The following is an 88136-nucleotide window of genomic DNA, read 5'->3' on the forward strand; positions in this document are numbered from 1 at the left end:
GGGAGTCGGTCTCGACGGATGCCGCGACCATGGACGCCGCTCGGGCCGACCGCTCGGGCTTCGTCGGCGAGGATGCTCCGCTCGCCGTCGTGTTCGCCCGCTCGGTCGATGAGGTGCAGGCGCTCCTGCGCTTTGCGAGCCAGTACGGCGTCGCCGTTGTTCCCCGGGGAACCGGAACGGGCCTTGCCGGCGGCGCGATCGCAAGCGACGGGGCGATCGTGCTCGATCTCTCCCGCATGAACCGCATCCTGTCGATCGAGCCCGACGACCAGTTGGCCGTCGTCGAACCGGGGGCCATCAACGCCGACCTCAGCCGGGCGGCACAGCCCTACGGTCTCTGGTTCGCTCCCGACCCCGCCTCCAAGGAAATCTCGACCATCGGCGGCAACATCGCCACCGGAGCCGGCGGGCTGCTCTGCGCCAAGTACGGCGTGACCCGGGAGGCGGTGCTCGGTCTCGCCGTCGTACTGGCCGATGGCCGTCTGCTCCGCACCGGCCACCGCACCGTCAAGGGCGTGACCGGCTACGACCTCACCGCCTTGCTCACGGGATCGGGAAGGCACTCTGGGGGTCATCGTCGAGGCGACGGTGCGCCTGGTCCCGCTTCCGCTGGGGGAGCCCGCGACGATCGGCGCGTTCTTCCCCGACGTCACCGCGGCGGCGCACGCCAGCGCGGCCATCACCGCGGCACGACTGCGGCCTGCCGTCATGGAACTGTGCGACACCGGCGCTCTCGCCGCGGTGATCGCGTACCTCGGACCCCAGGTGTTGGCCGGCACGCCCCTCGAGGCGATTCCGGATGCCGGCGCCGCGGCCTTCCTGCTCGTGCAGTTCGACGGTGCCACCGCCGCAGCCGACGCAGCCGTCGCCGTCGAGATCATCTCGGCCCAAGGCGGCTCCGCGCGGCTCGCGCCCAACGAGGCGGCGGGCGAGGCGCTGCTCGCCATACGGCGGGCCTTCCATCCCGCTCTTGCGGCACAGGGCGAGGTGCTCATCGAGGACGTCTCCGTTCCGCGCTCGCAGATGGCTGCGATGTTCGCCACCATCGACGAGATCTCGCGGCGCTCCGGCATCGCGATTCCGACCGTGGCGCACGCCGGAGACGGCAACCTGCATCCGAACTTCGTCTACACCGGCCGCGAGGTTCCGCAGGAGGTCTGGGCGGCTGCCGACGAACTGTTCCGGGCCGCCCTGTCCCTGGGCGGAACCCTCACGGGGGAGCACGGCGTCGGAGTTCTCAAGCGGCGGTGGCTGGCGGACGAGCTCGGCGACGACGGTTACGCGCTGCAACGGGAGATCAAGCGGGTCTTCGACCCCCAGGGCATCCTGAATCCGGGCAAGGTGTTCACCGAGTGAGCACCGGCAGCGCCCGCCCGGCTCCACCAGAAGGCCTCCGTCAGGAAGGATGAGCGCATGAGTTCCGTCACCTCGTCTCCGCAGCCGCCGCGCGCACCTGCGTGGAGTGCTCCCGCCCGCGCGCGCAGCAGCGTCGGTGTCGTACTCGCCGTCATCGGCATCCTCATCGGCGGGGTGGCATTCCTGCTCGTGCTGGCCTACCTCGCCCTCTCCCTCGGCGTCGCCTCCGTCGCCGTCGCCCTGGTACTCGCCCTGATCCCGCTCGCAGTGCTGCTGCTGGCCGTGCGCTGGATCGATCGGTGGGAACCCGAGCCCCGCGGAGCGCTGTGGTTCGCCCTGCTGTGGGGCGGCGGCGTCTCCGTCGTGCTCGCCCTCGTGGTCGACCTCGGCATCAGCGTCGCGGGCGCGGGGGAGGCGACGACCAATGCAGAGGTGCTCTCCACCACCGTGCAGGCGCCCATCGTCGAGGAGATAGCGAAGGGCCTGGGCGTGCTCATCCTCGCGTTCGCCGGCCGCCGCTATCTCGACGGCCCCGTGGACGGCATCGTCTACGCGGCAGTGATCGCCGCGGGCTTCACCTTCACCGAAGACATCCTGTACTTCGGCACCACCTACGTGGAGCAGGGTGCGGGCGGGCTCGCCGGCATCTTCGTGGTGCGCGAGATCTTCTCGCCGTTCGCGCACATGATGTTCACGGCCTGCACGGGAGCGGCCGTCGGATTCGCCGTCCAGCGCACCCGCGGCGCCGGCATCCTTGGCTATTGGGCACTCGGACTGGTTCCCGCGATGCTGCTGCACGCACTCTGGAACAGCGCCGGCTTCTTCGTCTCGGACTTCTTCGCCTACTACCTGCTCGTACAGGTGCCGTTCTTCCTCATCGCCGTCGTTCTCGTGATCCTCCTGCGTCGACGTGAGGCGCACGTGACCCGCGTGCGGTTGGAGGAGTACGCGGCGGCCGGTTGGTTCCTGCCGGGCGAGATCGACTGGCTGGCGACGCCATCGGGCAGGCGGCGGGCACGGGCGTGGGCGCGTGCCCAGCCCGGCGGAAAGTCGGCCGCCATGCAGCGCTTCACGCGGGATGCGACGAAACTCGCGTTCGCACGGCAGCGCGTGGTGCTCGGTCGTGCCGACATCGGCCAGCAGGACGACGAGCGCGAACTGCTCAACGCGATCGTGGCCGACCGGCATGCGCTGCTGGCCTGAGAGCCCAAAAACGGATTAAAAACTCGACGCCCGGTGGTGTGGCACTGCCGACGACTCGACCGGGCGAAGAGTTTTCTCCCTCTCAGGATGCGCCTTTTCCGCTGCGCTGGCAAGGGTGAGCATCCATCGAAGAGGGCGACCACGCGTTGGGATGAGCTGGGGGTTGCGTACGCGCGGTGATTGCCCTGCCCATGCCTTCAGGCTAAAATGTAGCCACATACCTACATTCGCAGGAGGCGACGATGGCTACGGTCACAGCGCGCGAGTTCAATCATGATGTCAGCGGAGCGAAAAGGCTCGCCGATCGCGAACCTGTGATCATCACCGATCGCGGAGCCCCGGCCTACGCGCTTATCACCATCGCCACGTACCGACAGTTGACCGGGCAGAAGCGCAACATCCTCAACGCGCTCCGTATCGAAGGCAGCGACGACATCGACTTCGACACCGAGCCGGTGCAGATCGAACTTCAAGCAGCTGACCTGTGAGCTGGCTCCTCGACACCAACATCGTCAGCGAACTGCGGAAGACCAACCCGAACCCAGGTGTCGCGTCATGGGCTGAGTCTGAAGATCCGCTCACCATGTACCTCAGCGCCGTCGTCGTATTCGAACTCGAGCTGGGTGTCCTACGTCAGGAACAGAAGGATTCCAGGCAAGGTGCAATCCTTCGCAGTTGGCTGGACGACCACGTACTCGCGGAGTTCAAGGACAGGATTCTGCCGGTGGACCTAGCTGTCGCTGTGGCAACCTCGCGTCTCCATGTCCCTGACCCGAAGCCGGTGAACGACACGTTCATCGCCGTCACCGCAAGAATCCACGGTCTCACTGTGGTCACCCACAACGCGAAGGATTTCGAGGGCACCGGAGTCCGCACCCTCGACCCCTGGTCGTAACCGAACGAACGGGAGGCCACGCGCCTGCGTTGCCGCCACGCCACCCCAGCCAAGGTCCCAGCCGTGTCACCAAGCCGGAAGGCCATCCTTCCACGGTGCTCTGGCGGCAACCCCACACGTGGTTCCACCGCAAGCTCGTACAGACGGTGCGGCAGGAGGATCGGCGCGTTGTACACGGAGTCGTCCAGCGGCCACAGCGGTTCTCATACCCGCCCACACGGTCGCTTTCACTCGTGACTGGTCCGGGTCGGCGTCCTCATCCCTCGGCTGAATGTCCTGGCCGGTGAGCCACGCCATGTACTGTCCAGTTAGTGGCCGCCCTTGTCAGGGTTCCGGACCAGGAATCGCAACGCCAACGCGCCAGCCAGCCCAGCGAAGGCACCAACCATCGACACGACATTCCACTCTGACGTGACCAACCCCATGACGAGAGCAGCGATCAGGAGGAGTATCGCGACGACCAGGAGCAGCGAAGCGAAGGCTTTCATCTATTGCAAATCCATCGCCGGTCCTGCCGTGTTCAACACGGTGGGGGAGCTTCATCCGCCGGGTAGGCGGCCCCAAACCAGTGATCCATGCTGGACGCTTAGAACAGATCCGGCGCCGCATCGGTGCAAGCCATCACTCCCCGCTTCGTCGCAGTCGTTGAGATACCCGGATGCTGAAGAAGAGAAGTATCCCTGTCGCCGCCGCTCCGAGCACGAAAATCCCCCACAAGCTGCCCCCATCGATTACGGAGATCACACCGAGGAACACGGTGGCCGCGCCAGCAACAGCCACCGCAATCCACATAACAGCCGCCGCAACCCAAGCACCGCGCGAAAAAACCACCGTCTGCGTCCCCTTCGCTTTTAGCACTGGAGTCCATCAACGAACAAGTAACCCCAAACGCATCGCTGCCGCGCCGACCTCCGCTTCTCCTGCGCCCGCGAAGGTAATGGCTGCGACTCCGAGCTCTGCTTCTCCCGACGTCATCGCCACCAATCCAGCGACGATACCAACAACGATTGCGGCGCCCAGCACGGCCTCGCCAGCGCACGCTAAAACGATAGCGTCGGTGCCCGTCGTGTCCGTGGCGTTCACCGGGTTACAGCTCGTGTACGCGTAGGGCATACCTTCTTGCCCGGACGGGTCATTCAACCATCAGCGCCTGCATTTGGAATCGGCTATCGAACCCCGGAATACCATCAGAACCACGCCTAGGAACCCCTGTCCGCGTGAACACGAAGCCTCTACCAAACCCCGTACGGTTCATCGACGGCGTCATCAAGAGGCACGGGTCTGGGGCTATCCGCCTCGGGCTCGGAGGAATCAAGACCGGCGCCGTCTGGCAGATGCGACGGGAGAAGCTGTCCAAGAGGGCAACCACACACTGGGATGAGCTGGCGGTGGCGTACGCCAGATGAGAGCGTCGAGGATGCCGCTGGCCGCGAATCCGGCGGCCACGAAACGGAACCACGTGCTCTCGCGGGCTTCACGCGCGAGCAGGGGTGCACGTCGCGGAGCTCAGCACTTGCCCGAGCGAGATGGACAGCGAGAGACCGGCGCGATCACCGTCAATTCCCGGACGGCTTGCGATCGTTCACCGCCAGCAGCCAGAAGGTGGCTGCGAGGAGAGCGAGAAGGAACCCGATCACCCATCCGGAGATTGGTGTCGATGGCTGCATAAAACTGAATGTCAGTGTGCATAGCAGCGAGAACCACAGGATTAGGCCGACTATCAGCAAAACCTTCTGCGGCCGGCGAAACGTCCGAAACCGGCCAACCGCGAGCGTGACGGATATCCCGAACATCAGCCCCGCGATAACGAAGATGAGCCCGAACACAAGTTCCCGTGTCGTTGCCAAGAGGGAGAGGGTGAAAAGGCCTACCAGAAAAGCTATTGCACCTCCGGCGCTCCACAGTCGGCGGCCGCCCGACGGATCCGAGCCGCGACGCTCATCCGTCATTCCCAACCTGCGCCTTCAGAAACGAGAGTACCGAACACCGAGCCAGCAACGGCCCCAAGGGCCGGGCATCCCAGTGAGGCGGCGAGGCTGATTCCGGCGGTCGGGATTGCAGAGCCGGTTGCGAGGCCAAAGCACGTTCCGGTCACCACGAATCCGACGACCGCGCCAAAGTAGCTCGAAACCAAGCCGATACCAATGTCTTCACCTGTAACAGTTCCGGTCGGGTCGGTTCCGTTGACTGGGTTGCATTGAGTGTAGGCGTACGGCATCCTCTCCTGTCCGGACGGGTCCATCTGCGTGAATCGTCCGAGGGTGGGGTCGTAGTAGCGGGCGCCCAACTTGTAATACCCGGAGTTGGTGTCGAGGTAACCACCGGTGTATCGGATCTTGTTGACGACCGCGGTGGCGGTGGTGGCTGCTGCTCGGATTTCCCCGTAGGGGCTGTAGGAGTAGCCGCCTTCCCAGGCGCCAGTGCTGGACAGAAGTCCGACAACACTGCCGAGCATGTCGGTGATGTAGTAGTGGCTGCTGCCGCCGCTGCGCAGACTGACGGGAGTGCCGTGGCTGTCGCGGGTGATGTACCCGGTGACCCCGGCATCGGTTCCGGAGGCGAGGCCGAGAGCGGAGGTGGTGAAGGTGCCGGTGCCTGAGCTGAGGCGTTCGGTGTTGCCGTCGCCGAAGTAGGCTTGCGCGGTTCCGCCGATGCTACGGGCGGCGCCGCGGTCATCGACGGTTTGGGTGGTGCCGGCGCGGCCGTTGTTTGTTTGGTTGCCGGCGGCGTCGTAGGTCCAGCTGCTGGTGGAGCCGGTTGCGGTGGCGATCTCGTTGGCGTTGTTGTACGTGTAGCTGATCGTGCCGGCGGTGGCGCCGGTGGATCCGGATCGGGTGTTGCTGAGCCGGTTGCCTGCTGCGTCGTACGTGTAGGTCCATGCTGCGGTCTGGGTGGACCCGGATGTCTCGACAGCGCTGAGCAGGTGCCGTTGACTGTCGTAACCGTACGTGGTCACCGCCCCGGCGGTCACGCCCTGCTCCTTGAAAGCGGTGCGGGTCTGCAGGGTGAACTGGTCGGCGCTGCCGTTGGTGTAGCTGTACCCGATGCTGACCTGGGTGGTGCCGGCGGCGTCCTTCCCGGTGATCTTGGTCGGCCGACCCGACGCGTCGTACTCATGGGTGACGATGGCACCGCCCGGGAACACTCTGCTCTTCTCGATGTTGTTGGCGTAGTAATCCAACTGGGTGCAGCCTGAGTTTGTGGCGGGCGTTCCCGAGGAGGGGCAGGCGCCGCCGGGCTCTTGGATGGTCTTGAGCAGGTTGTTGTTGAAGTAACGGTAGGCGGTCTTCCCGCCGCCGTCTTGGAAGGAGGCCAAGTTCCCGACCGGGTCATAGGAGAACTTCTGCACCACACTGTTCGGTCCGCCCTGCCGGGTCAGGTGACCCTGAGCGTCATACTCGTACGTCTCAGAGTCGGCCGCGTACGAGTCGGTCACGGACTTGCGGAGCCCGTTCGGGTTGTAGCTGGTGGTGAGGGTGTCATTGTCGTCGAAGGTGATCAGCGTCTGCCGGTCCGCCAAGCTGTACCCGTAGTCGGTGTCCAACCCGCGCCCATCGATGACCGTGGTGAGCCGGCCGAGGGTGTCATAGAAGTTCTGGGTGGAACCCAGCGGGGCTGGCGGGATCACCTTCGTCAAATCCCCAGCCGCGTTGTACTGATAGGTGGTGACTTTCCCGCGCGCGTCGGTCGCGGTGCAGATCTGCCCGGCATAGTTGCTGCAGGAACCGTGTCCGTCGGAGTACGTGTAGGTGCTCAGGGTGACCGGAGTCGCCGCGGTTGCGTCCAGCTTGGTCAACACGTTACCGGCGGCGTCGTAACTGTAGGCGTCCTTATGCCCAGCCGGGTCGGTGGTGCAGGTGGGTTGGTAACCGGTGCCGCTGGTCGCGGGGGTACTCGCCGGCGCGGACCCGCAGGTGGTGCCCTGCCCGTACAGTGCGGTCGCCGCCGCTCCGGTGGGGATCTCGGCTCTGGTGGTGTTGAACAGGGCGTCGTAGCTGTAGGTGGTCTTCTTGCCCTGAGTCTGTCCCGACTGCAACGCGTCCGTGGTGGTTTCCACATCCGAGTTCGGCTTCCAGGTCTGTTCCCGTTTCCGGTTCAGCGCGTCCGTCGCCGAGGTCACCCGCCCGAGGGTGTCATACGCGTACGTGCTGGTGTGGTTGTTGGGATCCGCTACCGCCGTCGAGGAGGTGCTGTAGGTGAACCCGGTGACGATGTCCGACCCGTCACCCCAGGTCGGCGAGGTGGACTTCTGCGTCACCGACACCACCCGGGAGCCGCTGTCGTAGCCGAACTTGACCACGGTCGTGCCTGGGGCGGCCGGCACCGTGATCGTGGACAACCGGCCGGCAGCGTCATACGTGTAGGACTCGACCGTGCCATCCGGTGCAGTGACTTTGCCCAACTGGCCGTACGCGGTTTGGGCGTATTTGGTTTGCCGGCCCGCGGAATCGGTGATCACCGTCGGCACCGTCCCTGAGAGAGTCACATCCGCGTACCGGCCTGAGGCTTGCAGTGCACGGGTGATCGCGTTGCCGGAGTATTGGTAGGTGACGCCGACACCGTTGCGGTCCAGATCCGCGGTCAGGAACCCGGACCCGTTGAAGAACAACTCCTCCCCGGTGCGTGTGTAGGAGAGCTGGAACACTCGGTCGGGGTTCCCGGTCTGGGCTTTCAGGATCGCGTTGAAGCCCGCCGGTGTGGTGTACCCGGTGCCGGTGTTCGTGAAGCTCTCCTGGATTCCGGACGGCCCGTAGAACACCTGGGTGGCACCCCCATCGGAGGTGTACAAGCCGACGTCGCGGGCGGCGATCGAGGACGACCAACCCCCACCGAACACGCCCTGCGAGCGGGACAGGCCGTTGTAGAACCGGTCCGCCCGCAACCCCACCCCCGGCCCGGTGATGGCGGTGTCGTTGGAGGTAACGAGCAGGTTCCCGTTCGCCACGTTCACCCGGGCGACCGTGCGATCCGACAACGGGAAATCGATGAACGACATGAACGGCAGCGACCCCAACCCCGGCGCGCCCACCGTCGTGCCAGCGGGCGCGTTCTGCGGCGACGCCTGCGCATTCGGGTTCGCGCTCGTGGATGATGTCACCCGCGGTGTCGCGTCCGGCGCCCACTGTGTCGATGGGGCGCCCGCAGCAGCTTGCGCCCCATCATCCGCAGTGGTCGGTGGGGTCCACACATCAGCCGCCGGCAACGCCTCGGTGCGAACCTGTGGTGCGGCCGCAGCCGGTGAGGTCACGGCGCCGACAGTGAGCAGTGCGCTGATAGCGGTTCCGGCGAGAAGCGCGCGTGCACGCATGATGAAGCTCCCAAGACAATCGGTGGATCCCCGCTGCGATCACGCCGGACCAAGAGCCTCGACCTCGCTTCGACTGAAGCTTCCCGCACCCGCTGAAGAGTGTCAAGCAAATTCTGAGGGATGCTCATTCGATGGTGCGCATGAGCTACGCGAGCTCAGCCGCGAGTCCGCCCGCCGGCCGCAGTTCGCACCTGAGAACCTCGGGCAGCGACGACGATGTTGCTCTGCTTGATGATGATGATTTCGGAATCTGGTTGGACTCCCTCTGCGGTATCGGCCCACTGGATGGCCGCACACGAGCACCCGCTGGGACTGGGAACCAGGGAAGTAATGCGGGGGAGTGATCCGGCCGGTGTGCGGTGAGCATCCGTCGCGAAGGTGCGTGCGCGGCCGGGATCGGCTTGGATGGGGACATGACTGATCTGAACAGCAAGCCAGAAGCGGACTTTCCCGAGGGACCCGCGCCCGAGGTGCTCGTCATCGAAGACGTCGTCGTCGGTGACGGCGCTGAGGCGCAGGCATCCTCAACGGTCGATGTGCACTACCTCGGCTACGAGTACGACACCGGCGAGGAGTTCGACTCGTCGTGGAGCCGCGGTGAATCGATCAACTTCCCCCTGCGCTCGCTCATCGCGGGCTGGCAGGAGGGCATCCCCGGAATGAAGGTGGGCGGTCGGCGCAAGCTCGTCGTTCCTCCGCACCAGGCGTACGGTCCTGCCGGCGGCGGTCACCGGCTCTCGGGCAAGACCCTCGTCTTCATCATCGACCTGCGGGGCGTCAGCTGATCGGAGTCAGCTGACCCGACTGCGCTCGCCGTCGTCGACCACCTCGTCGACGACGGCGAGCGCGCGCACGTCCTCCAGCAGGCGGAAGTGCCCCGCGAACGGCAGCCGGATGTTGCGCTCGGCACCGGCGAGAAAGCTCCCGTCGGGAACGACCAGGTCGAGGCTGCTGTAGACCGAGGTGATCCGTGCGTTGACGTCGGTGATCGCGGAGAAGCGCAGCAGTGCCGCGTCGCGCGGCGAGAACTCCCGCAATTCTCGGCGCACGGCGTAGCGCGCGAGCCGGGAACCGGAGAACGGCGTGTTGATCGCCACCATCCGGGTGATGCGCGCCCGCTCCTCCGACTCGACCATGACCCATTTCCCGATCAAGCCCCCCTTGCTGTGGGCCACGATCACGACGTCGCTCAGCCCGCGCGAGGCGAGCAGGTCGGCCGCCGCGCGTCCCGCCTCCGCGATTCTCGAGCGGTTGTAGCCCAACTGGGGCAGCAGGTGCACGGGATGCCCCGCCCCGGCCAGTCGCGCGGCGACGGGCCGCATGAACCGCCAGTCCTCGTAGATGCCCGGGAGCATGAGCACCGGACGCTTCGAGCCGCTGCTCGCGTACTCATTCGGGTCGTGGCGGGTGCTCACCGCCTCCCACCAGCGTGCGAACACGAAGGCGTAGTCGCGCACGAGGCTCACACCGATGGCGAGCGGATTCACGGCGCGGACGTGTTCTGGCGCGGCGCGCTTCGGGTGGCCTGGCCGCCCTGCGCGAACGTCGCGATGATGCCCGATGCCCGCTCGGCGTCGGTGTACATGCCCACGTGCGCCTGGCCCGGCAACTCCACCATGGTGCCTGCGGGAAGGGCGCCGGCGATGGCCCGGTTCCAGACGCGCGGCGAAATGGGGTCGTGCTCCCCACGCATCACGAGCGCGGGCTGCGAGACGCGTGCCGCTCGCGTCAGCAGGGGGTAATCCCTCATGACGGGCGCGATCTTGAGCATCCACCGCGGCCCACAGCGCAGATAGTCCGTGAAGACGATGAGGTTCACGTCGAGCCGTTCCTTGAGGCTGTCCTGCGCCAGCCGAAGCGCCTGCTTGGTCACTGAGCGTTCCGCGGGATTGGTGACCGCACCGATCAGCACGACGCGGCCAACGGCATCCGGTGCCCGCAGGGCGAATTCCGTGGTGATCTGCGTGCCCATGGAATGGCCCACGACGGTGGCGTCGGCGAGGTTCTCATGCCGGGCCCAGGCGGCGAGCAGGTCGGCGTAGCGTTCGATGGATGCCGCGTGCCGAGGCTCGGGGGTCGAGCCCATACCGGGCAGCTCCAGTGCGATGACCGCGCCGTACGGGGCCAGCGCCCGGGCGAGCGGCCCGAAGTACCGTGAGGCCACGCCGATGCCGTGAACGAGCACGAAGAGCGCATCCGTGGGGCCGTCGAGGTGCTTCGCCACGAGGGTGAGGTCATCGTGCGTGAACCGCTCCTCCCGCGAATACTGCGGCTGGGCACTGGCTCCTGCCCGTCTGGTCTTCACGTCGTCCTCTCGCTCCCGGCACGCCTCAGGGGTGAGGCATCGTGCGGCGAACCTCAGGCTAACGCCTCAGGGTGAGCCCGCATGCGGGTTGCGCAGCGGCTGCTTAGGCTGGCACGACACTCTCCGACAGTAAGGGCCGCCCGTGACCAACCACGTTCAGCGGAGCAGCCGATGGCGGGCCTTCGTGCCGTACGCGCTCGTGGGCATGGCCCACGTCGTCCTCGTGCTGACCGGTCCGGAACCCGCCGCGGCTGTATCCAAGGCGCTGCTCATGCCCGCGCTGGCCCTCGGACTGTTCCTGTCGGCGCGGTCGCTGCGGCGAGCGGTCGTGCTCAGCACTCTCGCGGCGCTCGTGTTGTCGTGGCTCGGCGACGTCGTTCTGGGCCTGCCGTGGGCGAACTCCTTCGTGATCGGGCTGGCAGCGTTCCTGCTCGCCCACGCCGCCTACCTCGTGCTGTTCCTCGCCGTGCTGCGGCTGCGCCGTCCCCGTCTGTGGGCCGGCGTCTACGTTCTCTGGTTCGTCGCCTTCGTCGCCGTGCTGGGGCCATCGCTCGGTGCGCTCTTCGTGCCGGTCGCCGTCTACGGCGCGGTTCTCGGGGCCATGGCGGCCTTCGCGTCCGGCGGCTCCCGGATGCTGGCGGCCGGCGGCGCGCTCTTCGTCGCCTCCGACAGCCTGCTCGCGTTCCTGACGTTCTGGCCGGGCATCCGCTTTCCCGGCGTGGACGCCCTCATCATGGCGGGCTACATTCTCGCGCAGGGCCTGATCATCGCCAGTGTGGTGCGAACCTCCGCGGCATCGAGGCAGCCGGATCCCGATGGCGATGTCGCGCCCGCGTTCGAGGGAGCGGCGTAGCCGGACGTAGCTAGAGGGCCGCGGCGGCCGCTGCACTCGGGCGCTGACCGGCCTCGCGCACGCGATCCACGAGCGTGCGCCACGGACCCTGCACCTGCTGTTCGGCGAGTGTCGCCTCTCGCGTGGGCGGGTGCGCCTGGGGCTCCTCGTACCGGATGCGGTAGACGAACCGATCCGGAGTCGCGGGGGCGGCCGGAACCTCGTCCCAGGGCAGCTCGCTCACCAATAGCCTCCAGTCGGGAGCGTCGGGTTGGTCGTCGATGACGACCTGCCAGGTCATCCTCATTCCGGCGAACCCGCCGGAACGCGAGACGATCACCCTCATGCGGGCGATGCTACTCCCGTCGCCGGGCTCTTACGAGGGCCTCACACCACGCCGACGGCCCGCCATGCCGTCTGCACGGCGCTGGTCTGGCTCGCGTCCGCGCCGAATCGCGCGGTGGCCGCGGCGATCGTGGCATCGGCGAACTGGGCGAAGGTCCCGTTGGTCGGTATGTCTTCGCCGGTCAGCGCGTCGTACCAGATCTGCCCGGCCTGCTCCCACGCGTGACCGCCGATGGCGGTGGCCACGAGGTAGAAGGCATGGTTGGGAATGCCCGAATTGATGTGCACGCCGCCGTTGTCGTCGTCGGTCTCGACGTACCCGCTCATGTGATCGGGCTGGGGGTCCTTGCCGAGCACGTCGTCGTCGTATGCGGTGCCGGGTGCCTTCATCGAGCGGAGTGCCACGCCCTGCACCTGGTCGGTGAACAGGCCCTCGCCGATCAGCCAGCTCGCCTGGTCGGCCCTCTGGCCCTTGGCATGCTGGGCGACCAGCGAGCCGAACACATCCGACACCGACTCGTTGAGCGCGCCGGCCTGCCCCTCGTATGCGAGACCGGCGGTCGCCTGTGTGACGCCGTGGGTCAGCTCGTGGCCGATCACGTCGACCGCGATGGTGAAGCGGTTGAAGACCTGGCCGTCGCCGTCGCCGAAGACCATCTGCTCCCCGTCCCAGAAGGCGTTGTCGTAGAGCTCGCCATAGTGCACGGTGGCCTTCAGGGGCAGGCCGCGGCCATCGATGGAGGAACGCTGGTACTGCTCCCAGTACAGCTCGAACGTCTGCCCGAGGCCGTCGTAGGCCTCGTTGACAGCGGCGTCGGCGGTGGGCGGCTCTCCCTCGCGCCGAACGACGCGACCGGGAACCTTCTCGGCGTGTTCGGCATCACCGATGGTGCGATCGGGGTGATCGGTCACCGCGTCGGATTCCGCGCGCATGCCGTTCAGTGGACGGTGGGGATGCGGCTCGGAGGTGCGCACGCCACGGAAGGGGTCGTCGCGCTCGAGCGACCGACGAGCCGCAGTGGCGGCCTCCTCGAAGCGCGGGTCTTCGACCTGCGCCAGCCGAGCCAGCAGGTACGGCGGCACGATGTGGCGGTGAGTATGCGTCATGTTCCCCCCAGTCATGCACCGAGCCTAATCGGAGCCGACGACATCGCGGCTGCTCCGTGGCCCAACTGCGCCGGAGCTGCTGGTAGACTCTTGAGGTTGCCGTCACGACGGCCGCGGATAAAGAGAGCTCGGGCATTCGGCTGCGAGCACCGCGCAACGAGAGAAAGAGGGATCCCACCTATGGCACTTGATGCAGATATCAAGAAGGCGATCATCGAAGAGTACGCGACGCACCCCGGTGACACCGGATCCCCCGAGGTTCAGATCGCGATTCTGACCAAGCGGATCAAGGATCTCACCGAGCACCTCAAGGAGCACAAGCACGACCACCACTCGCGTCGTGGCCTGCTGCTGCTCGTCGGCCAGCGCCGCCGTCTGCTCGGATACCTCTCCGACGTGGACATCAACCGTTACCGCGCTCTCATCGAGCGCCTCGGTCTTCGACGATAACGCGAACTTCTTCAGGACGGCCGTCACCCTCGGGTGGCGGCCGTTCTCGTTTGTCGTGAGCTCCGATCACCGCCGAGCGCGATAGGCGCGCACGGCCATCCGGTTTCCGCAGCGGGTACTGCAGAAGCGGCGCGAGCCGTTCTTTGAGGCATCGAAGAAGATGCCCTCGCAGTCGTCGGCGTCACAGCTGCGCAGCCTCTTCATCTCGTCGGACCGGATGACGTCGACGAGCGCCATCGCGGCCTCGACGAGGATGCGCTCGGCCAGGGGGGCGTTCGGCTCCGTCGCGTGGATGTGCCAGTCGACCGCGTCGTGACGCACCAACCGCGGAACAGCGCGGGAAGCCGCGAGGATCTCATTGACCTCGAGCGCGGCGGCGTCGCGATCCAGGGTCCACAACGAGCGCAAGCGGTACCGTAGCGACGCGACGGCCAAGCGTTCGGCCTCGTCGCCGTCCCGTCGTCCCGAGTACTGCCAGTGCTCGATGATCCGCGCGAGTTGGCCGGGGGTCGCGAGCTCATCGTCGCCGCTGTCCGAGGCCTCCGGGACGGTATCGGCGAGGGCCGCCATGAAGCTGAGGGCGGCATCCGTGTCATGGGTGAAAATCATTTGACTCCTGACGGAATGCAGGTCTAGTGTCATGAGCATAACGCGGTTGACTCATGACACGGGTTGTCCGCTTGAAGGTCCCATCGGAGGAAGCCGTGATCGAGAGCCGCAACCGAGCGTCATCGGGGGTCGTGCTCGGCCTCGCCGCGGCCCTCGCCTTCGGCGCCGGCGGAGCCTTCGTGAAGCCGCTGCTCGAAGCCGGCTGGTCGCCGGGAGCCGCTGTGCTGGCGCGCATCAGCGTCGCCGCGCTCGTGCTTCTCTACCCCGCCCTGCGGGCACTGCGCTTCGACGTGCGGCCGCTCTGGCGCGCGCGTTGGACCGTGCTGATCTATGCCGCCGTGGCCGTTGCGGGCACGCAGGTCGCGTTCTACGCGGCCATCGCGCGCATCCCGGTCGGCACGGCGCTGCTCATCGAGTACCTCGCACCGATCGCGCTCGTACTGCTCGCCTGGCTGCGCTCGCGCAGGGTGCCGCAGGTCGTCGTGCTGGCGGGCTCGGTGCTGGCGCTGCTGGGCCTCGTGCTCGTGATCGGGCCCGCCGGCGGGGGATTGGATGTCATCGGGCTGCTGTTCGCCGTTCTCGCGATGCTGGGCGTCGCCGTCTACTACGTCGTCGGCGCCCGTGTCGACGACGACGTCCCGCCCGTCGCTCTCGCCGGCAGCGGCTTCGTCCTGGGGGCGATGCTGCTGGGACTGGCCGGAGCATGCGGCGCGCTGCCGATGTCGGCCGACTTCGGCGAGGTCGCCTTCCTGGGCGGGCAGGCGCCGTGGTTCGTCCCGGTGCTCACGGTGGGCGTGCTCTCTACGGCCTTCGCCTATGTCGCCGGCATCGCCGCGATCGCCCGGCTCGGCACGCGACTGGCCTCGTTCCTTGGCCTCGCGGAGGTCGTCTTCGCGGCCATCCTCAGCTGGATGCTGCTCGGCGAGTCTCTCAGCGTCCCCCAGCTCTTCGGCGGCGCCCTCATTCTGGCGGGCATCGTCTGCGTGCGTCTCGAGCGCCCTGAGACGAACCGGCCGGGGAGCGTGGTGGGTGCGGCTGCGATGGATGAACCGGTGGTGCCCGAGCGCCCGGCACCTCGCCGTTCCTAGACTGGCTCCATGCGCTTCGGAATCATCATCCTGCCCCAGCACGACTGGCCGGAGGCCGAGCGCTACTGGCGCGGAGCCGAGGAGTGCGGATTCGATCACGCCTGGACCTACGACCACCTGAGCTGGCGGGGTCTCGCGGGGGAGCGCTGGCACGCGACCCTCCCCACGCTGACCGCCGCGGCGATGGTGACCAGCCGCATCCGCCTCGGCACGTTCGTCGCGTCGCCGAACTTCCGGCATCCGGTTCCGTTCGCCAAGGACATCGCGACCCTCGACCAGATCTCCGGTGGCCGGGTCGTTCTCGGGCTCGGCTCCGGCGGCACCGGATTCGATTCTCGGGTGCTCGGGCAGCCGGAGTACACGCCGCGGCAGCGCCTGCAACGCTTCACGGAGTTCGTCCGCGACCTCGACCGGCTGCTGCGCTTCGAGACCGAGGGCCCGCTCTCGTTCTCGGGCGAGTGGTTCACGGCCGACGGGGCGCGGATGGTGGGCGAACCCGCGCAGCACCCGCGGATGCCGTTCCTCATCGCCGCCGACGGCGAGCGCACCATGAGGCTCGCCGCCCGCTGGGGCCGGGGATGGGTGACCACCGGAGGCGGCGCCGAGGACCGCGAGCAGTGGTGGGCCCGGGTGGCCGAGCTTGCCGGCCGCATCGACGACGCGTGCGCGGCCGAGGACCGCGACCCCGCGAGCGTGGAGCGCTCACTGCTGCTGGACGGCGAGCACGGGTACTCCCTGCAGAGCGTCGCCGCCTTCGAAGACGACGTCGCGCGGGCGGCCGGCCTCGGGTTCACCGACGTCATGGCGCACTGGCCACGAACCTCCGGCCTCTACGCCGGCGACGAGGCCGTGCTCGACACGGTCGCCGAGCGCCTGCCAGGGCTTCGGGCACTGTCAACCCCCTCCTGAGCGTGCCGGCCTGGCCTAGCGTCGAAACTCCTGAGCATTCCGAGACCAAGGAGGAGGAGGACGCATGGCGAACGAACTGGATGGCAAGCGGGTCGCGTTCCTGATGACGGATGGCGTGGAGCAGGTGGAGTTCACCGCGCCGTGGCAGGCGGTGACGGATGCGGGAGCATCGGCGACGCTCGTCTCGTTGCAGGAAGGCGAGGTGCAGGGCTTCAACCACGTCGACAAGGGCGACACCTTCCCGGTCGATGCGGTCGTGGGAACGCTCGCCGCGAACGACTTCGACGCCCTCGTGCTGCCGGGCGGCGTGGTCAACGGCGATGCGCTGCGCATCGAGGAGAAGGCGCAGCAGTTCGTGCGGGGCTTCTTCGAAGAGCACAAGCCGGTCGGCGTGATCTGTCACGGTGGCTGGATACTGATCGACGCGGGCGTGGCATCCGGTCGCACCCTCACCTCCTGGCCCACGCTGCAGAGCGACCTGCGGAATGCCGGGGCGACGTGGGTCGACAAAGAGGTGCACGTCGACAACGGCCTGGTCTCCAGCCGCAAGCCCGACGACCTGCCGGCTTTCACGACCAAACTCGTCGAGGAGATCGCCGAGGGCGCGCACGCCGGCCAGACGGCCTGAGGGGCGCCGGCGTGAACACCTCCGAGTTGCTCGACGCGAACCTGCACGGGATCTTCGGGAACCGCGACGCGACCACACGACGCGCGACGGCCGAGAGCGCCTACGCCCCTGATGTCGTCTTCCTCGATCCCGAGGGCAGGCTCGAGGGTCGCGACGCCGTGCTCGAGAAGGCCGCCGCTCTGCTCGAGGGTGCCCCCGAGACCTTCGTATTCGCCGAGGACGGCCACCGCTACGTCTCCGACGGCACGGGCGCGCTCCCGTGGGCGTTCGGGCCGGAAGGCGAGCCGGTCGTGCGCGGCATCGACGTCATCACGGTGCACGACGGCGTCATCTCCTCGATCACGACGATCCTGCTCGAGGGCCAGACGACCTGAACTCAGACGGCCTGAACGCTGTGGCTTCACCGACCCGCGGGTCTACCTTGGTCTCGTGTACACGATGAACGTGTCCCTCGACCGGCGGATCGCCGGCGCCCAGGCGGTCGCCCACATCGTGCAGAGGCGCCGCTGATGATCAGGCGCATCGCCGAGGGCGTCCAGGTGCACGAGAGCGCGTGCATCCAGAGCAACGCCGTCATCGTGCAGGGTGAGGCGGGTGTCCTGCTCGTCGATCCGGGCATCACGCGCGGCGAGTTGGCGGCCATTGCGGGCGACCTGCGCGACCAGAGCCGGCCCGTCGTCGCGGGCTTCAGCACGCATCCCGATTGGGATCACGCGCTCTGGCATCCCGGCTTCGGCGATGCGCCGCGGTACGGCACCGCCCGCTGCGCCGCCTCGTTGGCCGCGCTGCTCTCCACGTCGGACTGGGAGTCCCGGGTGGCGCAGGTGCTGCCGCCGGAGTTCGCCGACGACATCCCGATGGAGCTGCTGGGGCGCATCACCGCCCTGCCCGAGGAGGCTGCCCTCCTGCCGTGGGAGGGCCCGCGCATCCGGATCATCGAGCATCAGGCGCATGCCGAGGGCCATGCGGCCCTGCTGGTCGAGGGCAGGGGCGTGCTCGTCGCCGGCGACATGCTCTCCGACGTGCTCGTTCCCATACTCGACCTCGACGCCGTGGATCCGATCGAGGACTACCTCGCCGCCCTGCGGCTGCTCGAGGGCGTGGCGGGCGAGGTGAGCGTCGTCGTTCCGGGCCACGGGTCCATCGGCGACGGCGACGACATGCTCGCGCGCATCGAGCGGGATCGCGCGTACGTGGAGGCGTTGCGGAGGAATGAGGATGCCACCGACCTGCGGATCGGGCCGGCCGCCTCGCCCGGATGGGAATGGGTGAGCGACGTGCACGCCTGGCAACGCCGGCGACTGACTCAGGGAGCGGGGCGATGAACCGCATCCTCTCGGGCGTGGAACTCGATGGACGGGTGCTGCTGCCCGGCGAGGACGGTTACGACGACGCGCGCACCGTCTGGAACGCGATGATCGATCATCGGCCGCGCGCGATCGTGCAGTGCGCGAGCGTCGCCGATGTTCAGGCGGCGGTGCGCGCCGCTCGGGACGACGACCTCGAGATCGGGGTGCGCTGCGGAGGCCACAGCGTCGTCGGACTCGCCGTGCCGCACGACGGCCTCATGATCGACCTCACGCCCCTCGCCGCGGTGCGCGTGGACCCCGCGCGTCGCCGGGCGCAGGTGCAGGGTGGTGCGCTCCTCGGGGCGCTCGACCGCGCGAGTCAGCTTCACGGGCTCGCGACGACCGCGGGCAACGTGTCGCACACCGGCGTCGGCGGCCTGACGCTCGGCGGCGGCATGGGCTGGCTGGCACGCCAGCACGGCCTCTCGTGCGACAACGTGCGATCCTTCGAGGTCGTCACGGCGGAAGGTGAAATCCTCACCGCGTCGGCGCAGGTGAACCCCGACCTCTTCTGGGCGCTGCGTGGCGGGGGAGGCAACTTCGGCGTGGTCACGCTGTTCGAGTTCGATCTCCATCCCGCTGGCACGCAGGCGCTCAGCGTCGAGCTCGACTTTCCCCGGCAGGCGGCGACCGCGGCGCTGCGACGCTGGCGCGACCTGAACGACGACGCCCCGAGGCAGGCCACCTTCCAGGCAACGGTGGACGGCGAGACCGTCAGCCTCGGATTCGTGTGGATCGGAGACCCGGATGCCGGCTCGGCATACGCGGAGCACCTCGCCGCCCTCGGGCGCCCCGTCGCCCGGCGCACCGTCGAACTGTCCTATCTCGAGCTCCAGAGCCGGGACGACAGCATCCGAGGCCACGCCCAGCGGCGTTACTGGAAGGGCCACTACTTTCGCGAGCTGCCCGACGCCGCCCTGGACGCGCTCCTCGAGCACGATCCCGGCGTGGCGGCGAGCCTGCAGGCCTACGGCGGAGCGATCGCCGAGATCCCCGATGAGGACACCGCGTTCGGAGGGCGCGACACGCTCTTCGAGTATGTCGCCGGAACCCGCTGGAGCGACCCCGGCGAGGATGCCGATCGCATCCAGCGTGCCCGGCTCTCGGCGTCGCGGTTGGCGCCGTTCGCGAGCGGCGTGTACGTCAACGTGCTCACGGATGAGGGCGCCGCCGGCATCCGCGCCGCCTACCCGGCCGCGAAGCTCGCCCGGCTGCGCTCGGTCAAGGCCGCGTGGGACCCGGACAACGTGTTCCACCTGAACCAGAACATCCCGCCGGCGGCCTGAGCGCCATCCCATGCGCCTCGCGAGGCTCGGCCGCGCCTCAGCCCGCCCGGCGGTAGCGGATGTGCGTGGCCAACGGCGAGTGCAGCACCTCGACCGGCTCATAGCCGAAGCTCTCGCTGCCGTCGAAGATCCGCTCGCCCGACCCGAGCAGCACAGGGGCGATGTCGAGCGTGAGCTCGTCAATCACCCCCGCAGCGAGCGCCTGACGCACGGTGCTGGCGCCACCCGCGATGTCGACGCCGCCCCCACCGGCCGCCTCGAGCGCCCGGGCGTACGCTGCGTCGAAGCCCTCGGTCACGAAATGGAACGTCGTACCGCCCTGCATCTGGATCGGCTCGTGCGCATGATGAGTGAGCACGAACACCGGTGCGTGATACGGCGGCTCCTCGCCCCACCATCCTCGCCATTCGCCGTCCCACTCGCCCCGGATGGGTCCGAACATGTTGCGGCCCATCACGTACGCGCCCCGCGGGCGCATGAGCCAGCCGGTGGCGATGCCGTCGGCATCGTTCGCGCGCTCATCGCCGATGTGCCAGCGATGCAGCTCGATCCCGCGCCTGCCGAGCCCCTGCTCGAGGCTCTGGTCGGGCCCGGCGACGAAGCCGTCGAGCGAGATGGACATGTGGCAGGTGGTGTCGGTCATCTGCGGCCCTTTCAACGATGCTCGGAAGAGTCGAGCAGTCGCCCGAATCTACCGGAGGTCGCGATGGCTCGAGAAGCGCTCGCCGCCCAGCCGCACGCGCGCGGGTGCCGCGGGCTCGGTAGCATGCGACTCATGCCCATCACACTGGAGAACGTCGGTATCGCCGTTCGCGACCTCGAAGCGACGATCGCCTTCTTCACCGACCTCGGTCTCACGGTCATGGGCCGTGACACGATCAGCGGTGCCTGGGCCGACACCGCCGTCGGCCTCGACGGCAACCACGCCAAGATCGCCGTGCTCCAGACCCCGGACGGGCATGGCCGACTCGAACTCTTCGAGTACATCCACCCGGATGCGATCCAGACCAGCCCCACCCTGCCGAACGAGATCGGCATGCACCGCGTCGCGTTCTCCGTCGACGACATCGATGAGGCGCTCGCCATCGCGGCCACGCACGGCTGCCATCCGCTTCGCGGCGTGGCGACCTACGAAGACGTCTACAAGCTCACGTACGTGCGTGGTCCGAGCGGCATCCTCGTGATGTTCGCCCAGGAACTGAAGAAGAGCTGACGACGGCCGCGCCGACGGCCGCAGTGCCGGTCACGCCGGCGCGCTAGCGTTGAGGGGTGACGGAACCGCGCTACAAGAACCTGCTGGTGTGGGAGCCCTTCCCCTTTCTCGTGCTCTTCGTGCTCGTGGTGGTCGCCGGGTCCATCCGACCCTCGGATGCGCCGGTCGCCTTCTGGATCGCCGCGGGACTGACACTCGTCGCGACCGTCTACTTCGTCGTCGCCTTCATCGTGCAGGGCCGGCGTTCCAAGGCGAACCCCGACGCGGAGGGCAATCTGCGCACCCTCGACGGGCTCACGCTCATCGAGTCGGCCCACAACGACGACGAGGTCGCCCCCTTCGTGGCCGTCGCCGACGTGCACCGCCACCAGGCGGCGATCGAGGTGACGCTCACCCGCGGCGGTGATCGTGTCAGCGCCGTGCTCGTTCCCAAGGCGAGTCGTTGGATGGGCCTGCGGTACCGCATCGGCGTCCAGCTCGTCGCGGGCTCCCAGGTGCGCCACGTCGGCTTCCTGCCCGACCAGGTCGAGCGGCGCTGGGCCGATCAGCTCGGGGAGCTCCGCCGTGCCAATCTCTTCGCCCAGGTGCCCGCGCGCATCCGCGGCTCGGCTCGTCCGTTCACGGTCGAGCTCGATGTCAGCGGGCTCGAGGACGCGATCGCCCGCCGCCGGGCCGGCACCGGCGCCTAGATGTGATGTCACCTAAAGGGGAGTCAGGAACGTGAGCTGCGAGCCGTCCTCGACGATGAGGTCACGCAGGGCCGCATTGAAGCGCGCGCCATGCTCGGTGTCCAGGTGCGCCTGGAAGGCGGCGCGATCGCGGTAGCACTCGAACACGAAGAACCGATGCGGCGCATCGGCCCGGCTGCAGGGATCGAAGGCTATGGTGCCGGGCTCGCGACGCACGTCGTTCGCGAACCCGGCGAGGAGGTCGCCCACCCGATGAGCCAGACCCGGGTGGGCTGTGAACTCCGCGAAGAGCACCACGGGGGCGCCGGCGTCGGCGCTCACGCCTTCTGTGCTCCGGTCATGATCGCCACGGCTTCGGTCATGGAGTGGGATTGCGGCGTGATGGTCGCCGCGCGCTTTCCCAGCCTCTGGATGTGGATGCGATCGGCGACCTCGAAGACCTGCGGCATGTTGTGGCTGATGAGGATCACGGGGATTCCCTTGTCACGCAGGTTCTTGACGAGTTGCAGCACCTGGTTCGACTCGCGCACGCCGAGCGCGGCGGTCGGCTCGTCGAGCACGACCACCTTCGACCCGAAGGCGGCAGCACGCGCCACCGCCACCGCCTGGCGCTGGCCTCCCGAGAGGTTCTCGACCGGCACCGTGACGTCTTGAAGGGTGCTGATGCCGAGTTCGTTGAGCTCGGCGCGCGCCGCGGCCCGCATGCCCTTCGCATCCACCACGCGGAAGAGTGATCCGAGGATGCCCTTCTTGCGCACCTCGCGGCCGAGGTAGAGATTGGCCGCGACGTCGAGTGCGGGCGAGACCGCGAGGTTCTGGTAGACGGTCTCGATGCCGGCTGCTCGCGCATCCTGCGGGCGCTTGAAGTGCACGGGCTTGCCGTCGAGGAAGATCTCGCCCTCGTCGGGCACCTCGGCTCCCGTCAGGCACTTGACCAGCGTCGACTTGCCGGCGCCGTTGTCGCCGATGATGGCCAGCACCTCGCCCGGGTAGAGCTGCAGGCTCACGCCGTCGAGCCCGACCACGCGACCGAAGGTCTTCACCAGGCGCCTCGCCTCGAGGATGGGGGAGCGTTCAGCCTGGGGGCCGGATGCCGGTGCCTGTTCCGCTGCGATTGTCATTTCCGTACCTTCCGAATCCACTGGTCGACCGCGACGGCGACGATGATGAGCACGCCCACGGCGAACGTCTGCCAGAGCACGTCCAGGCCCGCGAGCGAGAGGCCGTTACGGAACACGCCGACGATGAGGGCGCCGAGCAGGGTGCCCCAGACGGTGCCGCGACCGCCGAAGAGGCTCGTTCCGCCGATCACTACGGCGGTGATCGAGTCGAGGTTGAGGTCGACGCCGGCATTGGGTGAGGCCGCGTTCGAACGGCCGATCTGAATCCACGCCCCGATGGCGAGGATGGCGCCTGCGGCGAGATAGACGCTCATGAGCACACGGCTGACGCGGATGCCGGCCAGGCGGGCGGATTCGCGGTCGTCCCCGACGGCGTAGACGTGTCGGCCCCAGGCCGTCTTCTGCAGGATGAGGGCGATCACGATGTAGAGCACGAGCATCATGACCACGCCGATGGTGATGTTCACGCCGCCGATGTCGAAGGTCGTGCCCGTCCAGGTGAGCAGGTCGGGCATCTCGCCGCCACGCACCGTCGCCCCACCGGAGTACAGCAGCGTGAGGGCGACGAAGACGTTCAGCGTGCCGAGCGTGACGATGAACGGGGGCAGCTTGAACCGCGTGACGAGGAAGCCGTTGAACGCCCCGGCCGCGAGGCCCACGAGGAGGCCGAGCAGCAGGCCGAGCACGGCCGGCACGCCGGCCTGTGCGGTCGATTGGGCGATGACCATCGAACTCAGCACCATCACGGCGCCGACCGACAGGTCGATTCCCGCCGTGAGGATGATGAGCGTCTGTGCGATCGCGAGCGTTCCGACAACGGCGACCTGCTGCGTGATGAGCGAGAGGTTGGCGGGGTTGAGGAAGCGGTCGTTCAGGAGGCCGAAGACGATGATCGAGATCACCAGCACGACGGCCGGGCTGATCGCCGGGTAGCGATGCAGGAGGTTGCGGATGCGACTGAGTGGGGTGGTGCGGTCGAGGAACTCCTCGGCGAGGTCGAGATTGGCCGTCGCGACGGGCGGCTCCGTGGTGTGCTGACTCACAGCTGAACTCCGATGTTCTCGGGGCGGACGGTTCCTCCCGGGGGAGTGACCGCCCGCCCGCATTCGTCTCTGGTGGGATCAGCCCCAGCAGATGTCGCCCGCCTTGGCGGTGTCGATGGACTCGACGCCGTCCTGCGGGTCGTCCGTCACGAGCGCGACGCCCGTGTTGTAGAAGTCGAGCCCCTTGCTGACCTCCGGCTTCTTTCCGTCCTTCACGAGGTCGAAGATGGCCTGCACTCCGAGGTCGGCCATCTTCACCGGATACTGCTGGCTCGTGGCACCGATGACGCCCTTCTTGACGTTGTCCACTCCGGCGCAGCCGCCGTCGATCGAGACGACGATCAATCCGTCCGTCTTGTCGGCGGCCTTGAACGCCTGGTAGGCGCCGTAGGCAGCCGGCTCGTTGATCGTGTAGACGACGTTGATGTCGGGGTCCTGGCTCAGAAGGGTCTCCGCCGCGGTGCGGCCGCCGTCCTCCGCGCCTTGCGAGGCCTCGTTGCCGACGATCTCGTAGTCGCCGCCGCTGTAACTACCGGTCTTCTTCTCATCGCCGTTCTTGGCCTTGTCGCCGAGGTCGATGCCCATGCCGTTGAGGAACCCCTGGTCGCGGTTGACGTCGACGGAGACCACCTTGTCGTCGAACAGGTCGATCATCGCGATGGTGGCCTTCTTGCCGGCGAGCTTGGCCGCCGTCCACTTTCCGATGTCTTGGCCGGCGAGGTAGTTGTCGGTGGCGAACGTGATGTCGACGGCATCCGGATCCGACGGCGGGGTGTCGAGTGCGATCACGTAGAGCCCGGCATCGCGTGCCTTGGTCAGCGCATCCTCGACGCCGGGACCATTCGGGGTGATGAGGATGCCCTTGTCGCCCTTCGAGATGGCGTTCTCCACCGCCTGGATCTGGGTGTCCTCGTCGCCGTCCTCCTTGCCTGCCGCCAGGGTGAGGTTCACGCCGAGCTTCTTTGCCGCGGCCTTGGCACCGTCTTCCATGGCGACGAAGAAGGGGTTCGAGGTGGTCTTGACGATCAGCGAGACGCCGATGTCGTCGGAGGAGCCCGAGGCGCTCGAAGAGCCGCCGCCGGAGGAGCAGCCGGCGAGGGTGCCGATGGTGAGGGTGGCCGCGACGCCGACGGCGAGCAGTCGCCGGACGGGCGGGCGGAGGGCTGTGCGATTCATCGGGGAATCTCCTTGGTCGAGGTGGATGACATCGTTGTCTGACATCGATGTCAAGACTCAGGTTTAGAGCATTCCTGTTGTAGAGTCAAGACCATCACGGGCAATGGGAGGCGAATGTGACATCGTTGTCGAACCGCGACCACGCGGATGCCGACAGACGCAAACGGCCGACCATGCGCGATGTCGCCGCGCGCGCCGGGGTGGGCATCAAGACCGTCTCCCGGGTGATCAACGGCGAGCCGAACGTGTCGGCGAGCACCATCGAGCGAGTGAGGACCGCGGCACGGCAACTGGACTACCAACCCGACCTGCATGCCGGAAACCTGCGCCGGGCCGACGGGCGCACCCGTACGCTCGGGCTGCTCGTCGGCAACGTCGAGAACCCGTTCTCCGGCGCGCTGCACCGCGCCGTGGAGGAGGCGGCGCGCGACCGCGGCTTCGCCGTCTTCGCTTCGAGCCTGGACGACGAGGCCGAACGCGAGCAGGAGAGCATCTCGGCGTTCCTCCGTCGTCGCGTCGACGGCCTCATCCTCACCACCATCTCGCGGAGCCAGGCCTACCTGCTCCCCGAGCAGGAACGCGGAACGCCCCTCGTCTTCGTCGACCGCGAGCCCGTCGACCTCGTCGCGGACGCCGTCGTCAGCGACAACGCGGCCGGCATGGCCATAGCGACCCGCCACCTGATCGACCACGGGCACACCCGCATCGCGTATCTCGGGGATCGGCTCGAGATCCAGACGGCGCGCGAGCGACGTCGCGGGTTCATCGAGGAGATGGGGCGTGCAGGTCTGGACGCGCCCGACGAGTTCGTCGTGGCCGGCCTGGATGACGAGGCGAGCGCGGCCTCGGCGACGCTCAACCTGCTCGCGTCCGACCATCCGCCGACCGCGCTCGTCAGCGGCCAGAACCTCATCACGATCGGCGCGATCCGCGGCCTGCGTGCCCGCGGGCTGCAGGGCACGACAGCGCTCGTCGGTTTCGATGACATCTCGCTCGCCGACATGATCGAGCCCGGCTTGACCGTGATCGCCCAAGACCCTGCGCGCATCGGCGCGGTCGCGGCCGAGCGGCTGTTCGCCCGACTCGACGGCGACGACGCCCCGAGCGAGCGACTGATCGTGCCGACGCGCCTCATCGCGCGGGGAAGCGGGGAGATCCGTGCCCGAGAGTGAGAACCGCCGGGAGGCTGGCCGTGAGGCAGGCGCTGATGTGACGGCCGGAGGGCGTGTTCTCGTCGTCGGCGATGCGCTCATCGATGAGCTCCACGACGAGTCGGGGACGCGCGAGTTCGTGGGCGGCGCCGGTCTGAACGTCGCCGTCGGGCTGGCGGTGCTCGGCGTGCCGAGCACGTTGCTGGCGCAGGTGGCGACGGATGCCGCCGGGCACGAGATCCGCAGCTATCTCGAGCGGTTCGACGTCGAGCTGCTCACCGGTGAGGCACCGAACGGAACGGCCCGAGCGGTCTCGGAGCGGGTGGGCGGCGAGCCGCGCTATTCGTTCAATGAGGCGGCCCGTGAGCGCGTCTTCGACATCGGACGGGCGAAGGAGGCGATCGCCGCGGCGCCTGCGGTGGTCGTGAGCTGCTTCCCCTTCGACGACGCCGGCCAGGCGGCGGCGCTCGCTGCGGCGACGGCCGGATACGAGGTGATCGTCGACCCGAACCCGCGTGCGGGCATGATGCGCGACCGCGGCGCGTTCCTGGAGGGCTTCCGCAGGCTCGCCGCCGGTGCCACGCTCGTGAAGGTCGGCGACGAGGACGCCGCGCTGCTGCTGGGAGCGAGCCTGGATGATCTCGAGGACTTCGCCAGCGCGGCCGGCGCACGAGCCGTGCTGGCGACGGCCGGCGCTGCCGGCGCGCGCGTGCGACTGGCGGACGGAACCCGGGTGGATGCGCCCATCGCGCACCTCGACGGCGCGGTCATCGACACCATGGGGGCCGGGGACGCGACGCTCGCGGCATCCGTTCGCCGCATCGTGAACGCGGGGGTGCCGGGCGATGCAGAGGGTTGGCGCGAGCTGCTCGACGAGGCGATGGTGATCGCGGCGGCGACGGTGCGTGCCGAGGGAGCCCTCCTCCGTCGCCCGCAGGCAACCTAGGCACCCGCCCTTCCCAAAAGCGAGGACATCCCGAAAAGCGAGGCGATCTCGCGCGAAACGCGGCGTTTCGGCCTGCTGACGCGGCGAGTCCCGCGAGATCGCCTCGCTTTCGGGGGATCCGGCCAGGACGGGCCAGGCGCGCGGGTTAGAGCTCGCTGCGCTCGATCGATTCGATCGCGTCGTCGGTCTCGGCGTGGGCCTCCTGCTCGGCGATCTGGGCCCGCACCGCATCCATGTCGAGGTCGCGCACCTGGCCGATGAGGTCTTCGAGCACGGGTGCGGGGAGCGCTCCGGCCTGCGAGAACACGCCGATGCCGTCCTTGAAGACCATGAGCGTCGGGATCGACTGGATGCCCATGCCGCCCGCGATCTCACGCTCGGCCTCGGTGTCGACCTTCGCGAAGGTGATGTCGGGGTTCTTCTCCGAGGCGGCCTCGAACGTCGGGCCGAACTGGCGGCACGGGCCGCACCATTCCGCCCAGTAGTCGATGAGCACGATGCCCCCATCGGTGATCGTCTTCTCGAACGTCTCCATGTTCAGGTTCACGGTAGCCATCCCTCGAGTTTACGGGCGGATGCCGCTACATCCGCCGTGCTGCACTGTCAAACGCCTGAGGCCGCAACGCCCCGGACGCATAGCCTTGAGGAGCGCCCGCACCCGGCGCCTTCGAGAGGGGGAACCATGGCTCGCGCAGTGCAGTTCGACCGCTTCGGACCGACGGACGTGCTCGAGGTCGTGCATGTCGATCCGCCGCATGCCGGCCCAGGGGAGGTGCGTGTGCGCGTCGCCGCAGCGGGCCTGAACCCCGTCGACTGGAAGATCATCCGCTTCCGGCAGGTGGCCGAGGCGTACGGATGCCCGCGGCTACCGGCCGGGAACGGCAACGACTTCGCCGGCGTCATCGACGAGGTCGGCGACGGGGTCGAGGGGTGGAGCGTGGGGGATGAGGTCTTCGGCGGCCACCGCTTCTTTGCCCAGGCCGACTTCGCCGTCGTCCCCGCCGGGAAGCTCGTGCGCAAGCCGCGCGGCATCAGCTGGGAGCAGGCCGGAGCGCTCGACATCGTCGGTCGCACGGCGTGGGCATCCGTTCGCGCCATCGATCCGACGCCCGACGACACCGTGCTCGTGACGGCGGCGGCCGGCGGCGTCGGCGTGCTCGCCGCGCAGCTCGCCGTCGGCCGAGGCGCCCGCGTGATCGGCACGGCGAGCGAGGCCAACCACGAGTTCCTCGAACGCCTCGGCGTCACGCCCGTCACCTACGGCGAGGGGGCGGCCGATCGCATCCGTGCCGCAGCGCCGCAGGGCGTGACGGCGGTGCTCGACAACCAGGGAGAGGCCAGCATCGAGCTCGCCCTCGAGCTCGGCGTGCCGCGCGATCGCATCAACACCATCGCCGGCCGCGGGAGCGAGAAGACCGAGGGCATCCTGCAGGTCGGCGGCGCCCAGGCGAACCTCGGCGAGCTCGAGCACATGGCCCAGCTCATCGCCGACGGGCTCGTCTTCCCCATCGATTCCGTCTTTCCCGTCGAGCGCGTGCGGGAGGCCTACGCACGGCTCGAAGCCGGTCACGTGCGCGGAAAAGTGGTGCTCGCCTTCGAGTGATTCCCGGCGGATGCCGCCCGGCGACGTCATGCGCGCACCGCGGGAATAGATTCCGCCTGGATGCGTTACATCGGCCGTACATGCAAATGCATGGAAAAGGTGAGTGGACCAGGAGGCCACGAAATGCAGTTCGGCATCTTCACGGTGAGCGACATCACCGAGGACCCCACGACGGGTCGCACGCCGACCGAGGGCGAGCGCATCAAGGCGATCGTCGAGATCGCCAAGAAGACCGAAGAGGTCGGAATGGACGTCTTCGCGCTCGGTGAGCACCACAATCCGCCGTTCTTCTCTTCCTCGCCGACGACCACGCTGGCCTACATCGCGGCCCAGACCGAGCGGCTCATCCTCTCGACAGCCACGACGCTCATCACCACGAACGACCCGGTGAAGATCGCCGAGGACTACGCGATGCTGCAGCACCTGGCCGACGGCCGCGTCGACCTCACGCTCGGCCGCGGAAACACCGGCCCCGTCTATCCGTGGTTCGGCAAGGACATCCGCCAGGGCATCGAGCTCGCCATCGAGAACTACGCGCTGCTGCACCGCCTGTGGCGCGAGGACTACGTCGACTGGCAGGGCAGCTTCCGCACCCCGCTGCAGGGCTTCCAGTCCACGCCGCGTCCGCTGGATGAGGTTCCCCCGTTCGTCTGGCACGGCAGCATCCGTTCGCCCGAGATCGCCGAGCAGGCCGCCTACTACGGCGACGGCTTCTTCGCCAACAACATCTTCTGGCCCAAGGAGCACTACATGCGCCTGATCGGGCTGTACCGCCAGCGCTTCGAGCACTACGGACATGGCAGCGCCGACCAGGCGATCGTCGGCCTCGGCGGCCAGGTCTTCATGCGGGCCAAGTCGCAGGATGCTGTGAACGAGTTCCGCCCCTACTTCGACAATGCGCCGGTGTACGGCCACGGACCCTCGCTCGAGGAGTTCACCGAGATGACGCCGCTCACCGTCGGCAGCCCTCAGGAGGTCATCGACCGCTACATGTCGATGCGGGAATACTACGGCGACTACCAGCGCCAGCTCTTCCTCATGGATCACGCCGGCCTGCCGCTGAAGACGGTTCTCGAGCAGCTCGACATCCTCGGCGAGGAGGTCGTGCCGGTGCTGCGCCGCGAGCTCGACGCCAAGCGTCCCGCTCACGTGCCCGACGGTCCCACGCACGAGGCGATGGTGGCCCGCCGCAACGCCGAGCGCGTCGCCGCCCGTTCGAATGCCTCCGACGACGCGGCGGCATCCGCCGGGTCGACCGGAAGCAAGGGATCGGGCGCTGCGTTCGGTCTCGTCTCGAAGGGAGCATGAGCATGACCACCAAGCGACTCGCCGTCCTCTCCGCGGGACTCAGCCAGCCCTCATCGACCCGGCTGCTCGCCGACCGGCTTGCCGATGCCACCGTCGCCCGTCTGCGCGACGTGCACGGCGTCGAGGCGGAGGTGAGCGTGATCGAGTTGCGTGACATCGCCCGCGACGTCACGAACAACCTCATCACCGGATTCCCGAGCCCCACCCTCGAGACGAGCATCGAGAAGGTCACGGGTGCCGACGGTCTCATCGCCGTCAGCCCGATCTTCTCGGCGAGCTACAGCGGCCTCTTCAAGTCGTTCATCGACGTGCTCGACCCGAAGTCGCTCGAGGGCATGCCCGTGCTCCTCGGCGCGACCGGCGGCTCGCCCCGGCACTCGCTCGCGCTCGACCACGCACTGCGGCCGCTGTTCAGCTACCTGCATGCCGTTGCCGTTCCGACCGGCGTCTACGCCGCCGCTGAGGACTGGGGCAGCGTCTCGGATTCGGTGCGGCCCCTGCCCGACCGCATCGAGCGCGCCGCCAGCGAGCTCGCTCCGCTGATCGCCGCATCCGACCGGTCGCAGCACATGCGCGACGCGTTCGCGCTCGACGCCGGCTTCAGCGTCACGGGCGGCTTCTCAGCGCAGTAGGCCGCCTCCCCGAAAAGCGAGGAGATTCCGAAAAGCGAGGAGATTCGCATGACACGCCGTCCGTTCGGGGCGGCGTGTCGGCGTGTCGGCCAAAATCGCCTCGCTTCTCGGAATCTCCTCGCTTTTCGGAAAGGGCGGCGGGGAACCGGAGGGGCGAGGGGCTCAGCCGCCGCTCTTCCGGCGGAACTCCTGGCGGTTGTCGGCGCTTCCGTGCGCGTGGTTGATCGGCGAGCCGCCGTCGAGATGCGCCTCGCCCTTCCGCGACGAGCGCGCGTTCTTCTTCTCCAGCGCCTCCCGGAACTTGCGCTTCACGTCGTCGGATGCCGCTTCGGGCTTCTGTTCGGAATCCATGGCTCCAGATTACGCCTCACCCGACGGGCTCGCTGGGCCCGCCGTGTCGGCCGGAACAACGGCTGCGGATGCCGCGCGCGCCGCCTTGCCGGCGGCAAGACGTGCAGAGACCGCATCCACGAGCAGGCCGACGAGCACGGCCACGACGACCGAGACGATGATGGCTAGCAACGGGGTGGCCGAGAGGGCTGCCCCCACGGTGGCGCCCACCGCGGTGTTGTAGACGGCCCACGCCAGCCCGGCCCCAGCCGAGAGCGGGAGGTAGCGCCGCAGCGCGAGCCCGCTCGATCCCGCCGCGAGGTTCACCGCGATGCGCGCGAACGGCACGTACCGCGCGGTGAAGACGAGCACCGCGGCGCGTCGGTGGATGCCGAGCCGCGCGCGGTCGATGGCCCGCCCGATGCGGCCCCTCCGCTGCCAGGCCCACCGGTCCAGGCCCACCTCTCGTCCGAGAAGAAAGCACGCGAGATCGCCGGTGAGCGCTCCGGCGGCCGCGATGGGGATCACGATCGCGGGGGAGGGAGCACCCGTCGCCGCCCAGAGGGCCCCGAGCGTGACGATGAAGGTCTCGCTCGGCAGTACGACGAGAAAGGCGTCTCCCACCACGAGCGCGAACAGCGCGGGGTAGAGCCACGGCGAGGCCGCGATGTGTTCGAGCCACGCCTGATCCACGACTGTGTTCTAGCGCGCACAGGTGAACGGAGAGCGACACCGTGCCGCCGGCGTCCTCGGAACGGGGGTAACGCGAGCGGTACACCTCGTGAATCCTTCGCCGAGAGGGGTTGTCGGCCATCCTGCGGCCATCTCGGGCGAGCATCCTGACGGCGTGAGAGTCGTACTGTTCGCAGAGTCCTTCCTCCCGCACATGAATGGCGTGACGCACTCCCTCCTGCAGGTTCTGCGCCACCTGGAATCCCGAGGCGACGAGGCGCTCGTCGTCGCTCCGAAGTCGGGCCCGATCGACCAGGGCCTGCACGGCGCCGCCACGGCCCTGTTGCGCTCCGTGCCCTTGCCTTCCTACCCCGAGGTTCGCCTCACCTTCGCCCGGGCCGGTCGCCTCGCGGGCATCATCGAGCAGTTCCGGCCCGACGTGGCGCACCTCGCGTCGCCCTTCGTGCTCGGATGGCAGGCCGTCCGCGCCGCCGAACACCTCGGCGTGCCGACGGTGGCGATCTACCAGACCGATATCGCCGGGTATGCCGAGCGCTACGGCATCCCCGGTGCCGCCCCAGCGCTCGCCCGGCACGTGGCGCGGCTGCACGCCCGCGCCACCCTGACCCTCGCGCCCTCCACTGCATCCGTCGCCCAACTCGAGGCGCTCGGAGTGCCGCACATCCGCACGTGGGCGCGCGGGGTGGATGCGCAGCGCTTCCAGCCCGCCCGACGAAGCGAGAGCTGGCGGGCGGCCGTAGCACCGGCCGGTGAGGTGCTCGTGGGGTACGTCGGCCGCCTCGCCGCCGAGAAGCAGGTGGAGGACCTGCGCGCGATCACCGACCTTCCCGGTACCCGCCTCGTCGTCATCGGCGACGGACCTTCCCGGCCCGCTCTGGAACGGATGCTGCCCAGCGCACTGTTCACCGGCTTCCTCGCCGGTGACGAGCTCGCGCAGGCTCTCGCGAGCCTGGACGTGTTCGTGCACCCGGGCGAGACCGAGACCTTCTGCCAGAGCGTGCAGGAAGCGCTCGCCAGCGGGGTGCCCGTGGTCGCGACCGGCAGCGGCGGCCCTCTCGACCTCGTGCACAGCAGCGTGACCGGATGGCTCTACGAACCCGGCAACCTCGCCGAACTGCGTGCCCGCGTGCTCGACCTCGCCGGTGACGGCGCGAAGCGCCGCGCCTTCGGAGCCGCCGCGCGGGCATCGGTCGCCGATCGCAGCTGGAGCAGTCTGGGCGAGGAACTCATCGGCCACTACCGCGACGCCATCGCGACGCGCGTGCCGGCAGCGACAGCCGCTCCCTCGCCCGCCCCCTCAGGGCCGCGGTCCGTGAGCCTGCGCGACCGGCCGGTCGCCAAGGCCGCATCCGTCGGCGCCGTTGCGGGCGCGCCCCTTCAGCCGCCGTGGAAGCGCTACGTCGCCCTGGGCGACTCGCTGACCGAAGGGCTGTGCGACACCTCGCGGATGCCGGCCGGCCAGTACCGGGGCTGGGCCGACCGGCTCGCCCTGCTGCTCGCGTACTCGAGACCGGCGACCGATCCGCTGCGCTACGCGAATCTCGCCGTGCGCTCACGGCGCACGGCCGAGGTGATCACCGAGCAGATGCCGCAGGCCATCGAGCTCGGAGCCGACCTGGTCTCGGTACTCGTCGGCGGCAACGACCTCGTCAAGCCGCACGTCGATCCGCGGGTCACGGCCGACATCCTCGCCGAGGGCATCGGGCGCCTCGTGGCGCCGGCCCGCGACGTGCTCGTCGTCACGGCCTTCAGCCCTCGTCGCCCGTACCTGGGCGCGCTGGATGCCCGCTTCGCGGCCTTCAATGAGCGGCTGGTGGATGCCATCGACGGCACCGGCGCGATCGTGCTCGACACGCGCAGTTTCGAGCAGCTGCGCGCTCCCGAGATGTGGGCCGCCGATCGCGTGCACCTGAACTCACGTGGCCATCGCGCCCTCGCGTACACCGCCGGAACGATGCTCGGCGTACCGGATGCGCAGACCCTCGGCGGCCTCGAGTTGGCGGTGCACGAGGAGAGCGTGCACGCCACGGAGGAGGCGGCCGTGCCCACGGGTCGATGGCTCGTCGCGCACGCCGCGCCGTGGGCGCTCCGGCGCTTGCGCGGGCACACCGCCGGCGAGGGCCGCGCCGCAAAGCACGACGCCCTCGTGGCGCTCGCGCGCGGCGCCGAGAGGCCCTCTGAGGCGGGTCTCTGCTAGTGTTGGTGTGGCCCACATGTGGGCTGCTCACAATTGAAGAGAGCACCAACGGAGCAGGCTGGCAGGATGCTGGTCCCCTGTGGTGGCTTACCAAGCGGCCGATTCGCGGCATCCGTTTGGTGGACTTCTACTGGTGGCCAGCGCAAGCGAATCAACCTGACGCGCTGAAATCTGCCTGTTCCCCCTGCTCCTGCGTAGGAGTCGTGCCCATACGGTCGCGACGTTAAACAAAGGAGAAAGACCTCTTGGAAGGTCCAGAAATCACGTTCGCCGAGACCGTCATCGACAATGGCTCGTTCGGCACCCGCACCATCCGCTTCGAGACCGGCCGTCTCGCCCAGCAGGCCCAGGGCTCTGCTGCCGCCTACATCGACGAAGAGACCATGCTTCTCTCGGCGACGAGCGTCTCCAAGCAGCCGAAGGACAACTTCGACTTCTTCCCGCTGACGATCGACGTCGAAGAGCGCATGTACGCCGCCGGCCGCATCCCCGGATCGTTCTTCCGTCGTGAGGGCCGCCCCTCGACCGAGGCGATCCTCACCTGCCGCCTCATCGACCGTCCGCTGCGTCCGTCGTTCGTCGACGGCCTGCGCAACGAGATCCAGGTCGTCGTGACGGTTCTGGCCATCGAGCCCGACGAGCTCTACGACGTGCTCGCCATCAACGCGGCGTCGATGTCGACCCAGCTCGCCGGCCTCCCGTTCTCGGGCCCCATCGGCGGTGTGCGCCTCGCGCTCATCCCCACCGAGCACGGCAAGGGCCAGTGGGTCGCGTTCCCGAAGTACTCGCAGCTCGCGGATGCCGTCTTCAGCATGGTCGTCGCGGGTCGCGTCGTCACCGACGAGTCCGGCAACCAGGATGTCGCGATCATGATGATCGAGGCAGAGGCCACCGACGGCGCCTGGAACCTCATCCAGGGCGGCGCCGTCAAGCCGAACGAAGAGGTCATCGCCGAGGGCATCGAGGCGGCCAAGCCGTTCATCGCCCAGCTGGTCGAGGCACAGGCGAAGGTCGCCGCTGCGGCCGCCAAGCCGACCGCCGACTTCCCGGTGTTCCCGCCCTACGAGCAGTCCACGTATGACGCCGTCGCCGGCCTCGCCTACGACGAGCTCAAGGGCGTCTACCAGATCGCCGACAAGATCGCCCGCCAGAACGCGGACGACGAGCTCAAGGCGCGCGTCAAGCAGGCCATCACGGCCAAGGTCGACGCCGGTGAGCTCGAGGCCGGTGCACTGCACCAGTTCAGCGCCGCCTACAAGTCGGTCACCAAGCTCGTCATGCGCACCCGTGTGCTGAACGAGGGCATCCGCATCGACGGCCGCGGGCTCGCGGACATCCGCCCGCTCGACGCCGAGGTCGCCGTGATCCCGCGCGTGCACGGCTCGGCGATCTTCCAGCGCGGCGAGACCCAGATCCTGGGTGTCACCACGCTGAACATGCTCAAGATGGAGCAGCAGATCGACGCGCTCACGCCCGAGAAGCACAAGCGCTACATGCACAACTACAACTTCCCGCCCTACTCGACCGGTGAGACCGGCCGCGTGGGTTCGCCGAAGCGTCGCGAGATCGGACACGGTGCTCTCGCCGAGCGCGCCCTCGTTCCGGTGCTGCCCTCGCGCGAGGAGTTCCCCTACGCGATCCGCCAGGTCTCCGAGGCACTCGGATCCAACGGATCGACCTCCATGGGCTCCGTGTGCGCCTCGACCCTGTCGCTGCTGAACGCCGGTGTGCCGCTGCGCGCCCCGGTCGCCGGCATCGCCATGGGCCTCATCTCCGACACCATCGACGGCCAGACCCGCTACGCGGCCCTGACCGACATCCTCGGTGCCGAAGACGCCCTGGGCGACATGGACTTCAAGGTCGCCGGTACCAGCGAGTTCGTCACCGCGATCCAGCTCGACACCAAGCTCGACGGCATCCCCGCGTCCGTGCTCGGTGCCGCCCTCAAGCAGGCCAAGGATGCGCGCACCACGATCCTGCAGGTTCTGAACGCGGCCATCGACGCTCCCGACGAGATGGCTCCGACGGCTCCGCGCGTGATCAGCGTGCAGATCCCCGTCGACAAGATCGGCGAGCTCATCGGCCCCAAGGGCAAGACGATCAACTCCATCCAGGACGAGACCGGCGCCGACATCTCCATCGAGGAGGACGGCACCGTCTACATCGGTGCGGTCGACGGCCCCTCGGCCGAGGCTGCCCGCCTGCGGGTGAACGCGATCGCCAACCCGACCAACCCCGAGGTCGGCGAGCAGTTCCTCGGAACCGTCGTCAAGATCGCGGCCTTCGGCGCGTTCGTCTCCCTGCTCCCGGGCAAGGACGGCCTGCTGCACATCAGCGAGGTGCGCAAGCTCGCCGGCGGCAAGCGCGTCGAGAACGTCGAAGACGTTCTCGGTGTCGGTCAGAAGGTGCTCGTCGAGATCACGAAGATCGACGACCGCGGCAAGCTCTCGCTCGCCCCGGTCATCGCCGACGAGGCCGAGGGCGCCGGCGAGGCCGCAGCTCCCGCCGAGGGCGCTCAGCAGCCTGAGAGCGTGAACGCCGAGTAGTTCCCGCACGACGACGGATGCCCGTCGTCCGGCCCGAGGCCCCGCACCATGCGGGCGATCGGGTCGGGCGGCGGGCATCCGTCGTTCCGGGGGATCGTGACAAACGTCATGCCGCGATCACGACGGCAGTGACGGGTCGTTCCCGCCATGCCCCCGCAGGATTGGGGGCATGGATACAGAAATACGTGCGCGGGACGAGTCAGACGTCGCCGCCCTCGAGGCGCTGCCGGCCATCGACGCGGTCGGCCTGAGCAAGGCCTACGGGTCGGTCCGAGCGGTCGACCGCATCGATCTGCGGGTGCGACCGGGCGAGATCGTGGCCTTCCTCGGACCCAACGGCGCCGGCAAGACCACGAGCATCGACATGATGCTCGGACTCGCCTCACCCGACAGCGGCAGCGTGCGCATCTTCGGCCGTTCGCCCCGCGCCGCGATCTCCCAAGGGCTCGTATCGGCGGTGCTTCAGACCGGCGGACTGCTGAAGGACCTGACGGTGCGCGAGACGGTACGCCTCACGGCATCGCTGTTCACCGACCCGCGCCCGGTCGATGACGTGATGCAGCGCGCGGGCATCACGCTGATCGCCGACCGCATGGTGGGCAAGTGCTCCGGCGGCGAGCAGCAGCGCCTGCGGTTCGCGATGGCGTTGCTCAGTGATCCGGGACTGCTCATCCTCGACGAGCCGACGACGGGCATGGACGTGGAGGGTCGCCGCGACTTCTGGGGTGCCATCCGCGCGGACGCGGAGCGCGGACGCACCGTGCTCTTCGCCACGCACTACCTCGACGAGGCCGACGCCTACGCCGACCGCATCGTGCTTCTGCGCCACGGGCGCGTGGTGGCCGACGGCACGGCAACCGAGGTGAAGAACCTCGCAGCCGACCGTACGGTGCGCGCCACGATCGAGCAGGTCGACGCCGACGCGCTCGCTGCCCTGCCCGGCGTGATCGGTGTCGAGCGCCGAGGACAGCGCATCGGCATCACCACGGGCGATTCGGATGCGGTGGCCCGCTACCTGCTCACCCAGACCGCCGCGTACGACATCGAGATCACCGCGCAGGGGCTCGAAGACGTCTTCATCGCACTTACTTCGGAAGGACAGCCCTCATGAGCACCGCCATCGAAGATCGCGTCAGCCTGGAGCGCACGGCCGCGCCGCTCGGCGGCTTCAACCTCACCTTCCTCGGCATCGAACTGCGCCGGAAGCTGCGCAACCGTCGTTCGATCGCGTTCACCGTCGTCTTTCCCGTGCTGATGTACTACCTCGCCGGCTATCCGAACCACGACGTTGCCCTCACCGAAGTTCCACTCGCGCAGGGCGGCCTGTCGGTCGCCGCCTACATCATGGTCTCGATGGCGCTCTACGGGGCGATGATGTCGGCCACCAACGCTGGAGGAGCGGTCGCGACGGAGCGGGCGCTCGGGTGGAGCCGGCAGTTGCGCCTGACGCCCCTGAACCCCATGGCGAACGTGGCCATGAAACTCATCGCCGGAATGATGTTCGGACTCATCGCCGTGGTGGCGACCTATCTCGCCGGCGTCATCAGCGGCGTGCATATGTCGGCCGCGCAGTGGATCTTCTCCGGCTTGGCAGCCTGGCTGCTGGGCTCGGCGGTGTTCACCACGCTCGGCCTGCTGTTCGGCTACCTCGTTCCCGGCGAGAACGCGATGCAGGTCACGAGCCTCGTCGTGGTGTTCTTCTCGTTCATCGGCGGCCTGTTCTACCCGGTGAGCATGATGCCGCCGATCATGCAGGATGTCGCGGCGTGGACGCCGGTCTACGGCATCGGCGAGATCGCCCGCGCACCGCTCACGGGTCAGGGATTCGACGCTCTCGTGCTGGTGAACGCGGTGTGCTGGTTCGCGATTTTCGCGGTGGGCACGGCGCTGCTGTTCCGCCGCGACACCAAGCGGGTCTAGGGCGAACCGTCGGTCGTGCACGGACAGGTCAGTGGAGCGAAGAGGGGCTGAGTAGGGTGGACGACGTGCAGCGACAGGGCGTCGATGAGCAGTGGGCCGGCCCCGGCTGGCCCATCCTGCCTCCGTCGATGGCGATCGCACGGCGGGCGGGAGTGCGCACCGTGCTCTGGTCGAACAGCGCGGCGCGCTGGTACGTCGGCGCCGCCCTCGCCGACATCTGGCTGATCGCCATCGCGGTGAACATCGCCCAGGAGGATTCTGGGCCGGCGCCGGCATGGGGCATCGCCCTCGTTGTGCTGTTCGGCATCGCGTTCGCGATCGCGGCTCCGCTGTGCTGGGCGCTTCCCCGAGGCACGCGACTGTTCGTCCCGACGGGGCTCTTCCTGCTCTCGCTCACGCTGGTGCCGTGGCTCGCCTGGGGCGTGTCGGGTCTCTGGACCTATGTCGGCGTCATCATCGGCATGGCCGTGCTCTCGTGGGGCCAGACGTGGTGGCTCATCTTCGGGCTGGCGGCGCTCGGGGCCGTCTTCGAGTTCATGGGGAACGGCTGGAGTGAGGGGCTCTTCTACGGGCCGGTGATCATCCTCTCGATCTCGATGATGATGGCGTCCTTCGCACGGGTGCTGGCGTCGATGAACCAGCTGACGGCGACACAGCGCGAGATGGAACGCCTTGCGGCTGAGCAGGAGCGCAGTCGGGTGGCCCGCGACATGCACGACATCCTCGGGCATTCCCTCACCGTCATCACGGTCAAGGCCGAACTGGCGAGGCGACTGATGGATGTGGACCCGGAACGCGCCCGCCGCGAGATCGGCGAGGTCGAGGACCTCTCCAGGGTGGCGCTCGCCGACGTGCGCTCCACTGTCGCGGGATTCCGTGGCGTGAACCTGGTCGCGGAACTGGCGGCCGCCCGCTCCGCCCTCTCGAGCGCCGGCATCACGGCAGACCTGCCCTCGACGACGGATGCCGTTCCTCCCGAGCGACGCGAGCTCGCCGCCTGGGTGGTGCGCGAGGGGGTCACGAACGTCATCCGGCACTCCGGCGCTCACCTGTGCCGCGTGCGCCTCGACGCAGACGCCATCGAGGTGGCCGATGACGGCATCGGGGTCGCCAGCCAGGTGCCTGGCACCGGGCTGACCGGGTTGAGGGAACGTGCGGAGGCCGTGGGTGCACGTCTGTCCATGACGACCTCGGAGCTCGGCGGCCTCAGCCTCATGGTGCGCACGTGATCCGCTTGCTCATCGCCGATGACCAGGCCCTGGTCAGGGGAGCGCTCTCGGCGCTGCTCAGCCTCGAACACGACATCGAGGTCGTCAGCGAGGTGGGTCGTGGAGACGAGGTCGTCGCCGCAGCCCTCGCCGCGGCCCCCGATGTCGCCCTGCTCGACATCGAGATGCCGGGCATGGACGGCATCGCCGCAGCCGGGCAGTTGCGGCGGCAGGTGCCGCAGTGCCGCATCCTCATCGTGACGACCTTCGGGCGGCCCGGCTACCTGACCCGGGCCATCCAAGCGGGCGCTTCGGGCTTCGTCGTGAAGGACACCCCGGCCGCGCAACTCGCCGACGCGGTACGCCGGGTCGCGATGGGCCTGCGGGTGGTCGATCCCGCACTCGCCGCCGAGTCTCTCGCGCAGGGCTACTCGCCGCTGACGGAACGGGAGAAGGGCGTGCTGCAGGTCGCCAGGTCCGGTGGTTCCATCGCCGAGATCGCGCGCATCCTGCACCTCTCGGAGGGCACGGTGCGAAATCACCTCTCGAACGTCATCGGCAAGACGGGCGGACGTAACCGTGCCGATGCCGCCCGGATCGCCGAGCAGAACGGCTGGTTGTGACGGCTGCTCAGCGCAGGGGCGCGTAGGTTCCCAGCAGCACCGACGAATCGTTGTCGCGACGCGCGGCTGCGGCCTCGGCCGCCGCGGCGAGCCGCAGGGTGAGCTGCTCCCGATCCGGCACACGCAGCGAGCGTCGGCGCCCCCACGCCTCGAGCGCTCGCCCGATGCGGATGGCCAGGCCGTTGACGCCCCGCGCCGACGCACCGGCGGTGCCGAGGGGAGATGCTATTGCTGCGTTCATCGCTGGTCCTCCTCTGAGGGTGAAGCACTGGAGTCCGTCTCGCCGTCGAAGATCTCGCCGCGCACGAGCGGGAAGGCGTTGATGTGGATCTGCACGGGGCGCGATCCCGGCGTCGGTGTTCTCTTGTACGCGTCGAGGTAGCGCCAGAGCACCACGTCGATGTCGGCGACGAGCTGCTTCAGCTGTTCGGGCGTCAGTCGCAGGTTGATGGTGTCGCCGACGGCGACGTCGAGCCACTCCTCACCGAAGACCTTCTCGCCCTCGGTGATGAAGTCGTGGTAGTTGCGCTCGCGACCGCGGTTCCATTCCTCTTCGATGAGTTCGGTGGCGAGGCGCTCGGCGCTGCCGGGCGCGAATTCCCGTGGCTCCGGCGCGGCGATCGAGCCGGGCCGGCGCTCCCACCAGCGCTCGCGTGCCGTTCCCCTGCTGGTGTCCTCGCGCACGAGGTCGTGCTTCTCCAGCTGGCGCAGGTGGTAGCTCATGACGCCGCTGGACTCGCCCAACCGCTCGCCGAGGCCGGTGGCCGTGAGTGGACCGTAGGCCGAGAGCTCGTCGAGGATGCGGATGCGCAGCGGGTGGGCGAGGCCGCGCAGGGCGCTCATGCCGAGCACGGCATCCCGTCCGGGATGCTGCGGACTGCTCTGCGGAGGCTTCTCGTCGGACATGATGCAAAGATACCTCTGCAAACAAGACTATGCAAGGGTTTCTTTGCATTCCGGAGAGGCGGCCGCCGGACGCTCTCGCTCAGCCCGGGCAGCCGGCGAGCACGGCGTCAGCCACGGCCACGAGGTGATCGAAGCGCTCCCGGGCCGGCGGCAGCGTACTGGTGAGGTAGCTGAAGACGAGTCGGCGGTCGGGATCGGCCCACGCCATGCAGCAGTTGCTGCCGTTGTGCCCGAATGCTCGTGGGCTGCTGAGCGTGCCCATCGGATTGACGGCGCCCGGAACACCGCGGGAGCCGCCGATCTGGAAGCCGTTGGACCACCGGATCGGGGTGCGGGCGAAGCGATCGAGCATTCCGTCGCTCGTCGGAGTGAGTGCGTCGGCGAGGGTCTGGGGTGCGAGCAGTCGGGGCGCGTCCCCGCCGCCGAGAAGGGCGAGGTAGAACCGTGCGAGGTCTCGTGCCGTCGTCGAGATGCCCGCAGAGGGAATGACGGCTGCGCGGGTGCGCGGACGATTGACGAGGGAACGCACGGCGGCGCCGCTCACCCCCGGGGCAGCCGTCGCGACCGATCGCGCACGATGATGCGGCGGCAGGCCGAGGAAGGTGTCGGCCAGCTCGAGGGGCTCGAGGATCTCGGTCGAGAGCAGCTCGGGCAGCGGTCGTCCGCTCACCCGCTGGGCGATCTCCCCGATGATGAAACCGTATGCGATCCACTGGTAGGCCGGACCCCACCCCGGAGGGTGCCGCGGCCGGGTGCGCTCGATGCGGCCGATCATGCGAGGCCAATCCGACATGGCGAGCGCATCGGCAACCGGGCTGCCGGTCGTCGCGAAGCCGCTGCGGTGCTGCAGCACGTGACGGATGGTGATGGCCGACTTGCCGTTACGGGCGAACTCTGGCCAGTAGGAGGCCACGGACTCGTCGAGATCGACGAGCCCGCGCTCGGCGAGCATGAGCAGCAGAACCGTGACGAACGGCTTTCCCGCGGAGAACGTCCAGAACAGCGCGTCGTCGGCGCAGCGCACGGACGCGTCGAGCACCACGACGCCGTCGCGGATGATGCAGAGTTGCGCGGCGGCATCCCGTTCGCGCACGAGCCTCACGGCCTGCTGCAGTGCCGCCGGATCGATCTCGGCTGCCGGGCGTGGAGGAGGGGCCGCCGCATCCGTCACGGGGCGCCCTGCTCGAGCAGGGGCCGCATGCGGAAGGGGATGAGCTCGCCCATGGCGAGACTGGTCTCGGTGCGCTCGACGCCCTCGATCGCGAGGATGCCGGCGTCGATGCGGAACAGGTGATCGGCGTCGCGCGCCGCCACCTGCACGAGCACGTCGACCTGGCCCGAGAGCCCGTGCGCCTGGATGACCTCGGGAATGGCGGCGATCGCCGAGACGATGTCGCTCAGCGACTTCTGGCGCACGTGCACCGCGATGAAGGCGGTAAGCGGGTAGCCGAGGCTCACGGGCTCGATCCGCCGCTCGACGGAGGCCAGCACGGATGCCTCGAGGCTCGACATGCGGGCCTGCACCGTATTGCGGGAGAGGCCGAGGCGCTCGGCGAGGGCGACGTTCGATGCGCGGGGAGCGTCGATCAGCGCGCGGATCATCTGCACGTCGGTGGCATCCATGGTCCTCATAGTGCGCAACGGTAGCACCGTCGTTACCCGTCGAACAGTGCACCCTGCTCAATTCGTGCGGCGATCATTGTGCGGGATGCTCGGGGCGCCTACCCTTGGAGCATCCCCGGCAGCGTCGCCGCGGGACGACCGGCGGTGCCCACAAGGCGCGCCGGCCGAGGTTGCGGCAGAAGAGGCCCTCACCATGTCGATGCACGAAACAGTCACCCCGTCGCTCACCGATCTGCTGCAGCTGCTCGCCCCGGATGGGCGCAGGGCCCCCCAGCCCGCGTGGGACGCGCGGGTCGCCGACCTCGATGGCGCGGCGCTGCGCGGCCTCTACGAGGACATGGTGCTCGTGCGTCGCATCGACACCGAGGCCACCGCTCTGCAGCGACAGGGCCAGCTGGGCCTCTGGCCTCCGGTTCTCGGACAGGAGGCCGCGCAGATCGGATCGGCGCGCGCCCTCAGGGACGAGGACTTCGTCTTCTCCAGCTACCGCGAGCACGGCGTCGCCTGGTGCCGCGGCGTGGCGATCGACCAGATCTCGCCGGTCTGGCGCGGCACGGCCGCCAGCGGCTGGAACCCCTACGACGTCGGCATGGCGGCGCCGCAGGTGATCATCGGCGCCCAGGCCCTGCACGCCGTGGGCTACGCCCTCGGCATCCAGAACGACGGGGCCGACGCCGTCGCCATCGCCTACTTCGGTGACGGTGCGACGAGCGAGGGCGACGTCAACGAGGCGCTCGTGTTCGCCGCGAGCTTCCAGGTGCCCGTCGTCTTCTTCTGCCAGAACAACCAGTGGGCCATCAGCGAGCCCGTCTCGCTGCAGGCGCGACGGGCGCTCGCCGATCGCGCACCCGGCTTCGGCATCCCGAGCCTGCGCGTGGACGGCAATGACGTGCTCGCCGTGATGGCCGCCACCCGCCTCGCGCTGGATCGCGCCCGCACGGGCGGCGGACCGACCTTCATCGAAGCGGTGACCTATCGCATGGGCCCCCACACCACGGCAGACGACCCCACGCGCTACCGTATCGAGGCCGAGCTGGAGGAATGGCGCCAGCGCGACCCGATCGCCCGCCTGCGCAGCCATCTGCGGGAACTCGGCGAACTCGACGACGAGCGCGAGGCCGAGATCGCCGAGAAGGGCGAGGCGGCGGCCGCAGAGCTGCGAGCCGCCACCCTCGCGCTCGCCGATCCGGAGCCCCTCACCCTGTTCGACAACGTCTATGCGGAGCCGAACTCGATGATCGAGCGGCAGCGCGATCAGCTCGAGCGCTACCTCGCCATGTTCGAGCAGGACGCGCGATGAGCACGACCAGGGCTCCGATCCCGACCGCGACCCCGGTCTCCACCGGCACACAGACCCTCACCCTCGGAAAGGCGATCACCGCCGGCCTGCGCGACGCGCTCGCCGCAGACGAGCGGGTGATGCTGCTCGGCGAGGACATCGGGCACCTCGGCGGCGTCTATCGCATCACCGACGGACTGCAGCGCGAGTTCGGCCCCCGCCGCGTTCTCGACACGCCCCTCGCCGAGGCGGGCATCATCGGAACCGCCGTCGGCCTCGCCTACCGGGGTTACCGACCGGTGTGCGAGATCCAGTTCGACGGCTTCATCTATCCCGCCTTCGACCAGATCGTGAGCCAGGTCGCCAAGCTGCACTATCGCACCCGTGGCGCCGTGCGCATGCCCATCACGATCCGCGTGCCCTTCGCCGGCGGCATCGGTGCGGCGGAGCACCACTCGGAGTCGCCCGAGGCGTACTTCACACACACGAGCGGGCTGCGGGTGGTGTCGGTGTCCAACCCGCAGGACGCGTACACGATGATCCGGCAGGCGATCGCGAGTGATGACCCCGTGCTGTTCTTCGAGCCGAAGCGGCGCTACCAGGTCAAGGGCGAGGTGCGCCTGGACGACGACACGTCGATGGGCAGCGCCCGCGTGGTGACCGCGGGCAGCGACGTCACCCTCATCGCCTACGGTCCGCTCGTGCGCACGGCGACGGATGCGGCGCGCGCCGCCGCGGCCGATGGCATCTCCATCGAGGTGATCGACCTGCGCTCGCTCTCCCCGGTGGATTACGAGACCCTCGAGGCGTCCGTGCGCAAGACCGGCCGGGTGGTGATCGCCCACGAGGCCGCCGGGCAAGGGGGAGTGGGTGCCGAGATCGCCGCCGCTCTCACCGAGCGCTGCTTCTACAGCCTCGAGCACGCGCCCGTGCGGGTGACCGGCTTCGACATCCCGTACCCGCCGTCCAAGCTGGAGTCGCATCACGTGCCCGACCTGGACCGCATCCTCGATGGAGTGGATCGCGCGATGGGGCGGCCGAACTCGCTCGGAGACGCGCTCGAGAACTCGGGGGTCCGCTCGTGAGCCTGCTCGATTTCCGGTTGCCCGACCTGGGAGAGGGGCTCACCGAGTCCGAGATCGTCGCCTGGCACGTGAGCGTCGGCGATGACGTGCGCCTGAACCAGGTGATTGCGGATGTCGAGACGGCGAAAGCCGTCGTGGAGCTTCCCTCGCCCTATGCCGGCCGCATCGCGCGTCTCTATGCGGAACCTGGGGTTCCGGTCGAGGTGGGGGAGCCGATCGTCGCGTTCGAGCTGGAGGAGACCCAGCCGTTCCCTGAGCAGCCGTTCCCTGAGCAGCCGACCCCTGAGCGCTCGTTCCCTGAGCCTGTCGAAGGGAACCCGACGTCCTCCTCCCAACCGGCCGAACCGGCCGAGCCCTCTGCGGCGCACCTCGTCGGCTACGGCCCCGTTGACGCCACCGCATCGAAGGCAGGCGGCCCCGTGCGTCGGCCCCGGCGAGCCGCGCTCGCCGCTGACCTCGTGCCGGTGGCACCCGAGGACGCCTCCGATATGCCCACCAACGAGCCGGTGGCATTCGCACCCGTGTCGGGGCGACCCGCCACCGCAGCACGGCCCCTCTCCACGCCCCCGGTGCGCAAGCTCGCCCACGATCTCGGCGTCGACCTGAGCGCACTCGACGGATCGGGACGGCACGGGCTCATCACCCGGGACGACGTCCGTGCCGCCGCGGCTCCGCGTCAGACGGGCCCCGCGCCCGATGTCGTCGTCGCTTCCGACGCCTCGACCGGGCGACGGGAGACGCGCACCCTCATCCACGGCATCCGCAAGGCGACGGCCGCGGCGATGGTCGCCAGCGCGTTCACGGCCCCGCAGGCGACCGTCTTCCTGACGGTCGACGTCACCGAGACCCTTCGCCTCGCGCAACGCCTGAGCAGCGACCCGGCGTTCGGCGGCCGGCGCATCGGCGTGCTCGCGGTGACGGCCAAGGCCCTGTGCCTCGCGCTGCGTGCCAACCCGACCCTGAACAGCCGCTGGGATGAGGCGGCAGGCCAGATCGTGCAGTTCCACTACGTCGACCTCGGCATCGCCGTTGCGACGCCGCGCGGACTGATCGTGCCGAGCATCCCCTCCGCCGACGCGTGCACGCTGCCGGAACTCGCGACGGCCATCGGCGAGCTCGCAGCGTCCGCCCGTGCCGGGTCGACTCCGGCCGAGCGATTGCGCGGGGGCACCATCACCATCAGCAACGTCGGCGTGTTCGGCGTCGACGCGGGCACCCCCATCCTGATGCCCGGCGAGGCGGCGATCCTCGCGACGGGAAGCGTGCGCCGCGAGCCACGTGAGCATGAGGGAGCCATCGCGTTGCGCGACGTGATGACGCTCAGCCTGAGCTTCGATCACCGGCTGGCAGATGGTGAGCAGGCGGCGCACCTGCTCACCGGCATCGGTCGCATCCTGCGCGATCCGGCCAGCGTGCTCGCCATCGTCTAGAGGCAGCGGCGCACCGCGCCGGCATTCCGCGTGCGGGGGAGCGCCGGGGCGGGCACAATGGGCAGATGAGCGAACCGATCGATCCGTCCGCAGTGCAGTCGGCGCTCGAGGGCACCGCGTTCGCCCATCTGGGTGACGTGCTCCTGGGCAGCTACGCCACCGGCGACTTCGCGGGAGCGGTGCGGTTGCTGGACGCGGTCGCCCAGGTCGCCGAGGAGCTGAACCACCACCCCGACGTGCACCTGGAGTACGGCCGCATCGAGTTCGAGCTGACATCGCACGACGTCGGAGAAGTGACGGCGCGCGACCTCGACCTTGCCGCGCGCATCCAGCAGCTCGCTGACGAGCAGGGCGCGACGGCCGAATAGCGAGGGCCGAAAAGCGCCGGCAGACCGCTTTCGGTTCAGGCGCGCAGGGCGGTGATCGCCATGCCCTCCAACGCCGCGCGCACGCCGGCCTCGGCGGGCGGGCGACCCGAGATGCGGGCGCTGTGGGGCGTGGAATTCATGAGCCCGAAGGCGGCGTGCGCGCGCACCCGCAGGTCGGCCTCGGCCCGATGCGGGTGCAGCTGCGCGAGCACGCCCACCCACACCTCGACGTACCGGCGCTGCAGGCTGCGTACGCGGTGACGCTCAGCGTCGGGCAGGCTCGCCATGTCGCGGTCCTGCACGAGGATGACGTCGGCGTTGCCCAGGGCGAATGCGACATGGAAGCGCACGAGCGCAGCCAGCGCGCTCGGGGCATCGGCGTGCTCGGCGACGACGGACTCGCCCCCGCGCAGCAGGCCGTCCGAGGCGTCGATGAGGATCGCGGCGAGCACCGCCGGCTTGTTCGGGAAGTGCCGGTAGAGGGCCGGACCTGAGACGCCGGCTGCTCCGCCGAGGTCATCGATCGAGACTCCGGCGTAGCCGCGCTCGGCGAACAGTCGCGAGGCCGCCCCGAGCAGCGCGGTTCGCCGGTCGGCCTTCGCCGCCTCCCGTGAGGTGCGGACGCCGCTGCCCGTCGTGCTCATCCGCGCCTCCTTCGGTGAGTGGATGCTAACTGAAGACCGCCCGCCGCGGCAAGCGCCGGCGAGACGGCCTCAGTGACCGGATGCCGAGGCGAGTGCCCGGGCGAGTTCGGCGGTGCCGCGGTTCCACGGCGTGCCATGGCCGGGAAGCACCCAGGTCGCGGGGATCTCGGCGAGCTTCTGGTGGGAGCGGGCGGCCGACTCGGGGTCGTCGGTGAACGGCGCGGGCTGCGGTCCGCTCGCCCCCGTCAGCACGTGGCGGGTCGTGAGGGCGTCGCCGACGAAGATCGCGTCCACCTGCGGCACGTGCACGGCGATGCTTCCGGCGGAGTGCCCGGGAAGCCCGACGATGCGCGGCGATCCCGGAAGCGAGAGAACGTCGCCATCCTGCACCGGAACAACGGCCCTCAGGTAGTGGGTGCGCGCCCCGCCCTTGCGCAGCGCGTACCAGAGAAAGCCCGCCGTGGCGCCGATGCGCATCGAGCCGCCCTTGCCGGTGCCCTTCTGCTTTCCCTGCGCCCGGGCGGCATCTGCCGCATGCACGTAGACCGGGACGTTCTTCTCGCGGCGCAGGCGTTCGGCGAAGCCGATGTGATCGCTGTCGCCGTGCGTGAGGATGAGCCCGCGCACGTCGTCGAGGGAGCGGCCCATCAGTGCCAGTTCGGCGAGCAGGTCGCGCCAGTGGCCGGGGAGTCCGGCGTCGATCACCGTGACTCCCGATGCGTCGTCGACGAGGTAGGCGGCCACGATGTCGTTGCCGATGCGGTGCAGGTGCGGTGCGAGTTCCATGGCGAATCCTTTGTCGAAGTGGTTGATGGCTACGATAATTAGCTATGATGGCTAATGTCAATAGCTATCGAATGGAGCGACATGCCCACGCCGGAACGCACCACTCTCGACCGGATCGTCTCCGCCGCCCGTGAGGTCCTCGAGTCCGAGGGCCTGGACGCCGTGACGATGAGTGCCGTCGCCGATCGTGTCGGCGTGCGAGCCCCTTCGCTCTACAAGCGCGTCCAGAGCAGGGATCACCTCATCGGCCTCGTCATCGAGTCGACGCTGCGTCAGCTCGCGGCGGCGCTCGATGCGGCACTCGAGGATGCCGACCTCGTCACGGCCAGCGGTGGAGCACGGCAGGACGCGCGCGCCGGACGGGCGGCGATCATCGCGCTCGCCGGTGAATTCCGCGCCTTCGCCCTCGCGGCGCCGGCCGCATTCCGCCTGGTCTTCGCCGACCTGCCCGCCGCAGCACGCCCGTCCGATGCCTCGATCACCGCAACGAGTGCAGCCATCGTGCGTGCCGCGACTCTCGTGGTGGGGGAGCAGTACGCGCTCGAGGCCGCGCGCACGGTGACGGCGTGGACCTACGGCTTCGTCAGCATGGAGCTCGCGGGCGCATTCCGGCTCGGCGGCGACGTGCAGCGCGCCTACGACTACGGGGTCGAACGGCTCGCGGCGGCGATCGCCGACGGAGGCGTCGCACCTCTCGGGTGACGCGGCCCTTGCCGACTCGGTTAGCGATCGCTAACATTGCTTGAGTTAGGAAGTACTAACTCGAAGATCGATGGAGATCGCCGGATGCCACGCCTGAGTTCCGCAATCGCGACGAGCGAGACCGACTTCGCGGCGAACGCGGAGCGCAACCGCGCCCTGGTGGGCGACCTGCGTGATCGACTGGCTCGCGCGGCTCGGGGCGGGCCGGAGGCCAGCCGCATCCGTCACACGGATCGTGGAAAGCTGCTGCCGCGCGATCGGGTCGACCACCTGCTCGACGAGGGCAGCCCGTTCCTGGAGATCGCGCCCCTCGCCGGCGACGGCCTCTACGACGACGAGACACCGGCAGCGGGCGTCATCGCCGGTATCGGCCTCGTGCACGGGCGGCATGTGCTCGTCATCGCCAACGACGCCACGGTCAAGGGCGGCACCTACTACCCGATCACCGTGAAGAAGCACCTGCGTGCCCAGGAGATCGCCCTCGAGAACCGCCTGCCGTGCATCTACCTCGTCGACTCGGGGGGAGCCTTCCTTCCCAAGCAGCACGAGGTCTTCCCCGACCGTGACCACTTCGGCCGCATCTTCTTCAACCAGGCGCGCATGTCGGCGGCCGGCATCCCGCAGATCGCGGCGGTACTCGGGTCGTGCACGGCCGGCGGCGCGTACGTGCCCGCGATGAGCGATGAGACCGTGATCGTGCGCGGGCAGGGCACCATCTTCCTCGGCGGACCGCCGCTCGTGATGGCGGCCATCGGCGAGGTCGTCACGCCCGAGGAGCTCGGCGGCGGCGAACTGCACGCCCGCACTTCGGGCGTCGTCGATCACCTCGCCGAGAACGACGAGCACGCCCTTGCCATCGTGCGCGACATCGTGGCGACGCTGCCGGAACCCGCGGCCCCCGCCTGGCCGACGCGCCCCTCGGTGCCGCCGCAGGCGGAGGCGGACGAGGTCTACGGCATCGTGCCCGGCGATGTGCAGCAGCCCTACGACGTGCGCGAGATTCTCGCCCGGCTCGTCGACGACAGCCGCGTGCAGGAGTTCAAGAGCGAGTACGGCACGAGCCTCGTCACCGCTTTCGCGCAGATCCACGGGCATCCCGTGGGCATCGTCGCCAACAACGGAGTGCTGTTCAGCGAGTCGGCGCAGAAGGGTGCCCACTTCATCGAGTTGTGCGACCAGCGCGGCATTCCGCTCGTGTTCCTGCAGAACATCTCGGGCTTCATGGTCGGCACGGATGCAGAGGCCGGCGGAATTGCGAAGCACGGAGCCAAGATGGTCACCGCCGTCGCGACGACGCGCGTGCCCAAGCTCACGGTCGTCATCGGCGGCAGCTTCGGCGCAGGCAACTACTCGATGTGCGGCCGCGCCTACTCGCCACGTTTCCTGTGGATGTGGCCGAACGCCCGCATCAGCGTGATGGGCGGCGCGCAGGCGGCGTCGGTTCTCTCGACCGTGAAGCGCGACGCTCTCGCTGCCCGCGGTGAGTCGTTCTCACCGTCGGATGAGGCGGCATTCAGTGCGCCGATCCGCGCGCAGTACGACGAACAGGGCTCGCCCTACTTCTCCAGCGCACGCCTCTGGGATGACGGGGTGATCGACCCGGCCGACACCCGCACCGTTCTCGGGCTGGCCCTCGACGTGTGCTCCCGCACCCCGCTGCCCGAGCCGGCCTTCGGCCTCTTCCGGATGTGAGGGCCGTGTTCACGAGCGTGCTGGTGGCCAATCGCGGCGAGATCGCGGTACGGGTGATGCGCACCCTGCGCGAGCTCGGCATCCGTTCGGTGGCCGTCTACAGCGACGCCGATGCGGATGCGGTGCACGTGCATGCTGCGGACGCAGCGGTGCGGATCGGGCCGGCGCCCGCGGCGCAGAGCTACCTCGACATCGACGCGGTGATCGCGGCGGCGCTCACCTCCGGGGCCGAGGCCATCCATCCGGGGTACGGCTTCCTCAGCGAGAATCCGGAGTTCGCCCGGGCGTGCGCGGCCGCAGGCATCACCTTCATCGGCCCCGGCGTGAGGGCGCTCGAGGTCATGGCCGACAAGATCCGCGCGAAGCAGCAGGTCGCCGCCTCCGGCGTTCCGGTCGTTCCGGGAATCAGCGATGCGGCCCTCGATGACGCCGCTCTCGCCGCGGCGGCGCTCTCCGTCGGCTTTCCGCTGCTGCTCAAGCCTTCTGCGGGCGGCGGCGGCAAGGGCATGCAGCTCGTGCGGGAGGCCGCAGAACTGCCGGAGGCGATCGCGGCGGCGCGGCGCGTCGCGCGCAACGCCTTCGGCGATGACACCCTGCTCGTCGAGCGGTTCATCTCGGAGCCGCGGCACATCGAGGTGCAGGTGCTTGCCGACGACTCCGGCGCCGTCGTGCACCTGGGCGAGCGGGAGTGCTCGCTGCAGCGACGCCACCAGAAGGTGATCGAGGAGGCGCCGTCGGCCCTCATCGACGCCGCGACCCGTGAGCGCCTCGGAGCCGCGGCCGTCGCCGCCGCGCGCAGCGTGGACTACCGGGGAGCGGGAACCGTCGAGTTCCTGGTCTCGGCCAGCGCGCCCGACACCTTCTACTTCATCGAGATGAACACCCGGCTGCAGGTCGAGCACCCGGTGAGCGAGCTCGTGACCGGAATCGACATCGTCGCCGCCCAGCTGCGCATCGCGGCGGGGGAGCCCCTCGGGTTCGGCCAGGACGACGTGCGACTGAGCGGTCACGCCGTCGAGGCGCGCGTCTACGCCGAGAGCCCGGAGCGGGGATTCCTGCCCGAGACGGGAACGGTCATCCGCTACGAGGAGCCTCGAGGCGCCGGGGTGCGCATCGACAGCGGCATCCGTCAGGGATCGGTCATCACGGCGGACTACGACCCCATGATCGCCAAGGTCATCGCCCGCGGAGAGGACCGTTCGCAGGCGATCCAGCGCCTCGACGACGCGCTCGCCGCGACGATCGTGCTCGGCGTCGAGACGAATCTCCGCTTCCTGCGGGGACTGCTCGCCGACGAGCGGGTGCGCAGCGGTGCGCTCGACACCGAGCTGATCGACCGGATGCCTCCGCCCGCCGGGCTCACCCCCTCCCGGTCGTTGTTGGCCGCCGTGGCCGCTCGGATCGCGGACGAGGACGCGCTCGAGCCGGGCGCTGCCTCGGAACTCTGGCGGCGACGGTCGGGATGGCGACTGGGTGTGAGGGCGCCGAGGGTGCTCTCCTTCGAGCTCGCCGACGGCAGCGTCGTCGACGTGACCGCGGACGCTGCAGCGGCCGACGCGATGCAGCTGGCTCGCTCCGGTGACTCCGTGTGGGTGCACTCGGGAGCAGACGCCCACCTGCTGACGCTCCTGGGCCGCGAGGCTCGGCTGCAGCGCTCGCTCGCCGCGGTGAAGCGGGCCGAAGGCTCCGTCGACCCCGAGGTGCGTTCGCCGATGCCGGGCTCGGTCGTCGCGCTGCACGCGGGCGACGGCGAGCCCGTGGCGCTTGGCCAGGCGGTCGCGAGCATCGAGGCGATGAAGATGGAGCACCCCGTGACCGCACCCGTCGACGGCATCCTGCGACTGCACGTCGGCCTCGGCGACCAGGTGCAGCGCGGAACCCTGCTCGCCACCGTCGAGATCCCGATCCCGGCCCCTGCCGCCACCCCCGACCCGACGACAACGACCACCGCCCCGAGCGAGAAGGACGCCACTTCATGAACTACGACTTCAGTCCCGAGGAACAGCGGCTCTACGACGAGGTGTGCGACTTCGCCGACACTGTCGTCGCCCCGGCTGCCTACGAATACGACACCCAACGGCGGCTTCCGATGGAGATCATCGCCCAGATGGGCGAGATGGGCCTGTTCGGACTGCCGTTCCCGCAGAAGTACGGCGGCGCGGGCAAGGACTACTTCCAACTCTGCCTCGCGGTCGAGGCGCTCGGTCGGGTCGACCAGTCCATCGGCGTCACGCTCGAGGCCGGGGTGGGTCTGGGCATCATGCCCATCTACCGCAACGGCTCCCCGGAGCAGCGCGAGCAGTGGCTGCCCGGCCTCGTCTCGGGCCGGGCGCTCGCCGGCTTCGGACTGACCGAGGCAGGGGCGGGTTCGGATGCCGGGGCCACCGAGACCACGGCGGAACTGACCGGTGAGGAGTGGGTCATCAACGGCTCCAAGCAGTTCATCACCAATTCCGGAACGCCCATCACCCGTCTCGTGACCATCACGGCGGTGACGGGCGAGAAGACGGATGCCAACGGGCGGGTGAAGAAGGAGCTCTCGAGCATCATCGTGCCCAACGGCACGCCCGGCTTCACGGTGCAGCCCTCGTACGACAAGGTCGGCTGGCACACGAGCGACACGCATCCGCTCACCCTGGAGGACGTGCGGGTACCGCGGACCAACCTGCTCGGCGAGCGCGGCCGCGGCTACGCCAACTTCCTGCAGATCCTCGACGAGGGCCGGGTTGCCTTCGCGGCTCTCGCGACGGGCGCCGCCCAGGGCTGTCTCGACGAGGCACTGCGCTATGCCAAGAAGCGGGTCGTCTTCGGCTCTCCCATCGGATCGAACCAGCACGTCGCCTTCTCGATCGCGCGGATGCAGGCGCAGGTGCACCAGGCCCGACTCGCCTGGCACGATGCCGCCCGTAAACTCGTCGCGGGAAAATCCTTCAAAGTCGAGGCATCCATCGCCAAGATGGTGGCAGGAGAGGCAGCGATGGCGAATGCGAGAACGGCGACCCAGATCTTCGGCGGCTACGGGTTCCTGAACGAGAACCCGGTCGCCCGGCACTACCGGGACTCCAAGATCCTGGAGATCGGCGAGGGGACCACCGAGGTGCAGCTCATGATCATCACGCGCGAACTCGGCCTCGTGGCCTGAACCGGGGATCATGACGCACGACATCACGCAGCGCGGTCTCTGGTTCGAGGAGTTCGACCTCGATGCCCGTTATCTCCATCGCCCCGGCCGTACGGTGACGGAGGCCGACAACGTGCTGTTCACGACCCTCACGATGAACACGCAGCCGTTGCACCTCGACGCGGAGGCCGCCGCGCAGGAGCCGTTCCGCCAGCGGCTGGTGAACTCCATGTTCACGCTGTCCACGCTCGTCGGGGCGTCGGTGGCGCAGCTGACACTCGGCACCCTCGTGGCGAACCTCGGCTTCGCGGAGGTGGCATTCCCCGCACCGGTCTTCATCGGCGACACGCTGTACTGCGAGAGCCGGGTACGGGGAAAGCGGCTGTCGGCCTCACGCCCCGGCCAGGGTGTCGTGACGTTCGCGCACGTCGCCCGCAACCAGAAGGAGGAGGTCGTGGCCACTGCCGCGCGTACCGCGCTCGTGTGGTGCGAAGGGGCGAAGCGATGAGGTTCACCCTCGGCCCGGCACTGCTGTTCTGTCCCGGCGATCGTCCCGAGCGCTATCAGAAGGCCCTCGACCGGGCCGACGCCGTCATCATCGACCTCGAGGACGCCGTCGGTCACGATGATCGCGAGTTCGCGCGCGAGGCGCTCGTCGACACCGCGCTGGACCCGGAGCGCACCATCGTGCGGGTCAATCCGATCGGCTCGCACGACTTCTCCGCCGACCTCTCGGCCCTGCAGGCCACGGCCTACCGGTTCGTCATGGTTCCCAAGTGCGAGAGCGCCGAGCAGCTGCACGCCCTCACGGGCTACGAGATCATCGCGCTCTGCGAGACCGCGGCCGGCGTGCTGGCGGCGCCGCTGATCGCACGGGAGAGCGGCGTGGTCGCACTGATGTGGGGAGCCGAAGACCTGGTGGCCTCTCTCGGGGGTACCGGCAGCAGGCATGCGGACGGGCGCTACCGCGACGTCGCCCGCTACGCCCGCTCAGCGGTCCTGCTGGCGGCCGGCGCGGCCGGCATCGCGGCGATCGACACCGTGCATCCCGACATCGACGACGTCGACGGGCTCGCTGGGCAGGCCCGCGACGCCGTCGGCAGCGGCTTCCACGCGACCGCCTGCATCCACCCCTCGCAGGTCGCCACCATCCGTGACGCCTACCGCCCGAGCGACGACGCGATCGCCGAGGCGCGGGCGGTGATCGCGGCAGCGGCCGGGGCGCACGGCGTCTTCCGGCACGCCGACAGAATGGTCGATGCACCCCTCCTGCGGCACGCGGAAGCCGTGCTGAGGCGGGCCGAGGCCGGCTGACACGTTCACCGTGCGTTCACCAGCGAACGTTTGGGTAACGGTTCGCGCGAATCGCAGCCGCTGAGCCGAGGGATGTCGGCGCCCTGCCCTACGCTCAGATACCAGAGGGGAGGGATTGAGCATGTCTCAGGTGGTGTCGCAGGCCGGGGAAGAGGCTGTGCGTCCGATGAGCATCGCGGTGCCCGAACCCCTCGACATTCCCTCCCCCCTCTCCGGACCCGTCGGCGTTCAGAACGTCGTCGCGCCGGCCCGCCGGCACATCCCCGACACCGACCTCTGGGTCTTCCCCCTCGCCCTCGGCGCCCAGCGCTTCGTGCGCACCATCGACCAGCACACCGCCATCGAGTTGCTCGACCGTTACCGCGAGGGCGGCGGCAACCTCATCGACACCGTCGACGCCCTCATCGCCCGTCCGAGCGAGCGACTCATCGGCGCGTGGCTCGCCCAGCGCGGCTGCCGTGACGACGTCGTCATCGCCACGACAGTCGGTGGAGGCTCAGACTTCCCGGGGCTGACGCCGGTCAACGTCCGCGCCGCCGTCGATGCCTCGCTGCAGCGGCTCGGCGTCGAGCGCCTCGACCTGCTGTTCCTGCGCGAGGCTCCCGGCGTTCCCGTCGAACTCGAAGAGAGCCTCGGCGCCATCGATGCCCTCATCCGTGCCGGAAAGGTCGGGCACATCGCCGCGGCCGGATTCTCGGCGGAGCGGCTGCTCGAGGCGCGGGTGCTCGCCGCCAACGGACTGCCCGCCTTCCGTGCCATCCAGACCCGCTACAGCCTCGGCGAGCGCGATGCGTTCGAGTCCAGCGTGTCGGTGGTCGCGGCGGCGCAGGGCCTGGCCGTCTTCCCGTCGGGGCCGCTGGCTCACGGCGTGCTCGCCGGCCGTGACGGCGATGACCCTCGGCCATCGCGGGCGCTGCGCTATCTCGGCCGACGCGGCCAGCGCACGCAGGCGGTGCTCGACCGGGTCGCCAACGACCACGGCGTCACGTCCGCCACGATCGCGATCGCCTGGCTGCTGGCGAAGAGGGGCGTTGTGGCCCCGGTCACCGGCGCGCGTTCCATCGCCGAGCTGCACGCACTCATGGCAGCACCCCGGGTGCGCCTCACGCGCGCCGACATGCTCGACCTCGATCGCGTCACCCGGTAACGCGAACGGATGCTCTGCCGCGCGGCACCTCCGGCCGCGGGCGGTCGGTGACGCGGGTCTCGCATAGAGTGGAGCAGTGATGAACGGCGCGGTTGACCTTCCCCTCGGCCTGGCCGAACTGTCCGTGACCGCCGCCGGAGACGCTCTCGTCCGGCGCTCCGTGCTGCCGAGCGGCGTGCGCATCCTCACCGAGCACGTGCCCGGTTCCAGCAGCGCCACCATCGGCTACTGGGTGGCCGTCGGCTCCCGCGACGAACTGCCCGCCATCCCGGCGGCGCACGGCCTCGTCGAGCACCCGGCGACCTTCGGCTCGACCCACTTCCTCGAGCACCTGCTCTTCAAGGGAACGGGAACCCGTTCGGCGCTCGACATCGCCATCTCGTTCGACGCCGTCGGCGGCGAGCACAACGCCATGACGGCCAAGGAGTACACCTGCTACTACGCGAAGGTGCGTGATCGCGACCTTCCCATGGCGGCCGAGGTGCTCACCGACATGCTCACCTCGTCGCTGCTGGACGCCACCGAGTTCGAGAACGAGCGCGGCGTCATCCTCGAAGAGCTCTCGATGGCCGAGGACGACCCCGCCGACGTGGCGAACGAGCGGTTCTTCGAGGCCGTCTTCGGCGCGCACCCGCTCGGCCGGCCCATCGGCGGCAGCCCCGACACCATCGAGGCGGTCACCCGCTCGGCGGTCTGGGACCACTATCGGGCCAACTACCGCGCCCAGGATCTCGTCGTGACGGCCGCCGGGGCCGTGGACCACGATGCCCTCGTCGACGTCGTGACCCGCGCCCTCGTGGCCGCGGGCTGGGATCTCTCCGTCGAGGCGGCGCCGGTCTCCCGACGCTCATCGGAACAGGCCGAGATCGTGCGCGGAAACCCGATCGTCGTCGTGGACCGTCCGCTCGAGCAGGTCAACATGTTCCTCGGCATGCCGGCTCTCGTGGCCACCGATGACCGGCGCATGACGATGAGCGTGCTCAACTCGATCTTCGGCGGCGGCATGTCGTCGCGCCTGTTCCAGGAGGTGCGCGAGAAGCGCGGCCTCGCCTACTCGGTGTACTCCTTCTCGCCGGGTTACTCGGATGCGGGCGTGTTCGGCATGTATGCGGGCTGCTCGCCGGCCAAGGCGCCGCAGGTGGCCGAGCTCATGCTCGATGAGTTGCGCCGTCTTGCCGCCGACGGTGTCACGGCCGCCGAGATGGAACGCGCCGTCGGGCAGATCTCGGGCGCATCCGCCCTGGCACTCGAGGACTCCGACACCCGCATGACCCGACTCGGCCGCTCCGAGATCACGCAGGGCGAGTTCGTGGACCTCGATGAGGGGCTGCGGCGCGTGGCCCTCGTCACGGCCGAGGACGTGCGCGTGCTCGCCGCAGAGCTCGTCGAGCGTCCCCTCTCGCTCGCCGCTGTGGGAACGGTCGACGCCGATCGCTTCGCACACCTGATTCCGCACGTCGCGTAAGCGCTCCGCTCCGAAAGGGCCAATGGTGACCCACTCCCACTACGTCTACCTCGTTCGTCACGGCGAGCAGCAGCATGCCGAGCACGGCCTTCCCGACGGTCCGCTCTCGGCCCGGGGCAAGCGGCAGGCCCAACTGCTCGCCGAACGGCTCGGGGGAGTGCCGTTCGACGCCGCCTGGCATTCTCCGCTCCAGCGCGCCGAGGAGACGGCGGCGATCATCGCCGAACGGATGCCGGCCATCACGCCGGAACCGACTCCGCTGCTGATGGACTGCATCCCCTCCGGGCCCTCGGCCGAGACCCCGGACGCGTTCGACGCCTTCTTCGGATCGGTCACCGACGACCAGATCGAGGCCGGCCGGGCGCAGATGGAGGACGCCGTCGCCGAGTTCCTGAAGCCCGCCCGCGGCGAGCGTCACGACCTGCTCATCACGCACAACTTCGTCATCGGCTGGTTCGTGCGCGAGGCCCTCGGTGCTCCGGACTGGCGATGGATGAGCATCCCGGCCGCCAACTGCGGCCTGACGGTGCTTCAGCAGAAGCCGGGCCGGCCCTGGACGCTGCTGATGCACAACAGCCTCTCGCACCTGCCCGCCGAGCTGGTCACAGGCATGTCGGAGCCCTTGCCGGCGTGAGTGCACCGCGCCCTCAGAGGCGCAGGCGCTTGCCGAACCAGTTCGTCGCGTTCGGGTTCTCGTTGTAGGGCGGGATGTCGACGTAGCCGGAGCTGCGGTAGAGCCCGCCGGCCGCCTGCAGGCTCGCATTCGTGTCAAGCACGACCTCGTCCGCCCCCATCGAGACGGCGCGGCGCTCCAGTTCCTGCAACAGGCCCCGCCCGGCTCCGAGGCCGCGCGCGCTCGGCCGAAGGAAGAGGTGCTTGACCTCGAAGCGCACCCGGCCGTCATCGCCGTCGTCGATACGACGCAGACCGCCGCATCCGATCGGCTTCCGCGACGCGTCGAGCACGAGCAGGAACACGCCGGCCGGCGGCTCGAAGTGCTCAGGAGCGGGGAACGTGGTGCGATAGCCCCCCGCCGTCGGGAAGGTCAATTCCCGCTCGGCGAAGTACTCGGCGAGCAGGGCGTGCGCTGTGGCATCCGTCACGGGCGCTTCGCGGAAATCCACCATCACCCCAGCCTAGGTCGCCGTCCGGGTGGGTTCGACGGTGCGCGATAGGGTTAGCCGGTGACTCAACGCGTTGCCGTCGTCGGCGCCACTGGCAAGCTCGGCCGCCAGGTGAGCGCGCTCGTTCGGGCGACCGACGACTTCGAACTCGTCGCCGAGCTGGACTCGCGCAGCTCATTCAGCGAGATGCTCGCGGGCGACCTCGTGGTCGATGTCAGCCATCCCGCCGTGAGCCAGGAGGTGGTGGAGTTCGCGATCGAGAACGGCCGCCGTGTCCTGGTCGGAACCTCCGGCTGGACCCAGGAGCGCATCGACGGGCTGCGCTCAACGGTCGCCGCGCATGAGGGCACCGCCGTGATCATCGTGCCCAACTTCTCGCTCGGGTCGGTCATCGGAACGCTGCTCGCCACCGTCGCGGCCCGTTACTTCGATTCCATCGAGATCGTCGAGGCCCACCACGCCGGCAAGGTCGACTCGCCGTCGGGAACGGCCGTGCGCACCGCCGAGCTCATCGGCGCTGCACGCGGTGATCGCGGACCGGTCGAGGCTGCCCACACCGACCAGCGGGCGCGCGGCCAGCAGGTCGCCTCCATCCCGGTGCACAGCCTGCGGCTCGAGGGCGTTCAGGCCAGCCAGCAGGTGATCTTCGGCGGGCGCGGCGAGACCCTGAGCGTGCGTCACGACACGGTGTCGCCCGAGGCCTACGAACAGGGCATCCTGCTCGCGCTGCGCCGGCTCGCGGATGCCGAGGGCATCACGGTGGGACTGGACAACCTGATCGACCTCGGAATCGGGCGATAGCGACCATGAAGGCCCGTCTGGCCGTGCTGCTCATGGCGGTGCTGCTCGTGATCTACTTCGTGCTGATCGGCTGGCGCGCGGTGCAGTTCGTGCTGACCGGCGATCCGATCGCCATCATCATGGGAGTTGCTCTCATCGTGCTGCCGCTCGTGGGGGCGTGGGCGTTGTGGCGCGAACTCGCTTTCGGCCTGGCGACCCAGCGCATCGTGCAGCAACTCGACCGTGAGGATGCCCTGCCCGTCGAGGACCTGGAGACCCGGCCGAGCGGCCGACCCGACCGCGACGCCGCGACAGCGGACTTCGGCCGCTACCAGGCGCAGGTCGAAGCCGCACCCGAGGACTGGCGCAGCTGGTTCCGCCTCGGGCTGGCCTACGACGCGGCCGGGGATCGGCGGCGGGCGCGCGGCGCCATCCGTCACTCCCTCAGGCTCGAGCGTGACGAACGGCGTCGCCGTTCGGATCGGCCCGGCGCGGCGTCCGACCGCTGAGCATCCACTCGATGGCCGCCTCGGGCGTCTCGTGCCGAAAGCGGAAGCCAGTCTCGAGCAGGCGTTGCGGCACGACCTCCGCGTCGGCCAGCAGAAGGTCGCGGGCATCCTGCAGGGCGAGCGAGACGAGCTTCTTCGGGGCAGGCAGCAGATAGGGCCGGTGCAGTCGGTCGGTGAAGGCGCGCATGATGCGTTCCGCCGTCGTGGGCGTCGGCGCAACCAGGTTCACCGGGCCGTCGACATCCGTCGTCAGCAGGTGACGGATGGCGGCGACCTCATCGGGCAGCGTGATCCAGGGCCAGTGCTGTTGCCCGCCGCCGAGCGGACCGGCAAGGCCCAGCCGTGCCTGCAGCTCCACCATCGACATCACGCCGCCGCGGCCGATGACGAGTCCGGTGCGCAGGGTGACCACGTGCACCTCGGGCGGCGCGCGGTGCGCGGCCTTCTCCCATTCGCCGACGACGTCGGCGAGGAAGCCCGTGCCCTGCGCAGAGGTCTCGGTGAGCCGTTCGCCCGGCCGGTCGCCGTAGTAGCCGACGGCAGAGGCGCTCAGGAAGATCAGCGGTGGACTGGTCGCGGTGCGCATCGCATCCGTCAGCGTGTGCGTGGCCCGCAGCCGCGACGCGAGGATCTCGCGCTTGTAGCCGGGGGTCCAGGGCAGCCGCGCGAGCGAGGCGCCGGAGAGGTTGATGACGGCGTCGATGGAGTCCATGACGCCACCCGGGATGGCGCCCTCCTCCGGATGCCATTCGACCTCGTCGGACCCGCGCACCGGCCGTCGCACGAGGCGGACGACCTCGTGCCCGTCGGCCTCGAGGGCGCGTCGAAGCTCGCCGCCGATGAAGCCGGAAGCCCCGGAGATGAGGATGCGCATGTCGGGTCGCTACGCCCGGTCGGCCTCGAGGGTGATCGGAATTCCGGCGAGCGCCTTGGAGATCGGGCAGTTGGTCTTGGCGTCTTCGGCGATGCGGTGGAAGTCCTCGTCGCTGATGCCGGGAACGTCGGCGTTGACGAGCAGGTGCGAGCCAACGACCCCGCGTCCGGCCTCGAAGGTGACGGCGGCCGTGGTCTGGATCGAGGTGGGGCTGTGGCCGGCCTTGGTGAGCTCGTTCGAGAACGCCATCGAGAAGCAGCTGGCGTGCGCCGCGGCGAGCAGCTCCTCGGGATTGGTCGTGCCGACCGCGCCCTCCGCCCGCGCCTTCCAGGTCAGGGGGAAGGAGGCCGTCTGCGACGAGTCGAGGCTGACGCTTCCGCTTCCCGTGATCAGTTCACCGTTCCAGACGGTGGTGGCTTCGCTCGTGATCTCCATCGCATCCTCCTCGTGTCGTACAGCTCAGCCTAGGGAGATGGCAACGCGGTATCTACGCCCCCGTCGCGGTTCAGCTGATCTTGCGGCGGTAGATGCTGATGGCGAAGCCGTAGGCGACCACGAGGATGCCCACGAGCCAGGCCAGGGCGATCCAGATGTCGCTGCCGACGGGCTGCTGCGCGAACAGTGCCCGGACCGTGTTCACGATCGAGGTCACCGGCTGGTTCTCGGCGAACCAGGCCACCGGGCCCGGCATCGAGTCGGTGGGGACGAACGCGGAGCTGATGAACGGCAGGAAGATCAGCGGGTAGCTGAAGGCGCTCGCCCCGTCCACGGACTTCGCCGACAGGCCCGCGATGACGGCGAGCCAGGTGAGCGCGAGAGTGAACAGGATGAGGATGCCGGCGACGGCGAGCCACGCGCCAACGGATGCCCCGGTGCGGAACCCCATGAGAAGTGCCACCCCGACGACGATCGCCACGGAGACGAGGTTCGCCACGAGCGAGGTGAGCACGTGCGCCCACAGCACGCTCGAGCGTGCGATCGGCATCGACTGGAAGCGCTCGAAGATGCCGCCCTGCAGGTCGAGGAACAGCCGGTACGAGGTGTACGCGACGCCCGATGCGATCGTGATGAGCAGGATGCCCGGGAGCAGGTAGCTCACGTACGACTCGTCGGTGCCGGTGTTGATGGCGCCGCCGAGCACGTAGACGAACAGCAGCATGAGCGCGATCGGGGTGACCGCGGTCGTGATGATGGTGTCGGGACTGCGGAGGATGTGGCGCAGAGAGCGCCCCGTGAGCACGCCGGTGTCGGCGAGAGCGTAGCTGGTCATCGGAGTTCCCTTCCTGTGGGTGCGGTGTCGTTCGTGGTGCTCTCCTGCGAGCCGGTCTCGCCGGTCTCGCCGGCCTCGCCGGTCTCGCCGACGAGGGCGAGGAAGACGTCTTCGAGGGAGGGCTGCTTCTCGACGTACTCCACCTCGGCGGGCGGCAGCAGCTGCTTCAGCTCGCTCAGGGTGCCGTTCTGGATGATCGTGCCCTTGTGCAGGATCGCGATGCGATCGGCCAGCTGCTCGGCCTCATCGAGGTACTGGGTGGTCAGCAGTACGGTCGTGCCGACCTTCGCGAGCTGCTTGACCGTCTGCCAGACCTCGATGCGGGCCTGCGGGTCCAGTCCGGTCGTCGGCTCGTCGAGGAAGATGATCGGCGGGTTGCCGATCAGGCTCATCGCGATGTCGAGCCGACGCCGCATGCCGCCCGAGTAAGTGCCCGCACGGCGGCCACCGGCATCCGTCAGCGAGAAGCGGGCGAGCAGGTCGTCGGCGATCCCGCCCGGGTTCTTCAGGTGGCGCAGCTTGGCGACGAGGACGAGGTTCTCGCGGCCGGTGAGCACCTCGTCGACCGCGGCGAATTGGCCCGTCAGGCTGATGGACTCCCGCACGTCGCCGGCCTTGGTCGCGACGTCGAAGCCGTGCACCGTGGCAAGGCCCGCATCCGCCTTCAGCAGTGTGGAGAGGATGCGCACGAGCGTGGTCTTCCCCGCGCCGTTCGAGCCGAGCAGGGCGAAGATGCTGCCCGCGGTGACGTCGAAGTCGACGCCGCGCAGCACGTGGAGGTCCTTGAAGGACTTGGTGATTCCCGTCACCCGGATGGCGGGTTCGAGGGTGGGCTGGGCACTCATTTGTGCTCGTCTCCCTTCGCGTCCTCGATCGCCTGGTTCAGGCGAGCGCGCTCCTTGTCGATCCAGCGCTTGCCGACGTACGCCGCGGCGAAGTCCTCGGCGAACTCAACGGGGTCATCGCCGACGATGTCGGCGACGGGCGTTGCGTCGATGGCGGCCCGCTCCCAGAGATCGGCGGAGTCGCCGAGCATCTTCACCATGGTGTCGCCATCGGTGACTCCGCCGGTGTACATGAGGTAGCGGTCAACGGCCTTGGCGGCCGCGCGGTACGGCTCGGGCAGGGCCTCGAGGCGCGCCTTGTACTGCCGGTACTGCTTCTTCTGCTCGAGCGATCCTGTGAGGACCTCGATCCACTTGGCAGCCATGGTTACTCTCCTTCTTTCTGCGGGTGTTCGATGCGGTGGTGGAGCTGTTCGATGCGCTCAGCGAGAAAGCTCCAGGTCTTCCAGAACTCCTCGAGGTACTCGGCGCCCTGTGCGTTCAGCGAGTACACCTTGCGCGGCGGCCCTTTCTCCGACGGGATCTTCTCGACGTCGACGAGGCCGCGCTGCTCGATCCTGACCAGCAGGGCGTAGATGGTGCCCTCGGCGATGTCGGAGAAGCCCTGGTCGCGCAGCCGGGCCGTGATGTCGTAGCCGTATGCCGGCTGCACGGCCAGGATGGCGAGCACGATGCCCTCTAACGTGCCCTTGAGCATCTCCGTCGTCTGCTTGCCCATGAGGCCCTCCTTCCTACTACTCGGTGTCACTTGGTACCGGTACATAGTAAGCATGAGTACCGGTAGATAGCAACACTGAATACCAAGATTTCTCGTGTCGCCTGCCTTCGTGTCGAACAGCGGCGTCGCACCTCGGATGCGAGGCTGGGCCGCGGTAGCATCGACGCGATGAGCCAGCCGATTCCGACCCCGTACGAAGACCTGCTGCGCGATGTTCTCGAGCACGGCACGCAGAAGAGCGACCGCACCGGAACGGGAACGCGCAGCGTCTTCGGCCGGCAGCTGCGCTTCGACCTGAGCGAGTCCTTCCCGCTCATCACCACGAAGCGCGTGCACTTCAAGTCGATCGCGTATGAACTGCTGTGGTTCCTGCGCGGCGAGTCCAACGTGGCCTGGCTGCGCGAGAACGGCGTGAGCATCTGGGACGAGTGGGCCGACGCATCCGGAGAGCTCGGACCGGTCTACGGCGTGCAGTGGCGCTCGTGGCCCACCCCCTCCGGTGGGCACATCGACCAGATCTCCCAGGTGCTCAACGACATCCGCGCCACGCCCGACTCGCGTCGGCTCATCGTCTCGGCGTGGAATCCCGCCGACATCCCCGACATGGCGCTGGCCCCTTGCCACGCCCTGTTCCAGTTCTACGTGGCCGACGGCAAGCTCTCGTGCCAGCTCTACCAGCGCAGCGGCGACCTCTTTCTCGGAGTGCCGTTCAACATCGCCTCCTACGCCCTGCTCACGCTCATGGTCGCGGCGCAGACGGGGCTCGAGCCCGGCGAGTTCGTCTGGACGGGTGGCGACTGCCACATCTACGACAACCACGTCGAGCAGGTGAGGGAGCAGCTCACGCGCGAGCCCTTCCCGTATCCCCGCGTGCGCCTGGCACCGCGCGACTCGCTGTTCGACTACACCTACGACGACATCGAGCTGCTGGACTACCAGCACCATCCCGCCATCCGAGCGGCCGTCGCGGTATGACGGATGCCGCCCCGCGAGTCCGCGTCGGCCTCATCTGGGCGCAGGCACGCGACGGCGTGATCGGCAGCGGGGGACTGATGCCCTGGCACCTGCCCGAGGACCTCGCGCACTTCAAGCAGGTCACGATGGATGGTCCCGTCATCATGGGCCGCCGCACGTGGGACTCGATCCCCGAGCGGTTCCGACCGCTGCCCGGCCGGCGCAACATCGTCGTCACCCGCTCGCCCGCCTGGAGCGCCGAGGGCGCCGAGGCCGCGCCCTCGGTGCAGGACGCGCTCTCCCTCGCCGGTTGCGCCATTTCCGCGGCCCTTGCGCCAGAAGATCTGGCGCAACGCCCGCCGAAGTGGCGCAACGCCGGCGCGGCAGCGCCGGCGTTGGTGCCGCCCACCGTCTGGGTCATCGGGGGAGGGCAGGTCTACGCATCCGTCATCGATGCGGCCGACGTGCTCGAGGTGACCGAGATCGACCTCGAGGTCGAGGGCGACACGCTGGCCCCGGCCATCGACGCGGATACTTGGCACCCGGCATCCATCGACCCCGCCGAGGGATGGCACACCTCCCGCACCGGCCTGCGCTACCGCTTCCTCACCTATACCCGGGCCTGAACCACCCGACGCCCGACCCGTCACACGCCGTGACCGCACCCGGCGAACCGATACACTCGGGACGTGTCCATCGAGAATCCCTTCGGACAGGTGCTTGTCGCGCTCGTCACGCCCTTCACCGCCGATGGCGAAGTCGATTGGCCCGGGGTCGAGAAGCACATCGACTCCGTCATCACGGCGGGTGCCGACGGAATCGTCGTCACCGGAACGACCGGCGAGACCAGCACGCTGACGGATGCCGAGAAGCTGCGGCTCGTCGAGGTGGGCAAGTCCGTGGCCGACGGCCGTGCGAAGATCATCACCGGCGGCGGCTCCAACGAGACCGCGCACGCCATCCAGCTCGCCCAGCAGAGCGAGAAGGCCGGCGCCGACGGCAACATGATCGTCACGCCGTACTACAACAAGCCGACCCAGGCCGGCATCCTGACCCACTTCCGCATGATCGCGGATGCGACCGACCTGCCCGTGCTGCTCTACGACATCCCCGGCCGCACCGGCGTGCCCATCCGCTACGAGACGCTCGTGCGCCTGGCCAAGCACCCCAACATCCTCGCCGTCAAAGACGCCAAGGGCGACTTCAGCGAGGTCAGCCGCGTGCTGAACCAGACCGACCTCATGTACTTCTCGGGCGATGACGCGAACGTGCTGCCGCACCTGGCCATCGGCGCGACCGGGCTCGTCGGCGTGACGGCGAACATCGCCCCGACGCCCTACCGCACCATCGTCGACGCCGTGAACCGCGGCGACCTCGCCACGGCGACGGATGCCCACAAGAGACTCGAACCGCTGGTGCGCGCCGTGATGACGCACGTTCCCGGAACGGTATCGGCCAAGTACATCCTGCACGGCCTCGGCCGCATCGCGAGCCCGCGTGTGCGCCTGCCCCTCGTGGGTCCCGAGGAATGGGAAGCCGCGCAGATCGAAGACGAGATCGCGCTCGTGCGCGACATCGCCGGAGTCGACTTCTCGAACTTCCGGCCCGACAGGAATGCCGCCGCCGGCGGCGCCCTCCCGCGTATCGCGGGAACAACACGCTGAGCAGTACAGGAGGGCCTATGCCCCGCGACGTCTACGAACCCGCCCCTCTCGAGTCCGGCACCCTGCGTGTCATCCCCATCGGGGGACTCGGTGAGATCGGCCGCAACATGACCATCTTCGAGATCGACGGCAAGATCCTCATCGTCGACTGCGGCGTTCTCTTCCCCGAGGAGCACCAGCCTGGCGTCGACCTGATCCTGCCCGACTTCAGCCCCATCCGCGACCGCCTCGACGACATCGTCGGCGTCGTGCTGACACACGGCCACGAAGACCACATCGGCGCCGTCCCCTACCTGCTCAAGCTGCGGGCCGACATCCCGCTCATCGGATCCGGCCTCACGCTCGCCCTCATCGAGGCGAAGCTCAAGGAACACCGCATCAAGCCGTTCGTCCTCACCGTCAAGGAAGGCGACATGGAGGCGATGGGGCCGTTCGACCTCGAGTTCGTCGCCGTGAACCACTCGATACCGGATGCGCTGGCCGTCGTCATCCACTCGGCCGCCGGCACCGTTCTGGCCACCGGCGACTTCAAGATGGACCAGCTGCCGCTGGATGGCCGCCTCACCGACCTCCGCGAGTTCGCCCGCCTCGGCAAGAGCGGTGTCGACCTGTTCCTCGTGGACTCGACGAACGCCGACGTGCCGGGATTCACCACCCCCGAGCGCGCGATCGGTCCCGTGCTCGACCAGGTCATCTCCAAGGCGACGGGCAAGGTCATCGTGGCCAGTTTCTCGAGCCACGTGCACCGCGTGCAGCAGGTGCTCGACGCGGCCCACGCCAACGGCCGTCGGGTCGCCCTGCTCGGGCGCAGCATGGTGCGCAACATGACCATCGCCGCCGAGCTCGGCTACCTGAAGGTTCCCGCCGGCGTGCTGATCGACTACAAGAAGGCCGGCGACGTTCCGGACGCGAAGATCGTCTACATGTCGACGGGTTCCCAGGGGGAGCCGATGGCCGTGCTCAGCCGCATGGTCAACCGCGACCACGCGGTCGAGGTGGGGGAGGGCGACACCGTCATCCTCGCCTCCAGCCTCATCCCGGGCAACGAGAACGCCGTCTACCGCATCATCGACGGCCTCACGAAGCTCGGCGCGAACGTCGTGCACAAGGGCAACGCCAAGGTGCACGTCTCCGGTCACGCGGCCGCCGGCGAACTGCTCTACGTCTACAACATCCTGCAGCCGAAGAACGTGCTCCCGGTTCACGGCGAGTGGCGCCACCTCTGGGCCAATGCGGCTCTCGCACAGCAGACCGGCATCCCCGAGGCGAACACCTTCCTCGGCGAGGACGGCACGGTGTTCGACATGAAGGCCGGCGAGGTGAAAGTGGTCGGCCAGCTCGACCTCGGCTTCGTCTACGTCGACGGCTCGAGCGTCGGCGCGATCACGGATGCCGACCTCAAGGACCGTCGCATCCTCAGCGAGGAGGGCTTCATCTCGGTCATCGTGGTCGTCGACGCCGCCACCGGCAAGGTCATCTCGGGCCCCGAGATCCACGCCCGCGGTGTGGCCGAGGACGAGACGGTGTTCGAGTCGATCAAGCCCAAGATCATCTCCGCCCTCGCCGATGCCGCGCAGTCGGGCGTGCGCGATCAGCATGCGCTGCAGCAGGCGATCCGCCGCGTCGTCGGATCATGGGCGGGCCGGGCGCTTCGCCGTCGTCCGATGATCATCCCCGTCGTCGTCGAGGCGTAGCCGCGAGCAGCACCGGTGATCGCCCTCGCACGGGCGGCGATCACCGGTTGGTCGCAGACCGAAACGCAGGCGTAACACGCGACGCGTAGCATCCGTTCATGGCGGCATTCGCACTGCGGGCGGCGACGGCGAGCGATGCGAGATTGCTCACCGACATGATGGTCGAGGCCGCCAACTGGGACCGCCTGGCCGCCCGCAACCGCGTCGAGGTCATCGCGGACTCCGCCCATTCCCGGTACGTGATGGGTTGGAAGCGACCGAGCGACGAGGGCGTGGTCGCCGTCGATACCGAGGTCGATGAGAGCATCGGCGCCTGCTGGTTCCGGCTGTTCCCGACGGATGCACCGGGCTACGGCTTCGTGGCGGTGGGCGTGCCCGAACTCATCCTCGGCGTCAAGCCGTACTGGCGCGCCCAGGGAGTGGGCCGGGCGCTGCTGCGCGAGACGATCGGACTTGCCGCGCGACGCGGCTACAACCGCATCGCGTTGAGTGTCGAGAGCGGCAACCACGCCGTCAATCTCTACCGCAGCGAGGGCTTCGCGCCGGTGGCCCGGGTCGGCACGCGCGAGACCATGGTCAAGAACCTGCGCTGACACCGACCCGCAGCCCTCCCCGGTAGTGGGGGGCGTGGAGAAATGCGACTGTGCGCGGGATGTCACGTCGTCGCAACACGGGCGTTGTAGCGTCGAAGACGAGACAACCACTCGTGTGCGGGAACGCACTGTCGTCGAAGGGTTCGCATGTGCAGGCTCCTGGGGTACGCGGCGGCAGCGCCGGTGACGGTACGGGGAGTCCTCGGAGCGGACGAAGTCGGCGTGTTCCAAGACCTCGCCCTGCTGCACCGCGACGGCTGGGGAACCGCCTGGCTCGATGAGCAGGCGGGTCGGGTCGAGCGCGAACTCTCACCCACCAGCGGAGCGGCGGATGACCGGCTCACCCGCGCCCTGGCTCGCCGCGAGGCGCCCGCCGGGCTCGTGCACCTGCGCATGGCGACGGATGGCATGGCCTGCCGCGACGACAACACGCATCCGTTCACCGCAGACGGCATCGCCTTCGCGCACAACGGCGCGCTGAAGCCCGCCGCGGCCATCGAAGCCTTCATCGCGCCCGAACTGCGCGCTCAGCTGCGCGGCGACACCGACAGCGAACGCTACTTCGCCGTCATCCGCACCAAGCTCGCGCAGGGGCTCGACCTGCCGGATGCCGTCATGGCGACCGTGGAGCAGCTGCGGCCGCTCTTTCCCACGAGCAGCATGAACGCGCTCATCCTCTCGCCCACCCACCTGATCGCCGTGCACGCGAGCGAGGGCGCCCGCATCCCCCACGAGGACTTCGACGCGAGCGGCCTCGGCGAGCTCCTGCCGCGCGATCACCGCGACGCCTACTACCTCATGCGCCAGCGTCGCCTCGACGACGGCTCGGTCGTGTTCGCCTCGACCGGCCTCGACATCGCCGGCTGGCAGCCCTTGCCGGCAGAGAGCGTTGCCGTGCTCGAACTCGCCAGCCTCCAGGTCGAGGTGCGCTCGCTCGACACGCTCGCGCGACTCGCCGCCTGATCGGTCCTCACCCGGCCGGTGCTCGTCGCGGTCCTCGCGGCCGCCGTCGCCCCCGGTGGTTCGCGTGCGCGCCGGCGGCGACACCCGAGCCCGCCTCCCGGGCGATGACGGATGCCGCGGCTACCGTTGAACCATGGCTACGACCACCAAGGCGAACGGACGCGCCCGCAGCACCGGCGCGACGCGCGGCGGTGCGTCCACGAGCAAGCCCCGCACCTCGACCGCGACGGCAAAGACCGTCACCTTCGCCCCCGCGGAGGAGAAGCCCGCCCTCGTCGTGCGCATGTGGATGGCCATGGCCCACGTAGCCGGGGCAGCCGCGCGTGCGCTCGGGCCCGAGAAGCTCGCCAAGGAGGAGCGCCGCGACGGCCTGCCGTTCTTCATCGTGCTGCTCGCCGTTGCGGGAGCGGTCATCGAGTGGTTCTTCATCCAGGACCCGGTCGCCGAGACTCTCGACGCGTGGACCTTCGGCGGTCTGCTGGGCCGGGTGGCCTTCGGACTGCCCATCATCATGCTCGTCTTCGCGGTCTGGCTCTTCCGGCATCCGGCGTCGGTGCACGACAACTCCCGTATCGGCATTGGCCTCGGCATCCTGCTCGTCTCCATCGCCGGGCTCTGCCATGTCTTCGGCGGAACGCCCGAGCCCACCGACGGCATGGCCGTGCTGGCGAGGGCCGGCGGCATCCTCGGGTGGATGATCACCTGGCCGCTCCTGCTCGTCGGCGCCCCGCTGGCCGTGATCGTGATGATCCTGCTCATCGCGCTCTCGCTGCTCATCATCACCAAGACGCCGCCGAACCGCGTGCCGCAGCGCTTCCGGGAGCTCTACGCTTGGCTGTTCGGCGCGCAGCTGCAGCCCGAGGAGGAGCGGCAGGCGGCAAAGGCCGCCCGCAAGCAGAAGACCGAGCAGGTCGAGCTCGACGGCATCGACGACGAGCAGCCGACCGAGGGCCACCTGCCCTGGTGGCGGCGCAACAACTCCGGCCGTGAGGAAGACCCCGACTTCGCGGGGCCATCGGCCGACGGCTTCACCGAGATCTTCGGCGATGCGCCCGACGGCGGCTTCGCGAGTGCGATCGAGCCGGATGCCGATGCCCAGCAGACCGACGTGCTCGCCACCCTGCGCCAGGCAGAATCGGCCATCGGGAGGTTCACCGGCGACGTGGGCGCCACGGCGCTGCAGCCCGACGGCGCGGTGCCCGCCCTCGCCGCCCCGCTCGCATCCGGCCTGCCGGGTGCGGCAGGAGTGCTCCCCGGATTCTCCGACGAGAACTCCGAGGACTTCGACCTCGAGGGCTCCGAACCGGCAGAGGCGACGCCGACCGCGCCGTACAACCTGCCCTCCGTCTCGACGCTCATCGCCGGCGCTCCGGCGAAGACCCGCTCCGCAGCCAACGACGAGGTGGTTCGTGCCATCACCGAGGTGCTCGACCAGTTCTCGGTCGACGCTCGGGTCACCGGGTTCTCGCGCGGTCCCACCGTCACGCAGTACGAGGTCGAGCTCGGTCCGGGCGTCAAGGTCGAGCGCGTGACCGCGCTGGCGAAGAACCTCGCCTATGCCGTCGCCTCCAACGAGGTGCGCATCCTCTCCCCGATTCCTGGCAAGAGCGCGATCGGCATCGAGATCCCGAACAGCGACCGTGAGATCGTCACCCTCGGCGACGTGCTGCGCTCGAGCGCCGCGACCAAGTCCACGCATCCGATGACCATCGGCGTCGGCAAAGACGTCGGCGGAGGCTTCGTCGTGGCCAACCTCGCGAAGATGCCGCACCTGCTCGTGGCCGGCTCCACCGGATCGGGCAAGTCGAGCTTCGTCAACTCGATGATCACCTCCATCCTCATGCGCGCCAAGCCCAGCGAGGTGCGCATGGTCCTGGTCGACCCGAAGCGGGTCGAGCTGGCGCCCTACGCCGGTGTTCCGCACCTCATCACGCCCATCATCACGAACCCCAAGAAGGCCGCCGAGGCGCTGCAGTGGGTCGTGAAGGAGATGGATATGCGCTACGACGACCTCGCGTCGTTCGGCTTCCGTCACATCGACGACTTCAACAAGGCGGTCGTGGGCAACGAGATCGTGCTGCCGCCCGGAAGCGAGCGCACGCTCAAGCCCTACCCCTACCTGCTCGTCGTCGTCGACGAGCTCGCCGACCTCATGATGGTCGCCCCGCGCGACGTCGAGGACTCCATCGTGCGCATCACCCAGCTGGCTCGCGCCTCGGGCATTCACCTGGTGCTCGCGACCCAGCGGCCGTCGGTGGATGTGGTGACCGGCCTGATCAAGGCGAACGTTCCCTCGCGGCTCGCCTTCGCCGTGACGAGCGTGACCGATTCCCGCGTCATCCTCGACCAGCCCGGCGCCGACAAGCTCATCGGCCAGGGCGACGCCCTCTTCCTGCCCATGGGCGCCTCCAAGGCGCTTCGCGTGCAGGGTGCGTGGGTGAATGAGGCCGAGATCGAGAAGGTCGTCAAGCACGTCACCCGCCAGGCCCGCCCCGACTACCGACCCGATGTCACCGCTGTCGTGGAGCGCAAGGAGATCGATTCCGACATCGGCGACGACCTCGAGCTGCTTCTCGCGGCTGCCGAGCTCGTGGTCTCCTCGCAGTTCGGGTCCACCTCCATGCTGCAGCGCAAGCTGCGCGTCGGGTTCGCGAAGGCCGGGCGTCTCATGGACCTGCTCGAGTCCCGCGAGATCGTCGGGCCCTCCGAGGGTTCCAAGGCCCGCGACGTGTTGGTGACGGCCGAGCAGCTGCCCGGTGTGCTCGCCCGGCTGCGCGGCGAGGAACCGGCCGGCCCGGCTGCGGTTGCCGCCGCATCCGCCCCCGCGCGCGTCGAGGTCGATCCGTATGACGGCGACCCGGTCGCGCAGATGTCGCAGGGTTATCCTGAAGAGGATGGCCCCTCAGACGAGGACGCCTGGCAGCTGACCGGCAGGGACTGATCATGGTGTCATCCGACGCGCCGGTGCGTGTCTCGAACTGGAACGCGCCCAACGTCATCACGGTCATCCGCATCCTGCTGGCCCCGGTGTTCTTCTGGATGCTGCTGGCGGATGCCGGAGCCGACGGGGCACTGCGCTGGGCAGCCGCGGCCCTGTTCATCCTCGCCATCGCCACCGACAGCCTCGACGGGGCCATCGCGCGGCGGCGGAACCTGGTAACGGACCTGGGCAAGCTGCTGGATCCCATCGCCGACAAGCTGCTGACCAGCGGAGCCTTGGTCTGCCTGTCGATCCTGGGCGAGCTGTGGTGGTGGGTGACGATCGTCATCATCGTGCGCGAGGTGGGCATCACGGTCTGGCGCATGGTGGAGCTCTCGCACCGCAATGTCGTTCCGGCCGGGCGCGGCGGCAAGCTCAAGACCGTCGTGCAGGCCGTCGCCATCTCCCTCGCCCTCGCCCCGCTGTGGACGCTGCTCGGCGACTGGGTGTTCTGGCTGAACTGGATCGTCATGGCGGCGGCGCTCGTGCTCACCGTTCTCTCCGGGGCGGAGTACCTCTGGCTGGCGTGGAAGCTGCGACGCGCGGCGGCGAGAACGGATGCCTGAACCGCGCGACCCGGCGGCGGAGCTCGTCGACCTCCTGCGTCGGCGCTCCCTCACCATCGCGGTCGCCGAATCGCTCACCGGCGGGCTGCTGAGCGCGGAGATCGTGCGCATACCCGGAGCGTCGAACACCCTGCTCGGCGGTGTCGTGGCATACAACACCGCGATCAAGCACTCCGTACTCGGAGTGGATGCGGCGCTGCTGGCAGGGCACGGCGCGGTGCACCCCGCCGTGGCCGAGCAGATGGCGCACGGCGTGCGCGAGGCCCTCGCCGTCCAGGGCCGTCGAGCCGACGTGGGGGTGAGCACGACGGGCGTCGCCGGACCGGATCCCCAGGACGGCCAGCCGGTGGGAACGGTGTTCATCGGTGTCTCGATCGGGGGGCGCACGACATCGGAGGCGCTGCGCCTGACGGGCGATCGATCCGCCATCCGGAACGCCACGGTGCGCGCGGCGATCGAGAGCGCGCTCGACGCGCTCGCGTTACCGCCGGAATAGACCGCGTTAACACGCCGTTACAAGGTACTGATTCACAAGAAAACGTCAGTAGCCGGCAGTAGGCTTGAGGTATTGGATGGCAGACGCTCTTCCAACCTGAGAGAAGATCTCGGTCGTTCTGGCAGTAGAAAAGGGGGTTCCAATGATTCTGGTTCGTCAGGAAATTGGCGATGTTCTGAGGGACTTCCGCCTGCAGAAGGGCCGCACCCTGCGCCAGGTCGCCAGCAAGGCGAGCGTGGCGCTCGGTTACCTCAGCGAGGTGGAGCGTGGTCAGAAGGAAGCGTCGAGCGAGATTCTCGCCTCCGTCGCCGATGCGCTCGACACCCCGATCTCGGTGATCATGCGCGAGGTCGGCGACCGGCTGGCCGTGCTGGAGGGAATCAATCCCATCCCTGACACGGTTCCCGAAGACCTGGTCGTGGACTTCGACGCGGAGCTCGCGGTTCGGTAGTCCCCAGAAGCATCCCGAACGCCAGCCGGTCCATCGACCGGCTGGCGTTCGCGTCTGTTCGATTCGAGGTGTGGTGTGAAGCTCAGTGAGTTCCGGCTCGCCGTCTCCGAGGAGTTCGGCGAGGCATATGGTCGTTCGCTCCTGCGCGACCTCGTGCTGGCCGAACTGAGCAACCGCACGGCCCAGGAGGCGCTCGATGCCGGTCTGCGGCCTGCCGATGTCTGGATCGCCCTGTGCCGCGCCATGGACGTGCCCGAGAATCGACGCTACGGCGTCGGCCTGCGCGAGCCGAAGAAGTAGTTCCGCGCCGGGACCGACACGCCGCCGATGTCTCGAAGAGATGTTCGGGGATTGGTAGGCTCCTACACAGCAGGGCATCGAAGACGGGTTATCCACTCTTGGCGGCCGGCCGACCACGTGTCGGAGGGGTCGCGTAGCGTCATTCCCATCAGCGACCACCTGCTGACTGCCTTGTCAGTCGTGTTATGAACGGATGCATCCGGTACGGATGCCTTCCCTCCGGTCGCAGCGCGACACGACAGCCTAGAGGCGACGGAATCGAATCGAAGGAGACCCTGATGCCCACACCAGCAGACCGCGAGAAGGCGCTCGAGACAGCCCTCGCCCAGATCGACCGGCAGTTCGGCAAGGGCTCCGTCATGCGCCTCGGCAGTGACGAGCGCGCCCCGGTCGAGACCATCCCCACCGGCTCCATCGCCCTGGATGTCGCCCTCGGCATCGGGGGTTTGCCGCGCGGACGCATCATCGAGATCTACGGTCCCGAGTCCTCGGGTAAGACCACGCTGACGCTGCACGCGATCGCGAACGCCCAGCGCAACGGCGGCATCGCGGCGTTCATCGACGCGGAGCACGCCCTCGACCCCGAGTACGCCCGCAAGCTCGGCGTCGACATCGACTCGCTGCTCGTCTCCCAGCCCGACACGGGTGAGCAGGCGCTCGAGATCGCCGACATGCTCGTGCGGTCCGGCTCCATCGACCTCATCGTGATCGACTCGGTCGCCGCGCTCGTTCCCCGCGCTGAGATCGAGGGCGAGATGGGCGACTCCCACGTCGGCCTGCAGGCCCGCCTCATGTCGCAGGCCCTGCGCAAGCTCACGGGTGGCCTGAACCAGACCAACACCACCATGATCTTCATCAACCAGCTGCGTGAGAAGATCGGCGTCTTCTTCGGAAGCCCCGAGACCACCGCCGGTGGAAAGGCGCTGAAGTTCTACGCCTCGGTGCGCCTGGACATCCGTCGTATCGAGACGCTGAAAGACGGTGCGGAGGCGGTCGGAAACCGTACGCGCGTCAAGGTCGTCAAGAACAAGATGGCTCCGCCGTTCAAGCAGGCGGAGTTCGACATCCTCTACGGCGTCGGCATCTCGCGCGAGGGCAGCCTGCTCGACTTCGGCGTCGACCACGCGATCGTGAAGAAGTCGGGCGCCTGGTACACCTACGACGGCGATCAGCTCGGCCAGGGCAAGGAGAACTCGCGCAACTTCCTCATCGCCAACCCCGACATCGCCGCCGAGATCGAGACCAAGATCCTCGCGAAGCTCGGCGTCGGTGCGGTGGGAGCCGCGGCCGCCAAGGAAGCGGCGGCGAAAGAGGCGGCACTCGGGGCCGACATCCCCTCGATCGCTTCGAAGCGCAAGGGCGCCTGAGGGCGCGACGAGACCGGGGAGAGGCAGCCATGACCGAGCAGTCCGGCGAGCGCCTCGCCCCGGTCTCGTACCTTCCGTGGGCGGCACCGAGCGGTGTGCGCGCACCGCGCACCCGTCAGTCCTTCGGCGGCGGCAAGCCGCCGTGGGGTGCCCGAGCCGGGCGCGACTCCGCCGCCGACGACGCCGTCCTGGATGGCGAGGGCGACGAGGCCAGCGTTGGGGAGTCGGCCCCTGCTGATCCCCAGGCGCGAGCGCTCGAGGCCGAGAATCGGCTGACGCGAGCACTGCGTGCGCGGTCGCTCTCGGCGGCCGAGGCGATCGACGTGCTCTACGAGTCCGACATCGACCCCGCCGATGCGCAGGAGATCCACGATCGGTTCCTCTCCTACGGCTATCTCGACGACCACCGGCTCGCCGAGCAGATCGTGCACACGCACCACGAACGCAAGGGGCTCGGCCGCAGCGCGGTGGAGACCGAGATGCGCCGTCGCCGCATCGCGGAGGCCACCATCGCCGCCGTCATCGACGAGCTCGAGGTCGACGATGAGGGGTCGGCGCAGTCCCTGGCGGCCGACCGCATCCGTCGCCTGAGCTCGCTCGACGACGAGACGGCCGAACGTCGCCTCATCGGTTTCCTGATGCGCAAGGGATACTCGATGAGCGTGGCCCGCGCGGCGGTCCGGACCGCGTTCGCGGAGGCCGGCCGCAGCAGGCGCTGAACGTACACTTGTTGACTATGAGCACCACCCTCAGCAGTGAACCGACCCTCATCGCGCCGTCGCCGGCTGCGGTCGGTGCCGACGGTCGGGCACGCACGTTCGAGGTGCGCACCTTCGGCTGCCAGATGAACGTGCACGATTCCGAGCGCCTCGCCGGTTCCCTCGAGGCCGCCGGGTACGTACGGGCCGCCGACCGCGAACCCGACATCGTCGTCATCAACACGTGTGCGGTGCGCGAGAACGCCGACAACAAGCTCTACGGCAACCTGGGCCATCTCGCGAGCGTCAAGCGCCGTCACGAGGGCATGCAGATCGCCGTGGGCGGCTGCCTGGCCCAGAAGGACAAGAGCACCATCCTCGAGAAGGCACCGTGGGTCGACGTCGTCTTCGGCACCCACAACATGGGTGCGCTCCCGAGTCTGCTCGAGCGAGCGCGTCACAACGACGAGGCGCAGATCGAGATTCTCGAGGCCCTCGAGACCTTCCCGTCCACGCTGCCCACGAAGCGCGATTCGACCTACAGCGGCTGGGTGTCCATCTCGGTCGGCTGCAACAACACCTGCACCTTCTGCATCGTGCCCTCGCTGCGCGGCAAGGAGAAGGACCGTCGTCCCGGAGATGTCCTCGCCGAGATCCGGTCCCTCGTCGACGACGGTGCCATCGAGGTCACGCTGCTGGGGCAGAACGTGAACTCCTATGGCGTGGAGTTCGGCGATCGGCAGGCCTTCGGCAAGCTGCTGCGTGCGGCCGGGCAGATCCATGGCCTGGAGCGCATCCGTTTCACGAGCCCCCACCCGGCGGCGTTCACCGACGACGTGATCGATGCCATGGCGGAGACCCCGGCCGTGATGCCGCAGTTGCACATGCCGCTGCAGTCCGGCTCCGACAGCGTGCTGCGAGCCATGCGCCGCTCCTACCGATCCGAGAAGTTCCTCGGCATCCTCGATCGGGTGCGTGCCAGGATTCCGCACGCCGCCATCTCGACCGACATCATCGTGGGATTCCCGGGGGAGACCGACGCGGACTTCGAAGACACCCTGCGCGTCGTGAAGGCCGCCCGCTTCGCCTCCGCGTTCACGTTCCAGTACTCCATCCGCCCGGGCACCCCTGCGGCCACCATGCCCGACCAGGTTCCCAAGCACGTCGTGCAGGAGCGCTACGAGCGCCTGACCGCCCTGCAGGAGCGCATCTCGTGGGAGGAGAACCTCGCGGTCGTCGGACGAGAGGTGAACGTGCTCGTCGCCAACGGCGAGGGCAAGAAGGATGCCGACACCCACCGGCTCTCCGGTCGGGCCGAAGACAGCCGACTCGTGCACTTCGAGGTTCCTGCCGGTTCGCCGACGCCGCGGCCGGGCGACGTCGTGACGGTGAGGGTGACGCACGCGGCACCCTTCCACCTGATCGCCGACGCCGCGCCGGGCATGCCTCTGAACATCCGTCGCACACGGGCAGGCGACGCGTGGGATCGCGCCCAGGCCGACTCGTGCGCCGTGCCCGCCGCAGCACCGTCGGGCAGCTCCGGAACGGGGACCGTCTCGCTCGGGCTGCCGAGCATCCGGGTCGCGAACGAGCTCACTCTCACGCCCGTGCACACCGCGGGTGACCACCTCCACTGAGCCCGGCGCGCCGATCGTCGCGGTCATCGGCGCGACCGGAACCGGCAAGTCCGAACTCGCGCTCGACCTCGCGGAGTCATTGATCGCCTCCGGACGACCCGCCGAGATCGTCAACGCCGATGCGATGCAGCTCTATGCGGGCATGGACGTGGGCACGGCGAAGCTGCCCCTCGATGATCGCCGCGGCATCCCGCATCACCTGTTCGACGTCTGGCCCGTGACGCAGGAGGCGAGCGTCGCCCGCTACCAGCAGCAGGCCCGCGCGGTGATCGAACGCCTGCAGCAGGCGGGAGTCACGCCGATCCTCGTCGGCGGTTCCGGTCTCTATGTCTCCGCGGCCGTCTACGACTTCCGCTTCCCCGGCGCGGATGCCGTTCTCCGGCAACGCTTGGAGGCCGATCTCGCAGCCGAGGGCATCGGGGCTCTGCACCGTCGCCTCCGCGCGATCGATCCGACCGCCGCTGAGCGGATCGGCCCGCACAACGCCCGGCGCATCGTGCGGGCGCTCGAGATCATCGAGATCACCGGCGAGCCCCATGCCGCCTCCCTGCCCGATCAACCGGTACCGTGGCGCCCCCTCGTCCTTCTCGGCCTGTCCTCGCCGCGTGCAGAGCTCGTCGACCGCCTCGACGAACGCGTGCTGCGCATGTGGCGGACGGGCATGATCACGGAGGTCGAATCGCTCATCCCGGCGGGTATCGAGAGGGGAGTGACGGCGAGCAAGGCCATCGGCTATGCGCAGGCGCTGCGTCAGATTCGCGGCGAGCAGACCCAGGCCGAGGCGATTGCCGAGACCCAGGCGCTCACGCGACGCTACGCCCGACGACAGGTGAGCTGGTTCAAGCGGTATCCCGGGGTCGAGTGGATGGATGCCGGCGACGCCGGGATGCTCGACCGGGCTCGGGCGGCGATCGGCTGAGTCGGTCGGCGCGCATCGGCGCCGGTTTTCTGCGCGGGTGAGCCATCGGCGCACGGATCCCGCACGTGTACCTCGTATTGGGGTAGGGCACTCGGCTGGGCTCCAGCGGTATCACAACGCCCTCCCAGCCTGAGAATGATTCGTACGCATACGGTTGGCTGAGACTTACTCCGGGCTTCAGTGTTGCAGCTCACCCGACCCGAGCCGAGACCGCCACATGCCTACCCCGAAGCCCGCTTCGCCGACGTCCCGAAGGCGCCAGTGGGGCGCAGAGCGCCGCACCGCGCCCCTGCCCACCGTGCATCCGCGCCCGTCCGACCGCACGATCACCTGGAGCCGGATCGCCATCGTACTGACCGTCGTCTTCTGGCTGGTCTACCTCGTCACCACGGTGATCCGGCAGTTCATCGAGGGGCCGCGACAGGACTTCCGGTTCACGATGGAGGCGATCGGCTACCTCGTGGTCGTCACCTTCCTCACGTTCTCCGCGTTGATGTACCTCGTCGCCCGGCAGGGTGCCCTGCAGCGCTTCCGCAAGCACGTGCGCGTGCCGCGCGCTGAGCTGGACCGCCACTTCGGTGCGAACCGGTCATCGATGACCGTGCTCGTTCCCTCGTACGCCGAGGAGCCCGCGGTCGTGCGCGCGACCCTGATGTCAGCGGCGCTGCAGGAGTACCCGTCACTGCGTGTGGTGCTGCTCCTGGACGACAATCCCGAGCCCTCCGACCCCGCAGTGCGGGAGCGCCTGGAGCAGACCCGGGCACTCGCCGACGACATCGCGGCGGAGCTCTCGGAACCGCGAGCGCGCTTCGTCGCCGCCCTCCGTTCGTACGAATCCCAGGACGGCGATGACGCGAATCGGATGCGGCAGACCGCCGAGCTCGCCGACCACTACTTCTGGGCGGCCGAATGGCTGGACCGGCTCGCACGCGACGAGAACGTCGATGACCACGTCGATGTCTTCTTCGTCGAGCAGGTGCTGCGCGGCCTCGCCGACGACCTCCGGCTGACCGGCAGCGCCCTCGCCACCGCTGTCGATGAGGATGCCGTGCTCGAGGCAGACCGGATCGCCGAGCTGTTCCGCCGGCTGGCCTGGACCTTCGACGCCGAACTCGACGTCTTCGAGCGCAAGCGCTTCGCCTCGACCTCGCACGAGGCGAACAAGGCGATGAACCTGAACGCCTACCTGCAGCTCATGGGCGGCGACTTCACGATCGCGCCGACGCCGGGCGGGCCTGCGCTGCTCCCCGTCGCAGACGGCGAGCCGGCCGACGTGCACATCCCCGACAGCGACTTCGTGCTCACCCTCGACGCCGACTCCATCCTGCTGCGCGATTACTGCCTGCGGCTGGCCTACTTCCTGCAGCAGCCCGACAACGCCCGGGTCGCCGTCACGCAGACGCCGTACTCCTCGTTCCGCGGCGCGGGGACGCGCATCGAACGGCTCGCCGGTGCGACCACCGACATCCAGCACGTGCTGCACCAGGGCATGAGCCAGTTCGGTGCCACCTTCTGGGTCGGCGCGAACGCCGTCATCCGCAAGGTCGCGCTCGAAGACATCGTCGAGACCGAGTTCGTCGGCGGTTTCGAGGTGCGCCGCTACATCCAGGACCGCACGGTCATCGAAGACACCGAGTCCAGCGTGGACCTCGGCGCGCACGGCTGGAGCCTCGCGAACTATCCCGAGCGACTGAGCTACTCGGCCACGCCGCCCGACTTCGGCTCCCTCGTCGTGCAGCGCCGCCGCTGGGCGAACGGCGGCCTGCTCATCCTCCCCAAGCTCTGGCGGCAGGTGCGCCAGCGGCGGCGCAGCGGGAACCCGGTGTCGTTCATCGAGCTCGCGCTCCGTGTGAACTACATGGCCTCGATCGCGTGGGCGAGCCTTGGCCTGATCTTCCTGCTCGCGTATCCGTACGACGGCCGGCTGCTGAGCCCGGTGGTGCTGCTCGCTGCGCTGCCATACTTCCTGGCGATGGCGAGCGACCTGCGCTACGCCGGTTACAAGCGCCTCGACGTGCTGCGCATCTACGGATTCAACCTCGTGCTGCTTCCCGTCAACCTCGCTGGGGTGCTGAAGTCGCTGCAACAGGCCCTCACCGGCAAGAAGATCCCGTTCGTGCGCACCCCTAAGGTGAAGGACCGCACGGCGGCTCCGCTGCTCTACGTGGTCGCGCCGTTCCTCGTCGTCGCCTTCTCGCTCTTCACCCTCTGGCGCGACGTGAACGCTGCGAACTGGGGCAACGCCGCCTTCGCCGCCTTCAACGCCATCCTCGCGACATGGGCCATCGTGTCGTACATCGGGGTCGGCAACGCCCTCGTCGACGTGTGGCTGGGCATCATCAAGCCGCTCTACGTGCCCGTGCGTCCGGCGAAGCCGTCGCAGGCTGCGCCCCAGACCGCGGCACTGGACTGGCGCTCGGTGCTCTACCTCGGCAGCGCCGAGCGAACCGACCACCCGCGAATGCCCGTTGAGCCTCGCCCCGCACCGACGGCATCCGTCACCCACGAAAGGACCGCCGCATGAGTGAGGCGACCGCAACCGCTACCAGGGCATCGGAGCGGCGGCTCTCGCCCTGGCGGGTGGCCGTGGCGTGCCTCGTGCTCATCGCGCTCGGCGCGGCCGGCTTCTTCGGTGTGCGTGCGTGGGCCGACGGCCGGCCGGCTGCCGATGCCGCCGAACCGTGGTTCGCCGGATACGTCGACGTGACCGCGACCCCGACCTACGCGTTCGAGACCGCGAAGGGCCACGCGCCCCGGGATGCTGTGCTCTCGTTCATCGTCTCCTCACCGCACGACGCGTGCTCGCCCTCGTGGGGCGCCGCCTACAGCCTCGAGCAGGCCGGCGATTCGCTCGACCTCGACCGTCGGATCGCCCGCCTTCAGCAGGCCGGCGGCAGCGTCGCCGTCTCGTTCGGCGGTCAGCGCAACGACGAGCTCGCGGTGCGCTGCACGGACGAGCAGAAGCTCCAGGCGGCATACGCTTCGGTGCTCGACCGATACAAGGTCGGAACGATCGACCTCGATCTCGAGGGCGACGGGCTCGCCGACCTCGACGCCGGCAAGCGCCGGGCATCCGCCATCGCGGCACTGCAGAAGAGCCGGCACGACGCCGGCGACCCTCTCGCCGTCTGGGTGACGCTGCCCGTTGCACCCACCGGCATGACCCAGCAGGGGACCGACGCCATCGCGGCGCTGCTCGCTGCGAAGGTCGACCTCGCCGGCGTCAACCTGATGACCATGGACTACGGATCCTCCATCGGCGCGCATGACGATCTCGCGACCGTCGCCGGCACGGCCCTCACCGCCGCGCACCGCCAGCTCGGCGTGCTCTACACGCGGGCCGGCATCCACCTGGGCGATGCGTCGCTGTGGGCGAAGATCGGCGCGACGCCGATGATCGGGCAGAACGACGTGGAGTCCGAGGTCTTCACGCTCGCGGATGCGCGCCGGCTCGACGCCTGGGCGGTGTCGACCGGCATCGGCCGCATGTCGATGTGGTCGGCGAACCGCGACCGGACGTGCGGTTCGAACTACGTGACCACCTCGATCGTGTCGGATTCGTGCAGCGGCATCGACCAGGGCGGCAAGACCTTCGCCGGCGCCCTCTCGAAGGGCTTCACCGGGTCGGTTCAGCTTGGCGAGCGCGCGGTGACGACGAGCGAGCCCACGAGTGCGGCCGAGGTCGTGGATGACCCCGCCACCTCTCCGTATCCCATCTGGGCGGAGGGCTCGTCGTATCTCGCCGGTACGAAGGTCGTCTGGCACCGGAATGTGTACGTGGCGAAGTGGTGGACGCGGGGCGATCTTCCCGACAACCCGGTGCTGAACGACTGGGAGACGGCGTGGCAGCTCGTCGGGCCGGTTCTGCCGGGGGAGGTGCCGGTGGCGCAGGCAACTCTCGCGCCGGGCACCTATCCCGAGTGGACGGGAGCCTCCACCTACCAGAAGGGTGATCGCGTGCTCTTCGAGGGGACTCCGTACACGGCGAAATGGTGGACGCAGGGTGACAGCCCGGCCGCATCGTCGTCGGACCCCGATTCCTCGCCCTGGGTCGCACTGACGCAAGCCGAGATCGCCGACGTCGTGAACGGCTCGGCCGCCGCGCGGCCCGCCGACGGCTGACCCATAAACTGAGCGGGTGGCTTTCGACCTGCACTTCACCAAGGGACACGGCACCGGCAACGACTTCGTGCTGTTCAGCGATCCCGAGGGCCTGGTCGAGCTGACCCCGGCCCAGATCGCGGCGATCTGCGACCGTCACTTCGGCGTCGGCGCCGATGGCATCATCCGCGCGGTGCGCTCGGCGAATCTGGCCGACGGCGCGGCGGCCCTGGCCGAGGACGCCGATGCCGAGTGGTTCATGGACTACTGGAACTCCGACGGAACGGTGTCGGAGATGTGCGGGAACGGCATCCGTGTCTACGCGCAGTTCCTTCTCGAGCAGCGCCTCGTGACGTTCGAACCCGGCGACACGCTCGCCATCGGCACGCGCGGGGGAGTGCGCGACCTGCAGCGCAGCGGCACCGGCTTTCAGGTCGACATGGGCCGCTGGCGCCTCGAGGGCGGCGAGACCCTCGTTCGCGCTCGTGACCTCGACGTCGCGCGGCCGGGGCTCGGCATCAACGTGGGCAACCCGCACATCGTCGTCGCCCTGGCCGATGAAGAGGAGCTCGAGGGCATCGACCTGACCGTGATCCCGCAGCTTGACCCCGAGCCCAGTGACGGCGCGAACGTCGAGTTCGTGCTGCCGCACGACCCGCTCGTGAAGGACGGCGTCGGACGCATTCGCATGCGGGTGCACGAGCGTGGTTCGGGGGAGACGCTCTCGTGCGGAACCGGCGCGGTCGCGGCGGCGCTCGCCGTGCGGCACTGGGCAGGCGCAGGGGCTCCCAACGAGTGGCGCGTCGACGTGCCGGGAGGCCGTGTAGGAGTGCGGATGTTCCCTGCCGAAGACGGCGAGCATGTTGCCCTTTCAGGACCCGCGGAGCTCGTCTTCGACGGAGTGCTCGCGCTCGGTTGAGCTGCTGGCCACGGGCTGGCGCCCTACGGCAGCGCCGTGTTCGCGGCCTCTGCGAGCGCGTCGAGCGCGTCCTCGAGCCCGGCGATGCGCGCGTGCGCGACCGCCCGGGCGCGATCCATGAGTTCGCGATAGACAGCGACCGGCTCGCCGCGTCGGGCCGCGAGTGCGGATTCGCGCTCGAGCCAGGCGGCCACCACGAGAGCGTCTCGATGGTCTCCCAAGAGGTCGTGCACGGTTTCCGCTTTCGCGGCCAGCGCGCTGACCCGATCCCCGAACACGGGCGTGGGCTCGCTCGTGAGCGCCTCGGCCGTGTAGCGGAGCCGCCGCGCCGCCTTTCGCAGGCGGTGGAATCCCTCGAGTGAACCGTCGAGCCTGCGCTGGCGCTTGTGCACGCGCTTCACTTCACCGGCGAGGATGCGTGCGAGTTCTGCCTCGGCCGGTCGGCTGACATCGGGAGCCAGAAGCGGAGAAGCGAGCAAGTCCGCGAGTGCTTCGTGCCTGCGCGCGCCACGTGGTGAGGCGTGCAGCTCGACCAGACGCGCGTGCGCGCGACGGTAGTCCGCGCGCGTGATGTCGACGAGGCTGCGGAGCCCGCCAGCGGCATCCGTCCGCGCCTGCTGCCGGGCGTCGAGCAGCTGCTCCAGCTGGTCGGCGCGCACCTCGATGTCGCGCACGGTGCCCAGCTGTCGCCCCCACTCGCCATACTGCGCGCGCAGCCATTCTGCGGCCGGCCCGTCGAGAAGCGGGCGGAAAGCGGCGAGCAGGCTGCGCAACCGCCGCACCGCCGTGCGCTGCTGATGCACTCCGTCGGGCTCATCGTTCAGCGCGGGCGGTTCCGTCATCCAGACCCGGTCGGCCGCCGCGCCCAGAGCGGCGAGCACTGTCGCGCCGACATCGGGTGGCGGCATCCGTTCGTTCACAGCGCGAGCTGCACCAGCGCCCGATTCGGCGACGGGCGGGAGACGACCTCGAAGCCCGCGCCGAGAAACTGGCTGAGCGTGCCGTGATAGAGGTCGGCCGACGAGAACTTCTTCTCGACCGGATCGATGGGGTAGCCCTCGATGACGCGTGCGCCGGACTCTCGCGCCTGCCGCACGGCGCCCTCGAGCAGGGCGCGACCGACGCCCTTGCGACGAAAGCCGACGCGAACGACGAAGCAGGTGACCGCCCAGATGGCTGGATCGCCCGTCGGCTGATCGCTGGCGGAACCGACCTGGGAGTTCAACACGCGCGGGTAGTGGTCGCGCGGCTCGATCGCGCACCATCCCACGGGCTCGTCATCCAGGTAGGCGACCACGGCGGGCGGGGGCTGGCGGGTCAGAACCTGTTCCTGCAGCATCTCCTTGAACTCGAGGGGCTTCTTGGTCTTCCAGTCCGACGGCGGCACCTTGAAGAACTGGCACCAGCACGTCGACGGATCGCCGCGGGTTCCGAAGATGCGCTCCACGTCGGCCCACGGCGCATCGCTCACGGCGAGAATCCGCACTGAAGTCTCGGTCATGACAGAACCCTACTGAGGGCGGCCCACACTGGCGAGCGGCGCGGCGGATGTCACCCGGCCTGAGCGCGGCCGCATCCCGACGGTGACCTCAGCCGGCTGTGAGCACTTCCCACGCTTCGATGTCGCCGGCCACGACGGTGAAGAGCGGGTGCACTTCGGGCGTGTCGGTCACCAGCGCCAGGCGTCGCTCTAACCATTCCGGAGATCGAGCGCGCAGCTTCGCGGTGAGGTGCTCGCGTTCGTAGAGAACCTGCCCGCTGGTCACGGGGATGCGGATCGAGGTATCGCGGAGCCCGCTGACGCGGCTGCGGTCGAAGCGGTAGCCGCGCGCATCCGCTTCGTCGGCGATCGCATGCAGGTACGTCTGGATGGCGGCTGCGGGCGCCGCCCGAAACCGCACGAGCTGGGGGTGCGCGGTGTAACCGCGTGTTCCGCCGGCCAGCACCTTCTGAGCGAGCAGCCCTTCGCGCCAGCAGGCCGTGAGCCCCTGCGTATCGAGGTACTCGGGGTGAAGGCTCCAGAGGCGCACCACATCAGGATACGTGGTGCTACGACCCCGAAGATTCGGTGGGTGGGATGCGCCGACCCCGCACATATCGTGGGTTCCCCATGGTCGGCACCCGCAGCAACTGCGTTCTCGGCGGCCTTCCTGGCCGCGTCAGGCGTGAACAACGGGCCGCCTCCGGCACGCTATGATTGACAAGTTGCCTCGGCCAGCCGGGGCATCGGGCTGTGGCGCAGCTTGGTAGCGCACTTGACTGGGGGTCAAGGGGTCGCAGGTTCAAATCCTGTCAGCCCGACCGCAAAGTCCCGGAAACTCAAGGGTTTCCGGGACTTTTTAGGTTAAGAGATTTGATCACTCCATCGAAAACCCATCTAATTGGGTCTTCTGAAGCGCTTCTTCAGCACCCGTTCCTCGGCGGGGAGCGGCTGTTTCGGTCCGTTCTGGTCGTTGGGGGACGCCCGGCGCACCTACCCGGTATGAACACTCACAACGACACTCCGCTGTTCGACCTGGATGCCTGGGGCCTCGACCGCATGATGGATATCCACGAGCTGGCCGCCTACCTCGGTGTGCCGGTCTCGACGGTCTACGACTGGCGCACCCACGGCAAGGGACCCGCCGCGTACCGCTTCGGGAAGCACCTCAAGTTTGCCGTCGACGATGTGCGGGCGTGGGTCGCGGAACAGCGCGAACCCTCCGGTCGGGAGACCAACGCAGGGCGGTGATCTGAGATGTCACGCCCACGTCTGAGCATCGGCACCTTCGGTGACATCACCACCCACAGCACACCGTCGGGCAAGGTCGAAGCGCGCACCCGCTACCGCGACTGGGACGGCCAGACCAGACTCGTCCAGGTCACCGCCGCCACCGCCAGAGCCGCCGAACACGACCTGAAGGCCAAGCTCGCCGACCGCAGCCTGTTCCAGCCAACCGGGACGCACCTCACCCCGGCCAGTCCGTTCACCGCCCTGGTGGGGTACTGGCTGGACGACCTCGACATCGAGGGCCGCATCTCGAAGACCACCCGCAACCTCTACGAGCGCAACATGCGCACCCTCGTGCTGCCGGCCTTCGAGAAACTCACCCTCCGTGAGATCGGCGTCGCCCGCTGCGACCACTTCATCAAGCACCTGACAAGCAGTCCTACAACCGTGCCAAACAAGCCCGCGTGGTGATGCGGCTCTGCCTCGAGCTCGCCGTCCGCCACGAAGTGCTCCCACGGAACCCGATGGACCACGTCGCGCGCCTGCACCGCGACGCACGCCTGCCCGACGCGTTGACCTCCCTCGAGGTCAGCGCCATCCGCGCCGCGATCGGACGGTACGAAGCCGGTGATGACCACACCTTCGGACCGCGACCCGACGGGCAGCTCGGTGCGATCGTGGAGGTCATGCTCGGCACCTCGGCCCGCATCGGCGAGGTTCTGGCCATCCGCCGCCGCGACATCGACTTGACGACCGCGCCGGCCACGATGCGCATCGCCGGCACGATCGTCAGCCGCAACGGTGAACCGACCTTCCGCCAGGACCACCCGAAGACCACACGTTCGAGGCGAGTCGTGGCGCTCCCGTCGTTCACAGCGGCCGCGGTACGACGCCGGCTGGCGTCGGTCGACGAACTCGGGCCGGACGAGTTGTTCTTCCACTCTCGCGAGGGCACACCGCTGACGACCGCCAACGTGCGCCGTCTGCTTCGGACCGTGCTGGAGCGAGCCGGCATCTCCGGCGTGACACCGCACAAGTTCCGCCGCACCGTTGCGACCGCAACTCATGACAACGCCAGCCTGCAGCTCGCGGCTGAACTGCTCGGGCACACGGATACGAGAATCACGGCGAAGCACTACATCCGCCGAAGCGAACTGGTGAACCCCGCGACGGCGGAATTGCTCGACCGGGCGTTCGCGCGGCCCGACGACTAGGCAGAGCCGCGGGGTGATCACGGTGCCGCGCCCGACGCGGCACCGTGCGATCAGGAATTTCGTGAGTTGGTGAGGAATCGACGCACGCCGTCCGCGTCTAGGTGTACCCGGCCATGAGGTTGGTGGCGTTTCGGGCTTGACGTGAGGAGAACCTCCGGG

94 protein-coding genes, 1 tRNA gene and 1 pseudogene (1 of these 96 running past the window's edge) are annotated in these 88136 nt (G+C 68.9%); 64 read left to right on the plus strand and 32 right to left on the minus strand.

The genetic code is table 11. From position 1 onward, the window contains the following. The 4 genes and pseudogenes from WDJ51_RS01200 to WDJ51_RS01215 all read left to right on the plus strand — a co-directional run. A pseudogene (locus tag WDJ51_RS01200) lies at window positions 1-1356 on the plus strand (FAD-binding oxidoreductase) (it extends 28 nt beyond the left edge of the window). Window positions 1357-1413: 57 nt separating this feature from the next. Then, window positions 1414-2559: a PrsW family intramembrane metalloprotease gene (locus tag WDJ51_RS01205; protein ID WP_337850593.1), complete on the plus strand. Its 1146-nt coding sequence runs from the start codon at window positions 1414-1416 to the stop codon at window positions 2557-2559. A gap of 242 nt (window positions 2560-2801) precedes the next feature. Continuing rightward, on the plus strand, window positions 2802-3047 hold the full coding sequence (locus WDJ51_RS01210; protein ID WP_337850594.1) for a type II toxin-antitoxin system prevent-host-death family antitoxin: 246 nt from the start codon (window positions 2802-2804) through the stop codon (window positions 3045-3047). Beyond that, the gene (locus WDJ51_RS01215; RefSeq protein WP_337850595.1) at window positions 3044-3454 is read left to right on the plus strand and encodes a type II toxin-antitoxin system VapC family toxin; all 411 of its coding nucleotides are present in this window, start codon (window positions 3044-3046) and stop codon (window positions 3452-3454) included. The genes WDJ51_RS01210 and WDJ51_RS01215 overlap by 4 nt, the downstream gene beginning before the upstream one ends. A gap of 867 nt (window positions 3455-4321) precedes the next feature. Here WDJ51_RS01215 and WDJ51_RS01220 read toward each other — a convergent pair. After that, window positions 4322-4567 carry a hypothetical protein gene (locus WDJ51_RS01220; protein WP_337850596.1) on the minus strand — a complete coding sequence of 82 codons (246 nt, stop codon included), beginning with the start codon at window positions 4565-4567 and terminating at the stop codon, window positions 4322-4324. A 104-nt stretch (window positions 4568-4671) separates the two neighbouring features. Here WDJ51_RS01220 and WDJ51_RS01225 point away from each other — a divergent pair, with 104 nt between their 5' ends. Next, window positions 4672-4860, plus strand: coding sequence for a DUF4113 domain-containing protein (locus WDJ51_RS01225; RefSeq protein WP_337850597.1), 189 nt, complete (start codon window positions 4672-4674; stop codon window positions 4858-4860). Between the two features lie 150 nt (window positions 4861-5010). Here WDJ51_RS01225 and WDJ51_RS01230 read toward each other — a convergent pair whose 3' ends face one another. Then, a complete protein-coding gene (locus WDJ51_RS01230; RefSeq protein WP_337850598.1) occupies window positions 5011-5403 on the minus strand; it encodes a hypothetical protein in 393 nt (130 codons plus the stop codon). Continuing rightward, entirely contained in the window at window positions 5400-8762 is a 3363-nt protein-coding gene (locus WDJ51_RS01235) for an RHS repeat-associated core domain-containing protein (RefSeq protein WP_337850599.1), read from the minus strand. Before WDJ51_RS01235 ends, WDJ51_RS01230 begins: the two co-directional genes overlap by 4 nt. 413 nt (window positions 8763-9175) lie before the next feature. On the opposite strand from WDJ51_RS01235, the gene WDJ51_RS01240 reads away from it, so the two are divergent. Beyond that, the gene (locus WDJ51_RS01240; RefSeq protein ID WP_337850600.1) at window positions 9176-9547 is read left to right on the plus strand and encodes an FKBP-type peptidyl-prolyl cis-trans isomerase; all 372 of its coding nucleotides are present in this window, start codon (window positions 9176-9178) and stop codon (window positions 9545-9547) included. A 6-nt stretch (window positions 9548-9553) separates the two neighbouring features. Here WDJ51_RS01240 and WDJ51_RS01245 read toward each other — a convergent pair whose 3' ends face one another. Together WDJ51_RS01245 and WDJ51_RS01250 are read right to left on the minus strand one after the other, a co-directional pair. Continuing rightward, window positions 9554-10249 carry an esterase/lipase family protein gene (locus tag WDJ51_RS01245; RefSeq protein ID WP_337850601.1) on the minus strand — a complete coding sequence of 232 codons (696 nt, stop codon included), beginning with the start codon at window positions 10247-10249 and terminating at the stop codon, window positions 9554-9556. Beyond that, complete coding sequence (locus tag WDJ51_RS01250; RefSeq protein ID WP_337850602.1) at window positions 10246-11067, minus strand: alpha/beta fold hydrolase; 822 nt, start codon at window positions 11065-11067, stop codon at window positions 10246-10248. The genes WDJ51_RS01245 and WDJ51_RS01250 overlap by 4 nt, the downstream gene beginning before the upstream one ends. A gap of 142 nt (window positions 11068-11209) precedes the next feature. Here WDJ51_RS01250 and WDJ51_RS01255 point away from each other — a divergent pair, with 142 nt between their 5' ends. After that, window positions 11210-11920: a lysoplasmalogenase gene (locus WDJ51_RS01255; protein WP_337850603.1), complete on the plus strand. Its 711-nt coding sequence runs from the start codon at window positions 11210-11212 to the stop codon at window positions 11918-11920. Window positions 11921-11930: 10 nt separating this feature from the next. On the opposite strand, the gene WDJ51_RS01260 is transcribed toward WDJ51_RS01255, so the two are convergent. Together WDJ51_RS01260 and WDJ51_RS01265 are read right to left on the minus strand one after the other, a co-directional pair. Continuing rightward, on the minus strand, window positions 11931-12245 hold the full coding sequence (locus tag WDJ51_RS01260; protein ID WP_337850604.1) for a protealysin inhibitor emfourin: 315 nt from the start codon (window positions 12243-12245) through the stop codon (window positions 11931-11933). 41 nt (window positions 12246-12286) lie between these two features. Further along, window positions 12287-13366, minus strand: coding sequence for a M4 family metallopeptidase (locus tag WDJ51_RS01265; RefSeq protein WP_337850605.1), 1080 nt, complete (start codon window positions 13364-13366; stop codon window positions 12287-12289). 165 nt (window positions 13367-13531) lie between these two features. Here WDJ51_RS01265 and rpsO point away from each other — a divergent pair, with 165 nt between their 5' ends. Then, entirely contained in the window at window positions 13532-13801 is a 270-nt protein-coding gene (gene rpsO, locus WDJ51_RS01270) for a 30S ribosomal protein S15 (RefSeq protein ID WP_337850606.1), read from the plus strand. A gap of 66 nt (window positions 13802-13867) precedes the next feature. Here rpsO and WDJ51_RS01275 read toward each other — a convergent pair whose 3' ends face one another. Beyond that, window positions 13868-14410, minus strand: coding sequence for a CGNR zinc finger domain-containing protein (locus tag WDJ51_RS01275; protein WP_337850607.1), 543 nt, complete (start codon window positions 14408-14410; stop codon window positions 13868-13870). Window positions 14411-14505: 95 nt separating this feature from the next. On the opposite strand from WDJ51_RS01275, the gene WDJ51_RS01280 reads away from it, so the two are divergent. From WDJ51_RS01280 to WDJ51_RS01305, 6 genes are all read left to right on the plus strand, one after another. Next, window positions 14506-15498, plus strand: a complete 993-nt coding sequence (locus tag WDJ51_RS01280; RefSeq protein WP_337850608.1) for an EamA family transporter — start codon at window positions 14506-14508, stop codon at window positions 15496-15498. A gap of 9 nt (window positions 15499-15507) precedes the next feature. Continuing rightward, on the plus strand, window positions 15508-16407 hold the full coding sequence (locus WDJ51_RS01285; RefSeq protein ID WP_337850609.1) for an LLM class flavin-dependent oxidoreductase: 900 nt from the start codon (window positions 15508-15510) through the stop codon (window positions 16405-16407). A gap of 64 nt (window positions 16408-16471) precedes the next feature. Continuing rightward, the gene (locus WDJ51_RS01290; RefSeq protein ID WP_337850610.1) at window positions 16472-17035 is read left to right on the plus strand and encodes a type 1 glutamine amidotransferase domain-containing protein; all 564 of its coding nucleotides are present in this window, start codon (window positions 16472-16474) and stop codon (window positions 17033-17035) included. Window positions 17036-17046: 11 nt separating this feature from the next. Continuing rightward, complete coding sequence (locus WDJ51_RS01295; protein ID WP_337850611.1) at window positions 17047-17409, plus strand: nuclear transport factor 2 family protein; 363 nt, start codon at window positions 17047-17049, stop codon at window positions 17407-17409. 135 nt (window positions 17410-17544) lie between these two features. Further along, window positions 17545-18360 carry an MBL fold metallo-hydrolase gene (locus tag WDJ51_RS01300; protein ID WP_337850612.1) on the plus strand — a complete coding sequence of 272 codons (816 nt, stop codon included), beginning with the start codon at window positions 17545-17547 and terminating at the stop codon, window positions 18358-18360. Beyond that, window positions 18357-19670 carry an FAD-binding oxidoreductase gene (locus WDJ51_RS01305; RefSeq protein ID WP_337850613.1) on the plus strand — a complete coding sequence of 438 codons (1314 nt, stop codon included), beginning with the start codon at window positions 18357-18359 and terminating at the stop codon, window positions 19668-19670. The genes WDJ51_RS01300 and WDJ51_RS01305 overlap by 4 nt, the downstream gene beginning before the upstream one ends. 37 nt (window positions 19671-19707) lie before the next feature. On the opposite strand, the gene WDJ51_RS01310 is transcribed toward WDJ51_RS01305, so the two are convergent. After that, window positions 19708-20313: a dihydrofolate reductase family protein gene (locus WDJ51_RS01310; protein WP_337850614.1), complete on the minus strand. Its 606-nt coding sequence runs from the start codon at window positions 20311-20313 to the stop codon at window positions 19708-19710. A 132-nt stretch (window positions 20314-20445) separates the two neighbouring features. On the opposite strand from WDJ51_RS01310, the gene WDJ51_RS01315 reads away from it, so the two are divergent. Both WDJ51_RS01315 and WDJ51_RS01320 read left to right on the plus strand, forming a co-directional pair. Continuing rightward, entirely contained in the window at window positions 20446-20883 is a 438-nt protein-coding gene (locus tag WDJ51_RS01315) for a VOC family protein (RefSeq protein WP_337850615.1), read from the plus strand. 56 nt (window positions 20884-20939) lie between these two features. Beyond that, window positions 20940-21572, plus strand: coding sequence for a hypothetical protein (locus WDJ51_RS01320; protein WP_337850616.1), 633 nt, complete (start codon window positions 20940-20942; stop codon window positions 21570-21572). A 12-nt stretch (window positions 21573-21584) separates the two neighbouring features. Here the strand turns inward: WDJ51_RS01320 and WDJ51_RS01325 are convergent, their stop codons facing one another. From WDJ51_RS01325 to WDJ51_RS01340, 4 genes are all read right to left on the minus strand, one after another. Next, window positions 21585-21893 carry a putative quinol monooxygenase gene (locus WDJ51_RS01325; protein ID WP_337850617.1) on the minus strand — a complete coding sequence of 103 codons (309 nt, stop codon included), beginning with the start codon at window positions 21891-21893 and terminating at the stop codon, window positions 21585-21587. Next, window positions 21890-22693, minus strand: coding sequence for an ATP-binding cassette domain-containing protein (locus WDJ51_RS01330; RefSeq protein ID WP_337850618.1), 804 nt, complete (start codon window positions 22691-22693; stop codon window positions 21890-21892). The genes WDJ51_RS01325 and WDJ51_RS01330 overlap by 4 nt, the downstream gene beginning before the upstream one ends. Continuing rightward, window positions 22690-23736: an ABC transporter permease gene (locus WDJ51_RS01335; RefSeq protein ID WP_337850619.1), complete on the minus strand. Its 1047-nt coding sequence runs from the start codon at window positions 23734-23736 to the stop codon at window positions 22690-22692. The genes WDJ51_RS01330 and WDJ51_RS01335 overlap by 4 nt, the downstream gene beginning before the upstream one ends. 78 nt (window positions 23737-23814) lie before the next feature. Continuing rightward, window positions 23815-24912, minus strand: coding sequence for a substrate-binding domain-containing protein (locus tag WDJ51_RS01340; protein WP_337850620.1), 1098 nt, complete (start codon window positions 24910-24912; stop codon window positions 23815-23817). Between the two features lie 173 nt (window positions 24913-25085). On the opposite strand from WDJ51_RS01340, the gene WDJ51_RS01345 reads away from it, so the two are divergent. Together WDJ51_RS01345 and WDJ51_RS01350 are read left to right on the plus strand one after the other, a co-directional pair. Next, the gene (locus WDJ51_RS01345; RefSeq protein WP_337850688.1) at window positions 25086-26084 is read left to right on the plus strand and encodes a LacI family DNA-binding transcriptional regulator; all 999 of its coding nucleotides are present in this window, start codon (window positions 25086-25088) and stop codon (window positions 26082-26084) included. Beyond that, window positions 26071-27009 (plus strand): PfkB family carbohydrate kinase, encoded by a 939-nt coding sequence (locus WDJ51_RS01350; RefSeq protein ID WP_337850621.1) that lies wholly within the window; start codon window positions 26071-26073, stop codon window positions 27007-27009. Before WDJ51_RS01345 ends, WDJ51_RS01350 begins: the two co-directional genes overlap by 14 nt. 145 nt (window positions 27010-27154) lie before the next feature. Here WDJ51_RS01350 and trxA read toward each other — a convergent pair whose 3' ends face one another. Next, window positions 27155-27565: a thioredoxin gene (trxA, locus tag WDJ51_RS01355; protein WP_337850622.1), complete on the minus strand. Its 411-nt coding sequence runs from the start codon at window positions 27563-27565 to the stop codon at window positions 27155-27157. A gap of 126 nt (window positions 27566-27691) precedes the next feature. Between trxA and WDJ51_RS01360 the strand changes: the two genes are divergently transcribed. The 3 genes from WDJ51_RS01360 to WDJ51_RS01370 all read left to right on the plus strand — a co-directional run bounded on the left by WDJ51_RS01360 (window position 27692) and on the right by WDJ51_RS01370 (window position 30552). Further along, entirely contained in the window at window positions 27692-28612 is a 921-nt protein-coding gene (locus WDJ51_RS01360) for an NADP-dependent oxidoreductase (RefSeq protein ID WP_337850623.1), read from the plus strand. Window positions 28613-28735: 123 nt separating this feature from the next. Next, on the plus strand, window positions 28736-29920 hold the full coding sequence (locus tag WDJ51_RS01365) for an LLM class flavin-dependent oxidoreductase (RefSeq protein WP_337850624.1): 1185 nt from the start codon (window positions 28736-28738) through the stop codon (window positions 29918-29920). Between the two features lie 2 nt (window positions 29921-29922). After that, window positions 29923-30552, plus strand: a complete 630-nt coding sequence (locus WDJ51_RS01370) for an FMN reductase (RefSeq protein WP_337850625.1) — start codon at window positions 29923-29925, stop codon at window positions 30550-30552. Between the two features lie 162 nt (window positions 30553-30714). Here the strand turns inward: WDJ51_RS01370 and WDJ51_RS01375 are convergent, their stop codons facing one another. Next, on the minus strand, window positions 30715-30903 hold the full coding sequence (locus tag WDJ51_RS01375; protein ID WP_337850626.1) for a DUF5302 domain-containing protein: 189 nt from the start codon (window positions 30901-30903) through the stop codon (window positions 30715-30717). Between the two features lie 9 nt (window positions 30904-30912). Then, window positions 30913-31575, minus strand: a complete 663-nt coding sequence (locus WDJ51_RS01380; RefSeq protein ID WP_337850627.1) for a DedA family protein — start codon at window positions 31573-31575, stop codon at window positions 30913-30915. Between the two features lie 154 nt (window positions 31576-31729). On the opposite strand from WDJ51_RS01380, the gene WDJ51_RS01385 reads away from it, so the two are divergent. From WDJ51_RS01385 to WDJ51_RS01410, 6 genes are all read left to right on the plus strand, one after another. Further along, window positions 31730-33772: a glycosyltransferase gene (locus tag WDJ51_RS01385; RefSeq protein WP_337850628.1), complete on the plus strand. Its 2043-nt coding sequence runs from the start codon at window positions 31730-31732 to the stop codon at window positions 33770-33772. 245 nt (window positions 33773-34017) lie between these two features. Continuing rightward, the gene (locus WDJ51_RS01390) at window positions 34018-36318 is read left to right on the plus strand and encodes a polyribonucleotide nucleotidyltransferase (RefSeq protein WP_337850629.1); all 2301 of its coding nucleotides are present in this window, start codon (window positions 34018-34020) and stop codon (window positions 36316-36318) included. A gap of 169 nt (window positions 36319-36487) precedes the next feature. Further along, window positions 36488-37429: an ABC transporter ATP-binding protein gene (locus tag WDJ51_RS01395; protein ID WP_337850630.1), complete on the plus strand. Its 942-nt coding sequence runs from the start codon at window positions 36488-36490 to the stop codon at window positions 37427-37429. Continuing rightward, complete coding sequence (locus tag WDJ51_RS01400) at window positions 37426-38238, plus strand: ABC transporter permease (protein ID WP_337850631.1); 813 nt, start codon at window positions 37426-37428, stop codon at window positions 38236-38238. The genes WDJ51_RS01395 and WDJ51_RS01400 overlap by 4 nt, the downstream gene beginning before the upstream one ends. Window positions 38239-38303: 65 nt before the next feature. Next, window positions 38304-39467, plus strand: a complete 1164-nt coding sequence (locus WDJ51_RS01405; RefSeq protein ID WP_337850632.1) for a sensor histidine kinase — start codon at window positions 38304-38306, stop codon at window positions 39465-39467. Then, window positions 39464-40069: a response regulator transcription factor gene (locus WDJ51_RS01410; RefSeq protein WP_337850633.1), complete on the plus strand. Its 606-nt coding sequence runs from the start codon at window positions 39464-39466 to the stop codon at window positions 40067-40069. The genes WDJ51_RS01405 and WDJ51_RS01410 overlap by 4 nt, the downstream gene beginning before the upstream one ends. A 7-nt stretch (window positions 40070-40076) precedes the next feature. Here the strand turns inward: WDJ51_RS01410 and WDJ51_RS01415 are convergent, their stop codons facing one another. The 4 genes from WDJ51_RS01415 to WDJ51_RS01430 all read right to left on the minus strand — a co-directional run bounded on the left by WDJ51_RS01415 (window position 40077) and on the right by WDJ51_RS01430 (window position 42598). Then, window positions 40077-40310: a hypothetical protein gene (locus WDJ51_RS01415; protein ID WP_337850634.1), complete on the minus strand. Its 234-nt coding sequence runs from the start codon at window positions 40308-40310 to the stop codon at window positions 40077-40079. Beyond that, window positions 40307-40975, minus strand: coding sequence for an ArsR/SmtB family transcription factor (locus WDJ51_RS01420; protein WP_337850635.1), 669 nt, complete (start codon window positions 40973-40975; stop codon window positions 40307-40309). The genes WDJ51_RS01415 and WDJ51_RS01420 overlap by 4 nt, the downstream gene beginning before the upstream one ends. Window positions 40976-41054: 79 nt before the next feature. Continuing rightward, entirely contained in the window at window positions 41055-42146 is a 1092-nt protein-coding gene (locus WDJ51_RS01425) for a serine hydrolase domain-containing protein (protein ID WP_337850636.1), read from the minus strand. Continuing rightward, window positions 42143-42598: an Lrp/AsnC family transcriptional regulator gene (locus tag WDJ51_RS01430; protein ID WP_337850637.1), complete on the minus strand. Its 456-nt coding sequence runs from the start codon at window positions 42596-42598 to the stop codon at window positions 42143-42145. Before WDJ51_RS01430 ends, WDJ51_RS01425 begins: the two co-directional genes overlap by 4 nt. 193 nt (window positions 42599-42791) lie before the next feature. Between WDJ51_RS01430 and pdhA the strand changes: the two genes are divergently transcribed. The 4 genes from pdhA to WDJ51_RS01450 all read left to right on the plus strand — a co-directional run bounded on the left by pdhA (window position 42792) and on the right by WDJ51_RS01450 (window position 46760). Beyond that, entirely contained in the window at window positions 42792-43898 is a 1107-nt protein-coding gene (gene pdhA, locus WDJ51_RS01435; protein WP_337850638.1) for a pyruvate dehydrogenase (acetyl-transferring) E1 component subunit alpha, read from the plus strand. Then, window positions 43895-44962, plus strand: a complete 1068-nt coding sequence (locus tag WDJ51_RS01440) for an alpha-ketoacid dehydrogenase subunit beta (protein ID WP_337850639.1) — start codon at window positions 43895-43897, stop codon at window positions 44960-44962. The genes pdhA and WDJ51_RS01440 overlap by 4 nt, the downstream gene beginning before the upstream one ends. Beyond that, window positions 44959-46392, plus strand: coding sequence for a dihydrolipoamide acetyltransferase family protein (locus WDJ51_RS01445; protein ID WP_337850640.1), 1434 nt, complete (start codon window positions 44959-44961; stop codon window positions 46390-46392). The genes WDJ51_RS01440 and WDJ51_RS01445 overlap by 4 nt, the downstream gene beginning before the upstream one ends. A gap of 65 nt (window positions 46393-46457) precedes the next feature. Next, the gene (locus tag WDJ51_RS01450) at window positions 46458-46760 is read left to right on the plus strand and encodes a 4a-hydroxytetrahydrobiopterin dehydratase (protein ID WP_337850641.1); all 303 of its coding nucleotides are present in this window, start codon (window positions 46458-46460) and stop codon (window positions 46758-46760) included. Window positions 46761-46795: 35 nt separating this feature from the next. Here WDJ51_RS01450 and WDJ51_RS01455 read toward each other — a convergent pair whose 3' ends face one another. Both WDJ51_RS01455 and WDJ51_RS01460 read right to left on the minus strand, forming a co-directional pair. Beyond that, a complete protein-coding gene (locus tag WDJ51_RS01455; protein WP_337850642.1) occupies window positions 46796-47404 on the minus strand; it encodes a TetR/AcrR family transcriptional regulator in 609 nt (202 codons plus the stop codon). Window positions 47405-47473: 69 nt separating this feature from the next. Further along, the gene (locus WDJ51_RS01460) at window positions 47474-48190 is read right to left on the minus strand and encodes an MBL fold metallo-hydrolase (protein WP_337850643.1); all 717 of its coding nucleotides are present in this window, start codon (window positions 48188-48190) and stop codon (window positions 47474-47476) included. A 54-nt stretch (window positions 48191-48244) separates the two neighbouring features. Between WDJ51_RS01460 and WDJ51_RS01465 the strand changes: the two genes are divergently transcribed. The 9 genes from WDJ51_RS01465 (at window position 48245) to WDJ51_RS01505 (ending at window position 58265) form a co-directional block, all read left to right on the plus strand. After that, complete coding sequence (locus WDJ51_RS01465; protein ID WP_337850644.1) at window positions 48245-48892, plus strand: TetR/AcrR family transcriptional regulator; 648 nt, start codon at window positions 48245-48247, stop codon at window positions 48890-48892. A gap of 84 nt (window positions 48893-48976) precedes the next feature. Further along, window positions 48977-50584: a carboxyl transferase domain-containing protein gene (locus WDJ51_RS01470; protein WP_337850645.1), complete on the plus strand. Its 1608-nt coding sequence runs from the start codon at window positions 48977-48979 to the stop codon at window positions 50582-50584. A 5-nt stretch (window positions 50585-50589) separates the two neighbouring features. Continuing rightward, on the plus strand, window positions 50590-52563 hold the full coding sequence (locus tag WDJ51_RS01475; RefSeq protein WP_337850646.1) for an acetyl/propionyl/methylcrotonyl-CoA carboxylase subunit alpha: 1974 nt from the start codon (window positions 50590-50592) through the stop codon (window positions 52561-52563). Next, window positions 52560-53726, plus strand: a complete 1167-nt coding sequence (locus WDJ51_RS01480) for an acyl-CoA dehydrogenase family protein (protein ID WP_337850647.1) — start codon at window positions 52560-52562, stop codon at window positions 53724-53726. The genes WDJ51_RS01475 and WDJ51_RS01480 overlap by 4 nt, the downstream gene beginning before the upstream one ends. 10 nt (window positions 53727-53736) lie before the next feature. After that, the gene (locus WDJ51_RS01485) at window positions 53737-54213 is read left to right on the plus strand and encodes a MaoC family dehydratase (protein ID WP_337850648.1); all 477 of its coding nucleotides are present in this window, start codon (window positions 53737-53739) and stop codon (window positions 54211-54213) included. Continuing rightward, window positions 54210-55019, plus strand: a complete 810-nt coding sequence (locus WDJ51_RS01490) for an HpcH/HpaI aldolase/citrate lyase family protein (RefSeq protein WP_337850649.1) — start codon at window positions 54210-54212, stop codon at window positions 55017-55019. The genes WDJ51_RS01485 and WDJ51_RS01490 overlap by 4 nt, the downstream gene beginning before the upstream one ends. 166 nt (window positions 55020-55185) lie before the next feature. Then, entirely contained in the window at window positions 55186-56166 is a 981-nt protein-coding gene (locus WDJ51_RS01495; RefSeq protein ID WP_337850650.1) for an aldo/keto reductase, read from the plus strand. A gap of 79 nt (window positions 56167-56245) precedes the next feature. Then, a complete protein-coding gene (locus WDJ51_RS01500) occupies window positions 56246-57631 on the plus strand; it encodes a M16 family metallopeptidase (protein WP_337850651.1) in 1386 nt (461 codons plus the stop codon). Window positions 57632-57653: 22 nt separating this feature from the next. Then, entirely contained in the window at window positions 57654-58265 is a 612-nt protein-coding gene (locus tag WDJ51_RS01505; protein WP_337850652.1) for a histidine phosphatase family protein, read from the plus strand. Between the two features lie 13 nt (window positions 58266-58278). Here the strand turns inward: WDJ51_RS01505 and WDJ51_RS01510 are convergent, their stop codons facing one another. Further along, complete coding sequence (locus tag WDJ51_RS01510; protein ID WP_337850653.1) at window positions 58279-58758, minus strand: GNAT family N-acetyltransferase; 480 nt, start codon at window positions 58756-58758, stop codon at window positions 58279-58281. Window positions 58759-58815: 57 nt separating this feature from the next. Here WDJ51_RS01510 and dapB point away from each other — a divergent pair, with 57 nt between their 5' ends. Both dapB and WDJ51_RS01520 read left to right on the plus strand, forming a co-directional pair. Beyond that, window positions 58816-59556 carry a 4-hydroxy-tetrahydrodipicolinate reductase gene (gene dapB, locus WDJ51_RS01515; protein ID WP_337850654.1) on the plus strand — a complete coding sequence of 247 codons (741 nt, stop codon included), beginning with the start codon at window positions 58816-58818 and terminating at the stop codon, window positions 59554-59556. Window positions 59557-59561: 5 nt separating this feature from the next. Continuing rightward, on the plus strand, window positions 59562-60044 hold the full coding sequence (locus WDJ51_RS01520) for a hypothetical protein (protein ID WP_337850655.1): 483 nt from the start codon (window positions 59562-59564) through the stop codon (window positions 60042-60044). Here the strand turns inward: WDJ51_RS01520 and WDJ51_RS01525 are convergent. The 6 genes from WDJ51_RS01525 to WDJ51_RS01550 form a co-directional block, all read right to left on the minus strand. Further along, window positions 59980-60918: a TIGR01777 family oxidoreductase gene (locus WDJ51_RS01525; RefSeq protein ID WP_337850656.1), complete on the minus strand. Its 939-nt coding sequence runs from the start codon at window positions 60916-60918 to the stop codon at window positions 59980-59982. The two genes, WDJ51_RS01520 and WDJ51_RS01525, sit on opposite strands and share 65 nt — an antisense overlap. 9 nt (window positions 60919-60927) lie before the next feature. After that, window positions 60928-61353: an OsmC family peroxiredoxin gene (locus WDJ51_RS01530; protein ID WP_337850657.1), complete on the minus strand. Its 426-nt coding sequence runs from the start codon at window positions 61351-61353 to the stop codon at window positions 60928-60930. Window positions 61354-61423: 70 nt separating this feature from the next. Beyond that, on the minus strand, window positions 61424-62188 hold the full coding sequence (locus tag WDJ51_RS01535) for an ABC transporter permease (protein WP_337850658.1): 765 nt from the start codon (window positions 62186-62188) through the stop codon (window positions 61424-61426). Beyond that, complete coding sequence (locus WDJ51_RS01540) at window positions 62185-63033, minus strand: ABC transporter ATP-binding protein (RefSeq protein WP_337850659.1); 849 nt, start codon at window positions 63031-63033, stop codon at window positions 62185-62187. The genes WDJ51_RS01535 and WDJ51_RS01540 overlap by 4 nt, the downstream gene beginning before the upstream one ends. Then, entirely contained in the window at window positions 63030-63398 is a 369-nt protein-coding gene (locus WDJ51_RS01545) for a DUF1048 domain-containing protein (protein ID WP_337850660.1), read from the minus strand. Before WDJ51_RS01545 ends, WDJ51_RS01540 begins: the two co-directional genes overlap by 4 nt. 2 nt (window positions 63399-63400) lie before the next feature. Beyond that, entirely contained in the window at window positions 63401-63751 is a 351-nt protein-coding gene (locus tag WDJ51_RS01550) for a PadR family transcriptional regulator (protein ID WP_337850661.1), read from the minus strand. A gap of 168 nt (window positions 63752-63919) precedes the next feature. On the opposite strand from WDJ51_RS01550, the gene WDJ51_RS01555 reads away from it, so the two are divergent. The 18 genes from WDJ51_RS01555 to dapF all read left to right on the plus strand — a co-directional run bounded on the left by WDJ51_RS01555 (window position 63920) and on the right by dapF (window position 84053). After that, window positions 63920-64726, plus strand: coding sequence for a thymidylate synthase (locus tag WDJ51_RS01555; protein WP_337850662.1), 807 nt, complete (start codon window positions 63920-63922; stop codon window positions 64724-64726). Beyond that, window positions 64723-65331: a dihydrofolate reductase gene (locus tag WDJ51_RS01560; RefSeq protein ID WP_337850663.1), complete on the plus strand. Its 609-nt coding sequence runs from the start codon at window positions 64723-64725 to the stop codon at window positions 65329-65331. Before WDJ51_RS01555 ends, WDJ51_RS01560 begins: the two co-directional genes overlap by 4 nt. Window positions 65332-65394: 63 nt before the next feature. Beyond that, window positions 65395-66369: a 4-hydroxy-tetrahydrodipicolinate synthase gene (gene dapA / locus WDJ51_RS01565; RefSeq protein WP_337850664.1), complete on the plus strand. Its 975-nt coding sequence runs from the start codon at window positions 65395-65397 to the stop codon at window positions 66367-66369. Window positions 66370-66386: 17 nt separating this feature from the next. Further along, window positions 66387-68063: a ribonuclease J gene (locus tag WDJ51_RS01570; RefSeq protein WP_337850665.1), complete on the plus strand. Its 1677-nt coding sequence runs from the start codon at window positions 66387-66389 to the stop codon at window positions 68061-68063. A gap of 98 nt (window positions 68064-68161) precedes the next feature. Then, window positions 68162-68656 (plus strand): GNAT family N-acetyltransferase, encoded by a 495-nt coding sequence (locus WDJ51_RS01575; RefSeq protein WP_337850666.1) that lies wholly within the window; start codon window positions 68162-68164, stop codon window positions 68654-68656. 147 nt (window positions 68657-68803) lie between these two features. Continuing rightward, entirely contained in the window at window positions 68804-69619 is an 816-nt protein-coding gene (locus tag WDJ51_RS01580) for a class II glutamine amidotransferase (RefSeq protein WP_337850667.1), read from the plus strand. Window positions 69620-69752: 133 nt separating this feature from the next. Further along, window positions 69753-72560: an FtsK/SpoIIIE family DNA translocase gene (locus WDJ51_RS01585; protein WP_337850668.1), complete on the plus strand. Its 2808-nt coding sequence runs from the start codon at window positions 69753-69755 to the stop codon at window positions 72558-72560. 2 nt (window positions 72561-72562) lie between these two features. Beyond that, window positions 72563-73165, plus strand: coding sequence for a CDP-diacylglycerol--glycerol-3-phosphate 3-phosphatidyltransferase (gene pgsA, locus WDJ51_RS01590; RefSeq protein ID WP_337850669.1), 603 nt, complete (start codon window positions 72563-72565; stop codon window positions 73163-73165). Next, window positions 73158-73661 (plus strand): CinA family protein, encoded by a 504-nt coding sequence (locus WDJ51_RS01595; RefSeq protein WP_337850670.1) that lies wholly within the window; start codon window positions 73158-73160, stop codon window positions 73659-73661. Before pgsA ends, WDJ51_RS01595 begins: the two co-directional genes overlap by 8 nt. Before the next feature lie 142 nt (window positions 73662-73803). Further along, window positions 73804-74112: a helix-turn-helix domain-containing protein gene (locus WDJ51_RS01600; protein WP_337850671.1), complete on the plus strand. Its 309-nt coding sequence runs from the start codon at window positions 73804-73806 to the stop codon at window positions 74110-74112. A 75-nt stretch (window positions 74113-74187) separates the two neighbouring features. After that, window positions 74188-74412, plus strand: a complete 225-nt coding sequence (locus tag WDJ51_RS01605) for a DUF3046 domain-containing protein (RefSeq protein WP_337850672.1) — start codon at window positions 74188-74190, stop codon at window positions 74410-74412. Between the two features lie 278 nt (window positions 74413-74690). Beyond that, window positions 74691-75779, plus strand: coding sequence for a recombinase RecA (gene recA / locus WDJ51_RS01610; RefSeq protein ID WP_337850673.1), 1089 nt, complete (start codon window positions 74691-74693; stop codon window positions 75777-75779). Window positions 75780-75808: 29 nt separating this feature from the next. Then, entirely contained in the window at window positions 75809-76498 is a 690-nt protein-coding gene (locus tag WDJ51_RS01615; RefSeq protein WP_337850674.1) for a regulatory protein RecX, read from the plus strand. Window positions 76499-76515: 17 nt separating this feature from the next. After that, complete coding sequence (gene miaB / locus WDJ51_RS01620) at window positions 76516-78114, plus strand: tRNA (N6-isopentenyl adenosine(37)-C2)-methylthiotransferase MiaB (protein WP_337850675.1); 1599 nt, start codon at window positions 76516-76518, stop codon at window positions 78112-78114. After that, window positions 78098-79033, plus strand: coding sequence for a tRNA (adenosine(37)-N6)-dimethylallyltransferase MiaA (gene miaA / locus WDJ51_RS01625; RefSeq protein ID WP_337850676.1), 936 nt, complete (start codon window positions 78098-78100; stop codon window positions 79031-79033). Before miaB ends, miaA begins: the two co-directional genes overlap by 17 nt. Before the next feature lie 217 nt (window positions 79034-79250). Further along, window positions 79251-81557, plus strand: coding sequence for a glycosyltransferase family 2 protein (locus tag WDJ51_RS01630; protein ID WP_337850677.1), 2307 nt, complete (start codon window positions 79251-79253; stop codon window positions 81555-81557). Next, window positions 81554-83155 carry a chitinase gene (locus WDJ51_RS01635; protein ID WP_337850678.1) on the plus strand — a complete coding sequence of 534 codons (1602 nt, stop codon included), beginning with the start codon at window positions 81554-81556 and terminating at the stop codon, window positions 83153-83155. The genes WDJ51_RS01630 and WDJ51_RS01635 overlap by 4 nt, the downstream gene beginning before the upstream one ends. Window positions 83156-83171: 16 nt before the next feature. Then, entirely contained in the window at window positions 83172-84053 is an 882-nt protein-coding gene (gene dapF / locus WDJ51_RS01640) for a diaminopimelate epimerase (protein ID WP_337850679.1), read from the plus strand. A 23-nt stretch (window positions 84054-84076) separates the two neighbouring features. On the opposite strand, the gene WDJ51_RS01645 is transcribed toward dapF, so the two are convergent. The 3 genes from WDJ51_RS01645 to WDJ51_RS01655 all read right to left on the minus strand — a co-directional run bounded on the left by WDJ51_RS01645 (window position 84077) and on the right by WDJ51_RS01655 (window position 86083). Further along, window positions 84077-84961, minus strand: coding sequence for a CHAD domain-containing protein (locus tag WDJ51_RS01645; RefSeq protein WP_337850680.1), 885 nt, complete (start codon window positions 84959-84961; stop codon window positions 84077-84079). An 8-nt stretch (window positions 84962-84969) separates the two neighbouring features. After that, window positions 84970-85554, minus strand: coding sequence for a GNAT family N-acetyltransferase (locus tag WDJ51_RS01650; RefSeq protein WP_337850681.1), 585 nt, complete (start codon window positions 85552-85554; stop codon window positions 84970-84972). Between the two features lie 88 nt (window positions 85555-85642). Continuing rightward, the gene (locus WDJ51_RS01655) at window positions 85643-86083 is read right to left on the minus strand and encodes a pyrimidine dimer DNA glycosylase/endonuclease V (RefSeq protein WP_337850682.1); all 441 of its coding nucleotides are present in this window, start codon (window positions 86081-86083) and stop codon (window positions 85643-85645) included. Window positions 86084-86280: 197 nt separating this feature from the next. Between WDJ51_RS01655 and WDJ51_RS01660 the strand changes: the two genes are divergently transcribed. The 4 genes from WDJ51_RS01660 to WDJ51_RS01675 all read left to right on the plus strand — a co-directional run bounded on the left by WDJ51_RS01660 (window position 86281) and on the right by WDJ51_RS01675 (window position 87977). Continuing rightward, window positions 86281-86354 (plus strand) — tRNA-Pro (locus WDJ51_RS01660). 181 nt (window positions 86355-86535) lie between these two features. Then, the gene (locus WDJ51_RS01665) at window positions 86536-86784 is read left to right on the plus strand and encodes a helix-turn-helix transcriptional regulator (protein WP_337850683.1); all 249 of its coding nucleotides are present in this window, start codon (window positions 86536-86538) and stop codon (window positions 86782-86784) included. Window positions 86785-86790: 6 nt separating this feature from the next. Next, on the plus strand, window positions 86791-87234 hold the full coding sequence (locus tag WDJ51_RS01670) for a hypothetical protein (protein WP_337850684.1): 444 nt from the start codon (window positions 86791-86793) through the stop codon (window positions 87232-87234). A gap of 53 nt (window positions 87235-87287) precedes the next feature. After that, complete coding sequence (locus tag WDJ51_RS01675; RefSeq protein ID WP_337850685.1) at window positions 87288-87977, plus strand: tyrosine-type recombinase/integrase; 690 nt, start codon at window positions 87288-87290, stop codon at window positions 87975-87977. Window positions 87978-88136 lie beyond the last annotated feature (159 nt).

Source organism: Rathayibacter sp. YIM 133350, from assembly GCF_037404875.1.
In the GTDB taxonomy this organism is placed as follows: domain Bacteria; phylum Actinomycetota; class Actinomycetes; order Actinomycetales; family Microbacteriaceae; genus Orlajensenia.

Coding starts and splice junctions, on each gene's coding strand:
- recA (WP_337850673.1), top strand. CDS start 74,691: ATGCCCACACCAGCAGACCGCGAGAAGGCGCTCGAGACAGCCCTCGCC.
- WDJ51_RS01340 (WP_337850620.1), bottom strand. CDS start 24,912: ATGAATCGCACAGCCCTCCGCCCGCCCGTCCGGCGACTGCTCGCCGTC.
- WDJ51_RS01375 (WP_337850626.1), bottom strand. CDS start 30,903: ATGGATTCCGAACAGAAGCCCGAAGCGGCATCCGACGACGTGAAGCGC.
- WDJ51_RS01665 (WP_337850683.1), top strand. CDS start 86,536: ATGAACACTCACAACGACACTCCGCTGTTCGACCTGGATGCCTGGGGC.
- WDJ51_RS01220 (WP_337850596.1), bottom strand. CDS start 4,567: ATGCCCTACGCGTACACGAGCTGTAACCCGGTGAACGCCACGGACACG.
- WDJ51_RS01550 (WP_337850661.1), bottom strand. CDS start 63,751: ATGGGCAAGCAGACGACGGAGATGCTCAAGGGCACGTTAGAGGGCATC.
- WDJ51_RS01300 (WP_337850612.1), top strand. CDS start 17,545: ATGATCAGGCGCATCGCCGAGGGCGTCCAGGTGCACGAGAGCGCGTGC.
- WDJ51_RS01645 (WP_337850680.1), bottom strand. CDS start 84,961: ATGCCGCCACCCGATGTCGGCGCGACAGTGCTCGCCGCTCTGGGCGCG.
- WDJ51_RS01395 (WP_337850630.1), top strand. CDS start 36,488: ATGGATACAGAAATACGTGCGCGGGACGAGTCAGACGTCGCCGCCCTC.
- WDJ51_RS01345 (WP_337850688.1), top strand. CDS start 25,086: ATGCGCGATGTCGCCGCGCGCGCCGGGGTGGGCATCAAGACCGTCTCC.
- WDJ51_RS01580 (WP_337850667.1), top strand. CDS start 68,804: ATGTGCAGGCTCCTGGGGTACGCGGCGGCAGCGCCGGTGACGGTACGG.
- WDJ51_RS01330 (WP_337850618.1), bottom strand. CDS start 22,693: ATGACAATCGCAGCGGAACAGGCACCGGCATCCGGCCCCCAGGCTGAA.
- WDJ51_RS01635 (WP_337850678.1), top strand. CDS start 81,554: ATGAGTGAGGCGACCGCAACCGCTACCAGGGCATCGGAGCGGCGGCTC.
- WDJ51_RS01490 (WP_337850649.1), top strand. CDS start 54,210: ATGAGGTTCACCCTCGGCCCGGCACTGCTGTTCTGTCCCGGCGATCGT.
- WDJ51_RS01540 (WP_337850659.1), bottom strand. CDS start 63,033: ATGAGTGCCCAGCCCACCCTCGAACCCGCCATCCGGGTGACGGGAATC.
- WDJ51_RS01240 (WP_337850600.1), top strand. CDS start 9,176: ATGACTGATCTGAACAGCAAGCCAGAAGCGGACTTTCCCGAGGGACCC.
- trxA (WP_337850622.1), bottom strand. CDS start 27,565: ATGGCTACCGTGAACCTGAACATGGAGACGTTCGAGAAGACGATCACC.
- WDJ51_RS01530 (WP_337850657.1), bottom strand. CDS start 61,353: ATGGAGATCACGAGCGAAGCCACCACCGTCTGGAACGGTGAACTGATC.
- WDJ51_RS01290 (WP_337850610.1), top strand. CDS start 16,472: ATGGCGAACGAACTGGATGGCAAGCGGGTCGCGTTCCTGATGACGGAT.
- WDJ51_RS01575 (WP_337850666.1), top strand. CDS start 68,162: ATGGCGGCATTCGCACTGCGGGCGGCGACGGCGAGCGATGCGAGATTG.
- WDJ51_RS01500 (WP_337850651.1), top strand. CDS start 56,246: ATGAACGGCGCGGTTGACCTTCCCCTCGGCCTGGCCGAACTGTCCGTG.
- miaB (WP_337850675.1), top strand. CDS start 76,516: ATGAGCACCACCCTCAGCAGTGAACCGACCCTCATCGCGCCGTCGCCG.
- WDJ51_RS01505 (WP_337850652.1), top strand. CDS start 57,654: ATGGTGACCCACTCCCACTACGTCTACCTCGTTCGTCACGGCGAGCAG.
- WDJ51_RS01525 (WP_337850656.1), bottom strand. CDS start 60,918: ATGCGCATCCTCATCTCCGGGGCTTCCGGCTTCATCGGCGGCGAGCTT.
- WDJ51_RS01265 (WP_337850605.1), bottom strand. CDS start 13,366: ATGACTGGGGGGAACATGACGCATACTCACCGCCACATCGTGCCGCCG.
- WDJ51_RS01650 (WP_337850681.1), bottom strand. CDS start 85,554: ATGACCGAGACTTCAGTGCGGATTCTCGCCGTGAGCGATGCGCCGTGG.
- WDJ51_RS01545 (WP_337850660.1), bottom strand. CDS start 63,398: ATGGCTGCCAAGTGGATCGAGGTCCTCACAGGATCGCTCGAGCAGAAG.
- WDJ51_RS01450 (WP_337850641.1), top strand. CDS start 46,458: ATGAGCGAACCGATCGATCCGTCCGCAGTGCAGTCGGCGCTCGAGGGC.
- WDJ51_RS01205 (WP_337850593.1), top strand. CDS start 1,414: ATGAGTTCCGTCACCTCGTCTCCGCAGCCGCCGCGCGCACCTGCGTGG.
- WDJ51_RS01235 (WP_337850599.1), bottom strand. CDS start 8,762: ATGCGTGCACGCGCGCTTCTCGCCGGAACCGCTATCAGCGCACTGCTC.
- WDJ51_RS01675 (WP_337850685.1), top strand. CDS start 87,288: ATGGACCACGTCGCGCGCCTGCACCGCGACGCACGCCTGCCCGACGCG.
- pgsA (WP_337850669.1), top strand. CDS start 72,563: ATGGTGTCATCCGACGCGCCGGTGCGTGTCTCGAACTGGAACGCGCCC.
- WDJ51_RS01595 (WP_337850670.1), top strand. CDS start 73,158: ATGCCTGAACCGCGCGACCCGGCGGCGGAGCTCGTCGACCTCCTGCGT.
- pdhA (WP_337850638.1), top strand. CDS start 42,792: ATGTCGATGCACGAAACAGTCACCCCGTCGCTCACCGATCTGCTGCAG.
- WDJ51_RS01260 (WP_337850604.1), bottom strand. CDS start 12,245: ATGAGGGTGATCGTCTCGCGTTCCGGCGGGTTCGCCGGAATGAGGATG.
- WDJ51_RS01400 (WP_337850631.1), top strand. CDS start 37,426: ATGAGCACCGCCATCGAAGATCGCGTCAGCCTGGAGCGCACGGCCGCG.
- WDJ51_RS01555 (WP_337850662.1), top strand. CDS start 63,920: ATGAGCCAGCCGATTCCGACCCCGTACGAAGACCTGCTGCGCGATGTT.
- WDJ51_RS01370 (WP_337850625.1), top strand. CDS start 29,923: ATGACCACCAAGCGACTCGCCGTCCTCTCCGCGGGACTCAGCCAGCCC.
- WDJ51_RS01230 (WP_337850598.1), bottom strand. CDS start 5,403: ATGACGGATGAGCGTCGCGGCTCGGATCCGTCGGGCGGCCGCCGACTG.
- WDJ51_RS01365 (WP_337850624.1), top strand. CDS start 28,736: ATGCAGTTCGGCATCTTCACGGTGAGCGACATCACCGAGGACCCCACG.
- WDJ51_RS01275 (WP_337850607.1), bottom strand. CDS start 14,410: ATGATTTTCACCCATGACACGGATGCCGCCCTCAGCTTCATGGCGGCC.
- WDJ51_RS01285 (WP_337850609.1), top strand. CDS start 15,508: ATGCGCTTCGGAATCATCATCCTGCCCCAGCACGACTGGCCGGAGGCC.
- WDJ51_RS01630 (WP_337850677.1), top strand. CDS start 79,251: ATGCCTACCCCGAAGCCCGCTTCGCCGACGTCCCGAAGGCGCCAGTGG.
- WDJ51_RS01415 (WP_337850634.1), bottom strand. CDS start 40,310: ATGAACGCAGCAATAGCATCTCCCCTCGGCACCGCCGGTGCGTCGGCG.
- WDJ51_RS01305 (WP_337850613.1), top strand. CDS start 18,357: ATGAACCGCATCCTCTCGGGCGTGGAACTCGATGGACGGGTGCTGCTG.
- WDJ51_RS01460 (WP_337850643.1), bottom strand. CDS start 48,190: ATGGAACTCGCACCGCACCTGCACCGCATCGGCAACGACATCGTGGCC.
- WDJ51_RS01585 (WP_337850668.1), top strand. CDS start 69,753: ATGGCTACGACCACCAAGGCGAACGGACGCGCCCGCAGCACCGGCGCG.
- WDJ51_RS01360 (WP_337850623.1), top strand. CDS start 27,692: ATGGCTCGCGCAGTGCAGTTCGACCGCTTCGGACCGACGGACGTGCTC.
- WDJ51_RS01310 (WP_337850614.1), bottom strand. CDS start 20,313: ATGACCGACACCACCTGCCACATGTCCATCTCGCTCGACGGCTTCGTC.
- WDJ51_RS01535 (WP_337850658.1), bottom strand. CDS start 62,188: ATGACCAGCTACGCTCTCGCCGACACCGGCGTGCTCACGGGGCGCTCT.
- WDJ51_RS01465 (WP_337850644.1), top strand. CDS start 48,245: ATGTCAATAGCTATCGAATGGAGCGACATGCCCACGCCGGAACGCACC.
- WDJ51_RS01495 (WP_337850650.1), top strand. CDS start 55,186: ATGAGCATCGCGGTGCCCGAACCCCTCGACATTCCCTCCCCCCTCTCC.
- WDJ51_RS01455 (WP_337850642.1), bottom strand. CDS start 47,404: ATGAGCACGACGGGCAGCGGCGTCCGCACCTCACGGGAGGCGGCGAAG.
- WDJ51_RS01485 (WP_337850648.1), top strand. CDS start 53,737: ATGACGCACGACATCACGCAGCGCGGTCTCTGGTTCGAGGAGTTCGAC.
- WDJ51_RS01560 (WP_337850663.1), top strand. CDS start 64,723: ATGACGGATGCCGCCCCGCGAGTCCGCGTCGGCCTCATCTGGGCGCAG.
- WDJ51_RS01440 (WP_337850639.1), top strand. CDS start 43,895: ATGAGCACGACCAGGGCTCCGATCCCGACCGCGACCCCGGTCTCCACC.
- WDJ51_RS01430 (WP_337850637.1), bottom strand. CDS start 42,598: ATGGATGCCACCGACGTGCAGATGATCCGCGCGCTGATCGACGCTCCC.
- WDJ51_RS01510 (WP_337850653.1), bottom strand. CDS start 58,758: ATGGTGGATTTCCGCGAAGCGCCCGTGACGGATGCCACAGCGCACGCC.
- WDJ51_RS01615 (WP_337850674.1), top strand. CDS start 75,809: ATGACCGAGCAGTCCGGCGAGCGCCTCGCCCCGGTCTCGTACCTTCCG.
- WDJ51_RS01210 (WP_337850594.1), top strand. CDS start 2,802: ATGGCTACGGTCACAGCGCGCGAGTTCAATCATGATGTCAGCGGAGCG.
- WDJ51_RS01315 (WP_337850615.1), top strand. CDS start 20,446: ATGCCCATCACACTGGAGAACGTCGGTATCGCCGTTCGCGACCTCGAA.
- WDJ51_RS01670 (WP_337850684.1), top strand. CDS start 86,791: ATGTCACGCCCACGTCTGAGCATCGGCACCTTCGGTGACATCACCACC.
- WDJ51_RS01420 (WP_337850635.1), bottom strand. CDS start 40,975: ATGTCCGACGAGAAGCCTCCGCAGAGCAGTCCGCAGCATCCCGGACGG.
- WDJ51_RS01600 (WP_337850671.1), top strand. CDS start 73,804: ATGATTCTGGTTCGTCAGGAAATTGGCGATGTTCTGAGGGACTTCCGC.
- WDJ51_RS01480 (WP_337850647.1), top strand. CDS start 52,560: ATGAACTACGACTTCAGTCCCGAGGAACAGCGGCTCTACGACGAGGTG.
- WDJ51_RS01520 (WP_337850655.1), top strand. CDS start 59,562: ATGAAGGCCCGTCTGGCCGTGCTGCTCATGGCGGTGCTGCTCGTGATC.
- WDJ51_RS01570 (WP_337850665.1), top strand. CDS start 66,387: ATGCCCCGCGACGTCTACGAACCCGCCCCTCTCGAGTCCGGCACCCTG.
- rpsO (WP_337850606.1), top strand. CDS start 13,532: ATGGCACTTGATGCAGATATCAAGAAGGCGATCATCGAAGAGTACGCG.
- WDJ51_RS01470 (WP_337850645.1), top strand. CDS start 48,977: ATGCCACGCCTGAGTTCCGCAATCGCGACGAGCGAGACCGACTTCGCG.